86 protein-coding genes and 3 tRNA genes are annotated in these 115,343 nt (G+C 58.1%); 68 read left to right on the top strand and 21 right to left on the bottom strand.

Annotation, left to right across the window (positions count from 1 at the left end):
• The first annotated feature begins 191 nt into the window (after positions 1-191).
• Positions 192-530 (top strand): helix-turn-helix transcriptional regulator, encoded by a 339-nt coding sequence (locus tag M0G74_RS09845; RefSeq protein WP_248216413.1) that lies wholly within the window; start codon positions 192-194, stop codon positions 528-530.
• Entirely contained in the window at positions 530-1,471 is a 942-nt protein-coding gene (locus M0G74_RS09840; protein WP_248216412.1) for a hypothetical protein, read from the top strand. The genes M0G74_RS09845 and M0G74_RS09840 overlap by 1 nt, the downstream gene beginning before the upstream one ends.
• A 36-nt stretch (positions 1,472-1,507) precedes the next feature.
• Here M0G74_RS09840 and M0G74_RS09835 read toward each other — a convergent pair whose 3' ends face one another.
• A complete protein-coding gene (locus M0G74_RS09835; RefSeq protein ID WP_248216411.1) occupies positions 1,508-2,416 on the bottom strand; it encodes a LysR family transcriptional regulator in 909 nt (302 codons plus the stop codon).
• Positions 2,417-2,627: 211 nt separating this feature from the next.
• On the opposite strand from M0G74_RS09835, the gene M0G74_RS09830 reads away from it, so the two are divergent.
• Positions 2,628-4,601, top strand: a complete 1,974-nt coding sequence (locus M0G74_RS09830; RefSeq protein ID WP_248216410.1) for an acetoacetate--CoA ligase — start codon at positions 2,628-2,630, stop codon at positions 4,599-4,601.
• A 234-nt stretch (positions 4,602-4,835) separates the two neighbouring features.
• On the opposite strand, the gene M0G74_RS09825 is transcribed toward M0G74_RS09830, so the two are convergent.
• Entirely contained in the window at positions 4,836-4,979 is a 144-nt protein-coding gene (locus tag M0G74_RS09825) for a DUF3149 domain-containing protein (RefSeq protein ID WP_201276828.1), read from the bottom strand.
• A gap of 260 nt (positions 4,980-5,239) precedes the next feature.
• Between M0G74_RS09825 and M0G74_RS09820 the strand changes: the two genes are divergently transcribed.
• The 4 genes from M0G74_RS09820 to M0G74_RS09805 all read left to right on the top strand — a co-directional run bounded on the left by M0G74_RS09820 (position 5,240) and on the right by M0G74_RS09805 (position 12,327).
• On the top strand, positions 5,240-5,626 hold the full coding sequence (locus tag M0G74_RS09820; RefSeq protein WP_160153995.1) for a hypothetical protein: 387 nt from the start codon (positions 5,240-5,242) through the stop codon (positions 5,624-5,626).
• A 170-nt stretch (positions 5,627-5,796) separates the two neighbouring features.
• Positions 5,797-7,620, top strand: coding sequence for a BamA/TamA family outer membrane protein (locus tag M0G74_RS09815; RefSeq protein WP_248216409.1), 1,824 nt, complete (start codon positions 5,797-5,799; stop codon positions 7,618-7,620).
• 1 nt (position 7,621) lies between these two features.
• Positions 7,622-11,614 carry a translocation/assembly module TamB gene (locus M0G74_RS09810; protein WP_248216408.1) on the top strand — a complete coding sequence of 1,331 codons (3,993 nt, stop codon included), beginning with the start codon at positions 7,622-7,624 and terminating at the stop codon, positions 11,612-11,614.
• Between the two features lie 47 nt (positions 11,615-11,661).
• Positions 11,662-12,327: a nucleotidyltransferase family protein gene (locus M0G74_RS09805; RefSeq protein WP_248216407.1), complete on the top strand. Its 666-nt coding sequence runs from the start codon at positions 11,662-11,664 to the stop codon at positions 12,325-12,327.
• Here the strand turns inward: M0G74_RS09805 and M0G74_RS09800 are convergent.
• Positions 12,218-13,099 (bottom strand): M90 family metallopeptidase, encoded by an 882-nt coding sequence (locus tag M0G74_RS09800; protein WP_248216406.1) that lies wholly within the window; start codon positions 13,097-13,099, stop codon positions 12,218-12,220. The genes M0G74_RS09805 and M0G74_RS09800 overlap by 110 nt on opposite strands.
• 413 nt (positions 13,100-13,512) lie before the next feature.
• Here M0G74_RS09800 and M0G74_RS09795 point away from each other — a divergent pair, with 413 nt between their 5' ends.
• Together M0G74_RS09795 and M0G74_RS09790 are read left to right on the top strand one after the other, a co-directional pair.
• On the top strand, positions 13,513-15,024 hold the full coding sequence (locus M0G74_RS09795; RefSeq protein ID WP_248216405.1) for a hypothetical protein: 1,512 nt from the start codon (positions 13,513-13,515) through the stop codon (positions 15,022-15,024).
• A gap of 22 nt (positions 15,025-15,046) precedes the next feature.
• A complete protein-coding gene (locus M0G74_RS09790; protein WP_248216404.1) occupies positions 15,047-15,745 on the top strand; it encodes an alpha/beta hydrolase in 699 nt (232 codons plus the stop codon).
• Between the two features lie 4 nt (positions 15,746-15,749).
• Here M0G74_RS09790 and M0G74_RS09785 read toward each other — a convergent pair whose 3' ends face one another.
• On the bottom strand, positions 15,750-17,090 hold the full coding sequence (locus M0G74_RS09785) for a Na+/H+ antiporter NhaC family protein (protein WP_248216403.1): 1,341 nt from the start codon (positions 17,088-17,090) through the stop codon (positions 15,750-15,752).
• A 252-nt stretch (positions 17,091-17,342) separates the two neighbouring features.
• On the opposite strand from M0G74_RS09785, the gene M0G74_RS09780 reads away from it, so the two are divergent.
• The 7 genes from M0G74_RS09780 (at position 17,343) to M0G74_RS09750 (ending at position 27,157) form a co-directional block, all read left to right on the top strand.
• Complete coding sequence (locus tag M0G74_RS09780; RefSeq protein WP_248216402.1) at positions 17,343-18,716, top strand: SLC13 family permease; 1,374 nt, start codon at positions 17,343-17,345, stop codon at positions 18,714-18,716.
• Positions 18,717-18,894: 178 nt separating this feature from the next.
• Positions 18,895-21,075: a prolyl oligopeptidase family serine peptidase gene (locus M0G74_RS09775; protein WP_248216401.1), complete on the top strand. Its 2,181-nt coding sequence runs from the start codon at positions 18,895-18,897 to the stop codon at positions 21,073-21,075.
• A 168-nt stretch (positions 21,076-21,243) separates the two neighbouring features.
• Positions 21,244-22,185 carry a MaoC/PaaZ C-terminal domain-containing protein gene (locus M0G74_RS09770; RefSeq protein ID WP_248216400.1) on the top strand — a complete coding sequence of 314 codons (942 nt, stop codon included), beginning with the start codon at positions 21,244-21,246 and terminating at the stop codon, positions 22,183-22,185.
• A gap of 103 nt (positions 22,186-22,288) precedes the next feature.
• Positions 22,289-23,698, top strand: a complete 1,410-nt coding sequence (locus M0G74_RS09765; protein ID WP_248216399.1) for an efflux transporter outer membrane subunit — start codon at positions 22,289-22,291, stop codon at positions 23,696-23,698.
• A gap of 45 nt (positions 23,699-23,743) precedes the next feature.
• Complete coding sequence (locus M0G74_RS09760; RefSeq protein ID WP_248216398.1) at positions 23,744-25,237, top strand: efflux RND transporter periplasmic adaptor subunit; 1,494 nt, start codon at positions 23,744-23,746, stop codon at positions 25,235-25,237.
• Positions 25,234-25,950 carry an ABC transporter ATP-binding protein gene (locus tag M0G74_RS09755; protein ID WP_248216397.1) on the top strand — a complete coding sequence of 239 codons (717 nt, stop codon included), beginning with the start codon at positions 25,234-25,236 and terminating at the stop codon, positions 25,948-25,950. The genes M0G74_RS09760 and M0G74_RS09755 overlap by 4 nt, the downstream gene beginning before the upstream one ends.
• Complete coding sequence (locus M0G74_RS09750; RefSeq protein WP_248216396.1) at positions 25,937-27,157, top strand: ABC transporter permease; 1,221 nt, start codon at positions 25,937-25,939, stop codon at positions 27,155-27,157. Before M0G74_RS09755 ends, M0G74_RS09750 begins: the two co-directional genes overlap by 14 nt.
• Before the next feature lie 206 nt (positions 27,158-27,363).
• Here M0G74_RS09750 and M0G74_RS09745 read toward each other — a convergent pair whose 3' ends face one another.
• Entirely contained in the window at positions 27,364-27,663 is a 300-nt protein-coding gene (locus M0G74_RS09745) for a hypothetical protein (protein WP_248216395.1), read from the bottom strand.
• Here M0G74_RS09745 and M0G74_RS09740 point away from each other — a divergent pair.
• A complete protein-coding gene (locus tag M0G74_RS09740) occupies positions 27,641-29,989 on the top strand; it encodes a hypothetical protein (protein WP_248216394.1) in 2,349 nt (782 codons plus the stop codon). The genes M0G74_RS09745 and M0G74_RS09740 overlap by 23 nt on opposite strands.
• A 71-nt stretch (positions 29,990-30,060) precedes the next feature.
• Here M0G74_RS09740 and M0G74_RS09735 read toward each other — a convergent pair whose 3' ends face one another.
• The 5 genes from M0G74_RS09735 to mutS form a co-directional block, all read right to left on the bottom strand.
• Positions 30,061-33,201: an efflux RND transporter permease subunit gene (locus M0G74_RS09735; protein WP_248216393.1), complete on the bottom strand. Its 3,141-nt coding sequence runs from the start codon at positions 33,199-33,201 to the stop codon at positions 30,061-30,063.
• Positions 33,202-33,213: 12 nt separating this feature from the next.
• Complete coding sequence (locus tag M0G74_RS09730) at positions 33,214-34,413, bottom strand: efflux RND transporter periplasmic adaptor subunit (protein WP_248216392.1); 1,200 nt, start codon at positions 34,411-34,413, stop codon at positions 33,214-33,216.
• A 426-nt stretch (positions 34,414-34,839) separates the two neighbouring features.
• On the bottom strand, positions 34,840-35,406 hold the full coding sequence (locus M0G74_RS09725) for a hypothetical protein (RefSeq protein WP_248216391.1): 567 nt from the start codon (positions 35,404-35,406) through the stop codon (positions 34,840-34,842).
• Positions 35,407-35,604: 198 nt separating this feature from the next.
• Positions 35,605-35,928 carry a ferredoxin FdxA gene (gene fdxA, locus M0G74_RS09720; protein ID WP_160153982.1) on the bottom strand — a complete coding sequence of 108 codons (324 nt, stop codon included), beginning with the start codon at positions 35,926-35,928 and terminating at the stop codon, positions 35,605-35,607.
• A gap of 140 nt (positions 35,929-36,068) precedes the next feature.
• Positions 36,069-38,753, bottom strand: coding sequence for a DNA mismatch repair protein MutS (gene mutS, locus M0G74_RS09715; RefSeq protein WP_248216390.1), 2,685 nt, complete (start codon positions 38,751-38,753; stop codon positions 36,069-36,071).
• A gap of 304 nt (positions 38,754-39,057) precedes the next feature.
• Between mutS and M0G74_RS09710 the strand changes: the two genes are divergently transcribed.
• The 6 genes from M0G74_RS09710 (at position 39,058) to M0G74_RS09685 (ending at position 44,837) form a co-directional block, all read left to right on the top strand.
• The gene (locus M0G74_RS09710; protein ID WP_248216389.1) at positions 39,058-40,023 is read left to right on the top strand and encodes a DUF4862 family protein; all 966 of its coding nucleotides are present in this window, start codon (positions 39,058-39,060) and stop codon (positions 40,021-40,023) included.
• 210 nt (positions 40,024-40,233) lie between these two features.
• Positions 40,234-40,833, top strand: a complete 600-nt coding sequence (locus M0G74_RS09705; RefSeq protein WP_248216388.1) for a PepSY-associated TM helix domain-containing protein — start codon at positions 40,234-40,236, stop codon at positions 40,831-40,833.
• A 24-nt stretch (positions 40,834-40,857) separates the two neighbouring features.
• On the top strand, positions 40,858-41,388 hold the full coding sequence (locus M0G74_RS09700) for a DUF2271 domain-containing protein (RefSeq protein WP_248216387.1): 531 nt from the start codon (positions 40,858-40,860) through the stop codon (positions 41,386-41,388).
• A gap of 60 nt (positions 41,389-41,448) precedes the next feature.
• Positions 41,449-42,282: a DUF4198 domain-containing protein gene (locus M0G74_RS09695; protein WP_248216386.1), complete on the top strand. Its 834-nt coding sequence runs from the start codon at positions 41,449-41,451 to the stop codon at positions 42,280-42,282.
• 35 nt (positions 42,283-42,317) lie between these two features.
• Positions 42,318-43,853 carry an NADPH cytochrome P450 oxidoreductase family protein gene (locus tag M0G74_RS09690; protein ID WP_248216385.1) on the top strand — a complete coding sequence of 512 codons (1,536 nt, stop codon included), beginning with the start codon at positions 42,318-42,320 and terminating at the stop codon, positions 43,851-43,853.
• A 63-nt stretch (positions 43,854-43,916) separates the two neighbouring features.
• Entirely contained in the window at positions 43,917-44,837 is a 921-nt protein-coding gene (locus M0G74_RS09685; protein WP_248216384.1) for a dienelactone hydrolase family protein, read from the top strand.
• On the opposite strand, the gene M0G74_RS09680 is transcribed toward M0G74_RS09685, so the two are convergent.
• Both M0G74_RS09680 and M0G74_RS09675 read right to left on the bottom strand, forming a co-directional pair.
• A complete protein-coding gene (locus M0G74_RS09680) occupies positions 44,814-46,493 on the bottom strand; it encodes a choline dehydrogenase (protein ID WP_248216383.1) in 1,680 nt (559 codons plus the stop codon). The two genes, M0G74_RS09685 and M0G74_RS09680, sit on opposite strands and share 24 nt — an antisense overlap.
• Positions 46,494-46,554: 61 nt before the next feature.
• Positions 46,555-47,178, bottom strand: coding sequence for a TetR/AcrR family transcriptional regulator (locus M0G74_RS09675; RefSeq protein WP_248216382.1), 624 nt, complete (start codon positions 47,176-47,178; stop codon positions 46,555-46,557).
• 169 nt (positions 47,179-47,347) lie between these two features.
• On the opposite strand from M0G74_RS09675, the gene M0G74_RS09670 reads away from it, so the two are divergent.
• From M0G74_RS09670 to M0G74_RS09625, 10 genes are all read left to right on the top strand, one after another.
• Positions 47,348-48,505 carry an acyl-CoA dehydrogenase family protein gene (locus tag M0G74_RS09670; protein ID WP_248216381.1) on the top strand — a complete coding sequence of 386 codons (1,158 nt, stop codon included), beginning with the start codon at positions 47,348-47,350 and terminating at the stop codon, positions 48,503-48,505.
• 46 nt (positions 48,506-48,551) lie between these two features.
• Entirely contained in the window at positions 48,552-49,526 is a 975-nt protein-coding gene (locus M0G74_RS09665; protein ID WP_348983706.1) for a nitronate monooxygenase family protein, read from the top strand.
• A 100-nt stretch (positions 49,527-49,626) separates the two neighbouring features.
• On the top strand, positions 49,627-52,452 hold the full coding sequence (locus tag M0G74_RS09660; RefSeq protein ID WP_248216380.1) for a LuxR C-terminal-related transcriptional regulator: 2,826 nt from the start codon (positions 49,627-49,629) through the stop codon (positions 52,450-52,452).
• A 213-nt stretch (positions 52,453-52,665) separates the two neighbouring features.
• Positions 52,666-54,999 carry a TonB-dependent receptor gene (locus tag M0G74_RS09655; protein WP_248216379.1) on the top strand — a complete coding sequence of 778 codons (2,334 nt, stop codon included), beginning with the start codon at positions 52,666-52,668 and terminating at the stop codon, positions 54,997-54,999.
• Between the two features lie 119 nt (positions 55,000-55,118).
• The gene (locus tag M0G74_RS09650; RefSeq protein WP_248216378.1) at positions 55,119-56,318 is read left to right on the top strand and encodes a phosphotransferase; all 1,200 of its coding nucleotides are present in this window, start codon (positions 55,119-55,121) and stop codon (positions 56,316-56,318) included.
• 40 nt (positions 56,319-56,358) lie between these two features.
• Positions 56,359-57,501 (top strand): acyl-CoA dehydrogenase family protein, encoded by a 1,143-nt coding sequence (locus M0G74_RS09645; RefSeq protein ID WP_248216377.1) that lies wholly within the window; start codon positions 56,359-56,361, stop codon positions 57,499-57,501.
• Between the two features lie 139 nt (positions 57,502-57,640).
• Positions 57,641-59,335, top strand: a complete 1,695-nt coding sequence (locus tag M0G74_RS09640) for an AMP-binding protein (RefSeq protein WP_248216376.1) — start codon at positions 57,641-57,643, stop codon at positions 59,333-59,335.
• Between the two features lie 68 nt (positions 59,336-59,403).
• Positions 59,404-60,447, top strand: a complete 1,044-nt coding sequence (locus M0G74_RS09635; RefSeq protein WP_248216375.1) for an NAD(P)-dependent alcohol dehydrogenase — start codon at positions 59,404-59,406, stop codon at positions 60,445-60,447.
• A gap of 1 nt (position 60,448) precedes the next feature.
• The gene (locus M0G74_RS09630) at positions 60,449-60,934 is read left to right on the top strand and encodes a DUF4334 domain-containing protein (protein ID WP_248216374.1); all 486 of its coding nucleotides are present in this window, start codon (positions 60,449-60,451) and stop codon (positions 60,932-60,934) included.
• Positions 60,935-61,218: 284 nt separating this feature from the next.
• On the top strand, positions 61,219-63,258 hold the full coding sequence (locus M0G74_RS09625; RefSeq protein WP_248216724.1) for a hypothetical protein: 2,040 nt from the start codon (positions 61,219-61,221) through the stop codon (positions 63,256-63,258).
• A 72-nt stretch (positions 63,259-63,330) separates the two neighbouring features.
• On the opposite strand, the gene M0G74_RS09620 is transcribed toward M0G74_RS09625, so the two are convergent.
• Complete coding sequence (locus M0G74_RS09620) at positions 63,331-64,335, bottom strand: AraC family transcriptional regulator (protein ID WP_248216373.1); 1,005 nt, start codon at positions 64,333-64,335, stop codon at positions 63,331-63,333.
• A gap of 170 nt (positions 64,336-64,505) precedes the next feature.
• Here M0G74_RS09620 and M0G74_RS09615 point away from each other — a divergent pair, with 170 nt between their 5' ends.
• From M0G74_RS09615 to M0G74_RS09585, 7 genes are read left to right on the top strand one after another with little or no spacing between them, the layout of a single operon-like run.
• Positions 64,506-65,714 (top strand): acetyl-CoA C-acetyltransferase, encoded by a 1,209-nt coding sequence (locus tag M0G74_RS09615; RefSeq protein WP_248216372.1) that lies wholly within the window; start codon positions 64,506-64,508, stop codon positions 65,712-65,714.
• 39 nt (positions 65,715-65,753) lie between these two features.
• On the top strand, positions 65,754-67,907 hold the full coding sequence (locus tag M0G74_RS09610) for a 3-hydroxyacyl-CoA dehydrogenase NAD-binding domain-containing protein (protein WP_248216371.1): 2,154 nt from the start codon (positions 65,754-65,756) through the stop codon (positions 67,905-67,907).
• A gap of 23 nt (positions 67,908-67,930) precedes the next feature.
• The gene (locus M0G74_RS09605; protein ID WP_248216370.1) at positions 67,931-69,103 is read left to right on the top strand and encodes an acyl-CoA dehydrogenase family protein; all 1,173 of its coding nucleotides are present in this window, start codon (positions 67,931-67,933) and stop codon (positions 69,101-69,103) included.
• Between the two features lie 20 nt (positions 69,104-69,123).
• A complete protein-coding gene (locus M0G74_RS09600; RefSeq protein WP_248216369.1) occupies positions 69,124-69,894 on the top strand; it encodes an SDR family NAD(P)-dependent oxidoreductase in 771 nt (256 codons plus the stop codon).
• Between the two features lie 25 nt (positions 69,895-69,919).
• Positions 69,920-71,083 (top strand): CaiB/BaiF CoA-transferase family protein, encoded by a 1,164-nt coding sequence (locus M0G74_RS09595; RefSeq protein WP_248216368.1) that lies wholly within the window; start codon positions 69,920-69,922, stop codon positions 71,081-71,083.
• Positions 71,084-71,107: 24 nt separating this feature from the next.
• Entirely contained in the window at positions 71,108-71,899 is a 792-nt protein-coding gene (locus M0G74_RS09590; RefSeq protein ID WP_248216367.1) for an enoyl-CoA hydratase-related protein, read from the top strand.
• A 30-nt stretch (positions 71,900-71,929) separates the two neighbouring features.
• A complete protein-coding gene (locus M0G74_RS09585) occupies positions 71,930-72,703 on the top strand; it encodes an SDR family oxidoreductase (RefSeq protein WP_248216366.1) in 774 nt (257 codons plus the stop codon).
• 189 nt (positions 72,704-72,892) lie between these two features.
• On the opposite strand, the gene M0G74_RS09580 is transcribed toward M0G74_RS09585, so the two are convergent.
• Together M0G74_RS09580 and M0G74_RS09575 are read right to left on the bottom strand one after the other, a co-directional pair.
• A complete protein-coding gene (locus M0G74_RS09580) occupies positions 72,893-73,939 on the bottom strand; it encodes a phosphotransferase (RefSeq protein ID WP_248216365.1) in 1,047 nt (348 codons plus the stop codon).
• A gap of 13 nt (positions 73,940-73,952) precedes the next feature.
• On the bottom strand, positions 73,953-75,173 hold the full coding sequence (locus M0G74_RS09575) for an acyl-CoA dehydrogenase family protein (RefSeq protein ID WP_248216364.1): 1,221 nt from the start codon (positions 75,171-75,173) through the stop codon (positions 73,953-73,955).
• Positions 75,174-75,330: 157 nt separating this feature from the next.
• Here M0G74_RS09575 and M0G74_RS09570 point away from each other — a divergent pair, with 157 nt between their 5' ends.
• Both M0G74_RS09570 and M0G74_RS09565 read left to right on the top strand, forming a co-directional pair.
• Entirely contained in the window at positions 75,331-76,227 is an 897-nt protein-coding gene (locus M0G74_RS09570) for a LysR family transcriptional regulator (protein WP_248216363.1), read from the top strand.
• A 108-nt stretch (positions 76,228-76,335) separates the two neighbouring features.
• Positions 76,336-77,406 (top strand): isoaspartyl peptidase/L-asparaginase, encoded by a 1,071-nt coding sequence (locus tag M0G74_RS09565; protein WP_248216362.1) that lies wholly within the window; start codon positions 76,336-76,338, stop codon positions 77,404-77,406.
• A 26-nt stretch (positions 77,407-77,432) separates the two neighbouring features.
• On the opposite strand, the gene M0G74_RS09560 is transcribed toward M0G74_RS09565, so the two are convergent.
• Positions 77,433-77,508: transfer RNA gene (locus tag M0G74_RS09560), tRNA-Arg, on the bottom strand.
• Positions 77,509-77,962: 454 nt separating this feature from the next.
• On the opposite strand from M0G74_RS09560, the gene M0G74_RS09555 reads away from it, so the two are divergent.
• The 11 genes from M0G74_RS09555 (at position 77,963) to M0G74_RS09505 (ending at position 86,907) form a co-directional block, all read left to right on the top strand.
• A complete protein-coding gene (locus M0G74_RS09555; protein WP_160153968.1) occupies positions 77,963-78,136 on the top strand; it encodes a hypothetical protein in 174 nt (57 codons plus the stop codon).
• A 315-nt stretch (positions 78,137-78,451) separates the two neighbouring features.
• Entirely contained in the window at positions 78,452-78,796 is a 345-nt protein-coding gene (locus M0G74_RS09550) for an STAS domain-containing protein (protein ID WP_160153967.1), read from the top strand.
• Positions 78,797-78,807: 11 nt separating this feature from the next.
• Positions 78,808-80,577 (top strand): SpoIIE family protein phosphatase, encoded by a 1,770-nt coding sequence (locus tag M0G74_RS09545; RefSeq protein ID WP_248216361.1) that lies wholly within the window; start codon positions 78,808-78,810, stop codon positions 80,575-80,577.
• A gap of 33 nt (positions 80,578-80,610) precedes the next feature.
• The gene (gene ccmA, locus M0G74_RS09540) at positions 80,611-81,300 is read left to right on the top strand and encodes a cytochrome c biogenesis heme-transporting ATPase CcmA (protein ID WP_160153965.1); all 690 of its coding nucleotides are present in this window, start codon (positions 80,611-80,613) and stop codon (positions 81,298-81,300) included.
• A 97-nt stretch (positions 81,301-81,397) separates the two neighbouring features.
• On the top strand, positions 81,398-82,090 hold the full coding sequence (ccmB, locus tag M0G74_RS09535; protein WP_248216700.1) for a heme exporter protein CcmB: 693 nt from the start codon (positions 81,398-81,400) through the stop codon (positions 82,088-82,090).
• A 69-nt stretch (positions 82,091-82,159) separates the two neighbouring features.
• Positions 82,160-82,930, top strand: coding sequence for a heme ABC transporter permease (locus M0G74_RS09530; protein WP_248216360.1), 771 nt, complete (start codon positions 82,160-82,162; stop codon positions 82,928-82,930).
• Positions 82,931-82,940: 10 nt separating this feature from the next.
• Positions 82,941-83,174 carry a heme exporter protein CcmD gene (gene ccmD, locus M0G74_RS09525; protein ID WP_160153963.1) on the top strand — a complete coding sequence of 78 codons (234 nt, stop codon included), beginning with the start codon at positions 82,941-82,943 and terminating at the stop codon, positions 83,172-83,174.
• Positions 83,175-83,215: 41 nt separating this feature from the next.
• Positions 83,216-83,665 carry a cytochrome c maturation protein CcmE gene (locus M0G74_RS09520; RefSeq protein WP_248216359.1) on the top strand — a complete coding sequence of 150 codons (450 nt, stop codon included), beginning with the start codon at positions 83,216-83,218 and terminating at the stop codon, positions 83,663-83,665.
• Positions 83,662-85,659: a heme lyase CcmF/NrfE family subunit gene (locus M0G74_RS09515; protein ID WP_248216358.1), complete on the top strand. Its 1,998-nt coding sequence runs from the start codon at positions 83,662-83,664 to the stop codon at positions 85,657-85,659. The genes M0G74_RS09520 and M0G74_RS09515 overlap by 4 nt, the downstream gene beginning before the upstream one ends.
• A 98-nt stretch (positions 85,660-85,757) precedes the next feature.
• The gene (locus M0G74_RS09510) at positions 85,758-86,339 is read left to right on the top strand and encodes a DsbE family thiol:disulfide interchange protein (protein WP_248216357.1); all 582 of its coding nucleotides are present in this window, start codon (positions 85,758-85,760) and stop codon (positions 86,337-86,339) included.
• Positions 86,302-86,907: a YigZ family protein gene (locus M0G74_RS09505; RefSeq protein ID WP_248216356.1), complete on the top strand. Its 606-nt coding sequence runs from the start codon at positions 86,302-86,304 to the stop codon at positions 86,905-86,907. The genes M0G74_RS09510 and M0G74_RS09505 overlap by 38 nt, the downstream gene beginning before the upstream one ends.
• 22 nt (positions 86,908-86,929) lie before the next feature.
• Here M0G74_RS09505 and M0G74_RS09500 read toward each other — a convergent pair whose 3' ends face one another.
• Entirely contained in the window at positions 86,930-88,021 is a 1,092-nt protein-coding gene (locus tag M0G74_RS09500; protein WP_248216355.1) for a PaaI family thioesterase, read from the bottom strand.
• Between the two features lie 396 nt (positions 88,022-88,417).
• On the opposite strand from M0G74_RS09500, the gene M0G74_RS09495 reads away from it, so the two are divergent.
• Together M0G74_RS09495 and M0G74_RS09490 are read left to right on the top strand one after the other, a co-directional pair.
• Complete coding sequence (locus M0G74_RS09495; protein ID WP_248216354.1) at positions 88,418-90,856, top strand: glycosyl hydrolase family 18 protein; 2,439 nt, start codon at positions 88,418-88,420, stop codon at positions 90,854-90,856.
• Positions 90,857-90,937: 81 nt separating this feature from the next.
• The gene (locus tag M0G74_RS09490; RefSeq protein ID WP_248216353.1) at positions 90,938-92,569 is read left to right on the top strand and encodes a glycosyl hydrolase family 18 protein; all 1,632 of its coding nucleotides are present in this window, start codon (positions 90,938-90,940) and stop codon (positions 92,567-92,569) included.
• Positions 92,570-92,705: 136 nt separating this feature from the next.
• Here the strand turns inward: M0G74_RS09490 and M0G74_RS09485 are convergent.
• Positions 92,706-92,782, bottom strand: a tRNA-Asp gene (locus tag M0G74_RS09485).
• A gap of 49 nt (positions 92,783-92,831) precedes the next feature.
• Positions 92,832-92,907, bottom strand: a tRNA-Val gene (locus M0G74_RS09480).
• Positions 92,908-93,123: 216 nt separating this feature from the next.
• Between M0G74_RS09480 and M0G74_RS09475 the strand changes: the two genes are divergently transcribed.
• The 13 genes from M0G74_RS09475 to M0G74_RS09415 all read left to right on the top strand — a co-directional run bounded on the left by M0G74_RS09475 (position 93,124) and on the right by M0G74_RS09415 (position 111,852).
• Complete coding sequence (locus tag M0G74_RS09475) at positions 93,124-93,690, top strand: cytochrome c-type biogenesis protein (RefSeq protein ID WP_248216352.1); 567 nt, start codon at positions 93,124-93,126, stop codon at positions 93,688-93,690.
• Positions 93,668-94,990 (top strand): c-type cytochrome biogenesis protein CcmI, encoded by a 1,323-nt coding sequence (ccmI, locus tag M0G74_RS09470; protein WP_248216351.1) that lies wholly within the window; start codon positions 93,668-93,670, stop codon positions 94,988-94,990. The genes M0G74_RS09475 and ccmI overlap by 23 nt, the downstream gene beginning before the upstream one ends.
• Positions 94,991-95,414: 424 nt before the next feature.
• Positions 95,415-98,918, top strand: coding sequence for a chromosome segregation protein SMC (gene smc / locus M0G74_RS09465; protein ID WP_248216350.1), 3,504 nt, complete (start codon positions 95,415-95,417; stop codon positions 98,916-98,918).
• Between the two features lie 117 nt (positions 98,919-99,035).
• On the top strand, positions 99,036-100,547 hold the full coding sequence (gene zipA / locus M0G74_RS09460; protein ID WP_248216349.1) for a cell division protein ZipA: 1,512 nt from the start codon (positions 99,036-99,038) through the stop codon (positions 100,545-100,547).
• 109 nt (positions 100,548-100,656) lie between these two features.
• Positions 100,657-102,693, top strand: a complete 2,037-nt coding sequence (gene ligA / locus M0G74_RS09455; RefSeq protein ID WP_248216348.1) for an NAD-dependent DNA ligase LigA — start codon at positions 100,657-100,659, stop codon at positions 102,691-102,693.
• 154 nt (positions 102,694-102,847) lie between these two features.
• Positions 102,848-103,282 carry a hypothetical protein gene (locus M0G74_RS09450; protein ID WP_160153938.1) on the top strand — a complete coding sequence of 145 codons (435 nt, stop codon included), beginning with the start codon at positions 102,848-102,850 and terminating at the stop codon, positions 103,280-103,282.
• Positions 103,283-103,383: 101 nt separating this feature from the next.
• A complete protein-coding gene (locus tag M0G74_RS09445; RefSeq protein ID WP_248216347.1) occupies positions 103,384-104,823 on the top strand; it encodes a class II fumarate hydratase in 1,440 nt (479 codons plus the stop codon).
• Between the two features lie 408 nt (positions 104,824-105,231).
• Entirely contained in the window at positions 105,232-105,438 is a 207-nt protein-coding gene (locus M0G74_RS09440) for a hypothetical protein (protein ID WP_160153936.1), read from the top strand.
• Positions 105,439-105,448: 10 nt separating this feature from the next.
• Positions 105,449-106,513, top strand: a complete 1,065-nt coding sequence (locus M0G74_RS09435) for an AraC family transcriptional regulator (protein ID WP_248216346.1) — start codon at positions 105,449-105,451, stop codon at positions 106,511-106,513.
• A gap of 387 nt (positions 106,514-106,900) precedes the next feature.
• Positions 106,901-108,694 carry an acyl-CoA dehydrogenase C-terminal domain-containing protein gene (locus M0G74_RS09430; RefSeq protein WP_160153934.1) on the top strand — a complete coding sequence of 598 codons (1,794 nt, stop codon included), beginning with the start codon at positions 106,901-106,903 and terminating at the stop codon, positions 108,692-108,694.
• A gap of 153 nt (positions 108,695-108,847) precedes the next feature.
• Positions 108,848-109,147 carry an SCP2 sterol-binding domain-containing protein gene (locus tag M0G74_RS09425; RefSeq protein WP_248216345.1) on the top strand — a complete coding sequence of 100 codons (300 nt, stop codon included), beginning with the start codon at positions 108,848-108,850 and terminating at the stop codon, positions 109,145-109,147.
• Between the two features lie 495 nt (positions 109,148-109,642).
• Positions 109,643-111,277 carry an AMP-binding protein gene (locus tag M0G74_RS09420; protein WP_160153932.1) on the top strand — a complete coding sequence of 545 codons (1,635 nt, stop codon included), beginning with the start codon at positions 109,643-109,645 and terminating at the stop codon, positions 111,275-111,277.
• Between the two features lie 92 nt (positions 111,278-111,369).
• Positions 111,370-111,852 carry a phosphate-starvation-inducible PsiE family protein gene (locus M0G74_RS09415; protein ID WP_248216344.1) on the top strand — a complete coding sequence of 161 codons (483 nt, stop codon included), beginning with the start codon at positions 111,370-111,372 and terminating at the stop codon, positions 111,850-111,852.
• A gap of 87 nt (positions 111,853-111,939) precedes the next feature.
• Here the strand turns inward: M0G74_RS09415 and M0G74_RS09410 are convergent, their stop codons facing one another.
• Together M0G74_RS09410 and M0G74_RS09405 are read right to left on the bottom strand one after the other, a co-directional pair.
• Positions 111,940-113,739 carry a M28 family metallopeptidase gene (locus tag M0G74_RS09410; RefSeq protein ID WP_248216343.1) on the bottom strand — a complete coding sequence of 600 codons (1,800 nt, stop codon included), beginning with the start codon at positions 113,737-113,739 and terminating at the stop codon, positions 111,940-111,942.
• A 62-nt stretch (positions 113,740-113,801) separates the two neighbouring features.
• Entirely contained in the window at positions 113,802-114,935 is a 1,134-nt protein-coding gene (locus M0G74_RS09405) for a M14-type cytosolic carboxypeptidase (RefSeq protein ID WP_248216342.1), read from the bottom strand.
• Positions 114,936-115,343: the final 408 nt, after the last annotated feature.

The raw sequence follows: 115,343 nt of genomic DNA, 5'->3' as shown, positions 1-115,343 counted from the left end.
CTCTCTACCTTCTGACTCTCTACCTTCTGACCCTCTTCCTCCTGGCTCTCTCCCGCATTTCTTCCATCGTACCCCCGTTATTTTCTGCGCCAGATTGACGTATTTCGCTCGCGGCGGCTTGCAAATAACTACTGTGTACTGCACAGTAAATACTGTGTGTGACACAGTATGCATATCAGCTTGGGGCGTAGATGACGAAAGCACCGGAAAAACTCGACAGGCTGGTAATGGAAGTGCGGCGAGGGGCCTTGACCCTCGCGGTGCTGTTGGCATTGCGGGAGCCGCACTACGGCTACTCCCTGCGCAAGGGTTTGCTTGCAAAGGGACTGGAAATTGATGAAGGCACTCTCTATCCACTGCTGAGGCGGCTGGAAGATCAGGGGCTATTGCGCAGTGAGTGGCAGCAGGAAGATGGGCGCAAGCGACGCTTTTATCAGATCGATGCCGGGGGGGAAATCGCCCTCGCGGAAATGCAAAGTGAATGGCAAAGCCTGAATGATGTAATCGGACAACTCGCGGAGAAAGACTGATGGATTGGTTGCAGCGCTACGTGGAAAACGTCAAAACCTATTTGCCGGCTCGATTGCGGGAGGATGTGGGCAGCGAATTGTATTCGGGGCTGCAGGACCAGTGCGATGAGCTGGCGGATCGCCTGGGACGTGCACCTACCGAGCAGGAAGTCTTGGCGCTGTTGCAGGAACGCGGGCATCCGATGGCGGTGGCGGCGGCTTATCAACCTCGGCGCACCCTGGTCAGCGAGCCGCTATTTCCCTTGTATTTACAAGTGTTGAAATGGACCCTGCTAATACTTGCCGTGGTCAGCGCGGTGGGAGTGGTGGCGTCCCTGTATGGCCAGGAAACCCCCAGTTTACTCAAGGCGGTCATTGGTTGGCTGGCCGGCGTCTACGAAGGGGCGATTCACGCTTTCGCCTGGGTGACTCTGGTGTTTTACCTCGCTGGCGAGGGTCTCGGTTATCGCAAAGTCTTTGCCCGCTGGAACCCGCGCTCGCTGCCGAGAATTGTAAACACCGGTAACCGGGTTCCGCGCTTTGATTCTGCGGTGGAGTTTGTTGTCACCTTGTTGGCGATGGCGTGGTTGAACGACCTGTGGCGATTGCCCGGCGCAGACGGTGGGTCGTCACTGGTGTTGTCGCCAGCGCTGGGCGCCATGTTGCCCTGGCTGAATATTGCCCTTGGCCTGAGTGTGATTACATCACTGGTCAAATTGTTCGCGCCTTTTTGGACGCGCAACCGTCTGCTGATCGACGCGGCGCTGAATAGTTACTGGTTATTGCTGCTGGCGATGCTGTTGCGGGTCTATCCGCCGTTCTCCATCGAGTGGCGCAGTGGCGATTTCTGGCAGCCGGAGCAGGGTGCCTGGCAGGTTTCGGTGGGCATCGTGATCGCCATTACTGCCTGGGATCTACTGGGTAATCTGCGGGGGTTAATTCGCGCGCGTATAGCGAGTTAAGCGCCGGTGGCGGCAGTTGCCGTGGTGGTGGTTGTTCTAGTCGGCGCTATCGATGGATTTACCCGTGGACAGCGCCAGGAATGCCTGAGCTGGGGTCGAGAGGGCGCCGATACTTTTGGTCAAAACGCCCACTTCGTGCGCCACGATGGGCGCTGATAGCGGGCGGCAGATCAGCCCGTAAGATTCCATCTGTGCCCTGCATAAACTGGGGACTGCACTGACACCGAGACCGGACTGCACCAAACGCCCGATGGTGCTGAGCTGATTGGCTTCACACAATAGCCGCGGTTTGGCCCCCGGGTCCAGGGCCTGAGCAAACGCGGCATCGGTCCAGCGCCGTACCGCGGAACCGCGGTTCATGGCGATAAACGGTTCTGCCCCCAATTCCTGCCAACGCACTTCCTTGCGTTTACCCTGTTTGTGCCCGGCCGGAAGCACCGCAACAAAACGGTCTGTGGCGATAGGGTGAAATACCAGGTTGCCGAGATCATCTGGCCGAAAGCTGAACCCCAATTCCGCGCGCCCCTCCTGTACTGCATTTACTACCCGTTCCATCACAATGTCTTCCAGCACGATATTGATGGCGGGGTGCTGCCGGTGAAATTCACGCAGTAAATCGGGGAGCTGATTCATGGCGAAGGCGGGGATGGCGGCGAGAGAAAGCTGTCCCTGTTGCAGCTGGAAGCGCTGCTGCACGGCATCCAGGGTGTTGTCCCAGTTGTGGAGTAGCTGTTGTGCGCGGTCCACAAACTGCGCGCCCTCCGGCGTCAGCACCAGCTGGCGGCCGTCGCGACTGAACAGGGCGCCCCCGAGAGACTCTTCCAGGCTGCGGACAGCAATGGAGATGGCGGGCTGGGAGACGTGCAGCTGGGCACTGGCCTCCGCCAGACTCTGGGTTCTGGCGACCGCCACAAAGGCGCGCAGCTGCTTGACGGTGGTGCTCATGTGTGGGGGCTGGCTCTTGATGAATGTTAAGTAAAATTTAACATTGGTTAATAAGTTTAAAATAGTCTTAAGTGTTAGACCAAGGCATGATTGTTCGCAGTGCGTTAAGGCCAATAATGGCTAGTATCCAAAATAAATGGCAAAGCACCGCTCGTAGAGAGTTCTGGTAAAGAGTTACAGACGGTGCCTTCAGCAGAGAGAGTCAGCATCCATGAGCAATCCCGCGCAGCCCCTGTGGCAACCCAGCCCCGAAGCGATCGCCGCTACTCAGGTGGATCAGTTCCGCCGTCTGGTCAATGAGAATCACCAGCAGACGCTGGCGGACTATCCGGCGCTGTATCAGTGGTCTGTTGAAAACCGGGAGGCCTTCTGGGGGCAGCTGTGGGATTTCGGAGAAGTGATTGCCAGTGAGCGCGGCGAGCGCGTGCTGGGTAAGGATGTGATGCCGGGCGCCGAATGGTTTCCCGATGCGCGCCTGAACTTTGCGGAAAACCTGCTGCGCTATCGCGACGACAAGATCGCCTTGGTGGAGCGGCTGGAAAATGGTCGTCGTCGACAGCTCAGTTACGCTGAGCTGTTTGCAAAAACCGAGCAGTTGGCTTCGGCGCTGGCTGGTGCCGGCGTGGGTAAAGGTGACCGGGTTGCGGGCTTTATGCCCAATGTCATGGATACCGTGGTGGCCATGCTGGCAACCGCCAGCCTTGGCGCCGTGTGGACTTCCTGCTCTCCGGACTTTGGCATCAATGGTGTGCTGGACCGCTTTGGGCAGGTGGAGCCGAAAGTGCTGTTTGCCTGCGAGGGCTACTTTTACAACGGCAAGACCATCGATTCGCTGCCGCGACTGCAGCAGATCGTGGAACAGATCAGTTCCATATCCCAACTGGTAGTGGTGCCCGTTGCGCGGAGTGCTGAGCAGACTGCGGACGATATTGCCGGGCTGGATCGCGCAGTCACGCTGGACGCGTTTGTGGGCGCGGCACCGGAGCGGGCGCTCACCTTTGAGCAAACGGAATTCAATCACCCCCTCTATATCATGTACTCCTCCGGCACCACTGGCGTGCCCAAGTGCATCGTGCATGGTGTTGGCGGCACCCTGTTGCAACACCTGAAAGAGCACCGCCTGCATACGGATATTTCCCGCGACGATACCCTGTTTTACTTCACCACCTGTGGCTGGATGATGTGGAACTGGTTGGTGAGTGGTCTCGCCTGTGGTGCCACCCTGGTGCTTTACGATGGCTCACCGTTTTATCCGGCGGCCCAGTGCCTATGGGATATGGCGGACGAAGAGGAAATCAGTGTTTTTGGCACCAGTGCTAAATACATTGCCGCGCTGGAAAAAGCGGGCTGCAAACCGCGGGAAAGCCATAAGCTCAACCGTCTGCGCGCGGTGTTGTCCACCGGCTCCCCTCTGGCCCATGAAGGTTTCCGCTATGTGTACCGGGATGTGAAGGCCGATGTCTGTCTGTCGTCCATTTCTGGAGGCACGGATATCATTTCCTGCTTTGCCCTGGGTAACCCTGCGTTACCGGTATATCCCGGAGAGTTGCAGTGCCGCGGCTTGGGAATGGCGGTGGAAGTGTGGAATGATGACGGCAAGCCGGTGCAAGAGGAAAAAGGTGAGCTGGTCTGTGCCAGTTCCTTCCCGTGTATGCCGATCGGCTTCTGGAATGATCCCGACGGCAGTAAATACCAAGGGGCTTATTTCGACAGTTGGCCCGGTGTCTGGGCCCACGGCGATTACGCGGAAATCACAGAGCACGGCGGGGTGATCATCTATGGCCGTTCCGACGCCGTACTGAACCCGGGCGGTGTGCGTATCGGCACTGCGGAAATCTATCGCCAGGTGGAGAAGGTCGAGGAAGTGCTGGACAGTATCTGTATCGGGCAGGATTGGCGGGATGACGTCCGGGTGGTGTTGTTTGTGGTGCTGCGTGAGGGCGTGACACTTGACGACGAACTGATCCAGAAGATTCGCACCACAATTCGCGCCAATACCACGCCGCGTCATGTTCCCGCCAAAGTGATCCAGGTACGGGATATTCCGCGTACTATCAGCGGTAAGATTGTCGAGTTGGCGGTGCGCAATGTGGTGCACGGCAAGCCGGTGAAGAATCAGGAGGCCCTGGCCAATCCAGAGGCGCTGACGTTGTTCGAAAACCTGCCGGAGCTGTCCGGCGAGTGACTTTGTGACGGCGCTGCATTGTCGGCGCTGCATAGAGGGTGCTGTATTGAAGCCCTAATTAAAGCCCCACAGGTAACCATTCATCGATCCTGGGGGCTGACATGCTGAAGGCCGGAGCGAGTGATCGCCCGGCCTTTTATCCGCTTCCCCTGACTAGTCGCTTTTGTTAGCCGTCCGTTCTCCGCGGTCTATTGCAGGGGTTCAATCGACCTCCTGCTATCTACTGGTTTATATCTACTGGCTCAGTCGAGCCTGCTCTTCATCCATTTTGCGCAACGCCATTCGGGTAAAGTAACCGCCCATCAGGCATACAAAGCCAATGATGCCGAGGCTGAGCAGGCCAGAAAAACTGGTGAAAAGGTCGATCATTGCATCCATGGTTGCCTCCGGGCTTTGTCTGCAGCGGGCACCTGAGCGGGTCCCGAGGGTTTGTCATTTCCGGTTGTCTTTCACTGAGCTCAGTGTAAAGTGGCGCGCCCTGGGACCCTTGATCCAGATCAAGGGTGGCGACGAATGATGCGCTATGCCGCGCCAGCCAATCTGCGCTACCCTGTGGGTAATAAGATTTCTCAGTTCCTGTTTTAAACCGACGGCCGCAAACCAATAATTTCTAACCAATAACGTCACGGAAGATCAGCATGATTACATATCTGTATTGGGCCGCAGTCATTGCGCTGGTGGTGTTATGCCTGTTCGCCGGCAGCCGGCTGGGCAGCCTGGGCAAAGGCGCGATTGTCGCCGCCATCATCTTTCTCGCGGGTTGGCTCGCCTATTACTTCCACTTTGAGCAGGTGTTCGTAAAACGCTTTGGCGGTGTGATGCGGATCTCGGTGCCGGAGGGGCACAGGCATCTGGGGTCTACCTGGAAGGACGACAATCTCTGGGTTGAAAACTACGATCCGCGGACGAATGAGTGCATCTTCAGTGAGTATTCCAAGGGCAACCTGCTGGAAGGCCGGGTGATTATCAAGAACTGCAATCCGCTGATGGAGCGGGCTGGTAACCCGGCGGTGCCGCCACGCTAGTGATCAATGGGTGGCAGCCCTTGTGATTCGTCAGTAAATCACCGGTGTGGGCAGGGCAGAGCACCGTTTTTAAGTGTTGGGTGTAAAGACGGGTAAAGTTCACACTCCCCCGGCAACTTTCACCGATGTTCAGCATCGCAGTAGTGAAGATTGGCAAACGGATTTTGGTCTTGCACGATTCTCGTTTCGCTCCCAGAGCAAAATTTTTCTCCTTACTTATCGTCGCATTGCTGGCAGCGCCCGTGCTGCTGTGGCCGCAATCCGGCTTCGCGCTGCCGTTTTTTGACAAACTGCCCAAGTTCAAAGTGCGAGTCTCCGAAAACAAGGAACTGCAGAATTGGCTGCGGGACAAGCTCGGTGAACAGCGTAAATCCAGCAGTGTGTTGAAGTCCTACGACGATCCTCTCGATGTTGCCCGCTATGAGCGCGGCACTCTGGAGAAACTGCTCCGTTCTCGCGGTTACTACGACGGCCGGGTGCGTCAGTCGGTTACCGATGGCGAGATCGAATACAGGGTGGTGCCCGGCCCTGTTTATCGCATCAAGGCACTGGATGTGAATATGCCGCCGCGGGTGAAAGGTGGCTTTCCCGGCGTGGGGCTGAAGGTCGGAGATCCGTTGGAGGCCGAGAAGGTCACCGAGGGCGTCAAGCGCATTGAAAGCTACCTGGCGGACAACGCCTGCCTGCTGAATGTCGATGTGGATTACCAGGCAACGGTCATTCACAGCGAGCAGGCGGCCAAGCTGGAATACCGGGTCGCGAACAGCCCTGAAGTGCACATCGGGCAGGTCCACGTGCAGGGCCTGTCGACGGTGGATGAAGACTTTCTGCGCAAGCGACTGAAAATACAGCCCGGGGACTGCTTTAACCGCAGCAAGTTGGACGCGGCCAAGCTGCGACTGTTGCGCACCAACCTGATTGCCGGCGCCAACGCCGAAGTGTCGGATCCTGAGTCGGGTATTGTCGATATCACCTTCACGGTCATCGAACGCAAGCATCGCACCATCCGCCTCGGGGTCGGTTACACCTCCGATGATGGCGGCGGTATTGCCGCAGGCTGGGAGCACCGCAATATTCTCGGTCGTGGCGAAAAAATCGAAGTCGAGACTCGGGTTTACGAGGCCAAGCAGTCCCTGAAGGGCGAACTGCGGGTGCCGAGATTCTTCCGCGATGATCAGGAATTTTCCGCCACAGCGGAAGCCTCCAATGAAGAGCGCGACGCCTACGATGCGGACTCGGTGACCGTTGGTGGCATCATTTCCCGGCACCACACCAAGCACCGGACATTCAGTGTCGGCAGTGAGCTGAAGTTCAGTAAGGTGCAGGAAGAGGGCGAGGAGAGTGAAAACTATAACCTGTTGTCCTTTCCCCTCGGCATCAAGATCGATACCACCGACAACCTGCTGGATGCCCGGCGCGGCGCGACCGTTGCGATGGAAGTGAAGCCGTACTTTGACCTGCGCAGCAGTGGCACCCAGTTCACCAAAAATACCCTGGTAATGACCGGTTACCATACCTTCGATGAGGTTCGTTTCGACCCGACCCTGGCGCTGCGTATCAAAGCGGGTGTGATCAGCGGTGCAGACAACCTGGAAATTCCTGCGGACGAGCGATATTACGCCGGCGGTGGCGGTTCTGTGCGTGGTTATGCTTATCAGGCACTCGGGCCCCGACGCCTGATTCCGTCGACGGTTGCCGGTGAGCCGCCCACCCTGTCGGACCCCATCGGCGGGCGCGGCTTGAGTGAAATTTCTTTTGAGGGACGTTTCCGGTTTACCGAATCCTGGGGCGGTGTCCTCTTTGTGGATGGCGGCAACGCCTACGCCGACCCGCAACCCAGTTTTGACGACTTGTACTGGGGGGCAGGTTTCGGGGTGCGCTATATCACCTCCTTTGCCCCGGTGCGGTTCGATATCGGTTTCCCGCTGGAAAGGCGCGAAGACGTCAATGACAGCGCCTATCAGATTTATGTGAGCCTGGGGCAGGCGTTCTGATATGCAGCGTGAGTCACCAGCCAACCCTTCTCATCCGAATACCGGGCCTCGCAAGCGCCGGCTCCGTGCGCCTCGCCTGGCCCTGTACGCCGTAATCCTGCTGTTGCCATTGTTACTGGCAATTTTTCTGCTGGGGTCCGAGGGCGGCCGCGAGGCCTTGACCCGCGGTGGACTTTCCATTGCCCGGTATTATTTGCCGGATCTGGACATCACCGCGGAAGGGCTGCGCAGTCCCGAACTCGGGCGCTGGTATTTCGAGTTGTTGCGGGTGCGCTACAAGGAGCAGCCCCTGGCAGAAGCGCGCAAGCTCACTGTCCATGTGGATTTGCAGCGCCTGTGGCGCAATCAGATCCATATGCCTGAGCTGAGTGCCGATTCGCTGCTGTTTGATAACACCGTGCTGGGGGAATACCTCCAGGCGCATGTAACCGAAGAAGAAGTGGAAGATGCCGCGGAAGAAGTCGACGATGCCACCATGCCGGCCATTTGGGTTGAGCGTTTATCTGTTGGCCAACTTACGGTAATCGACCAGGGACTGAACGGCTTTCCTCAGGTATCGGTCAATGGGCACGGCAGCTACCGCTGGCCGGACCGGGAATCGGAATTGTCGCTGAAGGTCGCAGAAGTGCAGGGCAAGCAGCTGCGCATACAGCTGGATGGCAGCATGCTGGATCAGGACAATTACCGGCTGACCCTCTCTGCCGATGAGCAGCCCGGTGGCTTCCTCGGCAAGATGCTGCAGTTACCTGAAGGCGAGCGCCTGGATGCAGATGGCCAGCTGTTGGTCAAACTGACTGGCGAGAACCAGTTACACCTTGCGATTGAGCGATTCACCCTGCCACTGGTGCACCATAGCTTCGGTCTCAGCGGCCGTACGGATGTGGTGCTGTCTCCCTGGTCCGTGGCAACGGACGACCTGGTGCTGACGGTGGACGATAGCCGCAACACCGTCAGCGGCAATATCAATGGCGAGGAAATGGCATTGCAGCTGCAGCTGAATAAACTGCCGCTCGCCATTTCCCAGCCCTGGCAGGACTACCTGCAGGGTGGTTGGCTGTCGGCGGATCTGGATATCCAGGGGCCACTGAAACAGCCCAGTGCCAACGGTAGCCTGGAACTGCGGTCCAGCTACCAGCAGCAACCACTTCACCTTACCGGGGAAGTGGAAACGCTCGCCGATGATATTCATATCCGCACCGCGCGTTTGAAACTGGCCGACACACAGCTGGATGTCAGCGGCAGTGTGGATATCGGTGGTGAGTCCATTGACCTCAAAGGGCTTGTGGAACAGCTGTCGCTGGCGGAAATCCGAAAAATACTCGCCGCCCTGGAAGAAACCCGGGAAGTGGAGATACCCGCAGAGCTGGATGGCACCATTGAGCGGTTGCAGGTTACTGCGGCTGGCCCCTGGGCTAATCCGAAGCTGACCGTACAGCTGGCCAGTGATGTGCAATACCAGGAACTGGAAACCCGGCTCGAAGGGCAGGCTGCGGGTGACCTGAAGAGGTTTGCCATCAGCCATCTGCTGCTCGAGGGGGAGAACCTGAGAGTTGGTGGTAGCGGCGAAATCAATATCGAGGGCAAAGCCCTGCAGTTTCAACTGGATGTCGCCGCGCGGGGATTCGAGCCGGAGCAGTTCGGTGTACCGGTGGATCCCGGCACCACGGTAGATCTGGATGCGGTGGTTTCGGTCAAGGGGCCGTGGGATAACCCGAAAATGTCCGCGCGCCTGTCTTCGGACGGTCGCTACCGCGAGTACCGCTATCGCCTGCGTGGTGGCGCCGCCGGAAACGCCGAACAACTGACTTTCGATCGCCTGCGGCTGGATCTGTACACCGGTACCGCAGCCGCAGCCGAGGCGGCGCCAGAGGGGGACCGCTCACTGGTTCCCGATGAAGTCGTTGATCCCGGCCAGGATTACCCGCTGGCGCAGTCCCGCGAACGCGTGGCTGGAACCGGAGCCCTGGCGCTCGACGCCGAGCAGGCCCGCGAGCGCGGCAACGCCTGGTTGGAACTGAATGGTGTGGTTGAACCAAAGGCACAGCGCGCCAATGGCAGTATCGCCGCGCGCAATATTCCCATCCGCATGGCAACACTTGCCGGGGTGTCACTGCCACCGTCGCTGATGGGGGAAATCAGTATCGACGGCCAATTCTCCGGCCCGTTCAAATCGCCGCAAGCCAGTGCCAATATCCTGGGTAGCGGCGAATTCCGCGGCGAACCCTGGCACGTGCAGGGCGACGTGAGTTACGGCAGTGCGCAAGTGATGCTGTCGGAAGTCAAACTGTTGTGGGCCAACCGCAACCAGCTGACCGCCGACGGCAGCCTGAGTGAACAGGCGCTGGATCTGGAGGTGCGGGCGCAAGCGGTACTGGCGGACTTTGAGGAGTGGATCAACGCCGATATCAGTGACAGTGGCGAGCTCAGTCTGTGGGCGACCGCCAAGGGAACGCCCCGGGAACCTGACCTGGCCGGGGAGCTGAAAGTTCTGGGCCGGGCCCCGGCGCTGCGCGACGATGCACTGGTGCAATCTCCGCTGACGTTGTTGCTCGAGTGGCAAACCCGCGCTGGCAGTTTGGAGGCCAATCTGGATGCCAGCCACGGTAGCCGCAGTGCGGCGGATGCCCGGGCAACTTTGGCGATCGCCCCCATTCTGGAGCAGCTATTCCGGGAAAAACCAGAAGGGGAGGAGCTGCCGCCGATGCCGGTGGATCTGGATGCGACCGGCACCGCGGATCTGGCGGCGCTGGGTGCATTCTTCGACCCGGAAATTCACACCATGCGCGGGCGCCTGGATTTCAATCTGCGAGCCGATGGCACCAGTGTCGCACCCAACGCCCGCGGCAAGATCCAGTTGCAAGAGGGTTACTACGAGCACCGCCCCAGTAACACCCGTTTGCGCAAAGTGGTGTTTGTGGGGGAATTGACGCCAGATGCCTGGCGTATCGTGGAAGCGAGTGCCAGGGATAGTGATCGCGGGCGGGTGGACCTTGAAGGCGCGGTTACCTTCAACGCGCCGCAGCCGCCCAGCCTGAACTTTTCTCTTACCGCGAAGAAGGCGCACCTGTTGAATATGCCTGGCGCCAAGGGAGCCTTCAGCGGTGAAATTCGTCTTACTGGTACCACCGACGACGCCCTGCTTGCCGGCTCGCTCAACCTGCGACCACTGGCGGTACAGGTCGAGCATTTTATCGGTAGCAGCGTGCCGGAAATCGACGTGATAGAGGTGGAGATGGACAGCGGTGAGCGGGATATGGGACCGCCATTGATGGAACATATTCGCCTGGCGCTGGAAGTCGTACTGGATCAGCAATCTTACGTGCGCGGGCTCGGGCTCGATTCAGAGCTCAAGGGCAAGGTGGAGATTGCCGGCACCGCAGCCGATCCCCAGGCCTCCGGAACCCTGACCATCGTGCGTGGCAAATTCGACCTGTTGGGTAAAAAGTTCGACCTGCAGGACGGGCAGGTGCAGTTCGAGAACAACGTAGCGGCCATCTACGTGAAGGGGGTGCACACCTATGCCGAGGGGGAGATTACCGCGGAGATTTCCGGCACGACCGACGACCCAAAAATCGAGTTCAGTTCCAACCCCGCCGCCGCCCAGGATGAAATTTTCGCCCAGCTGTTGTTCGGCAAATCCCTGACGGATATTTCCCCGTTACAGGCGGTGCGCCTGGTCAGCGTGGTACGCACCCTGCAAACCGGCAATACCGGGTTTGATCCGCTGGCCAGCACCCGTGACCTGGTCGGGCTGGATACTCTGGACTTTGAGTCTGAGGCCACCGATGAAGGAGACCAATATTCTCTCAGCCTGGGGAAATACATCACCAGCCGTATCTACCTGGAGCTGCAGCGTAGTACAGACCCTCTGAACCCCTGGCAGGCGGAGATGCAGATAGAGTTACGTAAAAATTTGCGCCTGGATATCAAATCGTCTGAGAACAACGAAAGCGGCGGCGGAAGTGTCGAATTGCAGTGGAAGAAGGATTATTGACCGACTATAAAAACTGAACACTATTAAAAATGATGGGAGCAATCGAAATGGAATATTCAATTGTGATTCTGGCCGCCGGTTACTCTCATCGATTTGGCAGCGATAAACGCCTGGCCAGTATCCAGGGCGAACCCATGTTGCTGCGCACACTCCAGACCGCCCTGGAAGCCGCGTCCAGTCTTGAAGATACCCAGGTCCAAGTAGTATTGCGCGCCCGTGATCCGGTCATCGGCAACGGTCTTAGCAATTTTCCCGTACAAGTTCTGCACGCACCGGTCTGGCCGGTAGGAATTGGCGCCAGCCTGGCATCGTCCGTGGAACAGATGCAGCGACAGGGGGCCAATCCCAAAGCGGTGCTGGTCTGCCTGGGGGATATGCCTTTTGTCGAACCTGAAACACTGGTGACCCTACTGCAGTCCGCGGAAGAAGATCGCATCTGTGTGCCCGTCTGTGCCGGAACCCGCGGTTACCCGATCGCCATAGGGCGGCGTTTCCTGTCAGCGCTCTCGCGCCTGCGCAGAACCGGGGTGGAAAAGGTGCTGCGTATCTACAGCGATGCGGTCATCGATGTTGAAGTGGCGGACCCCGCGATCAATTGCGACATCAACCGCCCGGACGACTTCCACGCAGCAGTGCGGCAGGATCTGTTCGGTAAAATTTTTGCATCTCCCGATACAGTACCGGGTGAGCCGCTTCCATCGCCGTTGGAATAACAAAATAGGCCTCCGTCGCCACCGCAAAAAACTCTGCCGGGGACTGGGCACCGTAGGTATCCAGAACCGAGGGCTTCTCTACTGACAGCGCGTCTGTAGCTGGTGAACTCGCTGTTTCACCATGCAGGGCGTGAATCCTCTGCCGCAACTCCGCAAATGCCTCCCGCATCACCGGAGCCCAATTCTTCCCATCCGCACTGTTTTCAAATGGTGGTCGTCCGTCCACATAGCCGTCCTCTTCATCCAGCTTGTGCGCAAATTCGTGAATCGCCACATTGTGCCCCTGCTCGGGATGGGCAAGCCCCTGTCGAAGGTCGTCCCAGGAAAGTACCACCGGACCGCGGTAATGGGCCTCGCCCGCACGGGCGCTCAGGTGCGTGGATTGCACATGCCCCTGGTGGCGGGTTTCCTGCGCGACATAGGCATCGGGGTAGACCAGCACCGTTTGCAGGTCGGGATAGCAATTGTTGACCCGTTGTAACAGCAGCAGGCAGGCGTGAGCGGCAATTACCACCCGGATCTCTTCGGTAATGACCTGCCCATTGCAGCCGACAAACTCCTTATCCCGCAGAAACAGGCTGATGTTCTGTGCCAGCACCTGTTGCTGCTCCTTAGGCAGATAGGAATAGAGCGCCAGCCGGGATTTAAGGATGGAGTACTGTTCCGCGGTCAGCTGGCGGCTGCGCAAATACTGCCGTCGCCAGCGTTGCCACAAAATAGGCACTACCCAAACCAGAACCGCGAGCAGGATCACGGCGAGAAAAGTCTTCAATACGATATTCCTTGTTTGCTAACAGGGTTTGCTTTCAGGGTTTGCTTACATGCCGCGATATCACGATTACACGATTTTGCCTGACACTGCCGGACTTTTAGTTTTGCATGGTAGAGACTCGAGGTCGCCCAGTGTAGTGCCAATGTTGACGTCGAGTCAGATTCTGCGACCATATTCGCCGCGCCCGTCAGGTGGGACTCAATAAAAATGACTGTGGCTGAACTATTTTCGGCCGTTTTTGGGTTAGTTTTTGGGTTAGTTTTTGGGATAGTTTTTGGGATAGTTTTTGGGAATAGGGGTGGGGTATGGATACATCGGCAGCGACGCGGCAATTTGGCGCAGACGAAACACACAGGACGAGCACCGGGCTCAGTAAACCGGTGGCGCCGGGCGCGGTTTGTGACAGCGATTTTATGCTTGTACCACACGGATTCGATGGTGCGCGTCGCGCGCAGGTGTGGCTGGGAGCATTTGTTGAATCGTTACCCGAGAGGCTTTGGCTGCGCTGTGAGCCGCTACTCGGTAATGGTGGCGACCTGCCCGCGCACGAGTCCATCTGCCGTGATATCCCGGTTACATTGGGGCAGCGGGTATCGGGGCTCCGCTATGGGGTGATATCCATTCCAACCCTGCCGGCTTGTCGCTACCGGCTCTCACTTTGGCAAATGGGTACCGATTCGAACGGTAATACCCGCCCAATCAAATTGGCCGAGGCGGATCTTCGCGGGCAGCCGAACGGCTTGGGTGACGGCTTCAATGTCTGGTATGGCACCTGTTTTTATCGCCACGGGGATCACGGTGCGATGGCAGAAGCACTGGATGCGTTGCCGCAAACACATCGCCCGGATGTTTCTTTTCTCGGCGGGGATCAGGTCTACCTGGATACCGCGTTTTCCAATACCGGTTTCACCCTGGTACCCGGTTTCAGTACCCGCAACTTCTCGCTGATGGCGCTGCGCTCCCGCAGGCGAATTCGCCGCACTTTGAATGGCATTTTCAGCAAGGAATATCGTGCGACCTGGCGCGGCGGGCTGCGTCGCTTGCTGGCGAGCGGTAATCACTATTTCCTCGCGGGTGATCACGAGTTCTGGAATGATTACCCCAATCCTCCGGGCTTTTTACCAGTGCTCTGGTCGCGCAAAGTGCGCGATATTTGGAAGGATACTGCGCGTAGCCTGTTCGATGCCTATCAGTTGCCCCAGGGGCAGCCCTCCAGTCAGTTTGATATTGGTTCGGATCTCAGCTTCTTTGTACTGGACACCCGACTGCAGCGGGAACCTGGTCGGGATGGCCGCTTTACCGACAACAAAACGTTTACCCGTATGCAGCAGTGGCTGGAGGGGCTTCGGACGCCCGGGGTTCTGGTTCTGCCGGCCCCCATTCTCACCCGCTGGCAATTCCAGACTCCCGGGCGCGGCAAAGCCTTGAAAGTGGCACTGGGGTTCGGCGATCACTCTCTCGCTGACACTGGCCAATACCAGGACCTGGTACGTGCACTGAATGCCTGCACTCAGGATGTGTTGGTGCTGGCGGGGGATGTGCATTTCAGCCGATTGGCGCAGTTTGAACTGAACGGCAAACAGGTGGTGGAGGTCGTATCGTCGCCGTTGTCCTGCCTGCCCAGCGCTGCGGCGGTGCCCGATCAGGAGCCGGGACATTTTCCGCATCGACCCACCGACGACATTCGTGCACAAGTGCGCTACCGGCATTCCGGTAGCACGCGCAACGAAAGACAGGGCGAAATCAGCAATAACAATTTCGTAACCGTGCGATTTACTTCGGTAGATGACGGTGTCAGTGCAGAAGTGCTGTGCTGGGATTTCAAAGCCCGGGATGCACAGGGTGCACCCAAAATTGATTGGGAAGAACGACACATTTTGCTGCGCCAGCGGTTAGCAGAGTCAACCTCTCTGGCTTGTACCTAATTTTTACTAAATGGAGAGTCTTGTGCATTCCGCCTCACCCCCGGTCGCTCTGATTCCCGGCTTTATGCTGGATGCGACGCTCTGGAATGATTTCAAAAATTACCTCCCGGAAGACTGGTCCATCGCTGATGCCTCCCTCGGCGACGGGCCGACCATTCGCGATATGGCTCACCAAATTGCCGAAAATCTTCCGCAGCGGTTTGTCCTGATCGGTTTCTCACTCGGTGGCTATATCGCCAGACAGCTGGCTGCGGATTATCCGGAGCGGGTGGAAGCGCTGATCCTTGTCGCCAGCTCGCTTCGCGAAGACACCGCACAGCAGAAGAAAACGAAAATGCAGGCGGTAGAGGCGTTGACCCCGGAGAGGTTCCGGGGCCTGAGCAATAGCACCATTGCCCATTCGCTGCACCCGGAAAACGCGGCGGATAAGGCGCTGGTGGCTTATATCAAGGAGATGAGCCGCCGATTGGGGTATCGGGCGCTGGCGACGCAATCGGCTCTGGATCGCTCCCAGGTCCCGGCTTCGACCATAGCCTGCCCGACGCTGGTGATCGCGAGTCCAAACGATGCCTTGCGCTCACTGGAAGAAGCAGAAGAACTGGCGGCGGCGATTCCCAATGCCGAGCTGCGGCTGATTGAAGACTGCGGCCACATGATCCCGTTAGAGCAGCCGCAGGCGCTTGCGGAATCCATTGTGTGCTGGCTGGAGCAGCTCCGATAGCGAATTAGCTTTTGACCGCGGTTGCTTTTCCACTAAACAGTCCGGTGACAATAGAAATCAGCGCACTGATCCCCAGCAACCAGCAGTAGTGGATACTGCCCGCCAAAGCCAGCGGCGAAACTTTTGCCAGGGACGATGCCAATAGAATCTGTGCGCCGTAAGGCAGCAGTCCCTGGACTGTGCAGGAGTAAATATCCAGCAGGCTGGCGCTGCGCCGCGGGTCTACGCCGTAACGCTCCGCCATATCTTTGGCCAGTTGCCCGGTAAGCAGGATCGCAACGGTATTGTTGGCTGTGCAGACATTGGTCAGCGCTACCGCGGTGCTGATCCCCAGCTCGCCGGTTTTGCGCCCGGGCCGGCCGCGGCTACCGATCTGGCTGATGCGGTCAATCTGCTGCCCCAGCCACGCCAGTCCGCCACCGGCGCGCATCAGGGCGCCGAGGCCGCCGATCATCAGCGACAGAATCAGAATCTCCTGCATGCCGGTGTAGCCCGCATAAATATCCTTGGACAGGTCTGCGATGGCGTAGTCCGGCTGCAGGCCCAGCCCGATCGCGCCGGCGAGAAGAATGCCGATAAACAGCACCAGCAAAACATTCACGCCGCTCACCGCCAACACTAGCACCACGATATAGGGCAGCACCCGAATCAGCTCGTAGTCGCCGGGCGCGCTGACCTGTGCGGTAGTGCCGGAGAAATACAGCCAGATCAACGCAATGACAGCGGCGGGCAGGGCGATGAGCAGGTTCATGCGGAACTTGTCCCGCATTTTTACTCCCTGGGTGCGGGTGGCCGCGATGGTGGTGTCGGAAATGATCGACAGGTTGTCGCCGAACATGGCCCCACCCACCACGGTGCCGATGGTGAGTAGCATCGGTAATTCCGTCGCCTCGCTGAGGCCCACCGTGATGGGGGCGATAGCGGCGATGGTGCCCATGGAAGTACCCATTGCGGTTGCCACAAAGGCAGTGATCAAAAACAGTCCGGGTAATACCAGCGTCGGAGGTATCAGGCTAAGGCCGAGATTGACTGTCGCATCCACGCCGCCAACGGCCTTGGCGACACTGGCGAAGGCGCCCGCGAGCAGGTAGATCATCACCATGGTGATGATGGTCGGATCCCCAACCCCGTGAATGAAGGTATCGATGCGCCGGCTGAGTGGGCCATGGGCAAGTAGAATAGCCAGGGCGATGGCGGGCAGAATCGCGACCGGAGCCGATACCTGGTAAAAGGCCATGTCTTTGCCCTGGGTTTGATACCACAGGCCAGCGCCTACAAAGAGCGAGAGAAACAAAAGCAGGGGGAGAAGGGCGCGCGCTGAGGGCGCAGGGGATTGTTGTGCCATGGATACTACTGGACCGTACAATTCGCTTTCAGCTGCCGACAGCAAACGCCGGCAAATTTTGAAGGGCGCGGATTCTAAAGAGTATAGGTAACACTGGCTAATAATTTGTTGTGCGCATCGGGGATGTCGTCGTTATATCCGCAATATGGTTGGGAAGTGGCTGGAAAATGGCCGAATAGTTGCAGGTATTATGAAAATTCGTCACGGCCGCCTATCATCGGGCGCAGTCATGAGTGTGGAGAATAAAAATAAATGTTGAACCGGCGTTCCTTTATTGTTGTGGGACCATTGTTGTCATTGCTGTTTTACGGGCTGCTTAGTCATCTGGGGATGGCCTACCTGCCGGCGGTGACTGCCGCAATTACGTTGTTGACCGTAATCTGGTGGATTACCGAAGCGCTGCCCATTCCCGCAACCTCCATTGTCCCCTTTGTATTGCTACCGCTTTTCGGAGTGGGGGACCACAAGCTGGTGGCGTCCTCCCTGGGTAGTCATGTGATTCTGCTGTTGATGGGGGCGTTCATGCTTTCCAAGGCGTTGGAAAAAAGCGGCGCGCACGAGCGGCTTGCGCTCTACATGCTAAAGCTGGTGGGTGTTTCCAGCGGGCGCCGGCTGGTTCTGGGGTTCATGCTTGCGGCGGGGCTGCTCAGTATGTGGATCTCCAACACCGCGACGACACTGATGATGCTGCCCATTGCTCTCGCAATTCTTTCTCGGGCGGATAACCATCGCCTGACCATTGCGTTGATTTTGGGGATCGCCTATGCCGCCAGTCTCGGCGGCGTGGGCAGCCCATTGGGTACTCCGCCCAACGTGATTTTCATGGGTATTTATGAAGAGGTCACCGGGCGCGAGTTCAGCTTCCTGAGCTGGATGAAGATCGGTCTGCCTGTGGTTTTGCTTACCCTGCCATTAATGGCGTTGTGGCTGACGCGCAGTATCCAGCTGCAGAAGCCATTGGAATCACCGGCCGTGGGTGACTGGCGCCCAGAAGAGGTCAGGACCCTGGCAGTCTTTGGGCTGGCGATTGTGTTCTGGGTGACTCGCAATGAGCCCTTTGGTGGCTGGAGCCAGTGGTTGAACGTGCCGGGCGCCGGTGACAGTACGGTTGCGCTGGCGGCGGTAGTACTGATGTTTATGGTGCCCAATGGCAAGGGCGGGCGATTGCTGGACTGGCCCACGGCAGAAAGCATTCCCTGGGGCATGTTATTGCTGTTTGCCGGTGGTATCGCCATCGCCAAGGGGTTTGTGGAATCCGGTCTCAGCGACATGATGGGGCAGGCGCTGACGTTCCTGACCGCGATGCCCCTGTGGGTGATGCTGGTACTGCTGTGCCTGTCCGTTACGTTTCTCACCGAAATTACCAGCAATACCGCGACGGCCACTCTGCTGATGCCGATTCTGGCCGTTGTCGCGACCAGTGCCGGCTTCGACCCCATGGTGCTAATGATCCCGGCGGCCATGTGTGCAAGTTGCGCCTTTATGCTGCCCGTAGCGACCGCGCCCAATGCGATTGCCTACGGTACCGGTAAAGTGCGAATTCAGGAGATGGTACGAGAGGGGGCGGTACTCAGCGTGCTGGCTTCTCTCGTTATTGCCGCCGTCTGCTGGGTGATGCTGGTGTAGTTAGGTATCTGGCAGATTAATGATCTTTTAAGTTGCTATTTTTCGGTCAAATATATTGCAAATTGCGCCAGTGTCCACCGAATGCTTCTCTCTGTTGTGGCGGGGCGCTATTCCTTGATCTGCTCCGCTGAATTGGGTTTCCTATGGGGTTTCCATTCAAGCCGGAGGCAACCCAATAATGAAGAAAATATCCCTGCTCGCAGTGGCCAGCGTACTGGCGGCCTGCTCGGGAGAATCCCCGGAGACGACCAAGTCCATGAGTGAAGCCGAGACGGTGAAACCCGCGGTATCGCAACAAGCCGCGGCGCTGACCTATCCGCAGACCCGCAAAGATTCCGTGGTAGATACCTACTTCGGTACCGAGATTGCCGACCCTTACCGCTGGCTCGAAGATGATCGCAGCGCGGAAACGGAAGCCTGGGTGAAAGCCCAGAACAAGGTCACCTTCAATTATCTGGACCAGATCGGTTACCGCGATACCCTGAAGCAGCGCCTGGAAGCCCTGTGGAACTACGAAAAAGTCGGTTCTCCTTTCAAAGAGGGTGACTACACCTACTTCTATCGCAACGATGGCCTGCAGAACCAGTACGTCGTCTGGCGCAAGAAAGGAGAGGGAGAAGCCGAGATTTTCCTGGATCCGAATAACTTCAGTGAAGATGGCACTACCTCACTGGCGAGCCTGAAGTTTTCCAAAGATGGTTCCATTGCGGCTTACTCCATTTCTGAAGGTGGCAGCGACTGGCGCAAGATCTTCATTATCAATGCCGAGACCAAAGAAATACTCGAAGAACCGCTGGTCGACGTTAAGTTTTCCGGTATTTCCTGGAAAGGAAACGAGGGCTTCTACTATTCCAGCTACGACAAGCCGGAAGGCAGTGAGCTCTCTGCCAAGACCGATCAGCACAAACTCTATTACCACAAGTTGGGCCAGGCGCAGTCTGAAGACCAGCTGATTTTTGGTGGCACTGCGGAAGAGAAACGCCGCTACGTTTCCGGTTATGTGACCGAAGACGATCGCTTCCTGGTGATTTCCGGCGCAACCTCGACTTCCGGTAACGACCTCTTTATTCAGGATCTCACCAAAGCGGATGCACCGCTGGTACCAGTACTGACCGATTTCGATTCCGATACCAGCGTGATCGATACCCAGGGCAGCAAGCTGTTCCTCGCGACCAACCGCGATGCGCCGAACAAGAAAGTGGTTACCGTGGACGCGGCCAAGCCGACCCCGGAAAACTGGCAGGACTTTATCCCGGAAACGGAAAACGTGCTCACCGTGTCCACCGGTGGTGGCTATATCTTCGCGGAGTATATGGTCGATGCCCTGTCCAAGGTGTATCAGTACGATTACCAGGGCAAACGCGTGCGTGAAATTGCGTTGCCAGGTCCGGGCAGTGCTTCATCACTCGGCGGCAAGTACGACGATGAAACCTTGTACTATTCCTTCACCAACTACAAAACGCCTTCCACCATTTTCGCATTCGATGTGAAAAAGGGTGAATCCAGTGTGTATCGTGAGTCCGGTGCGGAGTTTGATCCGGCGGGTTACGAGTCCAAGCAGGTGTTCTACACCTCCAAGGATGGCACCAAGGTGCCAATGATGATCACCTACAAAAAAGGCCTGAAGCTGAACGGTAAAAACCCGACCATTCTCTATGGCTACGGTGGCTTCAATATCAGCCTGACGCCTTCTTTCAGTATTGCTAATGCGGTATGGCTGGAGCTGGGTGGCGTTTACGCAGTGCCCAACCTGCGCGGTGGCGGCGAGTACGGTAAAAGCTGGCACGATGCCGGGACCAAACTGCAGAAGCAGAATGTGTTCGACGACTTTATCGCCGCCGGCGAGTACCTGACGGAACAGGGCTACACCTCCAGTGATTACCTGGCCATCCGCGGCGGTTCCAACGGCGGTCTGCTGGTGGGCGCGGTGATGACCCAGCGCCCGGATCTGGTGAAGGTGGCGCTGCCGGCGGTTGGTGTGATGGACATGCTGCGCTACCACACCTTCACGGCCGGTGCGGGCTGGGCCTACGACTATGGCACCGCCGAGCAGAGCGAGGAGATGTTCGAGTACCTCAAGGGCTATTCGCCGGTACATAACGTCAAAGTGGGCGTGAACTATCCGGCAACCCTGGTCACTACAGCCGATCACGACGATCGTGTGGTACCGGCGCACTCCTTCAAGTTTGCGGCCGAGCTGCAGTCCAAACAGCAGGGCGCCGCACCGACCCTGATCCGTATTGAAACCAATGCGGGCCACGGTGCAGGTACGCCGGTGTCCAAGACCATCGAGCAGTACGCGGATATTTTCGGTTTCACCCTGTACAACATGGGAATTACCGAATTGCCGCAGAGCTAATCGGATACAGATCTGGTACAGATCTGGCACTTTGGATACGTTCCAACAAAACCCGGCAATCGCCGGGTTTTGTCATTTTATCGGCATCATTGGCATGGAGAATTCTCCGGGATGCGGGGCTACCTGCTTGTCGCCATTCGAATTATTATGCGGAGCCTATTATTACCCATGCTCAGGATTGCCACTGCCTCTGGTGCAGCACAGAAGCCTATGCCGTTACAGATTGAACTCGATTCGCGCCCGGCGATACTGCCGCTCTATTTTCGCGCCCTTACGGCCCGCAAATCCGGCTGCCCGGGACCCGCACAGGAGTCGGTGCTTGCCAGCGTCAGTCTGTGCGATCAGGCCATCGATCCCCAGCACTTGAATGGTTACCGCGACGTCTGTGGTTTCGCCCCTGGCCACCAGGTGCCGGCGACTTACCCTTTTGTACTGGCGATGCCTTTACAGTTGAAACTACTGGTGTCCGAGGCTTTCCCCTTCCCGGTGCTGGGCGTGGTGCATACACGCAATCGCATAGTGCAGCACCGTCCAATGCGGGAAAGCGAACGCCTGGATATCCGTTGTGAACTGGGTGCCCCGGTTCCCGTCAAGCGAGGATACGAGTTTGAGCTGGTGACCCGGGTGCATGTTGGAGAGGCACTTGTTTGGGAATGTATCAGCACCTTGCTGAGTCGGGTTAAGCATCCGGACGGAAAGAAAGCGCGTCCAGCTGTAGAGGTGAAGGGTGTCAATCGCGCGTTGGATTTCAATATGGATACCGCGGAAAAGTGGCTGGTGCCTGCAGATACTGGTCGGCGCTATGGACGTATTTCCGGCGACCGTAATCCCATTCACCTGAGCGCGCCCACCGCAAAAATATTCGGTTTTCCCCGCGCCATTGCGCACGGCATGTGGACCAAGGCGCGCTGCCTAGCCGCGCTGGAGCAGGGCACCTATGCCGGAAAATTACCGGATCAGTTCGCTCTGGATGTGAAGTTCATCAAGCCGGTATTTCTGCCCGCAGAGGTGCATTTCCAGTGGGCAACTGGTGACGATGTCACCGGATTTGCCGTCAGTAGCGGCGCGGGCAAGCGGGTGCATCTGTCCGGCCAGATAGCGCACGACTGATTTTCGGTTAATCCCGATTACCGAAAGTTAACCCTTCTTAACGAGGCTTTTAACACGGCCTGCGGCATTCTATGGTCATTCCAAGAATGACTCTCATTACGCCGTGAATAAAAAAACGACCCGCTCCCGTGCACTACTATCTCTGGTGGTGATTCTTACGACCGGCACGGCCTTGTGCGTGGCGCCGGTATTTGCTGCCGGCAGCAGTGGCGCTGCCGATAGCAGCGTACCTTCCCCCGCTGAGGCCCCCGCTGAGACCTCCGCTGAGACCTCCGCTGAGACCTCCGCAATTGCGCCGGACTGGTGGCAGCGGTTTGACGATCCACTGATGGTGGATCTGATTGCCGAGGCGCTGCAGGCCAACCCGGATATGCGCAGCGCCCAGGCCTCGCTGCGGGCCGTGCGCGCGCAGGGCGCGATCGCCGGAGCGTCGCTGAAGCCTGAGTTGAGTGGCAGCAGTTCGGCGGCGCGCAACGACGATCGCAGCAGTTATGGTGCCGGTCTCTCCGCGGGCTGGGAGCTGGATATTTTTGGCGGCAACCGCGCCAGTGCCCGTGCCGCTGAAGAGGATGTTCAGGCGACCACGGCCAACCTGCAGGACGTACAGATTTCCCTGGCTGCAGAGGTGGCCACCAGTTACATCAACCTGCGTCGCGCCCAGGCCCTGGCGGATATCCTGCAACGCAATCTTGCCGCGCAGCGGGAAACCGCAGAATTGATCGAAGCGCGCTATCAGGTGGGGCTCGACAGCGAACTGGAACTGAACCAGTCGCGCCTGAGTCTCGGCCAGCTGTTGGCACAAATGCCAGAACAGGAGCGCAGCGTCAGCCAGTCCATGCACGCACTGGCGATTTTGTCCGGTGAAGCGCCGGAAGCCCTCAACGCCCGCCTGCAATTACCCGCCGGTGTGCCCTATACCGCGGAACCCCTGATCGGCGCGGATCAGGATATCGCCGCGGATCTGGTGCGCCGCCGCCCGGATCTGCGCGCGGCGGAACACAATGTCACCGCCGCCGGTTTCCGTCGCGATGCCGCCGAGGCTGCGCGCTACCCCAGTTTCCGTCTGGGCGGCGGGCTGAATTTCAGCAGTCTGGACGCCGCAGGCCTGTTCGACTCTGCCAGCATGGCGCGCTCGCTACTGGGCTCCCTCAGTGTGCCTCTGTTCAATGGCGGCCGCCTCAAACAGCAGGTCACGGTACGCGACGCCCAGTACGACCAGGCGGTTAACAGCTACCAGAAAACCTTGCTCGCCGCCCTGGCCGAAGTCGCCGACGCCTTTGTCACCCTGGAGAGCAGCGAACGCCGCATTCCGCAATTGACGGAAAACCTCAATCTCGCCCGCAGCACCCAGGAACTTGCCTTTTCCCGCTACCAGGTAGGGGCGGTGAACTTCCAGACGGTGCTGGACGCGCAGCGCCAGGTGCTGAGTGCAGAGCAGAATTTATTGCAGGTACGTGCGGAAAACTCCCTTGCTGCCATTGGTCTCTACCGTGCCCTCGGCGGTAGCTGGTAACTGCGGCCTGTAGTGGGGGAATAAGGAATCATGGAGAACAAAACAATGAGCAACGAATCCGTGCGCGAGATGCTGGACAAGTCTGGCAGTCGCGGCTTTATGTCCGGGCTGTTCCGGCAGGACGGCAAGGGAAAAAATGCGGGTAAGTCTGGCGTTTCCAGCCGCTTTCCGCGTAAAACCTGGATCGCCGCTGCCGTTGGGATCCTTGCCTTGGGGAGCTGGGCGCTGAGCGGTTTTACCGGTGGTAAAGGCGCGCCGCAATTCACCACCGCAACAGTTGATCGCGGGGACCTCGAGGTGACCATCACCGCCACTGGCAACCTGCAGCCGTTGAATCAGGTAGATATTGGCACCGAGGTTTCCGGTACCGTAGAAACGGTTTCCGTGGACTACAACGATCACGTCAAAAAGGGCCAGGAGCTGGCGCGGCTGATTACCGTGCAGTGGCAGGATCAGGTGCGCAAGAGCAAGGCCGCGTTCAATTCCGCCAAGTCCCGTCGCCAGCAGGCGGAGGCCTCGCAGATTGAAGCCGCTCAGAACCTGAAGCGCCTGCAGGATTTGAAAGCAGCCACCGAGGGCCGCCTGCCAGCGCAGTCGGAGCTGGAGTCTGCGGAAGCTGCCAACCGCCGCGCGCGCGCTGATCTCGCTGTAGCAGAAGCGAATGTGGAATCTGCACAAGCGGATCTTGCCACCGCGGAAACCAACCTGGCCAAGGCCATCATCATTTCTCCCATCGACGGCGTGGTGCTGTCACGGGTGGTGGAACCAGGGCAGACGGTGGCGGCTTCTCTGTCCGCACCGACCCTGTTCACCCTGGCAGAAGACCTGTCAAAAATGGAACTGGAAGTGAGCGTGGACGAGGCGGATATCGGACAGATGGACAAGGGGCTGACCGCACGCTTTACCGTGGATGCCTGGCCCGGGCGCGAATACCCCGCGGCGGTGACCAGAGTGAGCCTGGGTTCGAGTATTGTCGATAACGTGGTTTCCTATTCCACCCTGTTGTCCGTGGAAAACCCGGACCAGACCCTGCGCCCGGGAATGACCGCCACCGCGACCATAACCACCCAATCGCGTGAAAACGCCTTGCTAGTGCCGAACGCGGCGCTGCGTTTTACGCCACCGGCGGAACTGATGCCGGAAATGCCCGAGGGTATGGAGCGCCGTCCCCGTGGCGAGCGGCCGGAAGGCATGGGGCCGGGTATGCGTTCCGGTGGCACGGGTGAGGGGCGTGGTGATCGAGGTCCTGGAGCGAGTGGCGGGCCGAGTGCAAACCGCAGTAATCAAAGCGGCGGTTTTCTTTCACAGCTGATGCATTCGCGCCCACGATTTGGGCCCCGCAACCGCAACCAGCGCGGTGCGGCATCCCCGGCGGCGTCGCTGAAAGGGCCGCGTCGTATCTGGGTGCTGGAAGAGGGCAAGTTGAAGCCGATGCGGGTGCGCGCTGGAATCAGCGACAGCCGTTATACCGAAATTGTTGGCGGTGACCTGACGGAAGGTATGCAGGTAGTGACCGGTATTGCGGGGGCGCGCGGATGAGTGCGCTGCTGGAATTTTCCGGCGTGACCAAGCGCTACGGCCAGGGCAGCGCCGCGTTTCAGGCGCTACAGGGCGTTGACCTGAAAGTGGCAGAAGGGGATTTTGTCGCGGTAATGGGCCCCAGTGGTTCCGGCAAATCCACGGTGATGAACATCATCGGCTGCCTGGATATTCCCACCACCGGCAGCTATCGCTTTCGCGACGTGAATGTGGAGGACCTGACTCGTAATGAACGGGCGCTGCTGCGCCGGCATTTTCTCGGGTTTGTGTTTCAGGGATTCAACCTGCTGGCGCGGACCTCGGCGCAGGAAAATGTCGAGCTGCCTTTGCTGTATCGCGGTGAACCCGCGGAGGTGCGCGCGGCTGCGGCCAAGCGCGCACTGGCTCAGGTTGGCCTGGCGGGATGGGAACACCACACGCCGGCAGAGCTGTCTGGTGGCCAGCAGCAGCGGGTAGCCATTGCCCGCGCCATCGTCACCAATCCCACGCTGCTACTGGCAGACGAACCCACCGGCAACCTGGACACCCGCCGCAGTCACGAAATCATGGAATTGCTGGTGTCACTCAATCGCGACAGCGGCATCACTATTTTGATGGTTACCCACGAGGAAGATATGGCGGCCTACGCCCGCCGCACGGTGCACTTTGTGGATGGACGAGTCGCGCGCGATGAAGCCCGCGAAACCAAGGAGCCTGCCAGTGCTGTGGAGTAGCCTGTTACTGGCGGTGCGCGAAGTGCGCCGCAATATCCTGCGTTCTTTCCTGACCGTGCTCGGCATTGTCATCGGTGTGTCCGCGGTGATCACCATGGTGACACTGGGCAATGGTGCCACCGAGTCGGTGCGCCAGCAGGTAGAGAGCCTCGGCAGTAATTTGCTGATGTTGCGCCAGGCCCGTTTTCGCCGCGGCCCACCCGGCAGTGCCGGTGCCAGCGGCCCGCCACCATTTCGTATGAGTGATATTGAGGCGATACAGGAGAGAATTCCGGGGATCGCTGCAGTAGCACCGGAAATTGAAGTGGGCACCACCGTAGTGGCCTATTCCAAAAACTGGAATACCGAAGTGGTGGGCTCCACCAGTGAGTATTTTATTGCGGCCAACTGGGAGCTGGCGAACGGACGCTTTTTTAACGCGCAGGAAGCGAGTGCTGGTTCCACCCTGTGTGTAATCGGCGAAACCATTCGTCGAGAGCTGTTCGGTACCGAGTATATGCCCGTGGGCGATGTGCTGCGGGTGAAGAATTTTTCCTGCGAAATTATCGGTGTGCTCCAATCCAAAGGGCAGTCGGCCATGGGTGACCAGGATGACAAGATCATCATGCCGCTCGGGGCAGTACAGCGTCGTCTGGCTGGCAGCCGCCGCAGTATTTCCGACATCATGGTCTCGGTAGAAAATGCAGAGAACATCGACAGTGTAAAAGAGCAACTGACGCAGTTGATGCGCGAACGCCGGCGCCTGGCAGATAACGAGGACAATGATTTCAACGTGCTGGATACCCGGCAGATTGCCGATGCCCTCTCCGGTACCACGCAGGTGCTCACCGGCCTGCTGGGCGCGGTGGCCTCGGTGAGCTTGCTGGTGGGCGGTATCGGTATCATGAATATCATGCTGGTGTCGGTAACCGAGCGTACCCGGGAAATCGGCATCCGCCTCGCCATCGGCGCCCTGGAGCGAGAAGTGCTGCTGCAGTTCCTGATTGAAGCGGTAGTGCTGGCGGCCCTGGGGGGATTGATGGGCATTGTGCTGGCAACCATTGCCTCTGTCTCGCTGGCGGCACTCATGGGCTTGCCCTATCACTTTGATGTGGCGATCAACCTGATTTCGTTCCTGTTCTCTGCGGGCATCGGTGTGCTGTTCGGTTATATGCCGGCGAGGCGAGCCGCGCAGCTGGATCCGATTGATGCATTGCGTCACGAATGAGAACGAGGGGGGCTAGTTATCTTTCCCGTGTCGGGACTAGCTGGCTGAAAAATGTACTTTGGCGAGGGAACCTTCTGGTCACCTGGAATTTTTTGTGAACCAGGTTTGGGATCCAGGAATAAGGTCCCAATTTTGATCACCACCTCATACAGCAATTGCCAGTCAGCAGGAGGCTACACATAATCGCCCGTTAACAAAAAAATAAGTTAGTTCGGGGGATTCATGAAGCTGGTTAAATTTAGTGCAATTTTGCTGTCGAGCGTGATTGTTACTGCCTGCGGTGGCGGTGGCGGAGGTGATAGCGCTGGGTCCTCCAGCAGTAGTTCTTCCAGTAGCAGCTCGTCCAGCAGTTCTTCTTCCAGTTCGTCATCCAGCAGTTCGTCGAGCAGTTCCTCATCCAGCAGTTCTTCTGGCGGTAGCTCTTCCAGCAGCTCATCCGGCAGCAGTTCTTCCAGTAGTTCATCCGGCGGCAGTGAAAACCCGGTGGTGCAATTTACCCTGACCACCGAAGTGGGTGAGGGCGGCAGCATCGAGCCGACAGAACTGCTCGTTGACAGTGGGGCTACAGGCGTCTTTACCCTGACAGCCGACGAAGGCTATGTGATTGATTCCGTTTCCGGCTGTGACGGTGCGCTGGAGGAGGATCAGTATGAAACCGGCGCGATTGCTGGTGACTGTATCGTCAGTGCTAGCTTCAAGATCGCGGATGCGGGGGCGGATGCAGAAGCACCTGTGGCAAGTATCCTCTTCCCCTGGAAAGTCTCCCGCACTGAGGAAGGCAGTGTTCTGGTCAAGGGCGTCGCCTCGGATAAGAACGGCATTACATCAATCAAGGTGAATGGGGTTGAAGCAAATATTTTGCCCCTATCTTCCGAGGTTTCTCCGTTGGAAGTTCATCGCTCGGCGCCTGCTGCATTCACTTCCTACAGCGGCACGGAAAGTGAAGTAACAGAAAGTGAAGTAACGGAAGAGGACAGCACTGCAGAGGCCGAGTCGGAAGTAACCTGGGAGGTTACCCTGCCTCTGGAAGATGCCGACAGTACCCTGCTGGTGGTGAGCACCGAAGACGATCAGGGCAACGTTGAGGAATCCGCCAGTGTTGCCGAGGTAATCTCGAGAAAAGTGCCTACCCGGTTTGTGGTGGACGCGACGAATCGCCGTTTGCTCGGTCAGGCATCACTCGACCAGCTGATTGCCTTTGGGTTGGACGATGCGAGTTACAGCCCGCTCAGTGTCTCGGGTCTGGGTTACTGTGATGGTCTGGCCTATCGCGCCAGCAGCAACAGTGTGCTCTGCGGCCAGCTCAGTGACAATTGGTTAAGGTTGACCAGTGTGGACATGGCTTCCGGCGGAAAAACCCAGCTCAAATTCCAGAACCTGGATTTGGACACTGACAAATGGCTGTATGTCCATCTCTATGGCGCACAGCTGACCGCGGATGAAGCCTCGCTGTATTTGCTGTTCAAATATTTCTCGGTCGACGGCTATGACTTCAGTAAAACCGTGGTGCAGCGCTACGACTTTGTCGGTGACAGTATCACCACCGTGATCGATGGCGAAACCGCCGATGGCCAGGTAATTAAGTCTGATCGCTTCGCGTTGGCGGCCGATGGGCTGTTACTGTTTAGTGACTATTGGGGTAATGAAAATGCCGATGGTGTGCGCAAGGTTTCTCTTGATGGCGCCACCGCAACGGACCTTTTGCCGGTTTCCGACCTTTTATTGGCCGGGATTGCGGTGAATGCGGCGAATACAACTGCTTATTTGGCGGGCTACGAAGGCATTGTTAAAGGTGACCTTGCATCGGGTGAGATAACTACACTGTCGCTGGAATCAGAGGAGGCGTTGTACAACATTGCCCAGGTTCGCTCGGTAGGGCTGGATGAAGCCAATAGCCGTATCCTGGTGGCAGATTCCAGCTTCGAATATGTGATGGCGATTGATACTGAATCCGGAGCACGCTCCGAATTTGCCGGCAATGGCGTGGGTAGTGGCAAACGGATGGTAGCTCCCCGCGGTGTCGCGCTGGATGAGACGGCAAATAAAGCGTATCTGCTGGATGATGGCGGTAATGCGGCGGAGTATCTGATTGAAGTCGATTTGGAAAGTGGCGACCGCACTGTGGTGACCGGTTTCGACTTTGAATGTAATCACACGGCTCAGGACCTGCTGCTGGATTCCGCCAATAATCGTCTTTATGCGGTGTTCCCCAATACTATTTTCAGTATCAATCCTGCCGATGGCAGCTGGTCGAAACTCGTAGAGGGAACGCCTTCCGGCTATGACTGTGGCGCAGGTATTTTTAGCTTTGTCGGCGCGACACTGGATACTGTCAATAAACAGCTGCTGGTAACCGATGCCGAATTGAACGGGGTCTGGTCGGTGGATCTGGCAACCGGGGCGTTAGATGCACTGGTACAGTCTGAAGAACTTTTTGATGTACCCATGGATGTTGAGCTGGATACCGAAAAGGGCTTGTTGTATATCCTGATGCAGGCGGCAGATGGCCTGTATAGCTACGATATGGCAACCGGTGAAACCACGGGGCTTTTGCAAAACTGCACTACTGCGCCCATCAACAATGCACTCAACCCTGAGTTCGAAGCTGCCACGAGCCTGAAACTGGATTTCGAGCGGGGTTATATGTGGGTGGCTGGTAGCGTGATGGCAAAGATCGATATGAATGCCGATGCCTGCGCTGCAGAAGTGAAGCACAATGCACCGGTATTTAATATGGTACTGACCAGCAAGCAGCAACTGCTAGGTACGACGTTCAATCAGCTGATGCAGCTGGACTTCGAAAGTGGTAAGCATGTGATCATTTCTAAATAATGATTCTGCCAAAAAAAGAGGCCGCAATTGCGGCCTCTTTTTTTGTGTGTATCGAACTGGTAGTGGTCGCGCTATTCTGCCGGCGTCACTGGCTGGCGCTGCTGCCCAAAGAGCCGTGAACCGATCCAGGATTTAACCTGGCCAGTCGCTGTCGCAATATCGAGTCCAATGGAGTAGAGCGCCGGTACCAGTAGCAGGGTGACGAAGAAGGCCACAAACACCCCGAACGCCAGTGCCACAACAATGGGTTGCAGGAAGGCTGCCTGGATACTGCGCTCCAGCATCATCGGCACCAGGCCGACAATGGTGGTGACGGTGGTCAGCAGGATCGGGCGGAAGCGGGAGACACCGGCTTCCACAATGGCTTTGATGGGCTCCATGCCCTGATCCCGCAGCCGGTTGCAGCGGTCCATCAACACCAGGTTGTCATTCACCACCACCCCCGCGGCCGCGGCAATGCCGAAGTAACTGAAGATGGCCATGGTCATGCCCATCACGCCGTGGCCGAAAATGGCACCGACGAAGGCGAAGGGAATGGCGACCAGGATCAGGATAGGCTGGGAGTAGCTGCGGAAAGCCACGGCCAGCAGGCTGTACATGCCGAAGAAGGCCATGATGTAGAGCCCCAGTACTTCCTGGATAAAACGCTTCTCACCCTCGGCCTGACCCACGGCGCCGCGAATAATGCCGGGGTAACGTTTTTCCCATTCGGGGAAAAAGTTTTCGTTCAGGTCCTTCATGATGTCGCCGCGCACATCGTCTTTCAGGTCTGCCATTACCCGCGCTGCGCGATTGCCGTTCCAGCGCTGGATACGCTTGATACCCGGTGCGTATTCCAGATCTGCGACCGCCAGCAGGGGGACCTCACGGCCGTCACTGGTGCGCACGCGGAAGTCTTTCAGGCTCTCGATGGAGCGACGGGACTCCAGCGGGTAGCGCACCATGACTTTGACATCTTGTCCGGCACGGGGCAGCCGCTGCACTTCTTCACCGAAATAGGCCTGACGTACCTGGCGGTTGACATCGGCCAGGGTCAGCCCAAGCTTGGTGGCGCCGGGCTTGAGGTCGATACGGATTTCTTCCGAGGCACCTTCGAGGTTGTTGCGCACGTCATACAGGCTTTCATAACTGCGCAGCTGGGTTTCCAGGTCGGCGGTGGCTGCGCGCAGAATATCCAGGTCCGGGTGGCGGATGGAGAGCTCGAACCCCGGGCCGTTATTGTTGAGGGAGTACTGTACGGACACCTCTTTTGCGTCCGGCACATCACCGAGCAGCTCCCGCAGACGCAGTGCGGCGTCCTTGGCGGACATGTCGCGGGTTTCCGGTGGCGCCAGTTGCACAATGGCCATAACGCTGTCGCGACGGGAGCGGGTATACCAGTTTTCGATCAGCACGCCTTCGCCATTGGTGCGCTGGTTTACTTCTTCTTCCAGCTGCTTTTCCGCATCCTGTAACTGCGCCAGTACTTCCAGTGCGCGGCTGTAAGGGGCGCCCTCCGGCATGATGACGTTGACGATGACCTGATCGGATTCAATATCCGGCATAAAGCCTTTCTTTACCCAGCCACTGCCGAACAGGCCGAAACCGATCATGATGACGGCAATAAAGATACTCAGGGTCAGGTAGCGCCGATCCACGGCCCACTGGCCGATACGGCGATAGTGGTTCTGGGCGAAGTAAATGATGCTGTCGGCGATGCGCTGTTGCACGCGTCCGAAGCGGCCGGGTTCGGTGATCGGTTTCAGCTTGCTGAGGTGGGCCGGCAGAATGAACAGGGACTCAATCAGCGAGAAGAGCAGGGCGAGGATCACCACCCAGGTGATGTGACGGGTGAACTCACTGGTGGAACCGCTGATAAAAATCCAGGGTAAAAACGCCAGGATGGTGGTCACTACCGCAAAGATCACCGGCTTCGCCACCAGCTGGGTCCCGAGGACCGCCGCGTTCAGGCCGCCGCCGGGGTGCTGGTTTTCCGGGTTGTGGGATTCCGAGTGAATGGATTCCCCAACCACAATGGCGTCGTCCACCACGATGCCCAGTACCAGCAGGAAGGCAAAGGTGGAGAGCATATTCAGGGATACCCCCACGCTCGGCAACAGTACAAAGGCACCGGCGTAGGCGGTGGCGATACCGGTTGCCACCCAGAAGGCCACTTTCGGGCGCAGGCTGAAGACCAGCACCAGTAGCACCAGCAGCAAACCCTGGAACGCAGAGCTGCTGATGGTTTCCATGCGGCCTTTGAAATCCTCAGCGTTGTCGGTCCACAGGGTGAGCTTGGCACCGGCGGGCAGGGTTTTGCTGCGCTCGTCGATCCATTTGCGGATGGCGTCTGAAGCGGTGACGATATCCATGGTTTCCGTGCTCATGACCTGCAGCAACACGGCCGGTTCGCCGTTCAGGGTGGCCAGGATTTCGTTGTCTTCAAAACCGTCGATGACCTCGGCCACATCGCCCACACGAATGGTGCCGCCGTCGGCGGTCTGGCGCACGATGATATTGGCAAATTCCTGCTCGCTGTCGGCCTGGTTGCGTACCTTCAGCTGATAGGCGCCCACTTCGGTGCGCACGGTACCGGCCGACTGGTTGATCGAGCTGTTGCGGATGGCATCTGCCAGTTCCTGAAAGGTCATGCCGTAGCGGCGCAGGGCCTGTTCGCTGACCTCGATGGAAACCTCTTCCATGCGGGTGCCGAACAGCTCCACCACGGAAATTGCCGGCAGGGTGGTGGCCTCGCGGCGCAACTGCTCTGCCAGTCGTTTGAGTTCCCGCTCGCTCAGGTCACCGTGCACGGCCACGCGGATAAATTCCTGGCGGTTGACCCACTGGTGTACCTGCGGCGGTTCTATGTCACGGGGGAAAGATGAGATGCCGTCCACGCGGATCTTCACGTCGTTCATAAAACGGGCAAAATCCACGGTGGTTTCCGCGAGGATGTAAACCTCACCCTGGCCTTCAGAAGAGGTAGAGCGCACCCAATCGATGTTGTCGAGGTCACTGACCGCCTCCTCGATACGGGAGACGATTTGTTCTTCCACTTCCTGTGGGGCGGCGCCGGGCCAGTTCACCCGGATCTCCAGACCGGGGAAGCGCACCTGGGGATCCATTTCCCGTTCCATACTGGAAAAACCAATCAGACCGGCGACAAAAATACCGATCATCGCGAGATTGGCGGCGACACTATTGCGCGCCCACCAGGCAATCAGACTATTCATGTGTGCGCTCCGTTAGTTCTGCGAAAGGTTGCGAGCCAGGTGGGTAATGGGTTGTACCGCCATGCCGTCGACCGCATTGGCCACGGTGGAGGTCACTACCCGCTCGCCATCGCGGATGCCGGAGGCAATCACCACGCGGTTCTCGGAGGTCGACAGTACATTCACAGTGCGGATGCTGAGGCGATCGTTTTTATCGACTACATACACCTTGTCGGCGTTGCGCAGGGCTTCCCGTGGCATGACCACCGCCTGGCGCTCCTGCACACCTTCCGCTTCGGCAGATACGAATAACCCGACCGCCAGTGGCGTAGCGCTGTCGCCAACGCGGCTGGCGCCTTTGCCGTAGGGGTCATTGACCTCTGCCACGGCGTAGATCAGGCGGGTTTGCTGGTCGATGTTTGCCTGGGTGCGCACAATGCGCCCCTGCCACTGGTGTTCCTGGCTGCCGACCAAAGCAGACAGGGTGACCTCTGGGCCGCGGTGATTCGCGGTGGCGACAAAGCCCATGGGCAGACCCAATTCCTGCAGCTGTGAATCGGTCAGGGGAAGGCGTACTTCCACCCGATCGGTGGCAAATACACGACCGAGCGCGGTGCTGGGCGTTACATACTGGCCAACACCGACATTGCGCGCCATCACACGACCGCGGAAGGGCAAATTGATCTTGGTGCGGGAGAGGTTCAGTTTGGCATCTGCCAATTCGGCCTGGGCCGAACGCAATTTGCTTTCCGCCTCTGCGACCTGGGGCTGGTTGACCTGCAAGGGGGTGGGTTCTTTATTCGGATTCAGGTTGAGCCACTGCTGTCGCTTCACCGTCGCTGCTGCTTTGGCCTGCAGTAGCAGGACCTCCGCCTGGGCGACACCGGCTTCTGCCTGCGCGACCGCCAGCTGGTAGTCCGCATCGTCCAATTGGATCAGCGTTTCGCCGGACTCAAAACCGGCGCCCTCGGCAAAGCGGTCGGCAATGGCGACAATGCGGCCGGAGATTTGTGGTGTCAGGTCGATTTCCGTATGGGCGCGTACTTCACCCTGGGTGGACACCGACAGGTGTACGGCTTCTTCTCTGGCCTCGGAGTAGACCAGTGAAACCAGACGCTGCTCCTCTTCCTTCTTTTCCGGCTCTGGTTTCGCCGCCGACATGAGTTGTACCGCCCCAAATGCGACTGCCAGCACCGCGACCGGTGCTGCCGCTTTCCAGTATTTGTTATTCATTTTTCCCATTTGCCTGTAATTTTTCCGTGTTCGCCTGGCCGAGTTAGCGCCAGGGGCGGCCTCCGTAGTGGAACACTCCGATAACATCACGAAAGGCCAAGGTTTGCCTATCCACCGGAAGCCGGGATGAGCTGGATTGTCGGTGAATGCCTGTAAAGTTCTTTTTTATGACTGCTTGGAGTGGCCGTTTGGATGCGGGCGCAAAAAAAATAGTTGGGGAGGTCGAAGGTGGCGGGTTAGATGTCGAGTGAGCTGCCGATGAGGTGAAGTATTTGGGATATTCAAGTGGGCAGTTGTTAAACGTTTGTCCTTTAATGGGTTGCCCGGGGGAATGGCCAGCGCAAATCCCTGCGCTGGGTAACCGGGGTCTTTCTGCGAGTTCTTTCTGCGGGCTAAATGCGGGCTAAAAGGGGCGAGTGATGCAGGTCACGCCTGCAACAGTTCGGAAAGTGTTGTGACCTCATAGCCGGCATCGCGCAGTCGCGAGCTGATAATTGGCAATGCCCTGAGTACCGGATCGTGCGTAGTGGTTAAAGGGCGCAGCAGTAGCACTGCACCGGGAGAGGCATTTTCTAATACGAAATCGGCAATTTCCGCAGGGTCTTCCTCATGCTGCTGGTGTGACAACAAGTCCCAGTGAGGTATCGCATTGGTGGTGGATTTTCCCGGGATATCGGGCAGCGCCATATTGAAATCCATTGGTTGTCGGCGTTTCAGGTTGGCGAGTAGTTGTTGGGCGCGGCTAACGTGCTGGAACGTTTGCAGAGAGGCGCGCTTGCTAAGCGGGGGACGCTCGGGCTGGATCAGCGTTGCTCTGAGGTCGAGTTCTTCCAGGGCATTTTGTAGTAACTCGGAGGCACCCGGAGACAGGGTGTCATCCAGAGCCAGAACAATACGACGGTCGTCACTACAAAGGACTTCCATCGGCAGGCTGAGCAGGGCGATGGCCATGGTACGACGCAACAGGATGCGAAGGGATTTTATGGTCGACATACCGGTAAGGGTTCTTTCTTAATGATTCTGTAGATGGGGTTCTTTAGGTGGTTTTCTAACAGGATTTCTAACAGGATTTCGAGATGGTTTTCAAGAAGGTTTCTGGTGGGGCAATCAATAGCGCCTGAGAGTTTGTAGAGCCCCTGAAACGAAAAAAGCCGTCTGGACCAGACGGCTTTTTAAATCTGTAGCGGTGTTTCAGCGCTCAAGCAATTCCAATTTGCCCGTTTTGCCATCCCACTCTGCTGCATCCGGTAGCGGATCTTTTTTCTCGGTGATGTTTGGCCACACTTCGGCAAGTTCGGCGTTTAGCTCGATATATTCTTGCTGATCATCCGGCACTTCGTCTTCCGAGAAGATGGCGTTAGCCGGACACTCAGGCTCGCACAGGGCGCAGTCGATGCACTCGTCGGGGTGGATCACCAGGAAGTTGGGGCCTTCGTAGAAGCAGTCTACCGGGCACACTTCCACACAGTCGGTGTACTTGCACTTGATGCAGTTTTCCCCAATTACGAATGTCATTTTTGTCCCTCGATGATGCTATGGCGTGGCCGCTGCCCGGCCAGCTCCCCACAAGGAGCTGTGCCTAATTCTGAAAGCAGCGGATTTTAGCAAGTAATGGCGCGAATTGTAGTGGCTTTTGAGTCGAATTGGTTGGGTGCTTATAACAATTTGCGCAGGGCGTAGAGTTGTTCCAGCGCTTGGCGCGGGGTCAGGTCGTCCGGATCCAGGGACTCCAGTGCCTCAACCGCCGGGTGCGGGGCGCTGCCAAACAGGTCGACCTGTGCAGGGGCGGCAGGCTTTGCTGGCGCAGCGGGGGATTTTGCCGCTTGTGATGGCTCTTGTGATGGCGTTGGTGCCGGTTCTGGCGCTGCTGGTTGCACGGTTTTCTGCGCTGGTGCGCCGGGGCCAGAGTCGCGGGTGGTGTGGCCTGCTTCCAGGGCGGCGAGCCGCGCCTTGGCTTCGTCCAGTACTTCCTGTGGAATACCGGCCAGCTTGGCAACCTGCAATCCGTAGCTCTTGGACGCGGGGCCCTCCTGAATACGGTGCAGAAACACGATGGAATCCCCGTGCTCGGTGGCGTTCAGGTGGATGTTGGCCGCCTCCGAGCACTGCTGCGGCAGTTCGGTCAGCTCGAAATAGTGGGTGGCGAACAGGGTAAAGGCGCGCACCCGGTCCGCCAGAAACTGGGCGCAGGCCCAGGCCAGTGACAGCCCGTCGTAGGTACTGGTACCACGGCCGATCTCGTCCATCAGGATCAGGCTGTGTTCGCTGGCGTTGCGCAGGATATTCGCCGTTTCGGTCATCTCCACCATGAATGTGGAGCGTCCACCGGCGAGGTCGTCGGCACTGCCGATGCGGGTGAATATACGGTCCAGCAGGCCGATACGGGCGCTGTCGGCGGGCACGAAACTGCCGCAGTGGGCGAGCAGGGCGATCAGCGCGGTCTGGCGCATATAGGTCGACTTACCACCCATGTTCGGGCCGGTGATTACCAGCATGCGGCGGGATGCGTGCAGGTCGATGTCGTTGGCCACAAACGGGTCGTCGAGTACCTGTTCCACCACCGGGTGGCGACCGCCCTCGACATGGATACCCGGTTTTTCCGACAGCTCCGGTTGGGTCAAACGCAGCTGGTCCGCGCGCTCGGCCATATTGGCGAGGACGTCCAGCTGGGAGACTGCCGCGGCCGCGGTCTGAAGCTCAGCGAGGTGTTCGTTCAGAGTGGTGATCAGTTCCTCGTACAGGAACTTTTCCCGGGCCAGGGCGCGGCTCTTGGCCGACAGTGCCTTGTCTTCAAACTCCTTCAGCTCGGGCGTGATAAAGCGCTCGGCATTTTTCAGGGTCTGGCGCCGGATATAGTCCGCGGGGGCTTTGTCACTCTGGCCGCGGCTGATTTCGATAAAGTAACCGTGCACCCGGTTGTAGCCCACTTTTAACGTCGGGATACCGGTGCGCTCTTTCTCGCGCACTTCCAGCTGCACTAAATAGTCCCCGGCGTTTTCGCTGATGCCGCGCAGCTCGTCCAGTTCCTCGTCATAGCCGTCGGCGATCACGCCGCCCTCGCGGATGACTACCGGCGGGTTCTCCACCAACGCGCGCTGCAGCAACTCGACCGTTTGTGGCCACTCACCCATCTCCCGACTCAACTGACCGAGTAATGGTGCACCGGTCTCACTGAGCTGGCTCTGCAGCTCGGGAAACTGGGCCAGGGACATACCCAGGCGCGACAGGTCGCGGGGGCGGGCGGAGCGCAGGGCCAGGCGGCCGAGGATGCGCTCCATATCGCCAATGGGCTTGAGCGCATCGCGCAGTGGCTCGAAGCGGTAGTCGCCAATCAGCGCGGCAATCGCCTGTTGGCGTTGCTGCAGCGTGGAGAGGTTGCGCAGGGGATTGTTCAGCCAGCGGCGCAACAGGCGACTGCCCATGGCGGTTTTGCAGGCATCGAAAACCGACAGCAGGGTATTGTCATCGCCGCCGTTGAGGTTGCTGTCGATTTCCAGGTTGCGGCGGCTGGCGGGGTCCAGGGCCACGGTATCTTCACTGCGTTCGGTGCGCAGGGTGCGAATGTGGGGTAGTTCGGTGCGCTGGGTATCGCGCGCGTATTGCAACAGGCAACCCGCGGCACACAGGGCCGCGTGCATATGGCTGCAGCCGAAGGCCTCGAGGTCCATGGTGCCGAACTGGCGATTCAACAGACGCAGGGCGCTTTCCAGGTCGAATTCCCAGGGCGCGCGGCGGCGCATACCCGGACGGCGCTCGATTTCCGCCGGCAGGGTCAGGTCTTCAGAGACCAGCAACTCGGTGGGGCTGTAGCGCTGTACCTGTTCGGTTAACGCTTCCAGGGATTCCACTTCCTGCACCGCAAAATGTCCGGTGCCCACGTCCAATAGCGCCAGGCCAAATTTGTCGCTCACCAGTACGGTCGCGGCCAGCAGGTTGTCCCGGCGTTCGTTCAGCAGCGCCTCGTCGGTCACGGTGCCCGGGGTAACGATGCGCACTACCTTGCGCTCTACCGGTCCTTTTGTCGTGGCCGGGTCGCCAAACTGCTCGGCAATGGCCACCGACACACCGGCTTTGATCAACCGCGCCAGGTAGCCCTCCGCCGCATGGTAGGGAATTCCCGCCATGGGGATCGGCTGTCCCCCGGACTTGCCGCGGGCGGTGAGGGTCACATCCAGCAGTTCCGCCGCCCGCTTGGCGTCGTCGTAGAACAGCTCGTAGAAGTCACCCATGCGGTAAAACACCAGCTCCTGGGGGTGCTCGGCCTTGATCCGCAAATACTGGACCATCATTGGCGTATGTTCGGGTTTCTGGTTCTTATTGGCAGCGGCAGTTGCGGGCATTGGATTTGATAATTCTTTTAAAATCAGGGGGTTGTGGTCTTGTCTGGGAGGCGCACCGAACGGGCATCGGCACTGCTCAAGCTGGCGCAGAGGATACCAAACGTGGGGGTAAACCACTATTGGCGCGTGAGTGTGGCGGGTTTAGCTGGTGGGTAAGGGCGGCGAAGAAGGTGACGGATAAGGTGACGGATAAGGTGACGGATAAGGTGACGGATAAGGTGATGAAGAAGGGACCGTTGGGTCGGGATGAGGTGCATCCGTATAATGGTGGACTTTCCATATCCTCAGGAATCGCAATCAGCATATGAAATATATCTTAGGTGCCTACGCCACAGCTCCCGTATCGGACAGCTGGCAACCGGAGTTGCAGGAGTCCTATCTGAATGGCATCAAGCAGATAGAGAATATCCGGGGTATCGAGCATCCGTTTACCGGCCAGTTGCATGCCCACGATGACGAATGGTTCCTCCGCAATATTGATCCCGACTGGAGCTTTGTGTTCACCGGCGTCCCGGGCGTCATGGGGCGGCTGGCTAAGGACGGTACCTTTGGTATCGCCTCTGATGTCGAGTCAGGGCGTACTGCCGGAATCGATTTTTACCGGCAAATGCATGCCGCGGTGATCAAACTCAATGGCCACCTGGGACGAAAAGCCGTTGAAACTATCCAGTTGCATACCAGCCCCAACCGCACAGGGGCCCCGTCGTCCTCCGATGCGCTCAAGCGCTCTCTGGAAGAAATCGTATCCTGGGACTGGGATGGCGCCGGCTTGGTGATTGAGCACTGCGATGCGTTTGTTGAAGGCTTGAAACCCGAAAAGGGCTTTTTGACGCTTGAGGAAGAAATAGAATCCATTCTTGCGGTTAATCAACAGTGCGGTAGTAACCTGGGGCTTTCTATTAACTGGGGGCGCTCGGCCCTGGAAACGCGCAGCATCGAGGGCCCGCTGGAGCATCTTCGACTTGCGCGCGAGGCCGGGCTACTGCGTGGTCTGATGTTCTCTGGGATTTCCGATTGTGAAACACCCTACGGTGCCTGGCGTGATACCCATATGCCACCGGCCGAAATTTTTCCCGGTGGGCATTTTGCAAATGGATCATTACTCACTCGTGATCAAATGGCTTTGAGCCTGGAAGCTGCAGAGTGGCAAAGGCTCGATTTTATTGGAGCGAAAATCGGCGTGCGCCCGCAAGCGTTGGATGGGGCCACCCGGGTAGCCTACAACCGGGACTGCCTGGCCGCGCTGGATTTACTGATATCTGGGCGGTGATGTACAGGGCCGGCCATTGACCGGCCCTTTTTTTTTGTGTTTTTGATCACGCTTCAGGTTGAAGTACCCAATGCTATTTGCTGGCTTTCTGTCTCCCGTCTTTACAGTAATTAACCGCTTTTCCGCCCTCCGTCACTTTAGCTTACAAATGAGATGCATTATCATCTCGTTCTTTGACTATTCAGACTCGGGAACAGGAATCCGGCATCCGTGGCAATTTCTTTCGGAACCGTGCGTCAGTGGCACTGGATCAGCTCTGCGATGTGCCTGGTCGGGATGCTGCTGTTTGCCATTACTGGCATCACCCTCAATCACGCCGGCGAGATACCGGCCACACCAAAGCTGGTGAGCCATGAGCTGGTTGTGCCCGAGGCGCTGATTCAGGATTGGCGGCCTGGCGAACTCGCTGAACCGTATTTGCCCGCGGATTTGATCGAGTGGCTGGCCGAGGAGCATCGCATCCTCGTCCCTCGTCGGCATCGTGGCGACTGGGATGACGGGGAGTTCTATCTGGCCATGCCGAAACCCGGCGGCGATGCCTGGCTGTCGCTGGTTCCGGAGACTGGCGAACTGATTTTTGAAAGTACCGATCGCGGTTGGATCGCGTATTTCAATGACCTGCACAAGGGCCGGGATACCGGCAGCGCCTGGCGCTGGTACCTGGATGTCTTTGCGGTCGCCTGCGTAGTCTTCTGTCTGACGGGCTTCTGGCTGCTTTGGCAGCAGTCCAGCAGAAGGGTTTCCACCTGGCCGATTACGGCACTGGGGGTGTTGATTCCGCTGGTGATCGCCCTCGTATTTATTCACTAACTCTATCGACGATCGGGAAAAGACATGGAAATGAAGTTGTTCAAAAAGCTGGTGGCCGTTGCGCTGTTTGGCCTGGGTGCGGCGAGCGCAGTTCAGGCTGAGAGCCTGAAAGTGAGCATCGAAATCCCGCGCCTCAATGTAGCGGAATACCACAACCCCTATGTGGCGGTATGGCTGGAGGATGAATCCCGCAAAGCGACCCAGATTGCCGTGTGGTATGACCTGGAGATGCGCAACAACGAAGGCGAAAAATGGCTCAAGGATTTGCGCCAGTGGTGGCGCCGTGGCGGGCGCGGACTGGATGTTCCGGTGGACGGTATCACCTCCGCCACCTACGGCCCCGGTGAACACGCGCTGGAAGTGGCTATCGCCGACAGCGATCTCGCCAAGTTGGCGCCGGGCAAATATCGCCTGCGTATTGAGGCTGCACGGGAAGTGGGCGGTCGTGAGCTGATCGAAATCCCCCTTACCTGGCCACTGGAAAAATCCAGCTTGCCACTGTCTGCCAAAGGAAAAGAAGAGCTGGGCAGCATTCAGGTTGCCCTGCTGCCCTAAACAAGTTACTCGATAGCTATTTGCCCGACTGCCAATCCGTATAAAAGAAAGGACATTCTGATGAAACACTCCTCCCTCGGTAAAGTTTTACTGGCCGGCCTCATGACTGCCGGCGTCGCCATGCAGGCGCAAGCACACCGCGCCTGGATTCTGCCCAGCTCCACGGTACTTTCTGGTGAGGCGCCCTACGTTACGTTTGATGCGGCCGTATCCAATACGATTTTCTTCCCGGATCACGTTGCCATGGGAATTGAATCTGTGACCGCAACTGCGCCCAACGGCGAATCGGTTGCACTGGAAAATAGCGCCAGAGGCAAATACCGCAGTACGTTTGATCTGCAGTTGAACGGTGAGGGTACTTACCGGGTTGGACTGGCTTCTTCCGGCCTCCGCGCAGTGTGGAAAGATGAAGACGGCAAGCGCCATATGTGGCCGGGCCGCGGTCAACAGGCAAACGATGCGGACTTCGCAACGGCCGTCCCCAAAAATGCCAAAGAGCTGCGGGTTACCCAGAGCTCCCGCCGTATAGAAACCTTCGTTACCTTGGGTGCGCCTTCGGACGCTGTACTCAAGCCCCAGGGTGTTGGCCTGGAACTGGTGCCGGTGACCCACCCGAACGACCTCTACGCCGGAGAGAGCGCAAACTTTAAATTGCTGATTGATGGCGAGCCGGCAAAAAATGCCGAAGTCATGTTGATCCCCGGTGGCAGCCGTTACCGTGACAGCCAGGATGAAATCAAGGTGAAGGCGGATGCCGCTGGTCAGTTCAGCGTCACCTGGCCGAGTGCGGGGCAGTACTTTATGGAAGCAGAATACGAAGACGGTAAAGCCAAAGCGCCGGCGACCAGTCGCCGCGGTTCCTACACCGCTACCTTCGAAGTACTGCCACTGTAACCATTGAAAATCCGTCGCAAACCGGGAGTCAGCGGGTGACAGAATTCCAGCGCCTAGCAATCGCATTGAGCTGCACCTTGCTCTGGCTCCTGTGGGTGCTGATTCTTGTGTTGCGCCACCGCCGCACGCTGCAGGCGACGCGTCGCCAGCAGCTGTCGCAAAAGGCCGGCGGTGTACTCATCGCCTATGCCAGCCAGAGCGGTACAGCCGCTACGCTGGCTCGCCAGAGCGCAGCCCACCTGGAGCCTTCGCAGCCGGTGACGGTGCTGCCGTTGAGCCAGGTATCTTCTGAGGCACTGCAAGCCGCGAAAAAAGCGCTGTTTGTTGTTGCCACATATGGGGAAGGGGAGGCGCCGGACAACGGTCAGCGTTTCGCCAGAAATTACCTCAGTGGCGGCAGCGCTGCCGGACTGGACCTCTCCCACCTTTCTTATGCCGTTGTCGCCCTGGGTGACAGTACCTACGAGCGCTTCTGTGCCTTTGGGCAACTGCTGTTCGACGGCATGGCGCAACTGGGTGCGAAAGCGCTGGAGCCAATACACAAGGTCGACGGTGCCCGCGGTGATACCAGTGGTGTTGCCAGTGCCATGCCAGCCTGGTTCAGCGCGCCCCAGCCTGAGGAAGTCGGCAATGCAATCAGCAGGTCCAGTATCTGGTGGCGACTGGCGGGGCGGCGTTTGCTTAACCCCGGCAGTCCAGGGGCGCCTCTGTTTGAGTTGACGCTGCGGGCGGTGAACGACTGGCCCAAGTGGCGCGCGGGCGATGTGTTTGTTCTGCAGCCCCGCCAGGAGCGGGCGCAGGTGTCCCGCTGGCTTGCGCGGCAGCAATTGGATGGCAGCCAGTGGATTGTCGTCGGTGGTCGCGGCCAGACGCTACAGGCCTGGTTGCGCGATCGCGCACTGCCGGAAGCGGTGTTTGACCGGGACAAGCTGCTGCGGGGGGACTTTTCCGAGTTCCCCCTGTTGCCCGCGCGCGAGTATTCCGTGGCTTCCTGCGGCGAAGAGCGCGCTGTGAAATTGATCGTGCGGCAGCAATTCAGCAAGGATGGGCAACTGGGGCTGGGTTCCGGCTGGTTGACGGAGTTCTGCGAAACCGGCGAGCTGTTTGCCGGCAGTCTGCGGGAAAACGGTAATTGCCACACCCCGGATCACCAGCGTCCCTTACTGCTGATCGGTGCCGGTAGTGGCCTTGCCGGGCTGCGGGCGCAGCTGGCAGAGCGCGTCGCACAGGTAAATCCAGGGCCGGCCTGGCTGCTTTTTGGCGAGCGCTGCCCGCAAGCTGACCGGCCACTGGCTGCGGAGCTGGAGGCCTGGCACAAGCGTGGAACCCTGGTCCGCTGTGACCGGGTCTTTTCCCGCGGCGGGAAATCCGAATATCGCTATGTGCAGGAATTTCTCGCAGCACAAGAAGAGTCATTGCACGCCTTTATTGCTCGCGGCGCGGACATCTATGTGTGTGGCAATCGCGCCGGCATGGGTGAGGGTGTGCACAAAGTTCTCCAGCAATTACTGGGCGAGCGGGAGCTTGAAGCACTGCTGGAATCCGGGCGCTACCGGCGAGACCTGTACTGAATCCGGCTTTTCCTTTAGGGTCTGGAAAATAGGGTCTTGAAAAACCAATAACAGGAGTGGGCCATGTGTGACGAGCTGAACAGTAAGGATGCGGAAACCTATTTTCTGCAGCGTGGACTCGGTAAGGGCGTGAGTCGCCGGGGTTTCGGGCGTTTGGGCGTCGGCGCTGGCCTGTTGGCCATCTTGCCCTGGTCTGTTTCTGCGCAAAGTGCGGCAGAGAGCGGGGTTAAGGTAACTGAGGGCAAGGTAATGGTGCCCACCCCGGATGGCGAGGCCGACTGTTATTTTGTTCACCCCGCGGAAGGGCGCCACCCGGCCGTAATTCTATGGCCAGATATTTTCGGCATGCGCCGCGCCTTCCGTGACATGGGCAAGCGCTTGGCTCAGTCCGGGTACGCGGTGCTGGTAGTAAACCCCTATTACCGAACCATGCAGGGCCAGCTGGTACCGGACGATGCCAAAATTATCGGGCCGGAATTGCGCAAAACCATCTTCCCGAAAGGCCGCGAGCTGGCGGGCACCTTGTCCCCGGAAACCTGCGTGACGGACGGAAAAGCATTTGTTGCCTGGCTCGACAAGCAGGCAGCGGTAGACCCTGCGAAGAAGGTCGGTACTGCCGGATACTGTATGACGGGCTCCTATACGTTCCGCCTGGCTGCGGCCATGCCGGAGCGCATTGGTGCCGGTGCCTCTTTTCATGGTGGTGGCCTGGTGACGGACGCCGGCGACAGCCCGCATAAACTGGTGCCGGACATCAAAGCCGGATTTCTGGTTGCCATTGCCGAAAACGACGACGAACGTCAGCCGGAAGCGAAAGACGAATTGCGTAAAGCCTTCAAAGCGGCAGATGTAGATGCCACGGTGGAAGTCTATGAGGGCGCCATGCATGGCTGGTGCCCGCCGGATTCCATGGCCTACAACCAGGCCCAGGCGGAGCGCGCCTGGGGCGAAATGCTCGGCTTATTCGGCAAGCGCCTGACCTGAGCGCGAACTTGCTACGGCCAGATCGCGGTCCGCGCCCAGAATCAATTCTGCGGCGCGCTCGGCCACTGCGATCACCGGTGCGTTGGTGTTGCCGCTGATAATATTCGGCATCACTGACGCATCCACTACCCGCAATCCCTCTACACCGTGTACCCGCAGGGTGTTATCAACGACCGCCAGATCATCATTCCCCATGCGGCAGCTGCCCACCGGGTGGTAAACACTTTCTCCGTGCTGGCGAATAAATTCTTCAATCTCTTTGCGATTGTTCAATCGGGATTTCGGCAGCCACCAGTCTTTGTGGTACTGCTGCAGCGCCGGCTGCTCGATGATTTCCCGCGCCTGTTCCACCCCTTCGATCAGTACTTCCAGGTCTTCCTGCTCGTCCAGATAGTTTGCATCCACTAGCGGCAAGTCCGTCGGGTCGGCAGAGCGCAGTCGCACATTGCCACGACTGAGTGGGCGCAGACCGCACACGTGCAGTGAATAGCCATAGCCACCGGGGCGCTCACGGCCGTGATCAAACAGTGGCGCCGATGTCAGGTGAAACTGCAGATCTGCATAGCCCCTGGCAAAAGTAGAGCGGGAGAAGCCACCGGCCTCGGCGCCGTTACTGGTGAGCTGGCCGCGATTACGCCACAAAAATTCCGGCAGGCTGGCAGCGGCTTTCAGGGTCGGCCAGAGGGAATTGGAAAAGGTAATGGGACGATTGACTTTGACCACCTGGGTAACGTCCAGATGATCCTGCAGGTTTTCACCCACACCGGGTAAATGCACTTTTGTTTCGATACCCAGCGCTTGTAGCTGCTGCTGATTGCCAATGCCGGAAAGTTGTAACAACTGTGGTGATTGCAGTGCGCCGCCGCAAAGAGTGACTTCTCGATTGGCAAAAATTTTCTTTCCGTCCAGTAACTCGACGCCTTTTGCACTGGTTTGATCCAGCAAAATTTTTGCCGCGCGGGCGTTGGTGAGCACCGTCAGGTTTTCGCGAATCTGTGCGGGTTTTAAGTAAGCGCGGGCCGTGGAGCAACGGCGACCGTTGCGCTGGGTTACCTGATAGAAACCAAAACCAAACTGGCTTGGGCCGTTGAAGTCATTGTTGGACTGGTGCCCGGCATTGATCGCCGCATCCACAAAGGCGGCGCCGGCACGGGTCTTCCAACGCAGGTCGGAAACGGTCAGGGGGCCGGTGTCGTTGTGCAGTGGGCCGCGGCCGCGCTGGTTGCCTTCGGATTTCAGGAAGTAGGGCAGCAGGTTTTTCCAGTTCCAGCCCGGGTTGCCGGCTTTTTCCCAATCGTCGTAATCCCCGGGGTTGCCGCGGATATACACCATGGCATTGATGGAACTGCAACCACCGAGGGTTTTGCCTCTGGGCCAGTAGAGGCTGCGGTTGTTCAGGTGTTTTTGCGGGGTGGTGTGGTGCGGCAGATTGTACTTGTCACCGGCGACGAGAAAGCCAATGCCAATGGGCATATGGATCAACAGGCTGTCATCCGGTGGGCCCGCCTCCAGCAGGCAAACACTGAAGCGGCCGTCGGCACTCAGGCGATTGGCCAGCACGCAGCCGGCGGAACCACCGCCGACGATGACGTAGTCGAACGTATCCTGGTCTATGACACCCTGGTTCGATTTTTCCTTGCCACGTGTTTTTGTCATTACCGCTTCCTTCCCGTTTTTTATTGTTTGGAGTTTGTTCGCGGGCGGGCAATGTTGAGCATTATCCGCCGGTAATCATTCTCAGGCTGTATTTGCTGTGTTCCAGCAATCGATCCAGATCAATCTCTTCCGGGCTGACAAGCCACTGGTAAATGCCGCCGAATATCAGCGCACAGTACTGTTCCGCAAACGCATCTGGCGAAAGCGGGCTGCCGGAAAAATCCGCGCACTCGCCAATCCAGCGTACCGCTTGTTTACGCTGGTTGAGGTGAATTTCCTGCAGCTTTTGAGTGATTTCCGAGTGGTGGTCGATGGTGTGGTAGTACAGCTTGTACATGGCCCGCAGGTGGTCGGGGTTGGAGCGCACAAAATTCTGTAGCGCGGTCACGGCGGCAATGATGGTATCGAAGCCACTGGTGCCCGCGGTGGCGCTTTCCAGTTCCTCGCACCACAGGTGGTGCAGGTGTTCGATCAGTGCCGAATAGAACACATCCTTGGTCTTGTAGCGGTAGGCGGCAAGGCCGCGACTGTAGCCGGCACTGGTGCCAATTTCTGCCAGGGTGGCCCGCTGTGGGCCCTGGTCGACAATCAGGCGAATGGCGGCGTCGAACATCTGGCTGTCGGACTGGGCGCTGCGCTCTGCCTGGGTCATGCGCGCTGGCTTGCTGGCGGTGGAGCTGCTCATTGGGGGTTCCTGTGTGTGGTTGTCCGGCGGTCTGGTTTGGGGACCTATTGTCCGCCAATCGCGGCCCGAATCACATGTTGCCGCCAGTCTAACCAACAAACAAACTTGTCACAAGCAAGTATGTGTGTGTATGCTGCCAACAGCTGAATAAAAACAGGAGAGCCGAGTCGTGATAGCGAGACCCTTGGAAAGTGAGCACGAAATGTTCCGGGATTCCGTGCGCAAATTCCTGCAGGCGGAAGCCGTGCCAGAGATGGAGGAATGGCGCCGGCAGGGTGTGGTGGATCGCGAGATCTTTCGCAAGGCCGGGGACAGCGGCTTTCTGTTCATGTGGGCGGAAGAGCGCTTTGGTGGCCTCGGCCTGGAAGATTTCCGCTACGAGCAGGTGCTGATTGAAGAGCTGTACCGGGCCGGTTGTGGCGATATTTTCATTCCCACCCACAACCGCCTTGTGGGTCGTTACCTCGGTAATCTGGCATCGGAAGAGCAGAAAGACCGCTTTTATCCCGGTTGTATCAGCGGTGAGACGATTCTGGGGATCGCCATGACGGAGCCGGATACCGGTTCTGACCTGGCAGCTATGAAAACCCGGGCCGTGGATTGCGGTGATCACTGGCTTTTGAATGGGGCCAAGACCTATATCTCCAACGGCATTATTGGCGACCTGTTTGTGGTGGCGGCGCGTACCAGCGATGCCAGGTACGGGGTCGGGTTGTTTCTGGTCGAGCGGGGTATGGAGGGGTTCAGCCGCGGGCGCAACCTCGACAAGCTGGGGATGAAGGCCCAGGACACCGCGGAATTGTTTTTCGACAATGTGCGAATTCCCAAGACCAACCAGTTGGGGGAGCCGGATAAAGGATTCTATTACCTGATGCAGAACCTGGCGGAAGAGCGCCTGCAGAGTGCGACCTGTTCGCTGGCCAATGCCAATGCTGCTCTGGATGAAACCCTTGGATTCACCCGCGAACGCAAAGTGTTCGGAAACCCGGTAGCGAGTTTCCAGAACAACCGTTTCCAGTTTGCCAGCATGCGCACCGAGCTGGATGTGGCGCAGGTGTTTGTAGATCGCAGTGTACAGGCGCAAAACGCCGGTGAACTGAGTGGTGCGGACGCGGCCAAGGTAAAACTGTTTTGCTCGGAACTGGAAGGGCGGGTGGTCGACCAGTGTCTGCAGTTTCACGGCAGCGCTGGCTATATGGACGAATATCGAATTTCCCGGCGCTACGCGGATGCGCGAATTTCGCGGATTTACGCCGGCACCAGCGAGGTGATGCGCGAAATTATCTCGCGGGACATGGGGTTGGATTACCGCACCAAGAATGCTTGATTTGGGTCGATAAGTTCTCGATTTTTCTGATGCCGGAGGGCGCACTGTGAAAACAAAAATTACTGAAATGCTGGGTATTGATTACCCGATTGTTCAGGGCGGCATGATGTGGGTTGGACGCGCGGAGCTGGCGTCGGCGGTTTCCAACGCCGGTGGCCTCGGGATCCTGACGGCGCTCACCCAGCCCACCCCGGAAAATCTGTACCGGGAAGTTCAGCGCTGCCGGGAAATGACCGATAAGCCTTTCGGGGTAAACCTCACCATACTGCCAACGATCAAGCCGGTGCCTTACACCGAGTACGCGCAGGCGGCTATCGACGGTGGCGTTAAGGTGATTGAAACAGCGGGCCGCAATCCGGAAGAGTTTATTCCGCTGTTTCGCAAACACGGGGTCAAGGTCATCCACAAGTGTACCTCGGTGCGCCATGCGCTCAAGGCGGAAGCTATCGGCTGTGATGCGGTCAGTGTGGACGGCTTCGAATGTGCCGGTCACCCGGGTGAGGACGATGTAACCAATCTGGTATTGCTGCCGGTAGCGGCATCAAAGCTGTCCATTCCCATGATTGCCTCCGGTGGTATCGGCAATGGCTATCAGCTGGCGGCGGCACTGATGCTGGGGGCGGAAGGGGTGAATATGGGGACCCGCTTTGTCGCCACCCGGGAAGCACCGGTGCACGAGAATGTAAAGCAGGCCATGGTGGCAGCCGACGAGCGCCAGACCACACTGATTTTCCGCACCCTGCGCAATACCGCACGGGTATTTCGCAACTCCATCGCCTCCGAGGTGGTTTCCATCGAGTCACGTCCGGGAGATACCGACTTCGCTGACCTGCAACCGCTGGTCGCGGGGGTGCGCGGACGCGAGCAGGTATTGGAAGCGGGTGATGTGGAGGGGGGCATCTGGACCGCTGGGCAGGTGATCGGCCTGATCAATGACATCCCCAGTTGTGCCGAGTTGCTGTCGCGTATGGTGGAAGAGGCCAGATCGGTGATACGAACCCGGGCGGAGCTGCTCGGATAGTCCGGTTTTTGACTGTTTCCTTACGGGCGTCCGGGATTGCGGTTGACAGGGTCCGGCGCCCCACTTATTTTCGAATCAAATAATAAATACTACTCGGCCGATGATTGAGTCTGTAGGCAAGCCGCCCGAACCATCGCGTCCGTCCACCGCGCCTGAGCACCGCCAGCGCCGGGTGATGGCGCAACCCGCCAAGCTGTGCTGTCCCCAGGCACCGCCTTTCCAGATATTTCGTTCCGCACTGACGGAACAGCTGACCCGAAGCAATGGCTTCGACAAAAGCGCGCGCGTCTCCCTGATCCGGGCACCCGCGGGCTTCGGCAAGTCCACGCTTATGCGCCAACTGTTCGAGCAGCTTTCCGCCCAGGGGGTAGCGACTGCCTGGATGCGCCTAGATTTGGCGGACAACGACAGTGCCCGCCTGCTGCATTTTCTCGCCCGCGCTCTCGATAGTCTGTCTGCGGATACCGTGGAACACGGTGACGATGCACCGGGTGCGGCGGCGATGGATCTGCTGGATCGGGTGGAGTTGTTGCCGGTGCCCTTCGCACTGTTCCTCGACGATCTTGAGGTGCTGCAAAACAGCGTCGCTCTCGCCTTTGTGCGTCAGCTGGCGGAGCGGCTGCCGGAAGGTGGCCGCCTGATCATTGGTTCCCGTACTCAACCCGATATCGGATTGGCACGGTTGCGTGCCCGCGGACAGTTGCAGGAAGTGGATGCCAACAGCCTGCGCTTCAGCACCGAGGAAACCGCGCAATTTCTGCTGCGGGAATGCGGGCTGGAAATCGCCCCGGAAGATATTGCCACTCTCCACCAGACCACCGAGGGGTGGGCCGCGGCCCTGTGGCTGGCCTATCTCGCGCTGGAGCAGAGTCGCGATCCGGCCGGGCTGGTGGCCGGCTTTTCCGGCTCCAGTGCACTGGTGGCGGATTATCTGGGGGAGGAGGTGCTGGCCAATCAGCCACAAGAGCTCCGGGACTTTATGCTCAGCACCAGTGTGCTGCCGCAACTTTCCGCCGAGCTGTGCGATGCGGTCTGCGAGGCCGTCGGTGTTCGCGGCAGTAGCCAGGAGCGACTGCTGGCCCTGTCCCGCAACCGCTTTTTGCTGGAGCCAATGGACGAGGAGGGGCGCTGGTTCCGCTACCACAGCATGTTCGCCGGTTTCCTGCAGGGGCAACTGCAGCAGCGTTACCCGCAAAAAGTCACCGCCTTGCACCGTGCCGCGGCGCAGGCCTACCTGGCCCAGGGGCGGGTGGTGCCCGCCATTGAGCAGGCGCTCAAGTCCGGTGATATGGACTATGCGCTGCCCCTGTTTGCCGGTCACGCCGAGCGGCTTCTGGGGGATGGCCGTGGCCTGTTGCTTATCCGCCTGATGACGCTGGTACCCGCCGGCAAGCTGCAGCAGTGGCCGGGTTTGCAGGTGGTGCATGTATGGGCGATCGCCTTTACCCGCGGTGCCGCGGAAGCCATGGCGCAATTGAGTGAATACGAGCAGGAGGCGCCGGCCCTATCCCTGGTGCACCGGCATGGTATGGCCCTCAGGCCCATGCTGCTGTCGATGCTGGACCGCCACGATGAGGCCTACCGAATTGCTTCCGACAATCTTTCCCGGTTGCCGGTCACCGAGACCTTTCCCCATGCGATTCTGCGCACCTCACTCGCCTATGTGGCGCTGGTGGTGGGCAACTATCGCGAGGCCCAGGATCTGCTGGACGAAGGCCGTCGACTGCAGGTGATCGATTGCACGCCGTTTACCCATATCTATGCCCAGTGCGTGGAGGGCGCCATCGAGCTGCTGCAGGGGCGCCTGCGCCAAGGTACGGCGCGCTTCCGTCTCGCGGCCGGTGTCAGCGAGCGCAATGGTCGCCCGGTCACTAACGGCAATGCGATGGCAGCGGTGCTGCTCTCGGAGGTCTGGTACGAAAGCGGGCAGTTCGCCGACGCCGAGCGCCTGCTGCAGGTGTATGTGCCGCTGGTGCAGGAGCAGGGGGTGCCGGACCACCTGATCTGCGGTCATCGCAACCTGGCGCGGATTCTCTATGCCCGCGGTGATCACGACGGCGCCTTCCAGACCATTACCGAGCTGGAATATTTCGGGTACCGCAATGAACTGCCACGTCTGGTGGCCAGTGCCCGTCTGGAGCGCAGCCGGATCTTTCTATTGGAGGGCGATAAACAGTCTGCCCGCGATGAATTGAAGCGCGCTCAGTCTGCCGGAGACTGGGATAAGTTCGCGCACTGGTCCCTGTTCGGCAGTGACCTGGATACCCCGGCCGATGCGGAGCTGCGCTGGAAGATTCACTTCGCCGATAGCGACGCTGCGGCGCGTAGTCTCAAGCCGCAGATTTCACTGGCCGAGGCCGCCGGGCGCGGGCGTCGGGCACTCAAACTCCGGTTGCTGTATGCGCTCGCCCTGTACCGCGCGGGCAATGAAAAGGCCGCGTTGCGGCAACTGCGCGATGTATTGCGCATCGCGGCCTCTGAACACTATGTGCGTTTGATTCTCGACGAGGGCGAGCTGGCGGTACAGCTGCTGCAGCGCCTCGCCAGCCAGCAGGGGGTGCCGTTTGACCAGGCGCAACTTGCGCGCGACCCGCAAACGATTTTCCGGCAACTGGTGCGGGAGCTGGCGGTGGCCGCCGGCAGTGGTATCAGTGGCGATACTGCCGGTGGAGGGCCCACCGCAGCCGCACCCACGGCGCAGCCCGTGCAAACCCCGGATGGCAAGCCGGTAGAAAAACTCACCCGCAAGGAATTTCAGGTGCTTTGCCTGCTGGGGGAGGGGCTTTCCAACGGCGCTATCGGCGAGCGTATGTTCGTCTCGGAAAATACCGTGCGCACTCACTTGCGCAACATCAACGCCAAACTCCACACCCAGAGCCGCACCGAAGCGGTCGCGGTTGCGCGCAAACTGAATCTTATCGGTTGAATCACTTCCATTGAGCTGGTGCTGCACCAGCCCGGTTCACCGCCAGCCGGATGGGGGTGAAATTTCATCGGAATGGACGAGTTTTTTTCGCTGTCGCCTTCGCATACTGCCTCCAGTCCAATCAATAACTGGATGTAGTGTGAGGTTAAGGCGCGGCCAGGCCGTACAAGTGCCGCCATATCAATAAAGATAATGATTGAGGAGAGATCTCCCATGGCGATGAATAGCAAACCAACCCGAATTTCCGGCAATCCCCTGTTCCGGGCCAGTGCCCTGGCTTCTGCCATTGTTGCGGCAGCGCCGGCGATGGCGCAGCAGAGTGAGGGGCGCCAGCTGGAGGAAGTTGTGGTTACCGCCCAGCGTCGCGCCGAGAGCATGCAGGACGTACCGGTGGCCGTGACCGCGGCGACCGCTGAAGACCTGGCCATGGCCCAGGTGGACAGTATCGCGAACATTCAGCAGATCTCGTCCAGCATCAAGTTTGATGTCACCAACAGTGCGGCCAACAGTGCCAATATCATGATTCGCGGCATTGGCACCGTGGGTAATAGCCGGGCCTTCGAAGGCGCGGTGGGCGTGTTTGTCGATGGTGTTTACCGCACCCGTGCCGGTCAGGCGATGCAGAACTGGCTGGATATCGGTGGCCTGGAAATCCTGCGCGGCCCCCAGGGTACCCTGTTTGGCAAGAACACCTCCGCCGGCGCCCTGATTCTCAACAGCGTGGCCCCTGACACCGAGGCGGTGACCATGGATTACGAAGTGACCGCGGGGAGCTACGGCAAGCAGATGGCCCGTGGTGCAGCGAATATCCCGCTGAGCGACGACTTTGCCGTGCGCATTGCCGGCCTCTGGGGGCAGCAGGATGGCTTTATCGAAGATCCCAATGGTGGCAACTATAACGAGCGTTCGCCCCGCGCATTGAAAGCGCAGTTCCTGTACGAGCCTTCGGACACCTTTTCCGCACAGCTTATCGCCGACTGGTCCGATGAAGAAAACAACTGCTGTTACGGCCAGATCGACGTCGTAGACGGCCCCCTGCAACCATTCATTAGCAATGTCCTGATACCGGCTCGCGGCCTCAAGGCACCCTCGGAAGATTTCGACGATTACCAGCAGGTGCTGAGCGGCGATACCGATCAGAACATCAAGGACCAGGGCGCGGTCTTGAAGCTGAAGTGGGAACTGGCGAGCGGGCAGACGCTCAACTCCGTGACCAGTTATCGCGACTGGACTATTTCCCAGTGGAATATGGATGCGGACTTCACCGGTGCCAATATCCTGATCATCAATGAAGCCCTCAACACCGAAATGGTGTCCCAGGAATTTACCCTGAACGGCGTGTTCGACAGCTTCGGTCCCTTTATCGGCGCTGACTATGTGGCCGGAGTCTACGTGGCCCAGGAAGATATTGCCGCGCACCACGAACTGGGTTGGGGCGACCAGGCGCAGATATATTTTGATGCCTACCTAGGGGCTGCCGGAATCCCGGCAGGATACGCCGACGCCAGTGCGGGTATCTGGAGCGATATTGATATGCCGGCAGACAGCAACACCTTTGCGGCCTTTACCCACTGGAACCTGGACGTCACCGAAAAGTTAGGCCTGACCCTGGGAGCCCGTTATTCCAGGGATGAAAAAGAAGGGGCGATGATTCGCAATTACTTCTCGCCCGCACCTACCGCGGTATTCCGCCTGCTCCGCGTACAGCCCGGGCCCGAATATACCGATACCTTCAAAGACAGTGCGGTGAGCGGCACCCTTGCTGCCCGCTACCAGATCGATGACGCCATGATGGCCTATGCCTCCTACAGTCGCGGCTACAAATCAGGCGGGGTCAATATCGACAACACCGCGGCCGGTACACTGGATAACAACCCGGCGGAAGTACCCGGTGCGGTACCGCTGGATCCCACCTACAAATCCGAGTTTGTTGACGGTTACGAGCTGGGCCTGAAAAGTGAATACGCCGGCGGGCGTGCGCGCACCAACGTGGCGCTGTTCTACAACGACATCAGTGACCTGCAGATCGCACAGTTTATCGGTACCCAGTTCACCATCGACAATGCCCCGGAAGCCACGGCTTACGGCCTGGAGGTGGAAAACCAATTCCTGTTGAGCGATGCCTTCAGTCTTAATTTTGATGTCACCCATATCGCTGACGCCAGCTTTGGTCGCGATCCGGTACTGGGGAATCTGGCCGATCGCGAGTTCGCCCATGCACCGGAGTGGGCGGGCAACCTGGCGCTGAGTGTCGACCAGCCCCTGTCCAGTGCGTTCAGCCTGTTCGGGCGTGTCGGAATCAACTATTCCACCGAACTCTATACAAACACTTCGAATGACTTGATGCGTGGTAATCAGGGCGAAGTGGCAGCCAATGTTGGCGTGCGTTCGGAAGCATCGGGCTGGACTCTGGCGGCCTGGTGCCAGAACTGCACCGATGAGCGCTATGTCACCCAGCACTTCAACTCCCCGCTGCAGGGAGATGATGCCAACGGATATGTATCCGCGCCGCGCACCTATGGAGTGACCCTGCGCGGCACTTTCTGATCGAAAGGCGTGAAACAGGTGCGCGGTTTCGGTAGCCATTTCGAGACCGCGCATCGGAGTGCAGTGAAGGTTGAACTGCAGGGATTTGAATTGTCAGGTACAGGGTATCAGGTGGTGTTATGAGCCAGACGCTAACCACACACATCGAGAATACGGCAGGCGAACGCTCTGGGGCCGGCGCGGGGAGTGTTATTTTTCCCGATCTTCGCGGGTCGCGAGAGGGGAGTGCGGACCTGGCGGCGCTCCAGTCTCCAGAAGCGCTTACCGAGTCCTGGCTGAGCGCTGCGCTGCAGCTGTGCAATCCACAGTGGCCGGAGCTCGTCGGATTCAGTTGTGAACCTTTGTCTTCCAATGACTTTGATATTCTGGTTCGTCTGCATCTGCGCTTTGCAGATACCAGCGGTGCGGCACCGGCAACGGTGCTGGCCAAATTTTCCCGTCCGCTGCCTACCCCGCAGTGGGAGGCGTTTATCCGGCAGTCATTTGCGCGAGAGGCCTCCGCCTATCAGGAACTGAACTCCCATTACGCTTGCCGGGTGCCCGGTTTGATTTTTGCGGCAGCAGATGGACAGCAATTCAACTTATTGCTGGAAGACTGTGGTGGAGAGTTTTATGCCTCGGATGCGAGTCCCGATGAACACCAGCCGGAGCATGAAGCTGTACTGCAGGAGCTTGCGCAACTGCACGGTTGTTTCGTGCGCACATCACCGGCTTCCGCACCCCAATGGCAATTACGGCAACGCGATAATGCCCGGTTTATTGCCCATCGCTATCGGGTGGGTGTGGATGCCTTACGGGAAGTGTACGCGGGTACCCTGGCCCAGGGACATTTTGGACTGGTAGAAAAATTTGCCGACTACGTAGCGGACTGGCATCGCTACGAGCGGCATATCCTCACCCTGAGTCACGGCGATGCGCGTCTGGAGAATGTTCTGTTCCAGCGCGACGGCGCTACTTGCCGGGCCAGCCTGGTCGGCTGGAAACTCGCCGGTGTACGCAATCCGATGTACGACGTGGCCAGCCTGCTTTCCAATGACCTGTCCTATGTTGCGCGCAACAACAGCGAAGCCACCCTGTTGCAACGCTACTGCCGGGTATTCGAACAGAGCGGAACCCAGTATCCCTTCCGCGAGGCCTGTGAAGATTACCGGTTTAACCTGTTTGGTCCCCTGATCTTCAATATCTGCGCGACGGGTTTCCTGAAGGATAGCCTCGCGCAGAACACCGAACTGATGAAACGTATTCGCAGAAACTGTATGGCGATCTTTGATTGGGATGCCATGTCTCTGATGCAGAAACGGCGCAATGTCATTGCGTGAATAAATGAACACTGAAAAAACGACGCAGTAAGGAGTTCGCATGATCCCGAGAACCCTGTTCCAGCCGGAACACGAAGAATTTCGCCGCATGGTCAAGCGGTTTCTGGAATCGGAAGTGATGCCCCATCACGAGCGCTGGGAAGAGCAGCAGCATGTGGACCGGGAGCTCTGGTACCGCGCCGGTGAGCTCGGCCTGCTGTGCATGACGATCCCGGAAGAGTACGGCGGCATGGGCGGCGACCGTGTCTACAGCACCGTACTGATGGAGGAGCAAAGTTACGTTGGCGCTACCGGGCCCGGGTTTACCGTGCATTCGGATATCGTTGCCAACTATATCTATAACTTCGGTACCGAAAGCCAGAAGCAACAGTGGTTGCCGCGGATGGCTTCCGGTGAGGCCGTCGGTGCCGTCGCCATGAGTGAGCCGGGCACCGGCTCGGACCTGCAGGCGATCACGACCCGTGCGGAAAAAGACGGCGATGACTATGTCATCAACGGTTCCAAAATCTTTATCACCAACGGATATCTCGCGGATATCGTGGTGGTGGTAGCCAAGACCGGCAATAGTGGCGATGGGGTAAAAGATACCTCGCTGATCCTGGTCGAGGCGGACCGCGCCGGTTTCAGCAAGGCGCAGCCCCTGAAAAAAGTCGGCATGAAGGCGCAGGACACCTGTGAGCTGTATTTTGAGAATGTGCGCGTGCCCCAGTCAAATTTGCTGGGAGAAGTGGAAGGGCAGGGCTTTATCCAGTTGATGCGTGAACTTTCCTGGGAGCGCCTGATCATTGCCATTCTGTCTGTCAGCGGCGCCCGTGCGGCCCTGCAGAATACCCTTGAATATACCCGTGATCGCAAGGTGTTCGGGCAGCCGGTGGCCAACTATCAGAATACCCGTTTCAAACTGGCGGAGATGAAAACCGAAATTGAAATCGGCCAAGTATTTGTGGATCGCTGTATCGAGGAAGTGCTGGAGAACAAGCTGGCACCGGAAGCGGCGGCCGCGGCAAAACTCTGGACTTCGGAGCTGCTGTGCCGGGTAGTGGACGAGGGGGTACAGCTGCATGGTGGCTATGGCTATATGCTCGAATATCCCATTGCCAAAGCCTATATCGATTCCCGTGCGGGGCGTATCTACGGCGGCACCAACGAGATTATGAAGGAGTTGATTGCGCGGTCGCTATAACAACGTCGCTGTGACAAAAAAAGTGACAGTGTGCTTAGTTCCAGTCGCGGATTTCCCGCCCAATGGCTGATTGACAGCCGTTGGGTGGGCGATTAGCTTGAGTCAAAACAATAAAACGATGAGAGAAGGTAGGTCACCTATGAGCCAGGTTGTTGAATTCGCCGAGCCTCTTGAATATGTGCTTCGCTGGGAAAAAGAAAAACCCAACGAAATTTACCTTACTCAGCCACTCCCGAACGGTGAGGTGGAAACCTACACCTGGGGCCAGGTCGCTGAACAGGCGCGGCGGGCAGCCGCCTATCTCACATCACTGAACCTGCCGGAAGGCAGCAATATTGCGCTGATCGGAAAAAACAGTGCCCACTGGATCATTGCCGACTTAGCTATCTGGATGGCTGGTCATGTGCCGGTACCGCTGTATCCCACATTGGGTGCCGATGCCTGTACCTATGTACTGGAGCACAGTGAAGCCAAACTGATGGTGGTGGGACGTTTGGACGGAGTCACCGACAGCTGGGGTGAACTGGCCCCGGTACTGCCGGAGAGCCTTCCGCTGCTGTGCCTGCCCATGTCGCCTTCGGTACGCGCGGAAAAGTCAGTGCACTGGGATCAGGTGCAAAAGAATTTTGCGCCGCTAAAAGATGTGGTTCTGCGCGGCCGCGAAGCGCTGGCGACGATTATCTATACCTCCGGCACGACCGGACGCCCCAAGGGGGTGATGCATAACTTTCGCTCCCTGACCGCACCGGCGGGCTGTTCGGTAAACCTGTGGCTGCCGGATGCCAGTGACCGCATGCTTTCTTATCTGCCCCTGGCCCACGTTGCGGAACGGGTCGCCGTGGAAATTCCGTCGCTCATCTTGGGCTTCCAGATATTTTTCAACGACAGCCTGGAAACATTTCCGGCGGATCTGAAACGGGCAAGGCCCACGCGTTTCTTTTCGGTGCCCCGTTTGTGGACCAAGTTTTACCAGGCAGTCAACGCCAAAATTCCTCCGGCGAAGCAGAAAATGCTGTTCGCTATTCCGTTTCTGTCCTCGAAGATCAAGAAGAAAATTCTGCAGGAACTGGGGCTCGACAGCGTCAAGGTGGGCCTTACCGGTGCTGCGCCTTTGTCGGCGGAAATCATCCGCTGGTATCGCAAACTGGGGCTGGATTTACTGGAAGTATTCGGTATGACCGAAAACTGTGCTGCCTCCCATGCGGCGCGAATTGGTGAAGTGCGCCCGGGTTACGTAGGTACACCACTGGAGGGTGTCCAGTGCCGCATCGATGAAACCGGTGAAGTGCTGGTAAAAAGCCCGGGACAGATGATGGGCTATTACAAAATGCCCGAGGAAACCCAGGCTTGTCTCACCGCAGATGGTTTCTTTCATACCGGTGACCGCGGTGAGCTGGACGAAAAAGGGCGCCTGCGCATAACCGGGCGCACCAAGGATCTGTTTAAAACCAGCAAAGGTAAATACGTTGCGCCGGTACCCATTGAAAATATGCTCGGTGCGCACCCGGGTATCGAAGTGATCTGCGCTACCGGTCCCGGTCAGCCGCAGCCATTCGCCCTGGCGGTTCTCTCCCCCGGCGCGCTGAACCCATCCTGTGACGAAGACAAACATCGCTTCGCACGGGAATTTTCATCCCACCTGGATGAAATCAATCAACAGCTGGAAGATCACGAGCGCTTGAATTATGTGGTGATCGTCAAGGAACCCTGGACCATCGAAAGTGGCCTGTTGACACCGACCATGAAGCTGAAGCGCAACGAGATCGAAGAACGCTATATGCAGTTTGCGGATCAGTGGCGGGCCCAGAATCAGAAAGTTATCTGGGAAGGCTGAATTTAATTATGAGGACTCAGGCTGCAGTTGCGCGCACTGGTGCGATCGTTGATATAGAAACCTGTGAGTTGTCTGATCCAGGACCGGGGGAGGCGAGGGTAAGGCTCGAAGCCTGTGGTATCTGCCACACCGATTTGCTCGCCATGGGCGGACAGCTGGGGACGCCGCTGCCCGCGGTACTGGGGCACGAGGGCGTGGGCATTATCGAGGCCCTGGGCGAGGGCGTTAGTGGCTTTGCCCCCGGTGATCGGGTGCTCATGAGTTTCGGTGCCTGTGGTGGCTGTCGCGCCTGTCGTGAAGCGGCTCCAGCCTATTGCCAGTCGGCACTGGCCCTGAATTTTGCCGGCCGCCGGATTGACGGCAGCGCTCCCATGTCGCTCGGCAATTCGCCAATTACCAGTCACTTTTTTGCACAGTCATCCTTTACCACACACACGGTGGCAAGCACCCACAATATGGTGCGGCTGGATGCTGCCCTGCCACCGGCGTTGATGGCGCCGCTGGCCTGTGGCGTTCAGACCGGAATGTCGGCGGTACTGAATGTGTTGCAACCGGGCAGCCGTGACCGGGTAGCTATTTTTGGCTGCGGTACCGTGGGGCTTGCCGCTGTAATGGCGGCTGCGATTGCGGGCTGCCGGGAAATTATCGCGGTGGACCTGAATCCTGCGCGCACCGAACTGGCGCTGGAACTGGGCGCAACGGCGGCGATCGTCAGCCGGGATGTTGACCTGGCTGCGGCATTGAAACATCACGGTTGGCTGAACGGCGCAGTCGATGCCACTGGCAGTATCCCGGTTATCGAAACGGCGTTTCGCGCACTGGCCCAGCGCGGCCAACTGGTGTGTGCCGGTGTCAGTGCCCCCGGGCGCAATCTGTCTCTTTCACCGCGGGAACTGGTGTTTGGCGGCCGTACCCTGCGGGGAACCGTGGAAGGGGATGCAGATCCGAAATCGTTTATCCCACAGATGATCGAGTATTTTCAGGCGGGCAGGTTGCCGCTGGAAAAACTGGTGCGCACTTACCCCTTTGCCGAAATCAACCAGGCGCTTGCGGACCTGTCTGCCGGTGTCACCATCAAGCCAGTCCTGATGATGTCAGGTGAGGGGAACTAGTATGGATACCATCTTGAATACTGCGAAGTCGGGTGCTGCGAGCAATTGTCTGAAAACGCAATTTCAGAATCTGAAAGAGGGTGCACCACAGGACATCGCGCTGTTTGAATTTTTCGATAGCCTGCCGGCGATGCCTGCGTCGCGGATGCTGGGAGACTGGACTGGAGGTATCCTGAGCCACAACCACCCGGTTGAACAGCAACTGGCGGCAATGAACTGGCATGGCAAACGCTTTAGCAGTGCCAACGAGGTCAACCCCATTATTAGCCTGGACGCGGCGGGTAATCGTATCGTGAACGATATATTGGGTACGGCTTCACTGCGGGAGGTGGTGTTTCGCGGTGTAGCCACGGCCACCATGATTTACGACAAGAGTCCGGTATTTGATCATTTCCGCAAAGTCACCGAGGACCTGGTGGTGGGCGTGATGGATCAGAAAGGTAACGACCGCCCTCTGATATTTTTCCTGTCTCGACTAGCCGCATAACGCAACTATCCGTATAACGCAACTATCCGCATAACGCATCTACTCGCATAACACAACGACCCGCAAAAACGTGAACTGTTACTGCTGCGCAGCGGTGAATGACCCTGCGCACGTTTCTTGAAACGCCAACTCTGCCGCTCTTTTTCCAAAATTCATCCATTCAGACGAAGTAAAAAAATCGCAGATTTCATATCGTAAATCACGATGGTGAGATGCTGCGTTCAACGCGTTTGCGCGTTAGTGCATCCAAAAGCATAAAGATAACAACTTTTGGAGATACTCCGATGATTCGTCAGAAAGCGAAGGGCTTGGGCTTGCCCGCCGTTTTACTGGCGGTGTCAGGACTGGCTGTGACCGGTCCCGCCGTTAGTGAAGAACTACCGCTGCTGGACCAGCAGTCGATCCGCGCGCCTTTGGCGGCGGGTTGTGAAGGCCAGCCAGACAATACGCCAATTCCTCTGGATCCTCGTACCCTGGTGGTAGAAGGGGTCAATAATCCAAATTCCGCGGTGCAGTTCAATGCGTTCTGGGTTGATCTACATAACCCGCCGGAACCCTTTATTCAGGATCCGGAAAAACTTCCCCCCAATCCGACCACCTGTGGTGAATACCGCGCGAGTGTGGCGCGGGGCAAGGAAAATCTGGAACGACGCGATTATTTCCAGTTTTTCAGTACTTCAGAAGCCTATTACAAACTTTATAAAACCTGGGGCTATTTACTCCGTCCATCGGATTTCGACGATCAGGTAATGAAGCGCTATGGGCTCACCAAGGCGCCGTACAATAACCCTTATCCGTACCCTTGGGAGAACCCCAAGTGGACCAACGGTGGTAGTGGCCAGTTGCCAATGGGGCTGGTGCAGGTCAAGGATGAAGATGGCCAGTATACCGGCATGATCGCCTCCACCTGTTCCGGCTGTCACGACTCCAAAATTGGTGGCGATGGCGAATCCTATTTTAAATGGGGGCGTGCCAACGGCTCCATTGATGCGGGCCTGATTCAGTCGGATCTGTTCCGCGCAAATGTGATTACCCAGCCGTTGCAACTGGCACCCATTCCCTGGAGTGTGAACCGCGGCAACACCGATGCCATTGGTATCATCGACTACCTGCCGGCGCTGTTTGACATGGACACCATGCTGCTGGCTCCCAGCCTGCTCGAGTACTTCCCGAGCCACGCCGGCGGCCAGAGCAAGGCGCCACACTGGTATCACCGCGCGTTTAAAACCCGCCAGTTCTGGGACGGTGCATTGACCTCGGACAATGTGCGTTCGGAAGCGGCCTTCGGTATGGCGAACCTCACCCGCAATGCGGAAGAGCGTCGTGCGCTGACACCGGAGTTTGAGGATATCGATAACTTCCTGATTTCCATGTCGCCGCCCGCATACCCGGGAGAAGTTGACACGGCGCTGGCAGAGCAGGGTGCGGTTATTTTCCACGAGCGGGATCTGTGGGCGGATGGTGCAAACGCGGAAATACCAAAGACGCCGGGTAACGGTTCCTGTGCCAGCTGTCACGGTGTTTACTCGCCGCGCCACGCTGCGAATACCGATTACCTGCCGGATCCTCGACTGAAAGGGGTGGCTGGTGTGATCACTCCACTGGAGACCATCGGTACCGATCCGCAGCGCGCGAACCTGATGGCGGACGAGAAGAAGCGCCGCGCCTGGAATACTTCTTTCCTCGCGTATAACGATCTCAGCCCGGATCACACCGGTTTCGTGGACAGCCTGGTGGTCAGTGAGCTGAATCGCGTTCCGCGCTCCCAGTATGACCGCGGTGAAGGTCCGCTGTTCTCGCCGCTGGGACCGAACGAGTGGATTGATCCCTTCGGCTATATCGCGCCGCCGCTGTACGGGGTGTGGGGCGGGGCACCTTTCTTCCACAACGGCAGTGTGCCGGATATGTGGGGTGTACTGAAACCGTCCGCCCGCTCCAGAATCTGGAAGCGTCAGCAGACGGATCCGGGTATTTTCGGCAAAAACCGCGGCCTGGATATGACCTTTGCGGCGTTTGATTTCGACAAGCTAGGCTGGAAATACGAGTCGCTGGAGTGCAGTAACAGCATGCTGACTTCGCCCTTCCTGCCCTGTACCAACGATATGGCGACGCCGGATATTCTGTTCGCCAACGTGGCCAACAAGGTGGCGGAATTCAATTCACTGGCCTACCAGTCTCCGCCACCGATTACCGATAAGCAGATCAAGTCGCGCATGATCTTTAACAGCTATCTTTACGGTATGGGTAACCAGGGTCATGAATTTACCCAGTCCCTGAGCGATGCAGAGCGTTACGCACTGATCGAGTATATGAAGACCCTGTAACTGTTTTCTCAACAGTCGTTATTGTGGATTTTGGCCGCTCCTTGTGAGCGGCCCTTTTTTTGAGTCGTAGTTTTAATAGTACTTTTTGCGGTAGGCATGGGGGGTGTACCCGGTCCACTTGCGGAATGCGCGAATAAACGTAGCGGACTCCGCAAAGCCGGTCAGGAAGGCGACCTGCTCGACAGACATCTCATTATCGGCCAGGTGTTGCATGGCAACGTCGCGGCGCAGTTGTTCTTTCAGTTCGCCGTAGCGAATGCCTTCATCCCCAAGCTGCTGGCGCAGTTTTTTCGGACTGGTGCCCAGATTCTCGGCCACCTCAACCAGGGTGGGCATCTCGATCATGTTCTGTCGCAGCAGCGAGCGGGTGCGGCCAATCCAGCTTTGCAGGTTGTAATTGCCCAGCAGCAGATTGCGCTGCGGGTGGCGCAAAAACTCGTCGAGGGTTTCCTGGGTCTGGCGGATGGGCTTTTGCAGCAGGTCGCGGCGGAATTGCAGCTCGCAGTGTTCTGCGGAAAAGGTGATCGGTGCACCGAGGAAGATCGCCCGGTACTCGCGGGCGTGGTCGGGCTCCGGGTAATTGAGCGTGACCTGGCTAATACGCAGATTATGCCGAGTTAGCCACGAGGCGAAACGGTGCAGGCCAAACATGACCATTTCAAAGGCATAGGGTTCCGGTTGTTGCTGGCCTTCCCACAGGGAAAAGCGCAGGTGTGCCATTTCCCGAGTCAGTAGTAACTGTGGTTTTAGGCCGCGCTCAATCATGCCGTAGAAGTGGCAGTAGCGTTTGAGTGCCTGACCAAGATTGTGGGTGTGGATCATCCAGTGCGACATGGCTGCGCCGGTGCCGAGTTTCATTGGTGGTTGGGTGTAGCCGAGGATTTCGTCACCCATTTCGCGCATGGCGAGCGTCTGCAGATCGGCGTACTGGCGGGCACTGACCCGGGCGCTTTCGTCCAGCAAAATTTTGGGCGGGATACCGCAGCGGTGAAGCAGTTTTTCCGGGCTTATTCCCTGTTCTGGGGCAAAGCGTAACACCGCGTGTAAAAACGAAACCGGAATAGAAAAGTCCTGCATCGGTGTGCCCTTTTTGCTTTCCCGTCATTTTGCGCACTGGGAATAAAATGTCAATTTATGGGGCGGTATGTTCTTGTTGAGGCCCATTTGTACACACCATAATGCATAAAAGGTTCATATTTCGAGTTGTACAAACTATTTCGAGCTATTCGACATAACAGGAATCAGCGATGACTCATACCGCATATATTTACGACGCCATTCGCACCCCGCGAGGCAAGGGCAAAAAAGATGGTTCGCTCCACGAGGTCAAGCCGGTAGCGCTCGGCGCCGGTCTGTTGCGCGAGTTGCAGCAGCGCTTCGACCTGGATACCAGCCGCGTGGACGATGTGGTCATGGGCTGTGTTTCTCCGGTTGGCGAGCAGGGCGGGGACATCGCCAAAACCATCGTGCAATTTGCGGACTGGGATGAAAGTGTTGCCGGTGTGCAACTCGACCGCTTTTGCGCCTCCGGACTCGAAGCAGTGAATATTGCGGCGATGAAAATCGCCTCCGGTTGGGAAGAACTGGTGGTCGCCGGTGGTGTGGAATCCATGTCTCGCGTGCCAATGGGTGTCGCCGGTGGAGCCTGGTTAAATGACCCGGAAGTGAATGTACACGACGGCGCAGTCCCCCAGGGTATCGGTGCCGACACCATCGCCACCATTGAAGGTTGGAGCCGCACGGATGTCGACAGCTACGCACTGGCTTCCCAGCAGCGTGCGGCCAAGGCGCAGAGTGAAGGTTACTTTGACCGCTCCGTAGTGCCGGTAAAAGACCTGAACGGTATGACCATTCTGGCCAGAGATGAATTTATTAAACCGAATACCACCCTGGAAGTGCTCGGGCAGTTGAAGCCGTCTTTTGCGCCCATGGGTAGCATCGGTTTTGACGACCTGATGCTGCGCAAATACCCACAGCTGCCGGCGATCAATCACGTGCATACGCCCGGTAATTCCTCCGGCATTGTCGATGGCGCTTCTGCGGTGCTGCTCGGCAGTGAACAGGCCGGCAAGGATCTGGGGTTGAAGCCCCGCGGTCGTATCGTCGCAACCGCAGTACTCGCCACCGATCCCACCATTATGCTGGTAGGCCCGGGCCCTGCGGCGAAAAAGGCACTGGCCAAGGCGGGTATGACCACTGCCGATATCGACCTGTTTGAAATTAACGAAGCCTTCGCCGCGGTTGCCCTGCGGTTTATGAAGGACCTGGATATCTCCCACGAAATCACCAACGTCAATGGCGGTGCCATCGCCATGGGGCACCCACTGGGCGCTACCGGCGCCATGCTGGTGGGCACCATGCTCGACGAACTGGAGCGCCGCAATTTGAAACGCGGCTTGGTCGCACTTTGCGTGGGCGGCGGTCAGGGTATCGCCACCATTATCGAGCGTGTGTAACAGATTTCGGTTAACGAACAAATTTAAACGGTGAGAACAATGGCTGATAAATTCCACGGATTTATTTACGACAAAGACAGCAATGGCGTAGTGACCGTCACTATGGATATGGATGGCCCGGTCAATGCCATGAACGAACAGTACCGTGCTGGTATGGCGGAGACTCTCGACCGCTTGGAAAAAGAAGAGGGCCTGACCGGTGTGGTATTGGCCTCTGCGAAAAGCACCTTCTTTGCCGGCGGCGATCTCAAGGCGCTGTCCAGTGTGGCTCCGGGCGGTGAACCAGAACAGTTTGAAATGATCGAGAGCGGCGTCAAGGCGCCCCTGCGCCGCTTGGAAAAATTGCCGGTACCGGTAGTGGCGGCCATTAACGGTGCTGCCCTGGGCGGCGGTCTGGAGATCTGCTTTGCGTGTAATCACCGGATTGCCTGGAATTCCCCTAAAGTGTCCATTGGCTTGCCGGAAGTGACTCTTGGCTTACTCCCCGGTGGTGGCGGTGTGGTGCGCTCTATTCATATGCTGGGGCTGGAAAAGGCGTTACCAATCCTTCTCGAAGGCAAACACATGAAGGCCCGCGACGCACAGAAAGCTGGCCTTGTGGATCAGCTGATCGAGGTTACCGAAGACCTGGTCAGCGCAGCGAAAAAATGGATTGCGGAAAACCCACAGTCCGCACAGCAGCCCTGGGATCAGAAAGGCCACAAGGTACCCGGTGGTGATATCTGGAGCCCGAAGGTGAATATGGTACTTTCGAGTGCTCCGGCCATGCTGTTCAAGAAAACCCGCGGCCTGCTGCCGGCACCGGAAAAAATTCTCGACGTGGCCGCACAGGCGGTCACCGTAGATATCGATACCGCTCTGCGCTATGAATCCCGCGCGTTGGCTTATCTGATCACCACGCCGCAGGCGGTGAATATGATCACCACCGGCTTCTTCCAGATGAACAGTGTCAAGAGTGGCGCCAGCCGCCCGAAGGGCATTGAAAAGTCTCAGGTGAAGAAGGTCGGTATTCTCGGTGCTGGCATGATGGGTCAGGGCATCGCCTATTCCTCCGCGCGCAGTGGTATCGAAGTGGTGCTCAAAGACATCAGCGTGGAAGCGGCGGAGAAGGGTAAGGCCTATTCCGCAAAACTGCTGGATAAACAGATCGAGCGCGGTCGCGCCACCGAGCAGGACAAGCAACAGTTGCTCAGGCTGATCAAGGCCACCGACCGTTACGAAGACCTGCAGGGCTGCGATCTGATTGTCGAAGCGGTATTTGAAAATATCGAACTGAAGGCAAAGGTCACCCAGGAAGCAGAGCCTTTCCTCGCGGAGGGCGGTGTGTTTGGTTCCAATACCTCAACCCTGCCCATCAGCCAGCTGGCGGAAGTGAGCAAGAAACCGGAAAACTTTATCGGTATCCACTTCTTCTCACCGGTGGACAAGATGCCGCTGATCGAAATCATCTGCGGTGAACAGACCAGCGACGAGACTCTGGCCAAGGCCTTCGATTACGCCCAGCAGATTCGTAAAACCCCTATTGTGGTCAATGATTCCCTGGGCTTCTTCACCTCCCGCGTATTCAGTACCTTCCTCGACGAGGGCGCGCGTTTACTGGTGGAAGGCGTGGACCCGGTATTGATCGATGCCATGGGCACGCAGGTAGGCATGCCAGTGGGCCCGCTTACCATCCAGGATGAAGTGAGCCAGGAGCTGACCCGCAAGGCTGCAGAAACCCATCGCGAAATGGGCGTACTCGGCAGCAAGGGTGACAATAGCTGTAACATCGAGGTGTGTGAGCGTCTGATCAGCGAGTTCAATCGCGGTGGCCGATACCACGGCGGCGGCTACTACGAGTACGCCGAGGATGGCAGCAAACAGGTTTGGCCGAAACTTTACGAGCTGTATTTCAATGCCGATGTGGCCATGCCCAACGAGGATATCAAGGATCGCCTGTTGTTCCGCCAGGTGGTGGAAAGCCTGAAATGCCTGCAGGAAGGTGTACTGCGCAGTGTGGCCGACGGCAACGTGGGTTCACTGCTGGGTATCGGCGCACCCATGTGGACCGGTGGTTTTATCCAGTTTGTAAACACCTACGGCTTGCAGAAATTTATCGACCGCGCCAACGCACTGGCAGCGGAATACGGTGACCGCTTCCTGCCACCGGCCATTGTTCAGGAAACCCTGGATAAAGGGCAGAGTTTCCGCTGAGGGCTTTTGTAGAGCGTACCAATATGCTGAAGAGAAATTTCACCGAAGAACAGGTCATGTTCCGGGATGCCTACCGCAAGTTCCTGCAGGAAGAAATTGTGCCGTATATGGAAGGGTGGCGAGAGGCGGGCATCGTCGATCGCCAGGCTTTCCGTAAAGCCGGGGAAATGGGCTTCCTGATGGTGTGGCCGGACGAGCAGTATGGCGGCCTCGGGGATGATGACTTCCGCTTCGAGCAGATCATCATCGAGGAAAACCAGTACGCCCTCACCGGCGACTGGTACACCACTTTGCACAGTCGCTTGGTCGGTCCCTACCTGAAGCGCTTCGGTACCGAAGCGCAGTTGCAGCGTTTCCTGCCCGGTTGTGTCAGTGGCGATACCATTCTCGCCATTGCCATGACCGAGCCGGATGCAGGTAGCGATCTTGCGGGCATGCGCGCGACGGCTGTCGATCAGGGGGATCACTTTCTGCTGAACGGCAGCAAGACGTTTATCTCCAATGGTATCAACGCGGACCTGATTATCGTCGCGGCGAAAACCGATCCGGTCAACAACCCGCGGCAGATCGGGTTGTTTCTGGTAGAGCGGGGCATGGAAGGTTTTGAGCGCGGTCGCAACCTGAAAAAGATGGGCAAGAAGGCCCAGGATACCGCGGAGCTGTTTTTCAACAATGTACGGATTCCCAAGGGAAATGTGCTGGGCGATCCAACCAAAGGCTTTTCTCATTTAATGGAAGCATTGGCGGAAGAGCGCCTGATCGCCGCCACGGAGTTTATCGCCGCCGCTCAGAAGGCATTTGATATCACCCTGGAATTTGTGCGCGAGCGCAAGATGTTCGGACGCACCCTGGCCGACTTCCAGAACACCCAGTTCAAGCTGGCGGAGTTGCGTGCGGACCTGGATATGCAACAGGTGTATATCGACCAGTGCGTTGTAGCGGTGAACGCCGGTGAGTTGAGTGCGGTGGATGCGGCAAAGGCCAAGCTGGTGACCAGTGAACTCCTGTGCCGGGTAGTGGATGAGGGCGTGCAACTGCACGGCGGTTCCGGCTATATGGATGAATACCCGATTTCCCGCATGTACACGGATGCACGCATCACCCGTATTTACGCGGGCACCTCGGAAGTCATGAAGCTGCTGATCAGCCGCGAATTTATGCAGCCGGACTACAAACCGTTTATCGACCGAATTTAAGATTCGTTAAGGTAATTACTATGGATATCAAGAATAAAACAGCCATCGTAACCGGCGGGGCCTCTGGCCTCGGCAAAGCCACCGTGGAGCGCTATATCGCAGACGGCGCGAATGTGGCGATCTTTGATCTGGACGAAAAGGGCGGTCTGGCACTGGCAGAATCCCTTGGCGAGCGCGCCCTGTTCTGCAAGGTCAATGTGGCCGACGAAGAATCCGTTGCCGCCGCCATCACCCGGGTGATCGAAACCTTCGGTGCCCTGCATATTCTGAACAACTACGCGGGTATCGGTTCCGCCTGTAAAACCTACGGCAAGAACGGCCCCCATCCCCTGGACAGCTATATGAAAGTGGTGATGGTCAACCAGGTGGGCACCTTCAACACGGCGCGCCTCGCCGCCGAGCGCATGGCCGCAAACGAGCCGGTGAATGAGGACGGTGTGCGCGGAGTCATCATCAACACCGCCTCCGTTGCTGCCTATGAAGGCCAGATTGGCCAGGTTGCTTACAGCGCAACCAAAGGTGCGGTGGTCGGTATGACCCTGCCTATGGCGCGCGAACTGGCGAGTTACGGTATTCGTGTAAACACTATTGTTCCCGGCCTGATTCACACGCCACTGTTCGAAACGGTGGAAGAGTCTTATTACAAATCCCTGGAAGCCTCCACGGTATTCCCACAGCGCCTGGGTAAAACCAGCGAAATTGCGGCACTGGCGGCGCATATCGTGGAGAACGACTATATCAACGGCGAGTGCATCCGTATGGATGCCGGCATCCGCATGCAGCCGCGTTGATCGATACGGGTAACAGGAGACGGTCATGGGCGTATTGAGTGGATTTCGGGTGATTGAACTGGCAGGTATGGGGCCTTGCCCCATGGCCGGTATGTTACTGGCGGATATGGGGGCGGAAGTGATCTGTGTGGATCGCGGTGTAAACGCCGATCCCATGTATGCCAAAGACATGAGCCGCCGGGGCAAAAAATCTGTGGTGCTGGATCTGAAAAGTGATCGTGGTCGGGAACTGTTTCTCAAGTTGGTTTCAACCGCCGATGTACTGATCGAAGGTTTTCGCCCCGGTGTAATGGAAAAGCTCGGCATTGGTCCCGAGCCCTGTTTCGAGATCAACCCCGAGTTGATTTACGGTCGTATGACCGGTTGGGGGCAGGATGGCCCGCTGGCAAAAAACGCCGGCCACGATATCAACTACATCGCCCTGACCGGCGCCCTGCACGCCATCGGCCCGAAAGGTGAAAAGCCGGTATTGCCATTGAACCTGGTCGGTGACTTTGGCGGTGGTTCCATGTTCCTGGTGATGGGGATCCTCGGGGCCCTGCTGGAAACCGGTCGCTCCGGAAAAGGGCAGGTCGTGGATGCGGCCATGGTCGATGGCGTCGCCAATCTGATGTGGATGTGTCACAGCTTCAATGCGGTAGGGTTGTGGAATCTGGCCGAGCGCGGCACTAATTTGCTGGATGGTGCAGCGTTCTTCTATGACACCTACGAAACCAGTGACGGAAAATACCTGGCGCTGGGCTCCATCGAGCCGCAGTTCTTTTCGCAATTTGTTGAACGGATGGGGTTGGACAAAACCGTTTTTAACGGCAGCGCCCAGAATGACCCCAGTCAGTGGCCGTCCCTGAAGCAGGAGCTGGCAGAAGCCTTTCGTCAGAAAACCCGCGATGACTGGTGTGCACTGCTGGAAGACAGCGATGCCTGTGTCTCCCCGGTACTGAGTGCCAGTGAGGCGCCGCATCATCCGCACAACAGTGCGCGGGACAGTTACCTGCCCATTGACGGTTACCTGCAACCGGCACCGGCACCGCGTTTCAGTCGCACGCCCTCGTCGGTATTACACGGTCGTCGCCAACCCGGTGCGGACACCCGTTCCATTCTCACCGCTATGGGTATTCGCGGAGACGATATCGATCAACTGGAAGCGGACGGCACTGTTGCCTGCGCTCGCGCGCCGGAAACGGCATAACCCGGAATTTTCAGGACTCCCGTCATGCAACTATTTGAAACCCTGCTGTACACCGTCGATCAACAGATTGCCACCATTACCCTGAACCGTCCGGAGGTACGTAACTCGTTAAATCAGAAATTGCGCCTGGAATTGCGCGAGGCGGTGAACAGGGCCAGTGCCGATGACAATGTGCGTGCCGTCGTGCTGGCTGCATCGGGTGCGGGCTTCTGTGCCGGTGCGGACCTGACTGAGCGTCTGCCCGGCTCGGATCAGGATGGGTTTGTGACGCGGGTGCTCAATGAAGAGTACAACCCGTTGATCCTCGCCATCAAAAAATCTCCCAAACCGTTTGTATGCGCGATTAATGGCGCCGCAGCCGGTGTGGGTGCTTCGCTGGCGCTGGCCTGCGACCTGATTGTGATGGCGGAGGACGCTTACCTTTATTCGGCCTTCGGTGCTATTAGCCTGATCCCCGATGGCGGTGCACACAAGCTGCTGCTGGATCAACTGGGCAGCAAGCGCACCTATGAAATGATCGCACTCTCGCAAAAGCTTTCTGCCACTCACTGTGTGGAGTTGGGGCTTGCTAACCGGGTGGTTCCGGCGGAGGGTCTGGTTAACCAGGCAATACAGTTTGCAACTCAGGTGAGTGCGGCGGCCCCGCTCACTCTGCAGTATTCGAAACAGATTCTGCGGGAAGCGCAATCTTACGATCTGGAGTCGGTAATGGCACTGGAGGCGGAAATCCAGAATCGTTTGTTCCGCAGCAAGGATTTCCGTGAGGGTGCCACGGCGTTCTTTGAAAAGCGCAAGCCGGAGTTTGAGGGTTGCTGATCGCGGTCTGTTTGATCTGGGGGGATTGAGATGGATATTGCTGAACTGTTTTCTCTGCGCGGCAAGACGGCGCTGATTTCCGGGGCGTCCAGTGGCCTGGGTGCCTATTTTGCCGAGGTGCTGGCGGATGCCGGTGCTGAGGTGATTCTGGCGGCGCGCAGAGTTGAGAAGCTGGAGGCGTTGGCGAATCGGATTGCGGAGCGCGGGGGTAGTGCCTGGGCGTTGGCGATGGATGTGGCCGATGGGGCGAGTGTGGAAGCTGCGTTTGAGACGCTGGATGGGATGGTTGGGCGGTTGGATATTCTGGTGAACAATGCGGGGATCAGTACGAAGCCGCAGCGGTTTGTTGAGCAGGATGAGTCGGTTTGGATGGATTTGTTGAATGTGAATCTGCAGGGGGCCTGGCGGGTGGCGCAGCAGGCGGGTGCCCGGATGCGGGCGCAGCAGTCTGGGTGTATTATAAATACAGGTTCTATTTATAGTCTCTGTACGGGGATTATGAAGACGGATTACAACGTTTCCAAAGTGGCATTGGCGCAGTTGACGCGGAATATGGCGTTGGAGTTGGGGCGTTATGGAGTTCGGGTGAATACCTTGTGTCCCGGGTATTTTGCTTCGGATATCAATGCGTCGGAATTTGCTTCGGAGCGAGGGCGGGAGTATATCCGCCGGCTTGTGCCTCAGCGGTTGGGGGAGTATCGGGAACTGGCTGGGCCTTTGCTGTTGCTTGCCAGTGATGCTGGGAGTTTTGTTAACGGCATCGAACTTCCGGTGGATGGCGGGAGCCTTCTCAGTCCTATTTGAGCTAAATTGCTTTCGAGGCTCGGTTCTTGCTTGGTGGCGGTACGGCTACCGGGTACAGCTTTGTGAGACCCGCCGTAAACCCATCCCTGGGGGCTCGGCTGCGGCCGTCCTGGCCGCAGACGGTCTCACAAAGCTGTACCCGGTATCCGCACCTTCGTGGAAACTTCTGATTTCTTTTCATGCTTTAGTTTACGAATCTATTGTTTCTGATATTTGGCCTATGCCCATTTCTGCGAGAGGGCGCACCAGCTCCCCCATCTTCAAAGCCTTCTCGCTGGAAGCGTTTCCATCCAGGGCGCGCTTCTTGACTCCCTGGAGAATTGCCGCAAAGCGGAAAAAACAAAACGCTAGATAAAAATTCCAGTGCGGAATTTCCTTTAGCCCCATCCGCTTGCAGTAACTCGCCACGTACTCCCGCTCACCGGGAATACCAATACCTGAACGATCAATTCCCCCAAGCCCGGACAGCACACTGTCATGCCCCATACGAAGTTGCATGCACTGGTAAGCCAGATCAAACAGCGGATGCCCAAGGGTAGAAAGCTCCCAGTCTACCAACGCGAGCACTCTGGGCTCGGTCGGGTGGAAGATCATATTGTCGAGACGAAAGTCACCGTGCACGAGGGTGGTTTTGTCTGCACTGCCTTCCTGTGGCAGGTTTTTCGGGAGCCATTCAATCAGTCGATCCATTTCCGGGATCTGCTCGGTTTCCGAGGCGCGGTACTGCTGGCTCCAGCGGTTGATCTGGCGTTGGTAGAAATTGCCGGGGCGGCCGTAGTCGGTGAGTCCGGTTTGTTTCAGGTTTACGGAGTGCAGGGCGGCGAGGACGCGGTTCATTTCCTGGTAGATTTCACCGCGCTGTTCGCTGTCGAGATCGGGGAGGGCGGGGTTCCAGAGTACGCGGCCTTCGATGTATTCCATCAGGTAGAACATGCTGCCGATGACGTTGTCGTCTTCGCACAGGTGGTGGACTTTGACTACAGGGACGTCGGTGTTTTCCAGTGCGGAGATTACGCGGTATTCGCGGTCTACGGCGTGGGCGCTTTTTAGGAGTTGGCCCGGGGGTTTGCGGCGCAGTACGTAGTTGTCGCTGGCGGCGCGGATCAGGTAGGTGGGGTTGGACTGGCCGCCGGCGAATTTTTCTGCGGTTAAGGGACCGCGAAATTGTGGAATTTGGGTTTGCAGGTAGTCGGCGAGTTTCTGCTCGTCGATCTCGAAGCTGTGGTTATTTTGCATTTTCTGTCCCCGCTTATTGGCCGTAGCGTTCGATCAGTTGTTTGCCGAGCGCCATCTGGTGGACCTGGTCGGGGCCGTCGGCCTGGCGGCACCAGCGGGCGTAGTTGAAGGCTTCGGCGAAGAAGTAATCTTCGGTGAGGCCGCCGGCGCCGTGTATTTGCATGCAGCGGTCGAGAATGTCCTGGACAATTTTGGGTACGCTGATTTTGCTGGCGGCGATCATGTCTCTGGCATCGCGCGAGCCGACCTGGTCCATTTTCTGGCAGGTTTGCAGGACCAGTAAGCGGGCCATTTGGATTTCGGAAAAGCTTTTCGCAATGTCTTCGCGCACGGACTGGTGCTGGCTAAGTTTGCGGCCGAAAGTGCTGCGGCTTTCTACCCGCTTGCAGGATTCTTCCAGTGCGCGCTGGGCGGCGCCGATAAGGCGCATGCAGTGGTGGATGCGGCCGGGGCCGAGGCGCCCCTGGGCGATTTCGAAGCCGCGGCCTTCGCCCAGCAGTACGTTCTCCAGTGGTACCCGCACATTGTCGAAGCGGATTTCCGCGTGGCCGATGGGGGCGTCGTCGTAGCCGAGGGTAGTCAGCGGGCGCACCAGGGTGATTCCCGGGGTGTCTTTGGGGACCAGTACCTGGGTCTGCTGTTTGTGGCGGTTGATATTGTCCGGGTCGGATTTGCCCATGACGATCAGGATCTTTGTGCGCTCGTAGAGGGCGCCGGTAATAAACCATTTGCGCCCGTTCAACACCCATTCGTCACCATCGCGCTGAATACGCAGTTCGATGTTGGTGGCGTCGGAGGAGGCCACCTGCGGCTCGGTCATGGCGTAGGAGGAGCGGATGTCGCCATTGAGCAATGGCGTGAGCCACCGGGCGCGTTGCGCATCGGTGGCGTAGCGCATAAAAACTTCCATATTGCCGGTGTCCGGGGCATTGCAGTTGAACACTTCCGGCGACCAGATAACGCGGCCCATCTGTTCTGCCAGGGGCGCATAGTCGAGATTGGAAAGACCGCCGAAATCACTGTATTCGCCGTGGGTTTTGGGCACGAAGAGATTCCACAGGCCCGCATCTTTTGCCCGTTGTTTCAGTTCGTCCATTAACGGCAGTGGAGCAAAACGGTTTTCCGCGGCGGCCAGTTGTGCCCGGTAGGGGATTTCGTTCGGATAGATATGCTTGCCAAAAAACGACTGCAATTGATGCTGCAGGGTCATGGAGAGATCGCTGAACTGGAACATGCCTGGGCTCCGCTACCGGAAATTTCGGGAATCTGTCGTTGACAGGGTGTTACCAGCACTATAAAAAAATGAGGGTAATCATCCCAATTTATTAAAGTTATGCGGTTGCATTAGTTGAAATGATGCGGCGGCCGAGTAGGGGAACGGGGGAAAGGAAATGCGACTGGAAAAAGTGGACCTGAATCTGTTTGTGGTCTTCGATGCACTGTACCGGGAGCACAGTGTGACCAAGGTGGCGCAGCTGCTGAACCTGACCCAACCCGCGGTCAGCAATGCCCTCGGCCGCCTGCGGCAGACCTTTGATGATCAGCTGTTTGTAAAGACCCGCGAGGGCATGAGCCCAACGCCGGTGGCGGACAGTGTGGTGAAGGATGTACGGCAGGCGCTGGTGTTGCTGGGGCGAAGTGTGGGCAGTAACGCGCGTTTCGATCCCGCCCGTTCGGAGAAAGTATTTCGCCTGGGAATGAACGACCTTGCGGAGTCACTGCTGTTGCCCCGCCTCCACGAAGAGGTCCGCAAAGTCGCGCCGTCGGTAGCCATTACCAGTTATTACGTGGAGCGGGAGGCTGCCACGGCGGAGCTGAAAGCGGGGATGATCGACCTGTTGCTCGATGCGCCGGTGGTGAATGCCCGGGAGTTGGGGCAAAAGCCTTTGGGGCAGCTACCTTATGTAATCGCCATGCGTCCTGGGCATCCACTGGCAGCGACCGGACTTACAATGGACGACTACCTGTCTGCGGAACATTTGCACGTTTCGAGCCGTCGCAAGGGACGGGGGCAGGTGGAGCTGGCGCTGCACACCCAGGGATTGCGGCGCACGATCGCCATGCGTGTGCAGAATTATCTGGTGGCGGCGCGCATTACGGCGGGCACTGATCTGTTATGGACGGTACCCCGAGTGCTGGCGCAGACTCTGCCATTGGAAACGGCAGAATTGCCTTTTGCCGTAGAGCCACTGAGCTGGCAACTATTCTGGCATCGCAACGCCGATGAAGATCCGGCCAACCGCTGGATGCGAGAGATGATGGAAGCGGTGGCGCAAACCGTTCTCTGACGGCGCTCGATTAGCCTGGGGAAAGCTGCGGGAAATGAAGGCCGTCGACGGTATTGAGTAGCCGCCAAAGTGAAGAAAACGGTGAAGCAAAGACTAATGGTGAAAACAATGATGAAAACAATGATGAAAACACTGGGGCAAAAACTGAAAAGACACGCCTGGCTGGGGGCTTGTCTTGTGCTCGTCAATGTCGGTGCCCATGCGCAAACGCCAGAGGCTCCTGCGTTCGCCATCGCCATCCACGGCGGTGCCGGCACCATTGAAAAGTCGAAAATGACACCGGAAAAGGAGCGCGACTACCGCGCCAAGCTGGAGGAGGCAATCAATGCCGGCTACGGCGTGCTGGAGAAGGGTGGCTCTAGCCTGGACGCGGTAGTGGCGGCGATCAACATTCTCGAAGATTCACCCCTGTTCAATGCGGGCAAAGGGGCGGTATTTACCTATGAAGGCACCCACGAACTGGATGCTTCCATTATGGATGGTCGCGACCGTCAGGCGGGAGCTGTTGCCGGAGTGCAGCACATTGCCAACCCCATCAACCTTGCGCGGATGGTGATGGAGGACTCGCCGTTTGTGATGCTGGCTGGGGAGGGCGCAGAGGCATTTGCCAAAAGTCGCGGTGTGCCTATGGTCGACAACCGGGATTTTGATACCCCGCAACGGCGGCAGCAGTTGGAGCGCGCCAGGGAAAAGCTGAAAAAAGAAAACGAGCAGGACAAGGATTACCAGGCGGCGGTAGAGGCATTACCGGCAGTGTTCAAAATGGGCACCGTGGGTGCGGTGGCGCTGGATAAACACGGGAACCTGGCTGCGGGTACCTCCACCGGCGGGATGACCGCCAAGCGCTACGGACGTATCGGCGACTCCCCGGTAATCGGCGCCGGTACCTTCGCTGACAACAACTCCTGTGCCGTTTCTGCCACTGGTCACGGCGAGTACTTCATTCGCTACAATGTGGCGGCGGATATCTGTACCCGTGTTGCCTACCAGAACAAGTCCGTCGCGCAGGCGGCGGATGAGGTGATCAACCAGGTGTTGCTTCCGGTGGGGGGTACTGGCGGTGTCATTGTGCTGGATGCCAAGGGCAATATCGCATTGACCTTCAACACGTCGGGAATGTATCGGGGAAGCCGGGTGGCCGGGCAGGCCGCCGAGGTGGCGATCTTCGGCCGCGACTGAGCGCTGCATTGGCGCGACTTGAAGGATGGCGTCCCCGGCCCGACTCGAACGGGCAGTCCGGACTTAGGAGGTCCGTGGTTTATCCGGTTAACCGACGGGGACGTGCTGCCCGAGTGGGCAGGGCGGCCATTCTAGCGCTTGGCGCGCCAGCTGTCATGGGCGCAAATCCAGGCACCACGCTTTGCTTTCAATCTCACCAATTCTGCCAACTCCATCAGCTCGCCCAATGTTGTGTAACCAGCGGTAACGCCGGAACAGTTTTGGTTACCGCAGTGCTCCGCTGACTGCCGGTGCTCTCCGGGATCATTCTGGAGAAAAACTGTCGCGAACTGGTAACAAATTGCAGGTATTTTTGCGCCAGTTGCGGCGCTTGTATGGAGACCTTTTCACCGGTCCCTGATGCCTTTGCGGGGAACTTTGTAACCCTGAGAAATACCTTGTTTCCGCAACAAAAAAGTTGCTTGACCGGAAAAGCGGTAGCTGGCTAATCTGCGATTGCACAACAAAAACAGACAAAGTGTTTCTGCCCTGGCAGATCGAGATTGTGGAGTTTTCTATGAGCGGCAACGTTATCGAAAATGACATGGATTTTGATGAATCCGAATCTTCTCTGGCAGAAGATGTTCTGCTGATTCCCAACAGTCCCAGGGATGCCCGCCGGATGGTCGAAGACAAGCTGGAGGAAATGCGTCTCAGAAGGGAGCTGATGGATTTTCAGTACGACTTCTAAGCCGGGTGGGGTTTTAATCAGGTCAATTTACACGCACCGGGTCCGGCCCGGGTACAGATGAAATTCTGTCGGGTAGCCTTCGGCAATACCGCGACAGGTAGAAAAGGGTGCCATTGGCGCCCTTTTCCAATTTGGGGGTTCTAATTTGGGGCGGAGGAGGCACTCTGCGGTGGTGGTTGAATGTCCCCTGGGGCTCCACCCAAAGGACCGGTTTGCAGGTGTACCAGCGAGGTGTATATTGGTCGGGCCGATAACGGATTTCCGCATCGGTCGTCAACTGGATGAATTGGGAAGGGGCAGAAAAAGGACCTTCAGATGGTGGTTTCCGAGAGGTTTGAAAACCGGGTTACTTCGGAAGTTTCTGACAGCGGGGAAGCGCTGGTTATCCGTGTGGTCGGTAACTTTGACTTTAACTTGCACCGGGAATTTCAGCGGGCCTATCGCAATGTGGCACCGCCTCCCAAAGTCTTTCTGGTAGACCTTTCCGCAACCGATCATCTCGACAGTGCTGCTCTGGGTATGCTTCTGTTATTGCGTGACTATTGTGTGGAAATGGGTCGAGAAGGCTTTCAGCCCAGGGTTGAGCTGATGAATGCCAATGCCCATGTCTCCCACATTCTATCGGTGTCCAATTTCGACCGAATTTTCAGCATTCGCTGATCCCTTTCTACATGTCTGCGTTCCAGGTTCTCATAGTCGAAAGCGATGCCCGCGAGGGGGCAGCGCTGCGCCAGATCATCCACAACTGGCAATACACCAGCGCCAGCGGCAGCGCACTTCCAGCGTCGGTTCAGCTTGTCCTGGGTAGCATCGAGGCGCTGGAGATCTATGAAGAGTTTGCGCCCAATTTACTGATTTTTGGGCCGCGGGCAGCCAGAAATGCCAGCAGTGACGAAATCCGGCAGTTGCGCCAGTGCACGGGGATTGAGCCGGTGCCGATTCTCTTCGTTCTGGAGGAATCGGATGTCGGAGCCGAGGCAACCTTTTTACAGGATTGCGACGACATCCTCACCAAGCCATACAGCCCGGCGCTGGTGGAGCTCAAGCTGGCCTCCATTCGCCGGTTCTGCGAGTTCAGCCGCTCTCTGATGGCGCAGCGGGACCGGTTGCGTCGTCACCACGCCGACTTCCTTCAGGAGCAGGCCAACGCGCGGGAAATTTTCGGCAATCTCGGTAATGAGAGCTGCCTGGATGACACGCCCGCAATTCGCTATCACCTTTCTCCCCGCGCGGTTCTTAACGGCGATTTGCTGGCGGCCACACATGCGCCGGATGGCAAATTAGTGCTGATGTTGGGAGATTTCGCTGGTCACGGCCTTGCGGCAGCGGTGGGGGCGGTGCCCCTCACGTCAATTTTCTATTCGATGGTGCCGCGCGGCTTCTCCATGGCGCGGGTTCTGCGGGAGATCAACCGCAAACTCTACGGCATCCTGCCGCGGCAGATGTTCTGCTGCCTGGTCATGTTGGAGCTGGATCCCCGGCGCCAGCACTTGCGGATTTTGAATGCGGGCATGCCGAGCCCCTGCCTGAAGCGCCAGGGAGGTGAATTGCATTTGCTAGAGTCCCGCCACCTGCCATTTGGCGTGCTTTCTACCGATCAGATCGATGCGGCGGTGGTCAACCTGCGGGTCCTTCCCGGTGACCGGCTGTACCTTTGGAGTGACGGCATTCACGAGGCACGCAACAGTAAAGGGGAGCACTTCGGTGAGTCGCGGTTGTTGCAGTTGCTGCAGGCCGATTGCGGGAAAGGCTCTCAGGCATTCGATCAAATTCTGGTGGCGGTGAACGCGCATGCTGCTGAGCAGCATGACGATCTTTCCCTGGTCGAACTGGATCTGACGGATGCCTCCCTGCAGAGACGGGGTTACTCGGCAATGGACCCCTCTGGGGATCGCCGTGGCGGGCGTGTTGGACAGTGGTCGCTGAATTTCAGGCTCTCGCAGGAGGAGCTGCGCGCGGCTGATCCGCTGCCGCATCTTTTGAGTGTGGTCGGGCAGATGCCCGGCGCAGCCCGGTTTCAGGAGGATCTCGCCATTGCGCTGGGCGAGTTGTTCCGCAATGCGCTGGAGCACGGCGTATTGGAACTGGATTCCTCCATTAAGAGCACCGATGACGGCTTTATTCGCTATTACGACTTGCTGGCAGAGCGCCGCAGTCGCCTGAGTGACGGATGGGTGAGTATTTCGGTGCACTGTAGTGAGCACAAAACCGGCGGCCTCCTGACCTTGACGGTGGAAGACAGCGGCACGGGTTTTCCGGAGGTTCGTGCGCCGAGGGGCATCTATTCCGGGCGCGGTCTGGACTTATTGCAGACTGTTTGTCGTCAGGTGCACTACGCGCCGGGAAGCAGCCGGGTTGAGGCCGAGATCGCCTGGGGTGACGGTGATGGCAGTGCCAGTGACGACGGGAAAACCATGCAAAGCCCGTCAGTGCCGGTATAATACCGATTAGTTTTTCATCAGTTGCGGTGGGCAATGGCCTCAGAATCCCGAGAATACCCTGGTGGTTGTTGTCCCGCCGGGCAGTCGTTGATTGCGCGCGATCTCTCTTGCGAGCGGGACGGCCGCCTGCTGTTTGCTGACCTCAATTTCACCCTGGCGCCGGGCACCGCCCTGCAGGTAGAGGGTGCCAATGGTGCCGGCAAAAGCACCCTGATCCGCACCTTGATCGGCAGCGCTAGCGACTTCCGGGGCGAAATTTGCTGGGGTGAGCAAGCTTACCCGCGCGCGCTGACTGCCATGCGTGCCTCTCTTCTGTATATCGGGCACAACGCCGGCGTCCGCCGCGGACTCACGCCACTGGAAAACCTGGCTTGGTACGGTGCGACCCATGGTGATGCAATGGCGGCGCTCGAGCAGGTCGGGCTTTACGGTTTTGAAGATCTTCTCTGTCAGCAGCTGTCTGCCGGGCAAAACCGGCGGGTGGCTTTGGCGCGCTTGTATCTGCCCGGTGCTCAACCCCTGTGGATTCTGGATGAACCACTGGCGGCACTCGATGTTGCGGGTGTTGCCAGTCTGGAAGCGCAGATGAATCGACACCTTGAGCAGGGCGGGAGCCTGTTGCTGACATCGCACCAGCCGGTCGGGATTGCGCCACTGGCAAAGGTCAACCTGGCGGATTTCCAGCCCCAACAGAGCGATCTGGAGGTGGCCTATGGAGACTGAGCAGCTGGCAACGTCCCTATCGGCTTCAAAATCCTCCTCTATATCCACCCCTGCAGATACTGGGGCGTCCGGGATCAATTTGTCTTCCGTGAAATCAATACCGGTGGCGAATCCGGTACACGTTCCGGGGTTCCATACCCTGTTTCGAACCGAACTGACGCTGGCGGTGCGGCGCCGCTCGGAAATCATCAATCCGCTGCTGTTCTTCGTGACCGTTCTGGCGATGATGCCCCTGGGGATAGGGCCTGAGCCGGAAATGCTGGCGCGCATGGCGGCGGGGTTGATCTGGGTAATGGCTTTGCTGGCGACCCTGTTATCGCAGGAATCACTGTTTCGCGGTGATTATGAAGACGGTTCACTGGAGCAGTTGGCCCTGCAGGCTCAGCCTCTGTATTTCCCGGTACTGGCCAAAGTACTGGTGCACTGGATAGTGACCGGATTACCGTTGGCGGTTCTGTCGCCGTTGCTGGGGATGATGTTGAACCTGGACGCCGCAGGTTACTGGCCCTTGATGATTTCCCTTGCCCTGGGCACCGCCAGCCTCAGCCTGATTGGTGCCGTGGGCGCGGCACTCACGGTGGCATTGCGGCGGCCGGGCCTGTTGCTGGCGTTGATCATTATGCCCCTTTATGTGCCCGTGTTAATCTTTGGCACTGGAACAGTGCAGGCGGCGCTGGATGGCTACAGCTACGGCCCGCAACTGGCCATTCTTGGCGCCATACTGACCGCTGCGGCAGCACTGGCACCACTGGCTGCTTCGGGTGCTATCCGCATCAGCTTGGAAAACTGATTCTTTTCCGCACTTTATGGCGCCATGCGGTGCGCCATTCAGGTGAGAAAAGGACATAGGAGAAAGAAATTGTCCTGGCAATGGTTTCACAGATTAGGATCGCCGCGCTGGTTTTATCAGAAAACCAGTGCCTGGCTGCCGTGGTTGGGTGCTGTCAGCCTGCTATTACTGGCCGTAGGCTGCGTCTGGGGGCTCGGGTTCGCGCCGCAAGATGCTAAGCAGGGCAACAGCTACCGCATCATCTATATCCATGTGCCGGCGGCGTTCCTCGCCCTGGCCGGCTATTACATCATGGCAATCTGCGGTGCCATCGGCCTGATCTGGAAAATGAAGCTGTCGTTTGTGGTCATGCGTGCGGCGGCGCCTATCGGAGCCGCGCTGACCTTTATCGCGCTGTTCACCGGTGCCGTGTGGGGCAAGCCCACCTGGGGTACTTACTGGGTCTGGGATGCGCGCATTACCTCCATGTTGCTACTGTTTTTCCTCTACCTGGGGGTGATGGCCCTGTCCGGTGCTTTTAGTCGTGAGCAATCTGGCGATAAGGCCAGTGCACTGTTGGCACTGGTGGGCACGGTGAATATCCCGATTATTTACAAGTCTGTTGACTGGTGGTTCACCTTGCACCAGCCCGCCACGCTCAAACTCACCGAAGCCAGCACCATCGATCCGAGTATGTTCTACCCGTTGATCACCATGATCGCCGGGTTTTACCTTTTTTATGCCTGGGTGCTGACCCTGCACACCCGCACCCTGATCCTGCAGCGCGAGTGGCGGACCCAGTGGGTGCGTGAGCTCATGGGGCAGCCCGCAGCGCAATCCAGCAGCGCAGCCAGGGCCTGAGGAGGCAACCATGCAATTTCAATTTGATGGTTTGGCCAGTTTCCTGGCCATGAACGGACACGGCCCCTATGTCTGGGCCTCCTACGGAGTGGCCATTCTGGTACTGGGCACCCTGGCCGTCGCGCCTCTGCTGCGCCAGCGCAAGATGCGGCAGGAATTTGCCCGCCAGCTGCGCCAGGAAGAAGCCCGCCGCAGAGCCAAGGCGAGCCGCGAACAGCAGCCACAACCGGAACCGGCGGGCTGAACCCTTCCGCCACCGAACTTTATTGATTAAGCAGGACAAGCATGCATCCAGCCCGTAAACAGCGCCTGATTCTGGTGCTCCTCCTGGTGGTACTCTCCAGTGCCGCTATTGGTTTCGTGACCTACGCCATGCGCTCGAACATGGACTATTTCTATGCGCCCAGCGCCTTCGCTGCCGGCGAAGTGCCATTTGAGAAGCGCATCCGGGCCGGTGGCTGCGTGGTGCCCGGCAGTATCGTGCGCGACGGCAATTCACTCGATGTGAAATTTGCCATCACCGATGGCGAAGCCGAGCTGGAAGTGGTGTTCGACAAAATCCTGCCGGACCTTTTTGCCGAAGGTGAGGCTGCGGTTGTGACAGGCAAGCTTGAGCAGGGCGGTTATGTGCGCGCGGATCAGGTACTGGCGAAGCACGATGAGTCCTATACGCCACCGGAAGTGGCTGAGTCCATGCGCGGCGAAGTGACCTGTCAAGGGGGCGCCAAGATATGAGTCCTGAGCTGGGGCACTTCGCCCTGATTGTCGGCCTGTTGCTATCGGTGGCGCTGTCGGTAGTGCCAATCCTGGGCACCTATACCGGCCGGGTTTTGTGGATGGATACCGCTCGCCCCCTGTCATTGGGGGTGTTGACGTTTACCGCGCTGGCGTTTGTATGCCTGACGGTCGCCTTTGTGAACAGCGATTTTACCGTTGCCTACGTCGCCCAGAACTCCAACAGCATTCTGCCGATGGTGTACAAGGTGACGGCGGTCTGGGGTGGCCACGAGGGGTCAATCCTGCTGTGGTTGCTGATGCTCGCAGGCTGGACGGCGGCGGTGGCCCTGTTCAGCCGGCAGTTACCGGCGGTGCTGGTGGCTCGAGTGCTCTCGGTGCTGGGAATGCTGCTGATCGGTTTTTTCCTGTTCATCCTGCTTACATCCAATCCCTTTGACCGCATCCTGCCATTTCCGCCGGCGGATGGGGGCGACCTCAACCCGCTGCTGCAGGACCCGGGGATGATCATTCACCCGCCGCTTCTGTATATGGGGTATGTGGGTTTCTCGGTGGCCTTTGCCTTTGCCATCGCGGCACTGCTGGAGGGCAAACTTGATGCCGCCTGGGCCCGTTGGGCGCGTCCATGGACCGCAGTTGCCTGGTCTTTCCTCACCCTCGGTATCGCGTTGGGCAGCTGGTGGGCCTACTACGAGCTGGGTTGGGGCGGCTGGTGGTTCTGGGATCCGGTGGAGAATGCCTCTTTTATGCCCTGGCTGGTGGGCACCGCATTACTGCACTCACTGGCGGTTACCGAAAAGCGCGGACTCTTCCGCAGCTGGACCATTCTGCTGTCTATTTTTGCGTTCAGCCTGAGCCTGCTGGGAACCTTTCTGGTGCGCTCCGGTGTGCTGACCTCGGTACACGCGTTTGCTACTGACCCGCTGCGCGGTGGTTTTATCCTGGCGTTCCTGGCCATCGTGGTGGGGGCTTCGCTACTTCTGTTTGCCCTGCGTGCACCCGCAGTAAGCGCCGGCAGCGTTTTTTCTTTCCGCGCGCGGGAGACCTTCCTGCTGGGTAATAACCTGGTACTGGTGCTGATCATGGGGATGGTGCTCACGGGCACGCTCTACCCACTGCTGGCGGACGCGCTTGGCTGGGGCAAAATCAGTGTTGGGCCGCCGTTCTTCAATCTGTTTTTTGTGCCTCTGATGTTGGTACTTTGCGTTTTGCTGGGCATGGGTATTCATGCAAACTGGAAAGACAGCCAGTTGCCCAAACTGGTGAAAGCCTGGGGCCTGCCGGCACTGGTCGCCGCAATCGGCGCTCCGCTGCTCACACTGCTTGCTGGTGATTTTCACTGGGGCGCCATGCTCGGGTTGTTTGCCGGTTTGTGGGTCATAGCTGCCAGCGTGGCCGATATCCTGGCTAAGTCTCGCAATGCTGACTCCCTGTGGTCGGGCTTGAAGCGCCAGCGGGCCAGTTATTACGGTATGCATCTTGGCCATATTGGCCTCGCGCTTTCCGTGCTGGGCGTTGCACTGACTTCCGTCTACAGCATTGAGAAAGACTTGCGGATGTCACCGGGGCAGAGCGCGGAAATGTCCGGTTTCGAATTCACCTTTGAGGGTGTGCGTCAGGTGAGGGGCCCCAATTACCGCGCTTCCGAAGGTGTGGTTGTGGTTCGCCGGAACGGTAAGGTTACCGCCGAGTTGCACCCGCAAAAACGCCAGTACCTGTCGGGTGGCAATGTGATGACCGAGGCCGCCATCGACACTACGCTGTTCCGCGACCTTTATGTCGCACTGGGCGACCCGCTGGATAAAAACCATATCGGTGGCGACTGGGCGGTGCGCCTGCAGTACAAAGCTTTCGTTGTCTGGATCTGGTTGGGCGCAGCGTTGATGGCCCTGGGTGGGGCAATCGCCGTTGCCGACAAGCGGTACCGCAAAGTGAAAGTAGCGCAGGCCAACAAGGCGTCTGCGGTGGGCGGCCGCTCTCTCGCGGGAACTTGAGTCGCAGCAAGTCTGCGGCGTCTTATTCTGTCGGCTGCGCAGGCTTGCGTGGGTGTGGCCGGGAAGGCCGAAAAGAAGTAACTGGGAACACAAACCTGATGGCAAGGTTGAAACTTTTTTTACCGCTGATCATCTTCGCTGCGCTGGCAGTACTTTTCTGGCGTGGCCTGTCCCTGAACCCTCAGGATATGCCGTCGGCACTGCTGAACAAGCCGGTGCCGGAGTTTGCGCTGCTGGATGTGGAGTCCAATCGTGAGCTGAAGAAATCGGACCTCCCGCAAAAGCCGTTGCTGTTGAATGTGTGGGCGACCTGGTGTGTTTCCTGCCGGGTGGAGCATCCGTACCTGAACAAGCTGGCGGAAGAGGGTGTGCCGATCGTCGGTATCAATCTCAAAGACGAAAACGAAGCTGCGCAGAAATGGCTGGAAAAATTCCACAACCCCTACCTGTTTTCCGTGTCTGATGAGGAAGGGCGCCTGGCCATGGATCTCGGTGTTTTTGGCGCGCCGGAGACTTTCCTGGTGGACGCCGGCGGCACCATTCGCTGTAAACATGTAGGTGTAGTCGATGACCGCATCTGGCAGACCAAGCTGCAGCCGTTGTATGAGCGCTTACAGACACAATCCTGGGATGAGTTTTCCGGTGAGCTATCAGATTCCCTGCTCTCCCGTTGTCACTGAAACCGAAGAAAAGAAGAGCCGCTTTATCTGCTGGTTAGGACCAGTAACCGATAAAGCGGCTTTTTTGCATGTGCTGGAAAAAGTTCGCAGTGAGTATCCGGACGCGTCCCATCACTGCACCGCGCTGGTCATCGGCAATCCCTCCAACCCCGATACCATGCAGGCCGGTGACGATGGTGAGCCCGGCGGAAGTGCCGGTCGGCCAATGCTGGAGCTATTGCTGAAGCAGGGGGTTGGCAATGTTGGTGCGATAGTGACTCGCTACTTTGGCGGCACCAAGCTAGGAGTAGGGGGCTTGATGCGGGCCTACCGCGGAGCGGTCGGTGCAGCCCTGCAGCAGGCGGAATTGAAAACATTTATCCCGTTGATCAATGCAGAGGTCTGTTGCGATTTTTCGGAAGAATCGCGAGTGCGTTTTCTCATCTCTCAGCACCTGGGCAGCTGTAACGACGCCGCTTACAGTGACAAAGTGCAGTTGCCGATCCAGTTGCCCGCCGATCAGTGGCCCGCGCTCAAGGCACAGCTGCAGGCCGAAGGCATTGCGTGCAAGACGCTGGAGCCCCACTAGAAACCAGGCTGCCAGTAGCGATTCAGGCTGAAGTTTGGGTTGCTGTCGCCGATGCAATAATGTCTTCCGGTTTTACCCCTTCACTCAGTAATCTCGCGCCCCCTGGCAGTACTAGTGCTGATCCGGTGGCCATTGCCACCCGTTTGCCTTCTGCGTTCAGGATTTCGCAGGAGGAAACCCGCAGCTGCCGACCGCGGTGATGTACTTTGCCTGTCAGTGTTAATGGGCCCGAGTCAATATTGGCCGGGCGGGTAAAGCGAATATGCATGTCCAGGTTCGCGAAAATATCCCCGGCAGGCAGGGTCGAATAGACCGCAGCGCCCATGGTGAAATCTGCCGCCCAGGCCAGCAGCCCGCCATTAATCGAGAAACTCCCGTTGGAAAACCAGGGTGACGAGGGCAGTGTTGATTGGCATACCCCATCATCAATTTGTGTGGCGCGATAGCCGGTGAAGTTCCAGATGGGATGTGAGCGCCCTTCGCGTATGGTCGCTCGCTGCAGTTCAATGGGGGTGGCGTCCCCGAATTCACTCAAGGTGCAGAAGTCCGATAGAGGCACGGGGCGGAGATAAGGGTCCTGCGGGTTGGTTGGTCCTAAATCTGGCGGCGGAAATTGTTCACTTTGATCCACCGGGAAGTCTGCAATCAGACAGCGCGAACTGCCGAAGGCGAGGGTGCGCCCCTGGTGGTCACTGATGCGCACCGTCGACAGACCCACCTGGCTCCCCGAGTGCACGGTTTCTGCATGGCCAATAATGCTTGAGGTCTGCTCCGTTAGCGGACGCACATAGCTGATATTGAGCTCCGATGTGGTCAATACCTTGGCGGGAGGAAGCGTGGTCCAGATCGCAGAGGCCAGCGGTGAATCCGCAAACAGTGCGTAAATTCCGCCCCAGTAAACCCCGGTGCCGTCCGCCAGCCAGGGGGTTACAGGCATGGAAAAAGTGGCCTTTCCCAGCCCTGCCTCGGTGGGGTGCATGCCGGTGAATCGCCAGATTGGTGGCAAGGGAAGGTCACCGTGTATGTAGCGCCTGAAGGTATCCAGTCCCGGTTGCTGCAGAGCCCGCAGATCGGCGATAGCGCCGCGGTAAGGTTCGTCGGTGATGTTCGCCATTACCATCTCCTTGAGTGACAACCTGATGTTAGGGTCCGCGATGCGCAGGCTCTACGCAAAATCCGGTGCCTTGCCCGCCACCGCACTGGCGTCCAATTTGTGCTCCTTTTGTGCGGCAGTGCATTCTCCGCAGATTTCTCGAAATTCCTGTCGCCAATCCCCTCTCCGTTGATTGACAGCGTTGTCAGCTCGGCGCAATTTTGACAGCGCTGTCGACCACGAGTTGAGAGTGTTATCTGTGCAATACGCCTTCAGAAGAGGCGACCGCCTCCGCTCCATCGAGCAAATTCCTTGCAGTACTGAATTCTCTAATCGGAGCCGGGTGGTGCACCCGGCTTTCCTCCGACTCTTCGACTGGGAGAAGAAGACAAGATGCAACAAACAACAATAAAAAGGATGTTGAAATCGGGCGCGCTGTTGTGTGGCTTGCTGGCCAGCACCGCCGTGGCGGCCTACGACTGCAGTCAAATTCCGGAATATCAGGACGGCGCCAGTTACAGCACTGGCAGCCAGGTGCAAAGTGAAGGCACCGCTTACCAGTGTGATGTGGGCGGTTGGTGCAGCCAGGGCAGTGCTTATGCACCGGGAAGCGGTTGGGCCTGGAATCACGCCTGGAGTGACCTGGGTGCTTGTGACGCACCGGGCTCCAGCAGCAGTTCCAGCTCGGGAGGGACCGCGAGTAGTTCAGGTTCCAGTTCCGGCACCAGTAGCAGCTCGGGTAGCTCTTCCGGTGGAGGTGACTGTCAGCAGTATATAGCGGGTGCGGCCTACGCTGCCGGCGATGTGGTGGCGAATGCCAGCGGCTTCTATGCCTGCTCCGTCGCCGGTTGGTGTTCGTCTGGTAACAGTGCCTATGAGCCCGGAGTCGGCTGGGCCTGGGCGCAGGCGTGGAGCGCAACGACAGCAGAAGCCTGCGCCGGAGGCAGTAGTAGCGGTGGCGGCAGTGGTGGCGGTACAGTGCCGGACGCCTATTTCTGCGCGCCGGAATGGCAGACGGGCACCCTGTATACCGCCGGTAGTGTGGTTGCCTATCAGGGCGTCGCTTATCGCGCACTGGTGGATACCCACTCCATCGCCCCGGATAACACCGCCTACCCGGGCCAGTGGGAAACTGCGGGATACCCGGATGAAGCGCTTTGCCCGGTTCCGATTCCCAATACCATTGATTACGGCGAGCCACAGCCGGTTGAGGGCAACCTGAATGCCGGCGTGGTGAATGACACCGGATCCATTGCGGCAGCCCGTATTGCAGACAGCCAATCTACCCTCACGGGTACCCGGGGAGGGGTAAATCCATCTACCGACAATGGCGGCGATCATGGCGGCCTGGATGTCGACAACGGTGCGCGCGGTTCCAAGCTGGTTCCCGGTAACCTTGCGCTACAACACAATACCTACGACCTCAGTGCGGGAACCGAAATCGTTACCTATATCGGTGATTGGGCCATTTACGGTCGCCAGTACGATTTCACCAGGCTGCCCGCATCCAACCTCCACCGTATTGTGTACGGCTTTGCCGGTATCTGTTATCCCGATGCTAAAAATGAGCAGGACGGTGGATTCCCCACTTCGGCACCGGCCGCAGTCATGCGCACCTGCAACCAGAGCGGCCTGCCCGATGGTGCTGTGGCGGTAGCGGATTTTGAAGCTGCATTCCTGCGGGATGTCGGTGTCGCGCCCAATGGAGTGGTCGGCACAGAGAGCATGTACGAGCTCGACAAAGACAAGGTAGGTGGTGTTTTCGGTGTGCTTTATCAGTTGCGCCAGGAGAATCCGCAATTGAAGCTGGATCTCTCTGTGGGTGGCTGGACCCTGTCGGAAGGTTTTCCGTGGATGGCGCACGACCCGGAAAGACGCAAAGTGTTTGTGGATTCCGTGGTGCACTTCCTTGAGCGTTTTGATTTCGACGGCGTCGATATTGATTGGGAGTACCCCGGAAGTGATGGCGCCGTGGTCGGTATGGCGCGGGAGGACGACGGTGAAAATTACGTGACGCTTATTCGTGAGCTGCGTGCGGGCATGGACTGGCTGTCAGAAAAAACCGGTAAATCCTACCGCCTGTCTTCCGCTATTCCCGCGGGCCTCGGCCGTCTCGAAAAGATCGACTGGCCGCAGGTGCACCCCTATATGGATCGGCTATACGCCATGACCTACGACCTAACCGGTGCCTGGGAGCGGGAGCTGTCTCACCATACTCCGTTGTATACCAACCCGATGGCGGTCGGCTCGTCTGCAGGCACCTCTGCGGACTGGACGCTGAACTACCTGAAGAGCCTGGGCGTGCCCGCGAACAAATTGATGATCGGGGCCGCCAATTATCATCGCTCCAAAGCCACCAATCCCGGGGATATTTCCGAATACACCTACGGGCTGACGGGCTCCAGCAGTTACGGCGACAGCAACTGGACAGGGGCGGAGCTGATTCTTGGCGTGGCCGGTCTGGGCTCCTGGGAGGCCGGTGTAATCGAGGGATATGACCTCTACCAGAATTATCTGGATCGCACTATGGCGCCCCGCAATGGTTACTGGCTGTATACCGACAAAGAAGCCAATGCTGATTACCTGTTCAATGACAGTATCGGTGCGTTTATTTCGGTGGAAACGCCACGCACCGTTGCACTCAAGGCGCAGTACGCAAAAGACAATGGTCTCGCCGGTATCTTCTTCTGGATGGCAGAGCAGGACAATGGCTACAACCTGAATACGGTTAACCATGTGCTGGGCAATCCGTTGATCAGTAACAGCGCTGACGGCAACCCTGCGGACCAGATACCGGTTTGCGGGCGTAATCTCACCGTGGCGGAATGTGAATCCCTGATCGCGCCACTTCAATAACAACCTCGTATTGATCAGGCACTGCGAAGATATTTTCGCAGTGCTTGGTTATTTTCATTGAATAAAAATAATGGTGAAGCTATGAAAACGGTTTTTACGGCAGTCGCCCTTCGGTGGGGGCTGGGAATTTTACTCTCCGCACTTGCCAGCGTCGCATCGGCAGTCGATTGCTCTGGTTTGCCTGCCTGGAACAGCGCGGGTGCCTACAACGGTGGCGCTCAGGTGCAGCATGATGGCACAGCCTATCAGGCGAACTGGTGGAGTCAGGGGAAAAATCCCGCGCAGTATTCCGGGCAGTGGCAGGAGTGGAGTGTTACCGGACAGTGCGATGGTGGCAGCTCATCCTCCAGTTCCTCATCCAGTTCTTCTTCAAGCTCTTCATCCAGCTCGTCATCTTCTTCCGGATCCTCGTCAGGCAGTTCGTCCGGTGCCGGTAGTTGCACTGCGCCGGACTATGTCGCCGGCACTGCCTATGTGGCGGGGGAGCGGGTGCGGAATCTTGGCAATGAATATCAGTGTGATATTGCCGGCTGGTGCTCGTCGGCATCGGCCTGGGCCTATGCACCGGGAGAGGGAACCTATTGGGAGCACGCCTGGACCCAGGTGGCGAGCTGCGGTGGTACGTCTAGTAGTTCATCCAGCAGTTCATCGGGTAGTTCTTCATCATCCGGTTCTTCGTCTGGTAGTTCTTCGGGAGGGTCCAGCGGTGGTAATAGTGATCGGATCATCTCGGGCTACTGGCACAACTTTGACAATGGTTCTGGTGTGATTCCCATTGCCGAGGTGTCCGATGCCTTTGATGCAATCAATGTGTCATTTGCGGAGCCTACCGGTGCTGCGCCTGGCGAAATCGGCTTCACGCTGGATCCGCTGTTTGATGAGCAGCAGTTCAGGGCGGGGGTTCAGTCCAAGCAAGCGGCGGGCAAAAAAATCATTATCAGTATTGGCGGTGCCAATGGTCAGGTGCGACTGGAAACGGCTCAGGCGCGAGACAATTTTGTCCGCTCGATGATCGAAATCATCGATCGTTACGGATTTGATGGTTTGGATGTGGACTTTGAGGGGCACTCCCTAGAGTTGAACGCAGGTGATGTCGACTTCCGCAATCCGACAACGCCGGTGATTGTGCATTTGATCGAAGCACTTCAGGCATTGAAATCCCATTACGGTGAAGCATTCATGCTTACCATGGCTCCGGAAACCTTTTTCGTGCAGCTGGGTTACAGCTTTTACGGTGGCTCTTGCTCGGGCTGTGACCGGCGCGCGGGTGCGTATCTGCCGGTGATTCACGCCATGCGCGATGATCTGGATTGGCTGCAGGTGCAGCACTACAACTCCGGTGCCATCATCGGTCTTGATGATCAGTATCACACCATGGGCGTAGCGGATTTTCATATTGCCATGGCAGATATGGTGTTGACGGGCTTTAACGTCGGCGGCGATCCGAATTATTTCTTCCCGCCGCTGCGGCAAGATCAGGTTCTAATCGGGTTGCCGGCGAATGTGAACGCGGGTGGGGGATTTACCTCGGTGAGTGAAGTGCACACTGCACTCAACTGTTTAGTGAAGCTGCAGGGGTGCACCACCTACACACCGCATACCAGTACCGGTTGGACCGGACTGCGGGGGCTGATGACCTGGTCAATCAACTGGGATAAATTCAATAGCTTTGAATTTTCGACAGAGCACCGGGCGTATCTGGATTCGCTTTGAGTAAAGCATCCGTGTAAATGCAGTGTCGGCGTAAATATAAAAAGCTCACACCCTGGTGTGAGCTTTTTCTTGTCGCTCTGAGGCAGGAAGCACATACAAAAAAGGCCCACACTTTCGTGTGAGCCTTTTCTGTATGTGGCGGACCGGACGGGACTCGAACCCGCGACCTCCGGCGTGACAGGCCGGCATTCTAACCAACTGAACTACCGGTCCGCATTCCTGTTTTCCCTTTGAAAAATCTGCCAAGCAGATGAAAGGGAAGTGGTGGGTGGTACAGGGGTCGAACCTGTGACCTACGGCTTGTAAGGCCGCCGCTCTCCCAACTGAGCTAACCACCCCGCGTCAGGAGCTGCGTATAGTAATGATTTTTTTTGGGGCGTCAACGCTTTCTGAAAATTTTTTTGAGATTCAAAGAGTTAAGCGGTTTGTGCGGCGGACGCGGGGGCTGTACCAAGTGGACAGGAGCCAGTATTCACAACGGGTGTAGGGCTGTCGTGGCGCTGCTATAATCGGATCAATTTCCAAACGGCCACACTGTCCGCCGGAGAAAACCTGTGCCGAAAAAAATCACATATATGCCCCTGGTCACTGCGTTGACCTTGTTCATCCTCCTGGTCACCAAGGCTTCTCTCAGTCTGGCCTCGGTTGAAATCGAGCAGCTATCCACCCCGGAGTTGCAGGCGCGCTACCAGGTACTGATTGAGGAAATGCGTTGCCCTAAATGTCAGAACCAGAATCTTGCCGGCTCAGATTCCATGGTGGCGACGGATTTGCGACGGGAGATCCGCCGCCTGCTGGAGGAGGGCTTCAGCGATCAGGAAGTCAATGAATACATGGTGGCGCGCTATGGTGATTTTGTACTGTACCGGCCGCCGCTTCAGCGCAACACTCTGGCACTGTGGCTGGCGCCGGGTGTGTTTGCAGCCCTTGGCTTGCTCACCCTGATTGTTATTGTGGTGCGTTCACGCAATGGTCGTGGCGGGCGCCAGGGTGACGAAACGGATACCTTAAGCCCTGAAGAGCAGCGGCGCTTGGCGCAGTTACTGGACGGCAGTGGGCACCGCGAGATAGAGAGCGGAATAGCGAACGGGATAGAGAGTGGAAGCAAGAACAATGATTGATCTCTGGTTGATGTTGGCGCTATTGCTGCTGCCTCTGGCGTTTTTTATTGCCTGGCCGATGTTTCGCCAGGGCAGGAGGCTCCCTGGTCCGGATCACAATACAGAAGTATCTGCGCAGGCGGCGTTGTTCAAGGAGCACCTGGCAGAGCTGGACACCTCGCTAGCCACCGGCGCTATTGGCGATGCGCAATACCAGTCGTTAAAGGCGGAGCTTGCACGCAAGTTGCTCGCGGAAGAGGGCGAAGGTTACCGTTTGCGCAAGCAGCACAGCGGCGGTCGCGGGCTGCTGTTCGGTCTGGCGTTTCTGTTGCCTTTCGCGGCGGTGGGCCTGTATTTCACGTGGGGCGCGCACAATGACCTGGCGCTTTACCGGGATATCGTCGCCAGCCAGGCGGGCGAGACCGATATGGTGGCCGAGGCGCGGATTACCCAGCATTTGCGAGAAAGAGCCGAAACGCACCCGGAAGACCTCTCCAGTCGCTACGTACTTGCCCAGCGCCTTTTGGTCAGTAATGACATCAAGGGCGCGGTCGCGGAATACCGTTACATCGTTGCGCACGAGCCCCAGGCGTCGAATATTCGTGCAGAGTTGGCTCAGGCGCTGTTCTTTGCCAGCGGCTCCCAGGTGACACCTGAGGTGCTTAAAGAAGTCAGTCTGGTGCTGGAGGCTCAGCCCAACAACAGTACTGCACTGGGGCTGGCCGGGATCGCGGCTTTTGAGCAGAAAGACTACGCAGCGGCGAAAGCGCACTGGCAGCGTGCCTTGTCGCAAATGTCGCCGGGCTCCAATGCCGCACAAGCCCTTTCTGCTGGTGTAGCCCGTGCGGAAAAAGCGCTGGCGGACGCCGGTGGCGCCGAGTCGGCCTCGGAAGCGGTTGTCGGCGCTGCGCCGGCACCGGCGGCTGACTCTGTGAGGGTGGCCGGAACCGCGGGGCAGGGCGCTGCGGAGGGTGGCGCTGGCGAAAACCGTATATCGGTCAAAGTCACCCTCGCGAGCACCGTTCAGGCTGCTCCCGACACCCCGGTTTTCATCTATGCGCGCACCGCGGAAAGCCCCATGCCCCTTGCCATTGTGCGCATGAGTGCGGCGGATCTTCCGGCGGAGGTGGTGCTGGATGAGTCCCGGGCGATGATGCCCGGGCGCAGCCTCAAGACGGTAGATGAGGTACAGGTGGTGGCGCGCCTCGCAGTAAGCGGTAATGCCCGGCCGGCACCTGGGGATTGGCAGGGTGAGGTGAAAGCTTTGCCTCGCAGTGACTGGTCCAAGCCGCTGCATATTGCCATTGACCAGAAAATTTAACGAAATACTGGCCAATTTCCCCGCTTTGCCGGGCTCTTTCCCTTCCCGGTTGCCAGACCGGGTTCCGGTGCTCAAGAAACCGCCGGCGCGTGCGGCCGGCCGGCTCGGCGCCGGGTAAGCCCGGATATCTGCTGAGCGCTATCGGGTGACCCGGTTAGCGCCCTTGAATGGTCCTGCGAATGGTCCTGCCCGGTCAAAAATAGCGCTGAAACCGCGCCCGCAGCCATGTACAATCGGCGGTTTGCAAAGATAAAACGGCGATTTGGCGGTCTTTTGGCCAGTTCGCCCCAGGTGGCTGGCAGAGTCCGTACTGCAGCGTCAGTACAGTTTTGTCGCGATCTAATCCTAATGACTACAACGAAGAGCGTTCGGCGGCCGTGAATGGTGGCTGTACGGGCGCCGGGTATTACCGAGTTTCAAGACCATGCGTTTGAAGTGCATCAAGCTGGCCGGGTTCAAGTCCTTTGTGGACCCGACCACCGTCTACTTCCCCTCCAACCTCAGCGCCGTGGTCGGCCCCAACGGTTGTGGTAAGTCGAATACCATCGACGCCGTGCGCTGGGTGATGGGTGAGTCGTCCGCCAAGAATCTGCGCGGCGACTCCATGACCGACGTTATTTTCAATGGTTCCAGTGGCCGTAAACCGGTCGGTCAGGCTTCCATTGAGCTGGTGTTCGATAATTCCGCTGGCAAGCTCACAGGCGAATATGCCGCATTCAGTGAAATCTCCATCAAGCGCAAAGTAACCCGAGACGGGCAGAATATTTATTACCTGAATGGTGAGAAGTGTCGCCGTCGGGATGTGACCGATCTGTTCCTGGGAACCGGTCTCGGCCCGCGCAGCTACGCCATCATCGAGCAGGGCATGATCTCCAAGCTGATTGAGGCCAAGCCCGAAGAGCTGCGGGTCTTTATCGAAGAAGCGGCGGGCATCTCCAAATACAAGGAGCGCCGCCGGGATACCGAAAACCGCATGCGCCGGACCCATGAGAACCTGGAGCGCCTCACTGATATTCGCGACGAGCTGGATCGCCAGTTGTCGCGCCTGGAGCGACAGGCGGCGGCGGCGGAAAAGTACAGCCGTTTCAAGGAAGAGGAACGCACTCATAAGGCGCACCTGCAGGCGCTCAAATACCGCGATCTTGACGATCAGGCCAAAGCGAAGCAGCAGCAAATTGGCGAGCTGGAGCTGACCGTAGAAGAGCTGGTGACCCGCCAGGTGAGCTGCGATACCGGCATTGAAGAGCGGCGCGTGGCCTATCACGACCTGTCCGACGCCTTCAACGAAGTGCAGGGGCGCTTCTACTCGGTAGGCGCTGATATTGCGCGCCTGGAGCAGAGCATTTCCCATGCCCGTGAGCGGAACGCCCAATTGCAGACGGACCTTTCTCGCACCGAGCAGGAGTACAGCGAGTCCCAGTCGCTGCTGGCGGCCGACCAGGAAAAGGCGGTGGAGTTCGATGCCGAGCTGGAAGTGATCGTACCGGATCTGGAAATGGTGCAGGCGGCGGAAGAAGAGTCTGCCCAGAGCCTGTTGACCGCCGAAGACCTGATGCGCGAATGGCAGAACGAGTGGGACCAGTTCAACCAGGGCGCCTCCGGTTCTCGCCAGAAGGCGGAAGTGGAGCAGTCCCGAATCCAGCACCTGGAAACCTCTACCCAGCGCCTGCAAGACCGTATTAGCAAACTGCAGAATGAGCGCGAGAGTCTTGCCGGTAGTGGCGACGACAGCGAACTGGAGCAGCAAAACGAAGAATTGGCCGAGCTGGAAATGCAGCTGGCGGAGCTGCGCGAGTCTATTTCCGAGCAGACGGAACAGCAGTCAGAGTTGCGCCGTCGCGAAAGCGAAATTGCCTCGGACCTGGATAAAGAGCGTCTGCAGCTGCAAACCAGCCGCGGCCGCCAGGCCTCTCTGGAAGCGTTGCAGCAGGCGGCCATGGGGCAGGGCAAGTCCGTTGCCAGCTGGCTGGAGCAGCAGAATTTACAGGATCGCCCGCGTCTGGCGGAGCAAATCAGTGCCCAGCCAGGCTGGGAGTCTGCGGTGGAGACCGTGCTCGGTGCCCAGCTGCAGGCGGTATGTATCGATCAGCTTGAGTCATTGAGCGAATCCCTGGCAAGCCTCGAGGGTGGACAGGCCGTGTTCGTGGATGGCCAGAGTGTCGCGGCAGCCGCCGCTGGCAGTCTGCCGAAACTGGCGGATGTGGTGCAGGGGCCGACGTCCCTGATTGGCCTGATTGACGGTATCTACACCGCGCAAGATCTCACCAGTGCGCTGGCGCTGCGCAGTCAATTGAAAGGCGGCGAGTCCATAGTGACACGCGATGGCCTCTGGTTGGGCCCCAACTGGCTGCGGGTCAGCCGTGGCACCGATGCCGAGTCCGGGGTTCTGGCGCGCAAACAGGAGCTGGAAGACCTTGAGCAATCCCTGGCTGCGTGTGAAGCACGTATCGAGGAACTCAGCGAGCAGCGCGAACAACTGCGTATCCGCGCCAGCGAACTAGAATCCGGGATTGAACAGGCGCGCAACAATGCGGAGCAGTTAAACCGCCGCACCGGCGATTTGCGTAGCCAGCTTTCTGCCCAGCGCGCCCGTCAGGAACAGATGGACGAGCGCCGCAACCGTATCGAGCAGGAAATCGCCGAAGTACGGGAGCAGAAAGACGCGGAGGCGGAGTCAATTTCCGAAGCGCGCATCGTGCTGCAAGAGGCCCTGGAGGCCATGAGCGACGATACCGATCGCCGTGAATCCCTGTTGGCGCGTCGCGAAGAGCTGCGGGAAACCCTCGACGCCGCCCGCCAGCGCGCCCGCGAAGACAAAGACCGCGCCCACGAACTGGCCATGCGCGAGCAGTCTGTGCGCACCCAGAAGGTCTCGCTTGAGCGCACTCTGCAGGTATTGCGGGAGCAGGTGGAGCGTCTGTCCGAGCGCCGCGAACAGCTGCTACTGCAAATGGAAGAGGCTCAGGACCCATCCCAGGATTACCAGGGTGACCTGGAAGAGAAGCTGGGCCAGCGGATTGAAGTGGAAAACGAACTTTCCGAAGCGCGCAAAAAGCTCGAAGAAGTGGAAAGTGGCCTGCGCAATCAGGAGCAGGAGCGCCAGAAAGCCGAGTCTGCACTCCAGGGCGTGCGTGCCCAGCTGGAGCAGCAGCGCCTGGTGGCCCAGACCCTGGAAACCCAGCGCAGTGGCCTGGTTGAACAGTTGCACGAGTCCGACCACGATGTGGATACCCTGCTGGAGGAACTCCCGGAAGAGTTGACCATCGAAGCCGTACAGCAGGACATCGAGCTGGTAGCGGCACGTATCTCCCGTCTTGGCCCCATCAACCTGGCGGCCATCGACGAATACAAGCAGGAGTCGGAGCGCAAGCATTACCTGGATCGCCAGCACGGTGACCTGACCGATGCGCTGGAAACCCTGGAAAACGCCATTCGTCGCATTGATAAGGAAACCCGCACTCGCTTCAAGGAGACCTTTGATCAGGTCAACAGCGGGCTGCAGGAACTGTTCCCGAAAGTCTTCGGTGGTGGTCACGCGTATCTGGAGCTGACCGGCGATGATCTGCTGGATACCGGCATCGCGATCATGGCGCGTCCGCCGGGCAAGCGAAACAGTACCATTCACCTGCTGTCCGGTGGGGAAAAGGCACTGACCGCGATTGCGCTGGTATTTTCCATCTTCCGCCTGAATCCGGCGCCCTTCTGTATGCTGGATGAGGTAGATGCACCTCTGGATGACGCCAACGTTGGGCGTTACGCGCGCATGGTGAAAGAGATGTCGGCGCACGTGCAGTTTATTTACATTACCCACAACAAGATTGCCATGGAGATGGCCGATCAGTTGCTCGGGGTAACCATGCACGAGCCGGGGGTGTCGCGCCTGGTATCGGTGGACGTGGAAGAGGCTGCGGAGCTGGCGTCTGCGTGATGAGTGTTGTGAAAAGCACACCGAGTTGTGTTGATCGGAAGATCCCGGTGATATACAACCCGCGGAATATGAGTGCACGGGTTCAATGGATGTGGGCGTAGGGAGAGGGGAGCACACATGGACAATTGGCTGATCAATTTGCTGGCACTGGTGCTGTTTGCAGTGGTGCTGGATGGCGCACGCCGTGCCTATCTCAAGCACCGGGACACGATGAAAGTGTCGCGCAACCTGTCTCGATCCATGCGTCGGGATCTGGGTGACGATTACGATGACGGCATTCTCTCGAGGCCGCGCTCCGTAGAGCCGCCGGAGCAGGCCGCGAGAAAGCCTCAGCAGCCAGCTGCTGCCGTTTCTGCTGTCGGCCCTGAAAGTACCGATGTCCCTCAAGCGAGTGCATCCTTCACCGTCGAAAAAAAGCCATCGTTGCTGACAGATAGTGAACTCGAATTGATTGATCCGGAAGAAGCGGAGAAGCGTCGACAAATCGCCGCGGAATTGCCGGGTACCGTGCGCGTGGTGCAGCGCCGCAAACCCGAGGATGCCAGCCAGGTAAACCGTCAGGTACAGCAGAATTTCCACTCTTCCCGCAAGCCGCTGGCCGGCAGCAAGCCCGAACGCAGGGACACGGACCCGGTTGATGCCCCAGTGGGCAAAGCGGCTCCGGTGGAACCGGCTCAGGCTTCTGTGCCGGAACAGGTTTCCCTCAACCTGGAAGAGCAGGTGCCGATGCTGATGGATTCGGTCGCGGACGCCGAAGTAGAGCCTGCCGATGAATGGCCGCCAGCGGAAGCGTCTGCGGTAGCGACCGCATCTGCGGAAACACGCAACCCTGACCCAGTGGCTGGTCTCGCCGATGAGCCCATACTGGCGGACCGGCGCGAGCCTTCCCTCGATGAGTCCGTTAGCCTGGAGTCGCTGCAACAAGTGTCCGCGCAGGACGACAGTGAGCAGTGGCGGGAGGCGGCGGACGAAGTCGGTGGGAAAGCTGGCGTGGTCGCTGCGGCGGCAGAAAAAGCGCGCGCCCTGAAACCCGGTTGGGCCAGTGCCGAGATCAAATTGCCGGAACTGAAGTTCCCCGAGCTGAAGAAAGGCCCGGCACAGGACTCCCGGGCACCACAGGATGCGCCAGCCAAGGGCCGCAACAGCGGTCGCAACGGCAAGCGCGGCAGTGACGCGCGCAGTGAACGCCCGGTGGAAGAAGTATTGATCCTGAATATCATGGCCCCCAAGGGTGATTACTTTGAGGGCAATGACCTTTTGCGGGTACTGCTTTCCAGTGGGCTGCGCTTCGGTGACATGAACATCTTCCACTACCACTGTGGCGAGGCTGGAGAAGGCCCGGTGTTGTTCAGCTTGGCGAATATCGTCGTGCCGGGCACCTTTGACATGTCCGACATGGAAGATTTCACCACCCCGGGCGTCAGCCTGTTCCTGGCGCTGCCGGCGGAAGTGGAGGCACTCAAGGCTTTCGATACCCTGCTAACTACCGCGCGGACAGTTTCCGAGCAGTTGGGTGGCGAGCTCAAGGATGAAAACCGCAGCGTGTTTACCGCGCAGACAGCGGAGCACTATCGTCAGCGGGTTATGGAGTTCCAGCGCCGGAAAGCGTTGGCCAAAGCCCAGGCCTGAAATCCCCGGAACCATCTTAGGAGCCTGCGCCCAGGCTCCTAGATTCATGCTTTCGTAGAACATGACCTCCTTTCCAGTGGCAAGAATTCCCCATTTTTGCGGATAAAAAATGACAAATACACTTCCCCCGGAAACACACAAGCGTGCTCTGGAACTGCACGATATTCTCAACCGTGCGAATTACCAGTACTACGTTCTGGATGCGCCGGAACTGCCAGACGCTGAATACGACCGCTGTCTGCGTGAGCTGCAGGCGCTGGAGCAAGAGCATCCGCAGCTGATCAGCGCCGATTCCCCCACACAGCGGGTTGGCGCGGAGCCCCTGGCGGCGTTTACCCAGATACGTCATGAAATGCCGATGCTGTCGCTGGACAATGCCTTTAACGATGAGGAAATCGAGGATTTCGACCGCCGTATCCGTGACCGCCTGAACAACCAGGCACCGGTGGAATACGCCTGTGAGCCCAAGCTCGATGGCATTGCCGTCAGCCTGTTGTACCGCAACGGTGTACTGGAGCGGGCGGCCACCCGCGGGGACGGCACCGTGGGTGAAGATATCACGCAGAATGTGCGCACCATTTATTCGGTGCCATTGAAGTTGCTGGCGGACGACGTGCCAGCAGTGCTGGAAGTGCGCGGCGAAATTTATATGCCCAAGGCGGGTTTTGCGGCGCTGAACGAAAAAGCGCGCGCGACGGGAGAGAAGGGCTTTGTAAACCCGCGCAATGCCACAGCCGGAAGCCTGCGGCAGCTGGATTCCCGTATTACTGCGCAACGCCCGCTGGAGCTCTGTACCTACAGTGTGGGGCTGGTGGAAGGGGGTGACCTGCCCGAGCGCCACTCGGATATTCTCGAACAATTAAATCGCTGGGGCTTTCGGATTAACAGCGAAATGGCGGTGGCCGAGGATATTCAAGGCTGTATCGAATACTACCGCAGGCTGGGCGACAAGCGCGCACAGTTGCCCTACGACATTGACGGTATTGTTTTCAAGGTTAACAGCATACCGCTGCAGAAACGTCTCGGGTTTGTTGCCCGCGCGCCGCGCTGGGCAACCGCGTACAAGTTTCCCGCTCAGGAAGAAATGACCCAGTTGCTGGATGTGGAGTTCCAGGTGGGGCGCACCGGTGCAGTAACGCCGGTCGCGCGGTTGCAGCCTGTATTTGTGGGCGGTGTGACCGTATCCAACGCCACCCTGCACAACCGGGATGAAATCGAGCGTCTGGGCGTGCGGGTTGGCGACACGGTGATCATTCGCCGCGCCGGTGACGTAATTCCACAGGTGGTTTCGGTGGTGGAGAGCCGCCGCCCGGCGGATGCGCGGGAAATTGTGTTTCCCGACCACTGCCCGGTGTGTGATTCGCCGGTCGAAGCTACACCGGGTGAGGCGGTGGCCCGCTGTAGTGGCGGGCTGATTTGCAGCGCCCAGCGCAAGCAGGCGATCAAGCATTTTGCCTCCCGCAAGGCCATGGACATCGATGGCCTTGGCGACAAGATTGTCGAGCAACTGGTGGATGAGGGATTGCTCAATTCCGTGTCCGGGCTCTATCACCTGTCATTGGCGCCGCTGGTGGCGTTGGAGCGGATGGGCGAAAAATCGGCACAGAATCTTCTGGATGCGCTCGAGAAAAGCAAAGCCACCACCCTGCCCAAATTCCTGTATGCACTTGGAATTCGTGAAGTGGGGGAGGCCACTGCGCGCAATCTGGCGCAGCACTTCGGAGACCTTGAGCAGTTGATGCAGGCAGACGTCGAGGCGCTGCAGCAGGTGGACGATGTGGGCCCGGTGGTTGCCCACTATGTCGCGGAGTTTTTCGAGCAGCCGCACAACCTGGAAGAAATTGAGGCGCTCAAACAGGCCGGTGTGCACTGGGAGGCAGAGGTGCAGGAGGCGGGCTCGCAGCCACTGGCGGGCCAGACCTGGGTACTGACCGGTAAGCTGGAGACCCTCTCGCGCAGCGAGGCCAAGGATTACTTACAGCGGCTCGGGGCGAAGGTGGCAGGCAGTGTTTCTGCCAATACCCATACGGTGGTGGCGGGGCCAGGCGCTGGTTCAAAATTGAACAAGGCGCGGGATCTGGATTTGCCGGTGCTGGATGAAGAGGGGTTAATTGCGATGCTGCGCGAGCAGGGTGTCGAAATTTAATCGCTCTGTCTGAAATGCGATCGGGTCGAAAATTTGGCGGCATCTGGCAGTAGAATTCTCCCGGTCGCGCCGTTACAGTTGGCGGAATAATTTTCGAATTGGCCCGCTGACAGCACTCATGGTGCTGCGGGATTAGCGTAGGGGTTAGCGCAGAGTGATTCAGGGCGATCAGGAATCCATTGTTTACGGCTGTATCAAAGACAGTAACAGCCTCACCGGCGGCAGCGACCGCCGCCGGGTTAATCGCGAAGCTGTTCTCGCCCTGCCGAGTGCCGACGAGTGGCCCTTTTTGTGCCGCGACATGTTCTCCATTCCCACCATTAAGGTGAAGCAATCCCAGTACCAGACCGATGTGATCCATTTCGGTGCTTCCTATCGCGCCGTGGAATATGAATGGAATCACTGGATCGAAAAATTCGAAGAGCTGCTGCGCAGCATGTACTGGGTGTCTGCCACCGTACACCTGGAGACCGAACTCTCCGGGACGCATTCTTTCAACTGGGAAGCTGCCGGTCTCTATCACGAGCCCGGCTGCGGCGATATGCAGGTGCGCTGTGAGTGGACCCAGGAAGGGCGCGTCAGTATCTGAGTTGTCGTTCAACCGGCTCCCCTGCCAATTCCACCTGGCACACGTTACCCTTGCGCTGATAGCAATTCCCCACCCCGTCTGTTGACCGACAGGATTTGCCTATGCCTGAAAAATCGCCCGGGACGCCCTCGGATAGCCATCCTCCCTCAGCGGCAGAAAGCTTTCGTACCGAAAAAGACAGCCTGGGTGAAGTTCAGGTGCCCGTCAGCGCTTTCTATGGTGCCCAGACGCAGCGTGCGGTCGAAAATTTCCCTGTAAGTAATTACATCCTGCCCGAAAGTTTTTTGCGCGCGGTGGTTGCGATCAAAAAGGCAGCAGCCGAGACCAACCACTGTCTGGGGCTGCTCGACGCCGAGCGGTCGCAGGCCATTGTGGCTGCCTGCGATCAGCTGACCGGGCAGGACTACCGCACACAGTTTCCGGTGGATGTATTCCAGACCGGCTCCGGCACCAGCACCAATATGAATGTGAACGAGGTGCTGGCGCACCTGGCGGCAGAGCAGGGGGGGCTCGCGATCAGTGCCAACGATCACGTCAACATGTGCCAGAGCAGTAACGATGTGATCCCCACGGCCATCCACCTTTCCGCCCAATTGGGTATACAGAACCGGTTGCTGCCGGCACTGGCACATTTGATCCTGGTGATTCGCGAGAAGGCGGCTGCGGTATCCGGCGTGGTCAAGACCGGGCGCACCCACTTGATGGACGCGGTACCCATTACTCTGGAGCAGGAATTGTTGGCCTGGGCAGTGCAGATCGAACACTGCAGTGAGCGTATTGAAGACTGCTTGCCACGCCTGTCGCAGCTGGCCCAGGGCGGGACAGCGGTAGGCACGGGGCTCAATGCCGAGGGTGAATTTGCATCCCTGTTCGCGCGCAAGCTAAGCAATAACTGCGGGGTTTCCCTGCGCCCGGCGGATAACCTGTTTACGGCGATCGCCAGCCAGGACACCGCGGTCGAGGTTTCCGGGCAGTTGAAAACGTTAGCGGTGGCGCTGATGAAAATTGCCAACGACCTGCGCTGGATGAACAGCGGACCCCTGGCGGGGTTCGGAGAGATAGCGCTGCCCGCATTGCAGCCCGGTAGCAGTATTATGCCGGGCAAGGTCAACCCGGTAATCGCGGAATCCGTTGCCATGGTGGCGGCCAAGGTGATGGGAAATGACACCACGATTAGCGTGGCTGGGCAGAGTGGTAATTTTCAGCTCAATGTCATGTTGCCGGTGATTGCATTCAGCCTGTTGGAAAGTATCCAGATTCTGGCAGCTGCGGCACGTAATCTCGCCGACAAGGCCATCACCGGATTTACCGTAAACGAGGCGCGCATGCGCGAAATGTTGGGGCGCAACCCGATTCTGGTTACCGCACTCAACCCTGTCATCGGTTACAGCAAGGCCGCAGAAATTGCCAAAACGGCTTATGCCAGTGGCCGGCCGGTACTGGAGGTGGCGGTCGAGCTGACCGATCTTTCGCTGCAGGAGCTGGAGCAGCTGCTGGATCCGGTACAGTTGAGCCGCGGCGGTATTCAGGGCAAGGAGTGAAGGTGCGCAGGGTGTAAGGGAATGCGGGGTATAAGGGGATGCGGGGTATAAGGGGACGCAGGATGTGCACCGGTACGGCGGAAGCGGGATTAGCTCAGTAATAGAATGCCCAGCAGGACCGAGCCCGCAATCAGCATCATGCACTCCACCCACATTGCCAGTTTGCGCAACGTGCTCCTGTCTTCCCTTCGCAGCATATGTTTACGTTCACCCATAAGACTCATCTCCCTTGCGGCCCGCGCCCGTTTCCCGAACAGGGGGTTCGTTGACAGCGGTGGGCCTATGCTGCACGATTCGGCGCCATCTGGGCCGGATACCGTGAGCGCCCACCGATTTCTATAGTATTAAGGGTAGTGTTGCCGTAAATCGTCGACCAGCCGTCCATTCGTTAGCAAAAGTGTTGTAGTTATGGCCATAAAACGCCGTCGTTCATTCGTCACCAGTGTGCTTGCCTGCGTCGCTTTTATTGCGGCGGCGATCTGGAGCTGGGATCTGCCGGTCGCAGATGTACTCAGTTATCTGGTGTTGATGCTGGTGTTTCTGGCAGTGATTGTCGCTGTTGCATTTGGATTCGGTGCATTGATCAATTGGCTGCGCAATCGCAAAGATAAGTAAAAGAGTTGTAATGGACCACGACAACGATGATATCCGCATCCCCATTGCCTATGTTCAGCGCTTGCTGGACGAGGCCGCCCAGCACGGCTGCGACCGCGGCGAACTGCTGGCATCGGTGGATATTTCAGAGCAGGACCTTGAAGATACTGCGGCGTTTTCTGCGGTCAAATACGGGCGACTCTACCAGCGGGTAATGTGGCTATCCCAGGACGAGTGGTTCGGCATGCTCAGTGGCGGGCGGGTGCGTTCCGGGTCGTTTCGCCTGCTGTGCCTGACGGTGGTCAACTGCGCAACGGTCCGTCAGGCCATCACCCTCAGCGCAGAGTTTATGGAAATCTGTCGCGGATTCAGGGTCAAGCCGATTCTGCAGCCGCAGGGCGAACGCGACAAGGTGGTGATCCAGGGTATCAGCTCTCTGGCACCGGGCGAGTTCGAACAGCTTATTGCAGAGACTACTCCGGGAGTGATTCGCACGACCCTGGCGGTGTGGCATCGTTTCTATTGCTGGCTGGTTGGGCGGGAAATCCCCCTGGCCAAACTGCATTTTTCGTTTCCCTGCCCGGAAGAGTTTGCGGCTCTGGCACAAAGTGAGGCCGGAGAGTTGCTGTTCGATCAACCGGCCAATGCGCTGGAGTACGAGGGGCGCTACCTGGATTATCCGATCGTCCAGAGCCCCCAGACAGTGGAAGATTTTATCCGCACTGCGCCTTACCACCTGGTAATCAGTGACGGAAATGCCAACAGCATCAAGACCAAGGTGAAAACCATTCTGAACCGGGATGTGAGCGAGTCCATGCCCGCCGCAGAGGCGGTTGCCGAGCGCTTGAATATGTCGGTGACAACCCTGCGCCGAAAATTACAGCAGGAAAATACTTCTTACCAGAAGCTTAAAGACGAGTGCCGGATGGAAGCGGCGTTTCACTACCTGAGCTGCCCCGACCTCTCCAATACGCAGATTGCAGAGATGTTAGGGTTTGATGAGGCCAGCGCGTTTTTCCGCGCTTTTAAAAAGTGGACCGGGGTCACGCCGGGTGAATACCGCAAGAGCCCGCGTTCCACTTCAGTCGGTCTCTAGCGCTTCCCAAACGTATATCAAAATACATACATCTGGTGCGGCGGGGCCCATTGCCTCTCGCGTCGCACCGCATTTTTATGTCCAGCTGGTCATGCCCATTTGGCTGAATCATCAGTCAGCCAGCGTCCGATTTTTCTGTCTCGTGTGACCCTGTCCTTATATTCGTTTTTGAATTCGTTCTGTTGCCAATTTCTATCCGGCGCCGCCGGATTTTGTTAGTGCTTTGGGCACTTTTCGCCATAGTGGCTATTGGGGAATTGGAACTAATATGAATAAAACCAAAAGTTGAGTCACAGGTTTGCGTGGCAGCTGTTGCCCCCTGGCTGAGACTCTCGGGCATAACAAACCCGATCCACAAAGTACAAATTGCGAAAGAGGGTACACAGAATGAGCGAGATCAAAATTCCGCTGCGCGACATGCGCTTTGCCATGCGCGAAATGTTGGGTTGGGATCAGCACTACGCGACTCTGGGCTATGAAGATGCCAGTCCGGACGTAGTGGACGCTATTCTGGAAGAGGGCGCCAAGTTCTGTGAGAACGTACTTGCCCCCCTGAATCAGATCGGTGATCAGCAGGGCTGTACCTGGAATGACGGTGAGGTCACCACTCCGGAAGGCTTCAAGGAAGCCTATCAGCAGTTCGTGGAAGCTGGCTGGCCGTCTCTGGCGCACAATGTGGATCACGGTGGCCAGGGTCTGCCGCCGTCTCTCGGTACCATTCTGAGTGAGATGGTGGGCACCGCCAACTGGTCCTGGGGCATGTACCCTGGCCTGTCCCATGGCGCCATGAACACCCTGGAAGCCCACGGTACTGACGAGCAAAAACACACCTACCTGACCAAGCTGGTCGAGGGTAGCTGGACCGGCACCATGTGCCTGACCGAGCCGCACTGTGGTACCGACCTGGGTATCCTGCGCACCAAGGCTGAGCCCAATGATGACGGGTCTTACGCCATCTCCGGTACCAAAATTTTCATTTCCGCCGGTGAACACGACATGGCGGAAAATATCGTCCATATCGTTCTCGCTCGCCTGCCGGATGCCCCCGCGGGCACCAAGGGCATCTCCCTGTTTATCGTACCCAAGTTCCTGCCCACTGCGGATGGCTCCGTGGGTGAGCGCAACGGTGTGAGCTGTGGCTCTCTGGAACACAAAATGGGTATCCACGGCAACGCCACCGCGGTGCTGAATTTCGACGGCGCCAAGGGTTACCTGATCGGCCCGCCGAACAAAGGGCTGAACTGCATGTTCACCTTTATGAACACCGCGCGTTTGGGTACGGCGCTGCAGGGTGTGGCACACGCGGAAGCGGGCTTCCAGAAGTCCCTGGCCTATGCCAAAGACCGCCTGCAGATGCGCTCCCTGAGCGGCCCCAAAAATCCGGAAGGCGCGGCCGATCCGATCATCGTGCACCCGGATGTGCGCCGTATGCTGCTGACCCAGAAGGCATTTGCCGAAGGTGGTCGTATGCTGGTGATGCTGTGTGCACAGCAAGTGGATCGCACCCAGGTAGGTTCTGACGAAGAGCGTAAAGACGCCGACGACCTGCTGGCGTTCTTGACGCCGATCGCCAAGGCCTTCCTGACCGAAACCGGTTATGAATCTGCCAACCTGGGCATGCAGTGTTTTGGTGGTCACGGTTACATCGCCGAGTGGGGCATGGAACAGAACGTGCGCGACGCCCGTATCTCCACCATCTACGAAGGTACCACCGGTATTCAGGCGCTGGATCTGCTGGGCCGTAAAGTACTGATGAGCCAGGGCGAACTGCTGCGCAAGTTCACCAAAACCGTGCACAAGTTCTGCCAGGCGGAAGTGGACAATGAAGCACTGGCGCCTTTCGTTAGCAAGCTGCAGGAAATCAACAAGCAGTGGGGCGAGCTGACCATGAACGTCGGTGTGAAAGCCATGGAAAACCCCGACGAAGTCGGCGCGGCTTCCGTGGATTACCTGATGTATTCCGGTTACGCCGTTCAGGCATACCTGTGGGCGCTGGCTGCCAAAGTGGCCAACGAGCAACTTGCAGCGGGAACCAGTGAAGAAGACTTCTACCGCGCCAAAATTGCGACCGCGCGTTTCTACTTCGACCGCATTCTGCCGCGTACCGCAACACACGCCAGCACCATGCTGAGCGGCGCCGACAACCTCATGAGTCTGGATGCGGAACACTTCGTATTCTGAACTTGATGTCAGCAAAACACCGCCACTGGCAATAGTGGCGGTGTTTTTGAATCTGGAGTCCACCAACGGCGGTGGAATCCGGCTCTAAGCAACAGCGGAGCTCCGATGCAACTACCGGCGCAAATCCTTGATCGGCTGCAGCGGCTAACTTGTTTGCCCAGTACCACTCGGGTACAGTTTCGATTGCCGGATGGCAGCGATTTTTACCTGCAGGTAAGCCCGCGCACCGGCGGCTCAGTCGCTTCTTGCGACACCGCAGCGGCCGTTGAGGCAGTGCAGGCGATGGGGCTCACTGAAGCGCCTGACCTGGAACTGGAGATGTCGTACAAAACCTTGAACGACATTATCGATGGCGAATTGAGCGCGAGGCACGCGTTCCTCCTCGGAGATATTCGCTACACAGGTAACCGGGAGTTGGCAGCGGCGCTGGCGGACCTCTTTGCCGCCCATTGAAACTTTCAAAATTGAAGCTTTCCAAAATTGACGCTTTCAAAATTCACGGCTTCGAAATGACAAGCCGATTACCTCCGGCAGAATAGAAGCGCTACCGGATCAATGGTCCAATGACCTGCGGAGCTGGGGATCGGAATTGGCTACTAAAATTCAGGCGGGTTATTTGCCTAATTCGCTACTATTCATCGGATAACTAACAAAACTTACAATAATTGTCTGTCCGCAATGCCTGAGCCAGGGGATTTCAACTATATACGGACATGAAGATGTGACGCGGGTTAGTCCTGCGTGCTGCTAGCGCCTGCTTGAAGGTGATTGGTGTGCAGCGCTGTGCTACCTGGAATTCAGGTTTGTCTGGCGCGCTTAACCCGTACATCCGTGCTTCTGGCGCTGGAAGCGTATCTTCGGTCTGTAACTTGAACGATAATCCCGGGTATCAGGTGTTGGTCGCGCTGGCGGACATCACCACAAAAACAACAGATTGGGAGAAATAAGTTGGACATCGATCGCAGTATTCTCGACGTGTTTACCAGTGCCACGGCCAAATACGCAGACCGGCCGGCATTTACCTGCCTGGGGCATACTCTGAGCCTTGGTGATATCGACCGACTCAGCGCCAACTTCGCCTCCTATCTCCAGAACAATACCAATCTGAAGCCCGGTGACCGCATCGCGGTGCAATTGCCAAATGTGCTGCAGTACCCGGTTGTCGTCTTCGGTGCGCTGCGCGCAGGTCTGACAGTCGTCAACACCAATCCGCTGTACACACAGCGGGAGCTCAAGCACCAGCTGAATGACTCCGGCGCCAAGGCGCTGGTGGTGCTGGCGAACATTGCGGATACCGCATCGGCTGTCATTCCCGAGACCAGCGTAGAGCAGGTTATTGTTTCTGAAATTGCCGATTTACACCCGCCGGTCAAACGCCTGCTGATTAACAGCGTTGCCAAATACATCAAGAAAATGGTGCCGGAATTCAGCTTCGCCAATCGCGTTGATTTCCGCGAGGCCTTGTCTGCGGGCGCTGCCAAATCGCACCAGGATGTACAGCGTTCACCGGAAGATATCGCGGTACTCCAGTACACCGGTGGTACAACCGGCGTCGCCAAAGGTGCAATGCTGACCAACCGCAATCTGGTCGCGAACATGGAGCAGGTGCGTGAAGCGCTGGGTGATTCCATGAAGGAAGGCGAGGAGTACTATATTTCGCCTCTGCCGCTCTACCATATTTACGCCTTTACCATTCACTGCATGTGTTTGCTCACCACCGGTAACCACTCGCTGCTGATTCCCAATCCGCGGGATATGCCGGGTTTCGTGAAATCCCTGAAGGGCAAGCGCTTCACCGGTTTTGTGGGGCTTAACACTCTGTTTAACGGCCTGATGCGCACGCCGGGTTTTGCCGATCTCGATTTCAGCAAACTGCACACTACCTGTTCCGGCGGCATGGCGTTGACTCGTGCAACGGCTGAAAAGTGGGAGCAGATGACCGGCTGCGTCGTGACCGAAGGTTACGGCATGACGGAAACCTCCCCGGTTGTCTCTTTCAACCCTGCCGATGCAGTACAGCTTGGCACCGTCGGTATTGCGGTACCCGGTACCGAGGTCAAGGTGACCGATGAGAATGGCAACGACTTGCCGAACAATACCCCGGGTGAGCTGTGTGTTCGCGGCCCGCAGGTAATGAAAGGTTACTGGGAGCGCCCGGAAGCCACTGCCGATACCATCGATTCCGAAGGTTGGCTGAAAACCGGTGATATGGCAGTGATCCAGGATGACGGTTACATCAAAATTGTCGATCGTAAGAAAGACATGATTATCGTTTCCGGCTTCAATGTTTACCCGAACGAAATCGAAGACATCGTCAGCGCCCACCCGAAAGTAACCGAGGCTGCGGCTGTCGGCATTCCCGATGAACGTAGTGGCGAGACCGTGAAGCTGTTTGTGGTGAAAGCCGACGACTCTCTCACCGCGGAAGAAGTGGTGAGCTACTGTCGCGAGAATATGACGGCGTACAAGGTGCCTAAAAATATCGAATTCCGCGAGGATCTGCCAAAAACCAACGTTGGCAAAATTCTCCGCCGCGAATTGCGCGACGAGGAACTGAAGAAAGTCGAGGCCACACCGGCCTGATAAGAAAAAGCCCGCTACTAGCGGGCTTTTTTGTGCCTGCTCGCAAGGGCTCTGATTGCGCTATAAGTAACTGAGTTAATCAGAGGCGCGATATGGACGAAAAACGCAATCCCCATGAGCTGATACACGACGAGCTGCCAAAGGAGCACGAGGATCCTCTGGTCCGCATTCTGCATGTGGCAATCAGAAGTTCGGTGCGAGTGCTGGCAATCCTGATGGCGCTGGTCATCTTGTGGGCCGTAGCGGATGTGGTGTTGGTGATGTACCAGCGCTTATCCACGCCACCGGTTTTCTTGCTGGATCACAATGACCTCTTTGATGTGTTCGGTGCCTTTATGCTGGTACTGATTGCGATCGAGATTTTCGTGAATATTCGGCTGTACCTGGGGACCAATGTCATACCGGTGCAGTTGGTGCTGGCTACGGCACTGATGGCAATTGCGCGGAAAGTGATTGTGATGGACCTGGATGATCTCGACGTCATGTACATTCTCGGCATCGGCGTCGTCACCCTGTCTCTGGGGGTGACCTATTGGCTGGTGGCGAAAAAAGAACGGCGGGAGCCGGCGAAGTAGGTAGTCTGTCTGGAATACACAAAAAAGCCCGGAAATACCGGGCTTTTTTGTGAACGGGTAGGGGATTACTAGTAAGTTACTAGAGAGTCACTTGCGAGTGTCTGCGCTTTTGTCGCGAATCGCGCGGAACTCGTTACCCTGGTACCAGTTAGGCCAGTCGCGGCTGTTGGCGAGCGCCAGGCCGAGATCCAGGCCCAGGGCCAGGTCCAGCGCGGCTCCCTCCAGGTTCCACTGGGGGTCATACTCGTCACCGGGCTTGTGATAGGCGTGGGCGGTATATTCCTCACCTTTCTTTTGTGCCCACTCGCGGCCGTGTTCGAAGCTGTCGGTGCCGGAGTCAAAATACAGCATGGGCACGCCTTTCTTGGCCAGGCTGAAGTGATCTGAGCGGTAGAAGTAACCGCGCTCCGGGTGGTCTTCCGGTGCCAGGTAACGTCCCTGTTTGGCCGCAGCGGCTTCCAGCATTTTCTCGAGCTCACTGTTGCCGTAGCCCACCACAATCACATCGCGCATGGGGCCGAGCACGCCCATGGCATCGAAGTTGATACCGGCTACGGTTTTCTCCAGAGGGACTACCGGTTTTTCCGCGTAGTATTTGGAACCCAGCAGACCGGATTCTTCGGCGGTTACCGCCACAAACACCATGGAGCGCTCGGGGGCCTGGGGCAGCTTGGCGACCTGGCGTGCCATGGCCAACAGGCCGGCAGTGCCGGTGGCGTTATCGACGGCGCCGTTAAACACGTGGTCCTGGCCTTCGGCGTTATCGTTTACACCGAGGTGATCCCAGTGCGCGGTGTAGATCACGGCTTCGTCAGGATGTTTGCTGCCGGGCACCTTGGCCACCACATTGCGGGAGTTGGAGGTGCGCACCTTGCTTTTCAGGTCAATGCTGGCTGTCAGGTTAAGCGGCTTGGGTTGGAAGCCTTTCTGCTTGGCGGCATTCATTTCCTGGGTCAGGTCCAGGCCAGCGGCGGAAAACAGTGCCTTGGCGGCATCGCCGGTAATCCAGGACTCAACCGCAACCCGGTCGGCATTCTTGTCGTCCGCCGCGAGGCTGATCTGGGCGCCGGACCAGCTGCCACTGACCACTTCCCAGGGATAACCAGCAGCGCCGGTTTCGTGGATGATGATGGCGCCTTCCGCACCCTGGCGCGCAGCTTCTTCAAACTTGTAGCTCCAGCGGCCGTAGTAGGTCATGGCGTTGCCATTGAATAGGTTCTTGTCCTGAGTGGCGTAACCGGGATCGTTCACCAGGATAACCGCGGTCTTGCCTTGCATGTTCAGGCCCGCGTAATCGTTCCAGTCGTTTTCAGGGGCGACAATACCGTAACCCACAAAAACCAGAGGGCTGTCTTTCAGCTGGCTCTCGGGGATCTGGCGCTGGGTAAACGCCACCATGTCGGTCAGCGGCTGCAGGGATTTGTCGAAGTTCTCGCCCTTGATCTCCAGCGGGGTGCTTTCGATCTGCATCTCGACCACCGGCACCTGCTGGAACCAGCTGGGCTGGCCCTGATCGTCGGTCGCACCTGGCTGCAGGCCGAGTTTCTTGAATTCGTCGGCCAGGTAATTGACCGTCAGTTCCTCACCCTCGGTGGCGGGGGCGCGGCCCTGGAATTTGTCGGAGGCCAGTACCGCGATGTGGCTGTGCAGATCTTTCGCCATCTCTGCCACTTCGGTTTGTTCCGCGTCGCTCAGGGTGGGCTTGTTGATCACCTCGGCGGTCGGCATGTCTTTTGCCACCGGCGCTTCTCGTTCACTGGTCTGCTCCACCGGAGTGGCAGTGGCAGGAGCCTGGGTGTTGCTGTCTTTACTACAGCCGCTGATGGCGGCCAGTCCGGAAAAGGCCAGCGGTAGCGCCAGTCTTCGCCAATGGGTTGGCAGGTGCATGGGGTTTCCTTTTGTTGGTTTTATATGTGTTGGTTGAGTTCAGTGCGTCAGCGCTGTGTGCGTTATTCCGCCTTATTCATCACGCTGAGGGTTTCACGGATCGGGAACAGCATGTCCCGCGCAAGCTGGCGGCAGCGTGCCGGTGACCACCCTTCAACCGGGTCTGGCAGCTGGTCGTTATCCTTGAATGGCATTTCGAGTGTGAGGGCCAGGGTGCGGAACTGATGGCCACACCAGTTGGTTCCCACCGTCATGTTGGCTTCGCCGGGTTTGTCCAGCGGGTAGCCGTGCTCGGTCTGGAAGTCCGGGCTGACTTTTTCAAACGCCTGCTTGAAGGTATTTTCCAGTGCGGCATGTTTCTCGTCGTAGCCGGGAATGCCTTCACAGGCGGCGACAAAATTGAAGGGCAGGGCTTCGTCGCCGTGAATATCGAGGAACATATCGCCGCCGGTGGCGAGCATGCGTTCCCGTACCAGGTAGACCTCCGGGCTGCGTTCCATGCTGGGCGATTGCCACTCCCGGTTCAGGTTGGCGCCAGCGGCGTTGGTGCGCAGGTGGCCTCGTACACTGCCGTCGGGGTTCATGTTCGGCACTACGTAAAACACCGTGTCTTGCAACAGGCTGAGCGCGTTGGGGTTGGATTCTTCCAGCAGGGTTTCCAGGAAGCCTTCAACAAACCACTCCGCCATGGATTCCCCGGGGTGCTGGCGGGCAATCATCCACACCTTGCGCTTGGCCATTTTCGGGTTGCCGATGGTGAGTAGGGTCATATCGCGCCCGTCCAGGGTCTGCCCCAGGGTCTCAACCGCTACCCGCTCGTCGGATTGGGCCCAGGCCAGCAGGTCCAGGTGGCGCTCCCAGGAGTAGGGCGCAAAGTACGCGAGGTAGATGCTCGGCTGATCCAGCTCAACGGTAAAATCGAGCACCTTGCCGTCATATTCGGCATCGATGCGGAACCAATTGTGGCGGTCGTAGGAAGCGCAAACCCGATAGTTTTCCCAGCCTTCCGGATAGGCGGCTTTGCCAGCGTTGGCAATTCGCAGCGGATAGGATTTGCCTACTTCACCTTCGAGGCGAAAGTGGAACCACTGGTAAAAGTCCGACTGGTTGTCGATTCGGATGGCCAGTTCGATTGGGCTGCTGTTTTTATTGATGACTTTGATGTTGCCGCTGTCAAAGGCGCTGCTGATGTGCATGCGTGAGCTCCACAGTAATCTTGGGCGGAAGTGGTTGAGAAAGTGGTTAACGTTGAAAACAGTGACGTTTGTTCTGGCTTTAGGATACAGCTTCGAGTCAAAAAAACAGGATAGTCCACGACAGCTTGAAGGAAATCACTGCTGGTTGCGATTTTATGAGAACAAAATTTTGACGCTGTGGGTTGCGAGAAGATTGGTGGCGCTGTATTTACCGGTGTGTTTATCCGGCAGGGTGACAGCCAGAAAAAACAGGAAATAACCTGTCGGAAATTAAAAAGGCGCGACGCTCTTGCGAACGCCGCGCCTCTGCCATTCCATGGCGGCACCTGCTGAGACTACTGCTCCCTAAAATTTCTGGCGTCTGACCAATGACGACTTCTCACTGCCCCGGTCGCTGCGCGGTGCTTA

The organism is Microbulbifer sp. CAU 1566 (assembly GCF_023156515.1).
Lineage (GTDB): Bacteria > Pseudomonadota > Gammaproteobacteria > Pseudomonadales > Cellvibrionaceae > Microbulbifer.
The sequence above is the reverse complement of the archived record's forward strand: the minus strand, read 5'-3'. Positions and strand labels throughout refer to the sequence as shown.

What these genes read in the sequence shown, in the direction of transcription:
- M0G74_RS09775 (WP_248216401.1), top strand. Translation starts at nt 18,895, where the DNA reads ATGAAGAAAATATCCCTGCTCGCAGTGGCCAGCGTACTGGCGGCCTGC.
- M0G74_RS09735 (WP_248216393.1), bottom strand. Translation starts at nt 33,201, where the DNA reads ATGAATAGTCTGATTGCCTGGTGGGCGCGCAATAGTGTCGCCGCCAAT.
- M0G74_RS09575 (WP_248216364.1), bottom strand. Translation starts at nt 75,173, where the DNA reads ATGTTCCAGTTCAGCGATCTCTCCATGACCCTGCAGCATCAATTGCAG.
- fdxA (WP_160153982.1), bottom strand. Translation starts at nt 35,928, where the DNA reads ATGACATTCGTAATTGGGGAAAACTGCATCAAGTGCAAGTACACCGAC.
- M0G74_RS09840 (WP_248216412.1), top strand. Translation starts at nt 530, where the DNA reads ATGGATTGGTTGCAGCGCTACGTGGAAAACGTCAAAACCTATTTGCCG.
- M0G74_RS09845 (WP_248216413.1), top strand. Translation starts at nt 192, where the DNA reads ATGACGAAAGCACCGGAAAAACTCGACAGGCTGGTAATGGAAGTGCGG.
- M0G74_RS09640 (WP_248216376.1), top strand. Translation starts at nt 57,641, where the DNA reads ATGAGCCAGGTTGTTGAATTCGCCGAGCCTCTTGAATATGTGCTTCGC.
- zipA (WP_248216349.1), top strand. Translation starts at nt 99,036, where the DNA reads ATGGACAATTGGCTGATCAATTTGCTGGCACTGGTGCTGTTTGCAGTG.
- M0G74_RS09600 (WP_248216369.1), top strand. Translation starts at nt 69,124, where the DNA reads ATGGATATCAAGAATAAAACAGCCATCGTAACCGGCGGGGCCTCTGGC.
- M0G74_RS09770 (WP_248216400.1), top strand. Translation starts at nt 21,244, where the DNA reads ATGCTCAGGATTGCCACTGCCTCTGGTGCAGCACAGAAGCCTATGCCG.
- ccmA (WP_160153965.1), top strand. Translation starts at nt 80,611, where the DNA reads ATGGCCTCAGAATCCCGAGAATACCCTGGTGGTTGTTGTCCCGCCGGG.
- M0G74_RS09685 (WP_248216384.1), top strand. Translation starts at nt 43,917, where the DNA reads ATGTGTGACGAGCTGAACAGTAAGGATGCGGAAACCTATTTTCTGCAG.
- M0G74_RS09680 (WP_248216383.1), bottom strand. Translation starts at nt 46,493, where the DNA reads ATGACAAAAACACGTGGCAAGGAAAAATCGAACCAGGGTGTCATAGAC.
- M0G74_RS09405 (WP_248216342.1), bottom strand. Translation starts at nt 114,935, where the DNA reads ATGCACATCAGCAGCGCCTTTGACAGCGGCAACATCAAAGTCATCAAT.
- M0G74_RS09615 (WP_248216372.1), top strand. Translation starts at nt 64,506, where the DNA reads ATGACTCATACCGCATATATTTACGACGCCATTCGCACCCCGCGAGGC.
- M0G74_RS09515 (WP_248216358.1), top strand. Translation starts at nt 83,662, where the DNA reads ATGAGTCCTGAGCTGGGGCACTTCGCCCTGATTGTCGGCCTGTTGCTA.
- M0G74_RS09805 (WP_248216407.1), top strand. Translation starts at nt 11,662, where the DNA reads ATGGAATATTCAATTGTGATTCTGGCCGCCGGTTACTCTCATCGATTT.
- M0G74_RS09755 (WP_248216397.1), top strand. Translation starts at nt 25,234, where the DNA reads ATGAGTGCGCTGCTGGAATTTTCCGGCGTGACCAAGCGCTACGGCCAG.
- M0G74_RS09780 (WP_248216402.1), top strand. Translation starts at nt 17,343, where the DNA reads ATGTTGAACCGGCGTTCCTTTATTGTTGTGGGACCATTGTTGTCATTG.
- M0G74_RS09410 (WP_248216343.1), bottom strand. Translation starts at nt 113,739, where the DNA reads ATGCACCTGCCAACCCATTGGCGAAGACTGGCGCTACCGCTGGCCTTT.
- M0G74_RS09725 (WP_248216391.1), bottom strand. Translation starts at nt 35,406, where the DNA reads ATGTCGACCATAAAATCCCTTCGCATCCTGTTGCGTCGTACCATGGCC.
- M0G74_RS09495 (WP_248216354.1), top strand. Translation starts at nt 88,418, where the DNA reads ATGTTGAAATCGGGCGCGCTGTTGTGTGGCTTGCTGGCCAGCACCGCC.
- M0G74_RS09565 (WP_248216362.1), top strand. Translation starts at nt 76,336, where the DNA reads ATGATGAAAACAATGATGAAAACACTGGGGCAAAAACTGAAAAGACAC.
- mutS (WP_248216390.1), bottom strand. Translation starts at nt 38,753, where the DNA reads ATGCCCGCAACTGCCGCTGCCAATAAGAACCAGAAACCCGAACATACG.
- M0G74_RS09510 (WP_248216357.1), top strand. Translation starts at nt 85,758, where the DNA reads ATGGCAAGGTTGAAACTTTTTTTACCGCTGATCATCTTCGCTGCGCTG.
- M0G74_RS09700 (WP_248216387.1), top strand. Translation starts at nt 40,858, where the DNA reads ATGGAAATGAAGTTGTTCAAAAAGCTGGTGGCCGTTGCGCTGTTTGGC.
- M0G74_RS09620 (WP_248216373.1), bottom strand. Translation starts at nt 64,335, where the DNA reads ATGCAGGACTTTTCTATTCCGGTTTCGTTTTTACACGCGGTGTTACGC.
- M0G74_RS09825 (WP_201276828.1), bottom strand. Translation starts at nt 4,979, where the DNA reads ATGGATGCAATGATCGACCTTTTCACCAGTTTTTCTGGCCTGCTCAGC.
- M0G74_RS09695 (WP_248216386.1), top strand. Translation starts at nt 41,449, where the DNA reads ATGAAACACTCCTCCCTCGGTAAAGTTTTACTGGCCGGCCTCATGACT.
- M0G74_RS09415 (WP_248216344.1), top strand. Translation starts at nt 111,370, where the DNA reads ATGGACGAAAAACGCAATCCCCATGAGCTGATACACGACGAGCTGCCA.
- M0G74_RS09500 (WP_248216355.1), bottom strand. Translation starts at nt 88,021, where the DNA reads ATGGCGAACATCACCGACGAACCTTACCGCGGCGCTATCGCCGATCTG.
- M0G74_RS09440 (WP_160153936.1), top strand. Translation starts at nt 105,232, where the DNA reads ATGGCCATAAAACGCCGTCGTTCATTCGTCACCAGTGTGCTTGCCTGC.
- M0G74_RS09710 (WP_248216389.1), top strand. Translation starts at nt 39,058, where the DNA reads ATGAAATATATCTTAGGTGCCTACGCCACAGCTCCCGTATCGGACAGC.
- M0G74_RS09570 (WP_248216363.1), top strand. Translation starts at nt 75,331, where the DNA reads ATGCGACTGGAAAAAGTGGACCTGAATCTGTTTGTGGTCTTCGATGCA.
- M0G74_RS09520 (WP_248216359.1), top strand. Translation starts at nt 83,216, where the DNA reads ATGCATCCAGCCCGTAAACAGCGCCTGATTCTGGTGCTCCTCCTGGTG.
- M0G74_RS09555 (WP_160153968.1), top strand. Translation starts at nt 77,963, where the DNA reads ATGAGCGGCAACGTTATCGAAAATGACATGGATTTTGATGAATCCGAA.
- M0G74_RS09810 (WP_248216408.1), top strand. Translation starts at nt 7,622, where the DNA reads ATGCAGCGTGAGTCACCAGCCAACCCTTCTCATCCGAATACCGGGCCT.
- M0G74_RS09445 (WP_248216347.1), top strand. Translation starts at nt 103,384, where the DNA reads ATGCCTGAAAAATCGCCCGGGACGCCCTCGGATAGCCATCCTCCCTCA.
- smc (WP_248216350.1), top strand. Translation starts at nt 95,415, where the DNA reads ATGCGTTTGAAGTGCATCAAGCTGGCCGGGTTCAAGTCCTTTGTGGAC.
- M0G74_RS09605 (WP_248216370.1), top strand. Translation starts at nt 67,931, where the DNA reads ATGCTGAAGAGAAATTTCACCGAAGAACAGGTCATGTTCCGGGATGCC.
- ligA (WP_248216348.1), top strand. Translation starts at nt 100,657, where the DNA reads ATGACAAATACACTTCCCCCGGAAACACACAAGCGTGCTCTGGAACTG.
- M0G74_RS09590 (WP_248216367.1), top strand. Translation starts at nt 71,108, where the DNA reads ATGCAACTATTTGAAACCCTGCTGTACACCGTCGATCAACAGATTGCC.
- M0G74_RS09435 (WP_248216346.1), top strand. Translation starts at nt 105,449, where the DNA reads ATGGACCACGACAACGATGATATCCGCATCCCCATTGCCTATGTTCAG.
- M0G74_RS09545 (WP_248216361.1), top strand. Translation starts at nt 78,808, where the DNA reads ATGTCTGCGTTCCAGGTTCTCATAGTCGAAAGCGATGCCCGCGAGGGG.
- M0G74_RS09760 (WP_248216398.1), top strand. Translation starts at nt 23,744, where the DNA reads ATGAGCAACGAATCCGTGCGCGAGATGCTGGACAAGTCTGGCAGTCGC.
- M0G74_RS09645 (WP_248216377.1), top strand. Translation starts at nt 56,359, where the DNA reads ATGATCCCGAGAACCCTGTTCCAGCCGGAACACGAAGAATTTCGCCGC.
- M0G74_RS09820 (WP_160153995.1), top strand. Translation starts at nt 5,240, where the DNA reads ATGATTACATATCTGTATTGGGCCGCAGTCATTGCGCTGGTGGTGTTA.
- M0G74_RS09550 (WP_160153967.1), top strand. Translation starts at nt 78,452, where the DNA reads ATGGTGGTTTCCGAGAGGTTTGAAAACCGGGTTACTTCGGAAGTTTCT.
- ccmD (WP_160153963.1), top strand. Translation starts at nt 82,941, where the DNA reads ATGCAATTTCAATTTGATGGTTTGGCCAGTTTCCTGGCCATGAACGGA.
- M0G74_RS09490 (WP_248216353.1), top strand. Translation starts at nt 90,938, where the DNA reads ATGAAAACGGTTTTTACGGCAGTCGCCCTTCGGTGGGGGCTGGGAATT.
- M0G74_RS09585 (WP_248216366.1), top strand. Translation starts at nt 71,930, where the DNA reads ATGGATATTGCTGAACTGTTTTCTCTGCGCGGCAAGACGGCGCTGATT.
- M0G74_RS09830 (WP_248216410.1), top strand. Translation starts at nt 2,628, where the DNA reads ATGAGCAATCCCGCGCAGCCCCTGTGGCAACCCAGCCCCGAAGCGATC.
- M0G74_RS09785 (WP_248216403.1), bottom strand. Translation starts at nt 17,090, where the DNA reads ATGGCACAACAATCCCCTGCGCCCTCAGCGCGCGCCCTTCTCCCCCTG.
- M0G74_RS09430 (WP_160153934.1), top strand. Translation starts at nt 106,901, where the DNA reads ATGAGCGAGATCAAAATTCCGCTGCGCGACATGCGCTTTGCCATGCGC.
- M0G74_RS09675 (WP_248216382.1), bottom strand. Translation starts at nt 47,178, where the DNA reads ATGAGCAGCTCCACCGCCAGCAAGCCAGCGCGCATGACCCAGGCAGAG.
- M0G74_RS09610 (WP_248216371.1), top strand. Translation starts at nt 65,754, where the DNA reads ATGGCTGATAAATTCCACGGATTTATTTACGACAAAGACAGCAATGGC.
- M0G74_RS09835 (WP_248216411.1), bottom strand. Translation starts at nt 2,416, where the DNA reads ATGAGCACCACCGTCAAGCAGCTGCGCGCCTTTGTGGCGGTCGCCAGA.
- M0G74_RS09630 (WP_248216374.1), top strand. Translation starts at nt 60,449, where the DNA reads ATGGATACCATCTTGAATACTGCGAAGTCGGGTGCTGCGAGCAATTGT.
- M0G74_RS09580 (WP_248216365.1), bottom strand. Translation starts at nt 73,939, where the DNA reads ATGCAAAATAACCACAGCTTCGAGATCGACGAGCAGAAACTCGCCGAC.
- M0G74_RS09795 (WP_248216405.1), top strand. Translation starts at nt 13,513, where the DNA reads ATGCTTGTACCACACGGATTCGATGGTGCGCGTCGCGCGCAGGTGTGG.
- M0G74_RS09625 (WP_248216724.1), top strand. Translation starts at nt 61,219, where the DNA reads ATGATTCGTCAGAAAGCGAAGGGCTTGGGCTTGCCCGCCGTTTTACTG.
- M0G74_RS09650 (WP_248216378.1), top strand. Translation starts at nt 55,119, where the DNA reads ATGAGCCAGACGCTAACCACACACATCGAGAATACGGCAGGCGAACGC.
- M0G74_RS09730 (WP_248216392.1), bottom strand. Translation starts at nt 34,413, where the DNA reads ATGAATAACAAATACTGGAAAGCGGCAGCACCGGTCGCGGTGCTGGCA.
- M0G74_RS09655 (WP_248216379.1), top strand. Translation starts at nt 52,666, where the DNA reads ATGGCGATGAATAGCAAACCAACCCGAATTTCCGGCAATCCCCTGTTC.
- M0G74_RS09595 (WP_248216368.1), top strand. Translation starts at nt 69,920, where the DNA reads ATGGGCGTATTGAGTGGATTTCGGGTGATTGAACTGGCAGGTATGGGG.
- M0G74_RS09660 (WP_248216380.1), top strand. Translation starts at nt 49,627, where the DNA reads ATGATTGAGTCTGTAGGCAAGCCGCCCGAACCATCGCGTCCGTCCACC.